The organism is Microbacterium sp. NPDC058345 (genome assembly GCF_042723855.1).
In the GTDB taxonomy this organism is placed as follows: domain Bacteria; phylum Actinomycetota; class Actinomycetes; order Actinomycetales; family Microbacteriaceae; genus Microbacterium.
The window spans coordinates 959,101-1,071,631 of record NZ_JBHXIG010000001.1 but is presented as its reverse complement, the minus strand read 5'-3'; the positions used below and the strand labels follow the sequence as shown (position 1 = coordinate 1,071,631).

Sequence of the window (112,531 nt, the reverse complement as noted above, 5' to 3'; positions counted from 1 at the left end):
GAGGTAGGGTCCGTATCGCTCGACGTCGTTCAGGGCGGCGCGGATGCGGTCGGGCGTCGGCGCCTCGATCAGATCGTGCTTGTCGTCGATGAACACGGCGACGACATACTCGTCGCACGCGGCGCGCAGCGCGTTCTTGTCGCCGAAGTGGTGCACGATCAGGGCGGCACTGACTCCCGCATCCTTCGCGATCGTGCGCATGCTGGTCGCGTCGAATCCGGCATTCGCGAAGGCGCGGATCGCGGCGTCGCGAATGCGGGCTCGGGCCGTGAGGTCATCGGAAGCTGAACGCATGTACAGCAGACTAAACGCGTGTTCAGTGTGCTGTCAAGACCGGCGCAGGAGCGCCCGGGTATCGTGAGCGGGTGGCCGATTTCGACTTCAGCCGGCTGCGGCGGTTTCCCGACGTCGAGGCGCCGAACCTGCAGGCCTGGGATGCCACCGACGAACTCCTCGTCGGGTACGCACTGGCCGCCGGCATCGCCGGCGACCGGATCGCGGTCATCGGCGACGAGTACGGCGCGCTCACGCTGGCGCTCGCGGACGCCGGCCTGCGCGGCATCCGCGTGCACCAGGACCTGGTGACCGGCCGGAGGGCGCTGGCGAACAACGCCGCCGCCCTCGACCTCGACGGGTTCACCTCGCACGAGCTCGAGCCCGACCTGCTCGACGGAGCGACGCTGGTGCTGCTGCAGCTGCCCAAGGCGCTCGCCGAACTCGAGGAGGTCGCCGACGCGGTGGCCCGCTGGGCGGCGCCCGATGTCGTGCTGGTCTGCGGCGGCCGCGTCAAGCACATGACCCTGGCCCAGAACGACGTGCTCGCCACGTGCTTCGGCGCCGTCCAGCCCCAGCGCGCCGAACGCAAGTCCCGCCTGGTGATCGCCTCGGCGCCACTGCCCGTCCCGCCCGAGCTGCCCTTCCCGGTCAGCATCCGCCACACGCTGCCCGGTGAGAAACCACATTTCGCATCGGAAACCACGGCAGAAGTGGTTTCCGGTGCCGAGAGTGGTTTCTCGGGGGCGGATGCCGCGGGGCTCACGCTGTGCGCGCACGGCGGCGCGTTCGCCGGGGCGCGCATCGACATCGGCACCCGCGTGCTGCTTGAGGCGATGGCGGAGCTCGACGCACCGCCGGAGCCCACCGTCGTCGACCTGGGATGCGGCACCGGCGCGCTCGCCGCGGCGTTCGCGCTCCGGCATCCGGATGCCGATGTGATCGCGACCGACCGCTCCGCTGCGGCGGTGCGCTCCGCCCTGGCCACGATGGCCGCGAACGGGCTCGGCGAGCGGGTGCGCGTGACCCTCGACGACGCCGGCTCGCAGCTTCCGGATGCGGGGGCGGATCTGGTCCTGCTCAACCCGCCGTTCCACCTCGGCGCGAGCGTGCACGAGGGAGCCGGCCGGCGCCTCATTCAGGCCGCGGCGCGACTGCTGCGCCCGGGCGGCGAGGTGTGGACGGTGTTCAACTCCCACCTCGACCACCGACGCGCTCTCACTCGCGACGTCGGCCCCACCGAGCAGGTGCATCGCACACCGAAATTCACCGTGACACGCAGCATCCGCCGCGAAACCGCCGTGTACAGAACACCAGGTGAGAGTACGATTCGATAACGAGGATTTGCCACCGGATCAGCCATTCGTTAGCGTGGCTAGGTGGCCGAGAGGCCTCAAGACCAGTCCGCGGCCGCGTCCTTCTTTCGACCCGAGCTGTACCCGAAGAGACGTGGACGTACGGTCGATGTTCTTTGCGGGGATCCGAAATCCCCGTCCGTGCCGTCAGTACAGCGTGTGTCGAAACGGCCTTGTGACCATCACCCGGGCGTAACCGAAGCAGGCCACCTGCCCGAGGTGAGCCGTCGGGGGAAACGTGTCCGAAATCGCTCTTGAAGCGCGCAATCTTTACAAGGTCTTCGGTCGAAATCCGCAGCAGGCGGTCAAGCGACTCAAGTCCGGCGAGACCCGGAACGAGGTGCTCGACGCCGGCACCGCCGCAGTGATCGACGCGAGCTTCACCGTGAACCGCGGTGAGATCTTCGTCATCATGGGACTGTCGGGATCCGGCAAGTCGACCATCATCCGCATGCTGAACGGTCTGCACGACGCGACCGACGGCAACATCACCATCGCCGGCGACCAGATCACCGGCATCCCGGCCGGCCGCCTGCGCGAACTGCGTCGCGACCGCGTGTCGATGGTCTTCCAGCACTTCGCGCTGCTGCCGCACCGCACGGTCGCCGCGAACGTCGCCTACCCGCTCGAGCTGAAGGGCATGGCCAAGACCGAGCGCCTGCAGAAGGCCGAAGAGATCCTCGCCCTGGTGGGTCTCGACGGCTGGGGCGACAAGCTGCCCAGCGAGCTCTCCGGCGGCATGCAGCAGCGTGTCGGCATCGCCCGCGCACTCGCGGCCGACACCGACATCCTGCTGATGGACGAGGCGTTCAGCGCCCTCGACCCGCTGATCCGTCGCGAGATGCAGGAGCAGCTCGTCGAGCTGCAGGCCAAGCTGCAGAAGACCATCGTCTTCATCACCCACGACCTCAACGAGGCCATGTTCCTCGGCGACCGCATCGCGGTGATGCGCGACGGCCGCATCGTGCAGATCGGCACGCCCGAGGACATCCTCACCGACCCGGCCAACGACTACGTCGAGCAGTTCGTGCAGGACGTCGACCGCGCCCGCGTGCTCACCGCCGCGAACGTCATGGAGCGTCCGCGCCCCGTCGTGGCCGACAACGCCGGCCCGCGCACGGCGCTGCGCCAGATGCGCGACTCCTACATGTCGGCGACCTACGTCGTCGGCCGCGACCGGCAGCTGGTCGGCATCGTCACCGACCGCGACGCCGTCAAGCTGGTGCGCAAGGGGGAGACGTCGCTGGCGTCGATTCTGAAGCCCGTGCCGCAGAGCGTGAACGAGGACGAGGTGCTGATGAACCTGTTCATCCCCTCGGTCGAGTCGCCGCTGCCGCTGGCCGTGACGGATGCCGAGGGTCGCCTGACGGGCGTCATCCCGCGCGTCACCCTGCTCGCGGCCCTGGGCCCCGGCCCCGGCGCCACCGGCGAGCTGACCATCCCCATGCAACCCATGCCCGCGACGATGATCGACGAGGTCCTCGCCGAGGCGCAGGACGCGGTGGATGCCGCCTCCGCCGGCGACTCCGCCGCATCCGCAACTGAGAACACCGAGGAGGTGCGTTGATGGAAGGTTTCCGTATTCCCATCGGTGAATGGGGCAAGTTCGTCGTCGACTGGATTCGCGACAACCTCGACTGGCTGACAGACGCGATCTCCGCCTTCGTCGGCTTCCTGGCCAACGGGCTCGCCGATCTGCTGGCCGCGCCGTCGGCGCCGGTGATGATCATCGTGTTCGCTCTGATCGCCTGGCTGGTGCGCTCCTGGCAGCTCGCCGTGGGAACCGTCGTGATGTTCACGATCATCCTCGGCGTCGACCAGTGGGACACGGCGATGCAGACGCTCGCTCTGGTGCTGATCGCCACGCTGGTCACTGTCGTCATCGCCGTGCCGCTGGGAATCTGGGCGGCGCGCAACAACACGGTCAGCACGGTGATCAAGCCGGTGCTCGATCTGATGCAGACGATGCCTTCGCTGGTGTACCTGATCCCGGTGATCATCTTCTTCAGCCTCGGTTTCGTGCCGGGAGTGATCGCGACGGTGATCTTCTCGCTGCCTCCTGGGGTGCGGCTCACCGAGCTCGGCATCCGCGGTGTTGACGCCGAGACGGTCGAGGCGGGGCACGCCTTCGGCGCGAAGCCGAGTCAGATCCTGCGCGGCATCCAGCTGCCCCTGGCCACGCCCACCATCATGGCCGGCGTCAACCAGGTGATCATGCTCGCCCTGTCCATGGCCGTCATCGCCGGCATGGCCGGTGCACCGGGCCTCGGCAAGGAGGTGGTCGCCGCGCTCGCGACCATCAACGTCGCGCAGGGCATCGAGGCGGGCCTCGGCGTGGTGTTCATCGCCGTGTTCCTCGACCGCGTCACCGCGGCTCTGGGCAACCCCGCGGGCTCCCCGTCGTCGTTGCTGGGCATCCTGCAGCGCCGACGCGACGACGCCCGTCGTGCGGCGGCCGCGGCATCCGCGAAGCCCTCCGATTCACTCGCCGACGCCGGTCAGCTCGTCGCAGCCGGCCCTCGCCAGACACCGGCGTGATCGGCGAACAGCACGACCTATCCATCACAGCACTGCATACGTAACGCGTGAGACATACGTGAAGAAAGAAGGAAGCATCATGAAGAAGAGGCACCTGACAAGCATCATCGCGCTCGGCGCGGCGGCATCCCTGGCTCTCACCGGGTGCGCGGGCGGCGACGCCGGTGCCGGCGGCAACGGCGGCGACGACAAGGGCACCATCACGATGGGCTTCCTGCCCGCGTGGACCGACGGACTCAGCACCGCCTACCTGCTCGCCGACCAGCTCGAGAAGCTCGGCTACACGGTCGAGATGGAAGAGGTCGTCGATGCAGGGCCGCTGTACACCGCCCTCGCGCAGGGCGACATCGACATGTACCCGTCCGCCTGGTCCGAGGTGACGCACGCCTCTTACATGGAGGAGTACGGCGACGACATCGAAGACCTGGGCACCTATTACGAGGGCGCTGTGCTCACCCTCGCCGTGCCGGAGTACCTCGACGAGATCAACTCGATCGATGACCTCAAGGGCAACGCCGACATGTTCGGCGGCAAGATCATCGGCATCGAGCCGGGCGCCGGGCTGACGAAGCAGACGCAGGAGACGGCCATGCCCGAGTACGGCCTGGACGACTACGAGCTGGTGACCTCGTCGACCGGCGGCATGCTCGCCGAGCTCGACACGGCCGTCGCCGCCGAAGAGCCGATCGTCGTGACGCTGTGGCGTCCGTTCTGGGCGAACGACGCCTGGCCGCTGAAGGACCTGGAAGACCCGAAGGGTGCCATGGGCGAGTCCGAGGCTCTGCACTTCCTGGGCAAGAGCGGCTTCGCGGAGGAGTTCCCCGAGGCGGCGGAGCTGATCGAGAAGATCACGCTGAACGATGAGCAGTACGGTGCCCTCGAGAGCCTCGTGACCTCTGACGAGTACGAGGACAAGTCGGCGGAGGCCGTCGACAAGTGGCTCGACGAGAACGCCGACCAGCTCGACTGGGTGGTCACCGAGTAAGACGCACCCACGCCCGCTTCGTCGGGCGGACGTCGCGCCGATGGGCGGAGCTTTCGCTGAGAAAGCTCCGCCCATCACTGCGTTCCCCGCCCATCGCCGTGGGTGGGGTCGCTGTCAGGTCTCGGCGGTGACCAGCGGATCCGGTGTACGGCGGGTGATCACGCCGTCGGCCTCGGTCGGGAAGCCGTTGCGCACCCAGTACTCGTAACCTCCGAGCAGCTCGCGCACGTCGAGACCCGCCGCCAGGAGCGTGCGCGCGGTGGCGGTGGCGCCGTTGCACCCCGGTCCCCACCCGTAGACGATGAGCGTGCGATCGCGCGGGAGCGCATCGAGCTGCGCTTCGATCGCCGTCTTCGGCAGGTGCAGCGCACCGGCGATGTGGCCGTGCTCCCACGACTCGAGCCGTCGCGTGTCGACGAGGATCGCGACATCCGATTCGACGGCCTGCGCGGCGGCGATCACGTCGATCTCGTAGGCGAGGCGAGCGTCGACGAACGCGAGCCTGGCGTCGAGGTCGCTCATGATCGGTCGCGGGAGCCGAGCAGCCCGGCCAGCAGCGGCAGCTGCTGCGGATCTTCGAGAGCGGAGCCGACGGCGACCACACGCGCGCCGGCGCTCAGGTACTCGCCGGCGTTCGCGGCACTCATGCCGCCGGTGGCCACGAAGCGGGCGTGCGGGAACGGCCCGCGCATGGCGGTGAGCCACGGCGTGCCCAGCACCGAGGCGGGGAAGGCCTTCAGCCAGGTGAGCCCCGCCTTCATGGCCAGCTGCACCTCGCTCGCCGTGCCCACGCCCGGGATGCTGAGCAGCCCCGCGTCGTGCGAGGCGCGCACCACGTCGAGGTCGAGCCCGGGGCTGACGGTGAAGGCGGCTCCGGCGGATGAGGCCCGCGCGACGTGCTCGGCGGACACCACGGTGCCGGCGCCGACGATCTTCCCTCGCTCCTTACCGGCGGCGGCGACCACCCGCAGCGCCTCGACGTCCTCGTCCGTCTGGATGGGCAGTTCGACGACGTCGATGCCGAGATCCCACGCCGTGGTCGACACCGCGAGGCTCCTTTCCGCACCCATCCCACGCAGGATGGCCATCAGCGGCGCACCGCCGAAAAGCTCCTCGAATCCGGAGTTGTCCATGAGACCTTCCTTCCCTGTCATCGCGCGGCATCCGTCGTGACGATGCCGACGACATCGTCGGTGGACTGCAGCACGAGATGCGCTCGTCCGTGACCGCTCTGCAGGCGCTCCTCGGCTGTCGCGCCGGACAGCTTCGCGGCGAGCCACCCGGCCGCGAAGGCATCTCCGGCGCCGACCGCCTCCACCACCTCGGTGGGGATCGCCGGCACGAAGACCGTGCCCTCCGCCGAGAACTCCGTCGCCCCGACGTCGCCGTCCTTCACGACCAGATGGGCGGGCGCCGGGATCAGTGCGCGCACCTCATCGGGGGTCTCGCACCCCCACAGCGTCTGCGCCTCGTCGAGACCGACGAAGACGATGTCCGACCGGTTCGCCAGCGCGAGCAGCACGGGTGCGGCGGCCGATGCGGCCCACAGCGCGGCGCGATGGTTGACGTCGAAGCTCAGCGCTCCGGTACCCGCCGACGTGACGCGGTCGATGACCGCATCGATCATGGCGGCGCAGTCGGCGGAGAGCGCCGGAGTGATCCCGGAGACGTGCACGATGGCCGCATCCTCGAGCGGCACGTGGGCGACGCTCTCCGCGGTCATCCGCGACGCCGCGGACCCTGCCCGGTAGTAGTGCACGCCGTGGCCGGGATCCTTGAAGTAGACGCCGGTGGGCGCGCTCGGGTCGAAGGCGACCCATCGGGTGTCGACGCCCAGATCCGACACCATGCGGTTCACCCGGCGCCCGAGCACGTCGTCGCCGAGAGCGCTGACCCAGGCCGTGCGGTGGCCGAGGGATGCCACGTGGGCGGCGACGTTCGATTCGGCGCCGCCGATGCTCAACCGCACATCGTCGGCGTCTGCGAGCCGCGTGGCATCGCGCGGGGTGATGAGCACCATCGTCTCGCCGAGCGCGATGAGTGCGGGGACTGCGTTCTGATCCATGGTGTTCATGATCGTGGGCTCGACCAGCTCCTCTGCCTCGAGGGCCTAGCGTCGGGCTCTCGCCTCCTCCAGGTAGCTGTACGCGGTCACTCGTGAGATGCCGAGCCGCTTCGCGATCGCCTCGACCGACTTGCGCATCTGCGTCGCGCCGCGCTGGTCGAGCCGCTCGAGGACCGTGATCTTGTCGTCTCGCGACATGTTCTCGACCGGGCGGCCGATCTCGTGAATGGCGTCGCTGATCATCGAGTCCATCACCGCGACGAGGTCGGTGCCGAAGTGCTCTCGGGGCGCGTTCGCCGCCGGTGCCGACGACGGCAGCAGCGCGGCGAGCACGTTGCGGGCCTGCTGCAGGGGACTGAGGTCGACGTTGATGCAGAACGACGCGATGATGTCGCCCTCGGAGTTGTGGAAGTACACCGACGAGCAGCGCAGCTCGCGTCCGTCGCTGGTGAAGCCGGTGTAGCCGAACGCGTCGTGGTCGCCGCGCCGATCCTTCAGCACGTCCAGCCCGAGTGATGTCGACGGCCCGCCGACCGCGCGTCCGGTGACATGGCCGTTCTCGATCGCCATGATCGTGTGACCGAGGTCGACATCCGCGCCGTCGAGGTTGTGCAGCACCACCTCGGTCGTGGGGCCCGCCGCGGTCGCGAGCGCCCGCATCACGGGGCGGTACAGCCGCAGCACCTCCTCGGCGTTCTCGTACGTCTGCCGTGCGGCCTCACCGGCGAGTGCCTCTGCGGCGTTCTCCACCGCGGTGCTGATCGTCATCGCTCACCCCTGAACAAAAAATCCGAGAGATAGACAGAATGTCTATTCGCCTGTTAGCTTAGCGTCACCCAGTCGAGACGTCGAGGCCGCGCAGTCCGCAAGGCCCGCATTTTCCCAGCAAGGAGGCTCGGATGACCACTGTGTCCGCATCGCGCGGTCTGTCCCCGAAACAGCGCAAGACGGTCGCTGGCGGGGCCATCGGCACGCTGATCGAGTACTACGACTACTACCTGTACGGTCTCGCCTCGGCGGCGGTGTTCCCCGCGGTGTTCTTCTCGTCGAACGACGCGGTGATCGCCCAGCTGTCCTCCTTCGCGACCTTCGCCGTGGGCTTCTTCCTGCGGCCCGTCGGCGGGATCGTCTGGGGCATGATCGGCGACCGCGTCGGCCGCAAGGTCGTGCTGATGAGCACGGTCGTCGGCATGGGGCTGGCCACCACCGGCATCGGCCTCATCCCCTCCGACCAGGCCATCGGCGTCGCAGCCCCGCTGCTGCTGCTCTTCTTCCGGCTCTGCCAGGGCTTCTTCGTCGGCGGCGAGATGGGCGGAGCGGCGACGATGGTCGTCGAGGCTGCTCCGATCGGCCGCAAGGGCATGTACGGCGCGTTCCTGATCAGCGGCGCCGGCGTCGCCAATGTCGTCTCGGGCGGTCTGATGGCCGGCCTCGGCCTGGTGCCCGGCTCGTGGTTCATCGAGTGGGGATGGCGCATCCCGTTCGTGTTCTCGATGGTGCTCGCGATCGCCGCGGTCATCCTGCGTCGCCACCTCGAGGAGTCGGAGGAGTTCACCGAGACGCAGACGCTGCTCATCTCCGCCACCGGAAAGAAGCACAACCCCCTCGTCGAGGCGTTCCGCCACCCGAAGAACACGATCCTCGGCATCCTTATCGGCCTTCCGCAGTCGATCGCCGGTTACGTGGTCCTCACCTACGGCCTCAGCTTCATGGTGTCGAACGAGAGCCTTCCCGCCTGGATGGGCTTCGCCGGCACGATGATCGTCGGTCTGCTGCAGATCGTCGTCGCGCCGCTGTGGGGTCACATCTCCGACAGGATCGGCCGTCGCACGGTCTACATCATCGGATGCCTCGGCTTCGCGGCCATGGTGTACCCGGCCTTCGCGCTGTTCACGACCGGCAACATGTGGCTGATCTGGCTCGGCCAGATCCTCGGCTTCGTCGTGTTCGGTGTCGCCATGCAGGCGACACTCGCGACGATGCTCGCCGAGATGTTCGACCCTGAGGCGCGCACGACCGGCGTCAACATCGGCTACCAGATCTCCAACACCCTCGGTGGCGGCCTCGCGCCGATCATCTGCGTGGCCCTGGTCGCTGCAGCCGGTGGGGCGTTCTGGCCCGTGGTGGTCTACGCGGCGGTGATCGCGATCGTCGGTGTGATCGCGACGATGCTGGCATCCATCCGGCCCGACGTCGAGGGCGCAGGTCGCCTGCACGAGCTGCGCGTGACGTCAACCGTCAAGACGACGGCCTGAGAGGGGACACCAGAATGGTCCACATGGACGACACACTCCTGACGGCGCGCGACAAGGGACTGCCGGCGCGCGCGGCCGGGATGACGGCGGCGGAGTTCCTCGCCACACGCCCGCGCCTGGACGAATTCTGGACTCCGCTCATCGCGCTCGACGATGCCGCCATGGACGCCAACGTCGCGACCATGGCGGCATGGTGCGCCGAGCGAGGCTTCGACATCATGCCGCACGGCAAGACGACCATGGCGCCCGCGCTGTGGAAGCGCCAGACCGACGCCGGCGCGACGGGCATCACTCTCGCGACGATGGGTCAGGTGCGCACGGGGCGGGACCTCGGTCTCGACTCGATCATGCTCGCCAACGCCGCCGTGGACCCGCGGTCGCTCGCCTGGCTCGCGGGCGAGCTGGCTGATCCCGGATTCCGGTTCGTCAGCTGGGCCGATTCGATCGCCACCGTCGAGGCGATGGAGCACGGTCTGCTCGCCGCGGGAACACCGCGCGCGGCCGACGTGTGCATCGAGCTCGGCGCCTCCGGCGGTCGCACGGGTGCCCGGTCGATCGCCGAGGCGGTGCGCATCGCGGAGCGCATCGCCGCTTCGCCCGTGCTGCGCCTGGCAGGCGTCTCGGGATACGAGGGCAGCCTCGCGCACGACCGCTCCACCACAGCCGTCGCCGCCGTCAGGTCGTACCTCGAGGCGCAGGTCGAGCTGCACACGGCCATCACTCCGCTCTACGACGACGGCGAGGTCTTCCTCACCGCCGGGGGCAGCGCCTATTTCGACGTCGTCGCCGACGTCTGGGCGGGCGCCGACCGCGACGGCCGGACGCGCTTCACGCTCCGCTCGGGTGCGTACATCGTGCATGACGACGGCTTCTACCGCGGCATCTCGCCGTTCGACGAGGGCGCCGCGCACATCTCCGATTCCTCCGGCGCCTCGCCGCGGTTCGTCAACGCCATGCACGGGCTCGCACGGGTGGTGTCGAGCCCCGAGCCCGGTCTGGCGCTGGTCGACGGCGGCAAGCGCGACTTTCCGTACGACGAGGGGATGCCGATACCCCGGGCGTGGCGGCCGGAGTCGTCCGAGCCGTGGCAGCCGCTGCAGGGCGAGGTGTCGGCGATGAACGATCAGCACTCCTATGTGCGCTCGGAGCAGCCCCTGCCGATCGGATCGGTCGTGCGGCTCGGGTTGTCGCACCCGTGCACAGCGTTCGACAAGTGGCGCATCCTGCCGGTGATCGAATCCGTCGAGTCCGAACGGGTCGTCGACCTGGTCCGCACCTGGTTCTGAGGAGAGCGATGACCACTCGCACCGTGCTGCACGGGGGATCCGTGATCTCCGCCGACGGTCCTGTGCGCGCCGACGTCGCGATCGAGGCGGGCGAAATGACCCGCATCGGGCGGATCGATGCCCGGCCGGACGACGCGGTGCTGGACGTGTCGGGTCGGTTCGTGCTCCCGGGCTTCATCGACGTGCACTCCCACGCCGATGGGCTGCTGCGCGACCCGGATGTCGCTCGGACGCTGCTGCGCCAGGGCGTCACGACGGTCATCGCCGGTCAGGACGGCGTCTCCTACGCCCCCGGTGACGGCGCGTACGCCTCGGAATACTTCGCCGCGATCAACGGTCCGCATCCGACGTACCGGGGTGGCGGAGTCGCCGACTATCTCGCCGCCGTCGATGGCACCTCGCCGCTCAACGCGGGCTATCTGATTCCGGCCGGCACCGTGCGTTTCGAAGTCTGCGGGCGGCAGGACCGGCCCGCGACCGAGGACGAACGCCGGCGCATGGCCGCGCTCGTGAAGCGGGGAATGGACGAGGGGGCGCTCGGCCTGTCGAGCGGACTCGATTACGTGCCCGGCATCTTCCAGGATGCGGCGGAGATCGCGGCGCTGTGTGCACCCGTCGCCCGGGCCGGCGGCGTGTACGTCACGCACATGCGCGGCGGGTACGAATCGAACACCGCGGCCGGCATCGCCGAGGTGGCCGAGATCTCACGCCACGCTGAATGCGAGACCGGATCCGCCCTGAGTGTGCACATCTCGCACTTCCATGCCGATGCCGACATCGTGCTGGCGCAGCTCGCCGCGCTCGACGAGGCCGGTGTGGACGCGACCTTCGACGCCTACCCGTACATCCGCGGCTGCACGCTGCTCGGCATGCCGCTGCTGCCCCCCGAGGTGTCGCTGCTGCCGCGCGACGAGGCCGTCGCCGTGATCGCGGATCCCGCGCGGCGGGCCGCACTGCGCGAAACGTGCGCGAGCAGGGCGACGCAGAGCGCCAGCCTCGGCCCGGACTGGCCCGACATGATCGCCCTTGCCCACATCGCCGCGCCCGAGCTGGCGTGGGCACACGGGCTCACTCTGCGCGTCGCCGCTGAGCGCGCGGGCACCTCGCCGATCGACTTCGCCCTCGACGCGCTCGCGGCATCCCGCCTGGAGTGCAGCGCCGTCATGGCCGTGCGCAGCCCTCGGCCCCGCACCGAGCTCGCGCGCATCTTCTCCCACCCGGCTCACACCGGCGGATCAGACGGCATCTTCATCGGGGCGCACCCGCACCCGCGGGCCGCCGGCAGCTTCGCCCGGTACCTGCGCGAGTACGTGCGGGAGCTCGGCACGTGGAGCTGGTCCGACGCCGTGCACCATCTGTCGGCTCTGCCGGCGCGCCGTTTCGGGCTGGGGCGCCGCGGCGCCGTCGAGGCAGGAGCCGTCGCCGACCTGATCGTCGTCGACCCGGCGACGGTCGCCGACACCGCCACGTACGAGAGCCCGCGCACAGCCGCCGTCGGCATCGACGACGTCTTCGTCGGCGGCATCCGCGTTCTCGCCGACGGTGAGTTGACGGGCGCCCTGCCGGGCCGTGGGCTGCGTCGAGCTGCGGACGGCCGCGTTGAAGAGGGCCGTGCCGAAGGCGGCCGCGCGTGAATCTTCCCCGTCCGGGGATCTGACCTGTTGTCAAGAGAAAGGAAAGCAACATGCCGAAGACCGGTTTCCACACGGAAGGCGTGCCCGCTCCCGCCGGCCCGTACAGCCACGGGGTCGTCGCGAACGGATTCCTGTACACGGCGGGCTTCGGCCCACAGGATGCGGCGAACGACAACGCCATCGCCGACAACGTCGGCGACCAGACCCGCCAGGTTCTGCGCAACATCCAGAAGGTGCTCGCCGAGCACGGCCTGACGATGGATGACGTCGTCAAGTCGACCGTGCATCTGCAGGATCTCAGCGACTTCGCCGAGTTCAACACGGCGTACGAGGAGTTCTTCACCGCGCCGTACCCCGTGCGCACCACGGTGGGCTCGCAGCTGGCGAACATCCTCGTCGAGATCGACGTGGTCGCCGCCCTTCCGCAGGGCTGACCCGCCCGCCGCAACCAGGGGGCCGACACGCCACTGGTCGGACGGAACACATCCTGTTGCGTCCGGCGTCCGGCGCGTCGGCCCCCGGTGTGTGCCGCCGCCGCGCGGCCGGCGGTGCCACGCGGCGGCATCCGGCTGTCAAGTCCCCCTGCGCCGCCCGAGGCCCCGACGTAACGTGTCGGCATGGACGGGTTCGCCGCAGTCGACTTCGGCTTCGCCCGCGAGGTCCTGCAGCGGGGCACCGCGGCGCTGTTCTTCGTCGCCTTCCTGTCGACGCTGAACCAGTTCCGTCCGCTGCTCGGTGAGCACGGGCTGCTTCCGGCACCCGACCTGCTCGCGTGGGTGTCGGCGTCGAAGAGCAGACGGCGGATGCTGCGTCCCACCGTTTTCACGCGCATCCGCTACACCGACCAGCGCCTGGTCTGGCTGTGCGGGGTCGGCATGGTCATCGCCGCCGCCCTGGTGGCCGGCGTCCCGCAGCTGGGGCCGCCCTGGGTTCCGATGATCTGCTTCCTGCTGCTGTGGGGCGGCTACATGTCGATCACGAGCGTCGGGCAGACCTTCTACGGTTTCGGGTGGGAGATGCTGCTGCTCGAGGCCGGGTTCCTCGCGGCGTTCCTCGGTTCAGCCGACCAGCCGCCGCCGACCGTCGTGATGGTGCTGTTCTGGTGGCTGCTCTTCCGGCTCGAGTTCGGTGCCGGAATGATCAAGATCCGCGGGGGACGTGAATGGCGCGACCTCACCGCCCTGACGTACCACCACGAGACGCAACCCATGCCCGGCCCGCTCAGCCGTCAGGCGCATCTGCTGCCGACGTGGTTCCACAAGGGAGAGGTGCTCGGCAACCATTTCGCGCAACTGATCGTGCCCTTCTTCCTCTTCGCGCCGATCCTGTCGCTGTGGGTTCCCGGCCCGATTCCCCAGATCATCGGCACCACCGCGGCGGCGATCGTGATCCTCACCCAGCTGTGGCTGGTGGTCACCGGCAACTTCGCCTGGCTCAACTGGGCGACGATCGTGATCGGCTTCTCGGCCGTCGGCGTACCGAGCGCCGATGCGATTGGCGACCAGGGCCCCGGCGTCCCGCTGTACTGGATCGTCATCACCGCCGCGGTCGGCATCCTGATCCTGGCACTGAGCTGGCCCGCGCTACAGAACCTCTTCGCGCGCCGGCAGCTGATGAACGCGAGCTTCAACCGCTGGCAGCTGGCGAACGCCTACGGGGCGTTCGGCACCGTGACGAAGCAGCGCATCGAGTTCGTCATCGAGGGGACCAGGGACGCCGATCCCGGCACGGCGGACTGGTCGGAGTACGAGTTCCGCGGCAAGCCGGGTGATGTGCGGCGCGTTCCCCGGCAGTTCGCGCCGTACCACCTGCGGCTGGACTGGCTGATGTGGTTCCTGCCACTGGGCCATTCGATCGACGACTGGTTCACCCTGTTCCTGGTGCGGCTGCTCGAGGCGGACGCCCCGACGCTGCGGATGCTGCGCCGCGATCCGTTCGCCGGCCACGCACCGCACTGGGTGCGGGTGATCTCGTACCGCTACCGGTTCACCACGCGCGCCGAGCACCGCGAGACCGGCGCCGTCTGGGTGCGCGACCGCCGGCGAGTGCTGGTGCGGCCGATCAGCCTGCGCGGCCGTTGACCGAGGCGCCGACTTTGAAGGACGTCTGCACTTCTAAAGGACGATCTCGGCCGGAGCGTCCTTCAGAATCGCATCCGTCCTGAATTCGAGATGCCGCCGGTCAGAGCAGCACGGGCCTGCCCGCGGCGAGCGACGCGTAGGCGGCGTCCACCAGCGCGACGGCGGCGACGCCGTCCTCCGGCGTCACCCGCGCCGCCCCGCCGGTGCGGACCGCATCAAGGAAGTCGGCCAGCTGACCCCGGTAGGGATCGGTCTCGGATGCCGGGGGCAGATACCCCTCGCGCACGACGCCCAGGTCGGCGGTGTCGAATCGCAGCGAGCCATTGGCGCCGGTCACCTCGGCGGTGGAGCGGAACGGGGTGCCGGGCTCGAACCAGTCGGCCCGCACGTGACTGATCGCCCCGTTCGCGTGCGTGAGAGTGACGTGTGCCGAGACGGGCGGCTCGACGGTGCCGCCGACGGCGGGCGGGTCCTGCGTGGCCGACACTTCGACGACAGGCCCAGCCAGCCAGAGCGCCTGGTCGAGATCGTGGATCATCAGGTCGCGGATGAGGCCGCCGCCGGCATCCTGTGCGTAGAACCAGGCCGAGGGCGGTGCCGCCACCGTCCGGCGGAAGGTGAGCTCGAGCAGCGTGCCGATCGAATCGCGTTGCTCATGGAGTCGCCGGTAGCCCTCGAAGTAGCGCACCACGTGCGCGGGGAACAGCCGGACCCCGGCATCCGCCGCCGCGTCGACCATGGCCCGTGCGTCGGACGCCGTGACCGCGAGCGGCTTCTCGCAGACGACATGCCGCCCGGCGACGAAGGCGCGTCGCGCGACGTCGAGGTGCGTCGTCGTGGGGCTGATGATGTCGACGACCTCGCATCCGTCGATGAGGGCGTCGAGGTCGTCGACCACGCGGATGTCGTAGCGCCCGGCGAGCTCCTCGGCGCCGGTGCGGCGCAGGATGCCGACGTCCGCACCGAGCGCCAGCCACCCGGCGATGTGAACCGGGGCGATGCCGCCCGCGCCGACGATGCCGACGCGTGCGGTGGCGGTGATCTCCATGGACCCGAGCCTACGTCCGCGGGCGGCCGGGCCGCGACGGTGGTGTCCACCGCCCGGGGCGTGCCAGCATCGCCCTATGGACGACGCGACGTTGCAGGTGGGCGCCGCCGTGCGCGCGGTCGACGTGCCGCCAGGCACGCGGATGTCCGGATACGCGGCGCGCACGTCGGGTTCCACCGGTGTGCACGATGCGATGACCGTGCGCGCGATCGTGCTCGAGCGGGTCGCGCTCGTGACGGTCGACTGCTGCGTTCTGCATGAGAGCACCTGCGCTGCCGTCCGTGCGGCAGTGATCGCGCAGGGCGCGGTCGATGACGCCGTGGTGCACGCCACGCACACGCACTCCGGGCCGTGCATCGGCGCTGGTCGCGCCGGCGTCGACGAGGCGCGCGTGCGAGCCGAGGTCGCGCGGGTGATTCCGGATGCCGTGGCAGCGGCCGTGTCGCGACAGCTGCCCTGCACAGCAGGCTTCGCCGAAGCGTTCGGCACCGGGGTTGCCAGGAACCGTCGGCACCCCGGTCGCGACATCGACCCGCCGGTGCAGGTGGTCGGTTTCGATCATCGCGGGCGCCGCGTCGCGACCCTCGTCTCCTACGCGTGCCATCCCGTGGTGCTGGATGCGGCGAACACACTCATCAGCGGCGACTTCACAGCTCCCCTGCGGGATCAGGTCGAGCAGGCTTTCCCCGGCAGCGTCTGCGTCTACGCCACAGGGCCGGCGGGCGACGTCAATCCCGGCGACTTCAGCCCGGAATCGTCCTTCGTCACGGCGGAGGGCCACACGCTCGCGGATGCCGCGCGCATCGGCGGCATCCTGGCCGGTGCGGCCGTCGCCGCACCGGTTCACCGCATCGACGCGTCGGATGCGGAGATCGCCGCCACCGGCGTAACGCTCGCGCTGGAAGCGGCGGGCGACATCGCCGGCGACGTGCGCGCCTGGAGGGAGGAACTGGCCGGGGGAACCGGCAGGGAGGCGCTGCTGAACGAGTGGCTGCGCTGGGCGCAGACGCGACCGCCGGCCGCGGACTGGACCGGACGCGTGTCGGTCATCGCGGCCGGTGACCTGCGGATCGTATGCCTGCCGAATGAGCCGTTCCTCGCCGCATCCGCTCTGCTCCGGCCGCATCACGACGGGCCCCTGCTGGTGCTCGGCTACTGCGACGGAGTCGCCGGGTACCTGCCCGATGCCGCCGAGTACGCACACGGCGGCTACGAGGTGGCAGACGCCCATCGCTACTACGGCATGCCCGCGCCGTTCGCCAGTGGTTCCCTGGAACGGGTCACGGATGCCGCCGCCGCCCTGCTGGTTCGGATGTCGCGTCGGTGACGGCTGCGGAACCCGCCCCGTTCTGACACGCTCGACGAATGAGCCCCAACGCTGATGATCCCCAGATCGGTCCCCTCGACGTCGACGCCGAAGCGCTCGAAGGATCTGGCGAAAGGCTCTCGGAGGTTCTCGATCGGCTCGGTGCGGAGCTCGAGGTCGGCATGGATTCCGACGCGCCCGCGGACGGCTGGAGGGTACTCCGTCAGGAGCGATCCGGGCTCGTGACGGTAGGCGCCCCCACGGACGCGTCAGCGAAGACATGGCGGATCGCGCAGGCCGAAGCTCACCGAGATGCGACGCATCGTCCGCGCGTGCGCGTGCATCCCGAGGTCATGCCCGTGCGGCCGAGCCGCGCTGAGCGTGCGAGAGGGTTGGTCCTCCGATGGGCGCCGCTCAGTGCGGATGAAGCAGAAGAGGGCGTCTTCGTGATCGACATCGTGAACACCGGCGACCGCAGATGGCGGCCGGATGGTGATCCTTTCCTCGTCACGGGCGTGATCGCGAGCGCGGGCGCCGATGGCGCAAGCGCCGTCTTCGGGTTCGCGGGAGGGCAGAACGCGGCTGTTCCCCTCGATCCTGGCGAGTACGCGCGCGTGCACGTCCGGATCAACGATGGGGAGTGGGAGCGTCTTGGCGCCGGAGGCTATGACCTGCACGCGATGCTTGCGACGTTGCCGGTCCGATCGGGGACGCCCCTGTCGTTCGAGCTGACTCAGGCGCAGATCGACAAGCACAGAGCGCAGCGGGAGTCCCGTTCCCGCACGCCGGCAGACATCGCGGAGTCCCAGGCCAAGCACGTCCGGCACCAGAAGGCGCTCATCGACGGCGCGGGCCGACTCGAGGACATCTCACGTCTCGTGACGGATGCCGACACCGATCATGAAGCCACGGCCGCAGTGGAGGCCCTCCTCCACATCGACGGCGACACCGCCAGGGCTGTCATCCACACGCCGCTTTCTCAGTTCACGAACAGTGCGGTCCAGCGCGCGCGGGCGAACGTCGTCCGGTTCGAGCAGGAGTCCACTCGGCCTGATGTCGAGTGAATCAGCGCCTGCGGGGTGCGACCCTGGCCAGGTGCTGACCGGGATGTCACGCGGAGACGATGGCGCTCAACTGGGCCGGTGACAGCCGCGACGCCATCAGCTGCAGCATCGTGGCCTCCGGAGTCTGCACCGGGTACCCGCTGCCGAACACCCAGCGTCGCGGTTCCGCCGCGAGGCGGTCCGCGACCCCTGTGGGTCCGTTCACATGCCACAGATCCAGGCGGACGGATGGCGGTACGTTGTCACCCAGATGTCGTGCCAGCTCCTGCCAATCGAGCCAGTTCAGCCCGCTCAGCACGAGGGGATGCTCCGGACGCGCGCGCACGAGATCGGCGAGGTGGTGCAGCTCGAGGTCGCGAGCTGAAGAGCGCGGATGCCGCACGCGCGCGTCGTCCATCCGCGCGATCAGCTGCACAGGCAGCATCCGCTCCGCGCACTCGTCGATGACGCCGGCGACCTCGACGACGGGGTAGCCGTGGAAGCCGGGGGCGACACGGATGCCGCCCGCGCCGGCATCCGCCGCCCAGGCCAGCTCCTCGCGCCAACCAGACTCGCTGGGATCGATGACAGCCATCACGCGGAACAAGGTGTCGTCTGCGCAGGCGGCGAGCGCCGCCTCGTTGCCCGTGCGTGTATCGAACCCGAACAGCGCGGCGAGGTGTGACACCCAGATGCGGTGCAAGCCGTGCCGCGCGGCGTAGCGCCGAAGGTCGTCCGCATCGGCGGCCGCCGTCAGCCGGTACGGCCAGTGGCCAAGGTGGCACGTGACATCCGTCGCGGCGAGTCCGGCGAAGCCGTCGAGCAGCGCTCGGGCACGGGCGGTCATGCCGCGACCTCTGCGAGCCACCGCGACATGGTGCCGCCGAAGACGCGATCCGAGACGGCCGCATCCAGCCCTGCGCCGAGCACCTTCCCCACGTTGGCGGCGAGGTCGACGTGATGCAGGTCGGAGCCGAACACCACACGGTCTGCGCCCAACCGATCCACGGCCAGGGCGACCTCACCGGTCCCGATGATCGTGCCCGACGTGTCCACGGCGACGTTCGGCACGTCGCACACCGTATTGATCGCCGATTCCGCCTGCCCGCCGAGATGGGCCATCACGAAGCGCGCCTCGGGGTGGCGTCGGGCTGCCGCGGCGATGTGCTCGGCCGTGGACTCGTAGGGGAACCGCCCCACCGTCTTACGCCAGGCATGAGCCAGCACGATGAGGCGCCGCTCGGCGGCGTATTCGAGGATCGGGTCGCACAACGGATCATCGGCCAGGGTAGCGATCCAGAGCTTGATGCCGACCATGCCCTCATCCTCGACATTGCGACGCAGGTCGTCGAGGCTGTCCCTGCCGTGGCGGGGATTGACGTAGCAGTAGCCGCGCAGACGCTCCGGGTGCCTTCGCAGCTCGGCGACCAGCGCTCGGTTCATGTCGCGCACCTCGTCGAGACCGGGGTGGGCGATGAACGCGCCGATGTTGCTGCACAGGAACAGTCCGATGCCCAGCTCGTCCCCCTGCCGGAAGACATCCGGATCGAAGCGGCCGGCATCGAGGTGAGTGTGCGCGTCGATGCCGGTCACGCCGCGACCTCCCGCAGCGCAGCGTGCACACGCTGCAACGTCTCGTCGATGTCGGCATCCGTGTGGGCGGCGTTGACGTACACCACTCGGTAGAACGACAGCCCGTGGCGGAACGATGCTCGCAGAAACGACGCCAGCAGCCGGTCGTCGCCGTTCACGAACTGCGGGCACGTCGGGTGCCCCTCGAGGCGGATGGTGGCGTCCGCCGCGGCGAACGCCGCATTCATCCCGTCCTGCAGACGGGTGCCCGCGGAGTGCAGGCGCTCGATGACGCCCTCGTCGCGCATCGCCGTCATGGTCGCGGTCGCCGCCGCCAGCGACAGCGTCTCACCCCCATAGGTCGACGAGACCACGACCTCGCCCCTGTCGAGCACGGAGAGCACCTCGCGCCGGCCGCAGTACACCGACAAGGGCATCCCGTTGGCGACGCCCTTGCCGAACACGGCGAGGTCGGGCAGCACGCCGGTGAACTCGGCCATGCCGCCCAGCGCCACGCGGAATCCGGTGACCATCTCGTCGTAGCCGAGCAGGGCACCGTGCTCATCGGCCATCGCGCGCAGGTGCCGGTAGAGGTCCGTGGCCCCCGGCAGGCGCGGATAGTCGGCCGCGACGAGGATGAGGGCGATCTCCGAGCCGTGCTCGGCGAAGACCGCCTCGAGCGCGTCGCGGTCGTCCCAATCGACGGCGTGATGCAGCGCGGCGAGGGCCGACGGCACCCCGGCGACTTTCGCCGACGTGGCGCCGGGCAGCACGCGTGCGCCGGCGGCCAGGGAGTTCAGCCAGCCGTTGTATCCGATCTGAACGATTCGGTCGCGGCCGGTGTGCGCCCTGGCGATGCGGATCAGCGCGGCGAGCGCCTCGCCCCCCGTCTTCAGGAAGCGCGCGGCCTCGACGCCCGGCACCAGCGAGCAGAACAATTCGGCCGTGGTCGTCTCCAGCGGATGCGGGTGCCCGAACAGGATGCCGTCATCGAGCTGCGCCCGGATGGCCGCGTCGACCCTGGGGTCCGCGTAGCCGAGCGTCACGGGGCCGAGCGCACAGCGGTAGTCGATGAACTCCCTGCCGCGGTCGTCCCACACGCGGCTCCCGCGTCCTCTGACGATCACCTCGGGCTCGTCAGGCAGCAGCACCGGAGCCTTGGAGTTCGTGCTCGAACCGACCGGCATCACCGCCAGCGCGCGGTCGCGCCATCCGGCATCCTGCAGCTGCACGTCGATACCTCCTCCTGCGCCGGGCGTCTCACGCCAGCGCGACCACCTCACCGCCGCGCGCGGCCGATGCCTGCGCGGCCTTGACGATCTCCACGGTCCTGATCCCGACGCCGGCGTCCGGCTGCGGCTGCCGCCCCGCACGCACGGCCTCGATGAACTCGTCGATCAGCAGTCCGTCGAGGTCGGCGCCCACCGGGTCCCATGTCTCGCCCGCGATGTCATGCCCGGCGATGCCCTTCGCGAAGGGGCTGACCGTCACGGTGCCGCGCTCGGCGGTGACCTGCAGGGTGAGCCCGCCCCAGGTCGCGGAGCTCATCGGCCAGCTCCACGAGCAGTCGATGGTCGCGATGACGCCGCTCGGGTACTGCAGCGTCACCAGGCCGCCGGTTTCGACGGCGAGCTCGCGGTCGGCGTGCAGGAACGCGTTCGAGACGGCACGGACGGATGCGGCGCGCTCGCCGAGCAGCTCATCGAGCAGGTCGGCGCAGTGCACCACATGATCGACGAGAGCTCCGCCACCTGCCAGCTCGGGATCGGTGAACCATGCGCGATCCTGCGGCAGCTTGCCGTTGTTGACGCCCGTGACGCCGAGGATGCTGCCGAGTCGGCCGCTGCGGAGTTCGGCGAACGCGTCCCTCACCGCTGGGGAGAACCGCACCGGGTACGCCACCATCAGGATGACGCCGGCACGGTCGCAGGCGTCGCGCATGGCGATCGCGTCCTCCACCGTGGTGGCCAGGGGCTTCTCGCACAGCACATGCGCTCCGACGGCCGCGGCGCTTTCGACGAGTTCGCGGTGGCGCGCGTTCTCCGCGGCGATCACCACGGCATCCGGATCCCAGGCCAAGGCCTCTGCGTACGTGTCGACGTAGGCGACGCCCAGCTCGGCGGCCAGCTCCGCCCCGCGGGGTGCGTCGTCGGGAGCGGATGCCCCGTCGGGGTCGGTGGCGATGAGCTCGATGCCCGGCATGGACTTCAGCGCGTGCACGTAGCTGAGAGCGTGGGTGTGCGCGAAGGAGAGCACGGCGACGCGCACGGAGGCGGGCGTGGTCATGCGGCGGCCTCCCCGGGCTCGAGTTCGAGGACGATCGGCGTTCCGGCGGCGATCGACGCGTACGCGGCCTCGGCGACGGCGACCGCGGTTATGCCGTCTTCGGGCGTGACGAGGGCGTCACCGCCGTCGCGGATGGCCCGCACGAAATCGGCGATCTCGGCGTAGTACGGGCTCTCCTGCGGCGACATCGGCGGCAGGTAGTCCTCAGCGGCCGGGTCGGCGACCGCATCCAGGCGCAGCGAGTGGTCCTCGGCGCTGTCGTAGCGCAGCCGGCCCGCGGTGCCGGCCACCTCGATGCTGGTGCGGAACGGCATGCCCTCGGCGGCCCACGTGCCGTGCACGTGACTGATCACGCCGTTCCGGTGCGTGAGCACGACGTGAGCGGTGACCGGCACCGGCACCCGATCGTCGACGGTCGGCGGGTTCTGCACGGCGTACACGGATGCGACGGGCCCGGCGAACCAGAGCGCCTGGTCGATGTCGTGGATCATCAGGTCGCGGATGAGGCCGCCGCCCGTGCTCTCGGTGAAGAACCAGGGGGACGCGGGCGCGGAGCCGGCACGGCTGAAACGCTGCACGGCGACCGTGCCGATCCGGCCGGCCTCGATACCCGCCTTGATCCGCTGGTACTCGCCCATGTAGCGGACCACGTGCGCGGGGAACAGCCGGACGCCCGCTTCCGCAGCCCCCGCGGCCACGCGTTCGGCGGCGGCCGCGGTGCTGGCCAGCGGCTTCTCACAGATCACGTCGCGGCCGCGCGCGATTGCCCGCAGTGCGAAGTCGGCGTGCGTGCTGCTGGGCGTGACGATGTCGACGACGTCCACGAGCTCGATGAGGGCATCGACGTCGCCGACCACCTCGAAGCCGTATTCCTTCGCGATCTCCTCGGCACCGGCCAGCGAGGTCACGAAGCCCGTGGCGCCGAGGGCACGCCACGCGTCGGCGTGCACCTGCGAGATCCCTCCCGCGCCGATGAGTCCGACCTTCAGAGCGCTCACGGATTCTCCTACCTGGATTCAGCGCCGACGACGACCTCGGCGGGCAACGGGGTGATGGGGGGCACGGGCATTCCGTCCAGGTTGTAGATGGCGGAGGCATGGCGCCGGAACGCGAACACGAGCGCGCCGTGCGAGGCCGCCTCCGCGCCGAGGCGCGCCTCGACCAGCGGCACCGAGAAGGGGAGGCCGATGTGTGCGGCGAGCGCAGCCCGCAGCGGGTCGAGGAACTGCTCGTGCGCGGCAGAGAGGCCGCCGCCGATGACGACCATCGCCGGGTCGACGGTGAGCACGAGGGTGGCGATGCCGCGCGCGAGCTGGTCGACGAAATCACCGAGTTCCGCGGACGCACTCGCATCACCCGCGCGGGCCAGGCCGAAGACCTCCTCGGCGGTCTGACCGCTGCGCCACGTGAGCTGTCCTGTCTGGGTCACGAGACCGGGGAAGGCGAGGCGACCGATGTCGCCGGCCGCGTTGTGGATGCCGCGGCGCGGCCGGCCGCCGATGATGAGTCCCATCGCGATGCGATTGCCGACCGAGAGGTAGAGGACGTCGTCGACGAGCTGCGCGACACCGAGGTGGTGCTCCGCCACGGCAGCGAGGCGCACGCCGTTGTCCACCGACACCGGGCAGCCGAACACGGCCTGCAGCTGCGCTCCGATGTCGATGCCCGACCACTCGGGAATGACGACCGACGTCACCACCCGTCCCGAGTCGTCGACGATGCCGGGGAGCGACACGCCGATGGCGCGGAGGCGCGAGGTGGGGATCATCGCGCCGGCGAGGACTTCGCGGATGTCGTCGACGACGGCCGTGAGCTTCGCGGCGCCATCGCGCGCACCGGCCACGCCGGCGAAGCTCTGCTGGACCACGACGTCCCCGCGGAGATCGGCGACGACGACCCGCACGGAGGCGATGCCGACATCGACCCCGATCACGTACGCCGATCCGCTCTCGAACGTGAACCGGCGGGCAGGGCGGCCCGCGCCGCGCCCGCCGGCGGACGGTGCGTCGACGACGAGTCCGAGTTCGGTGAGCGTGCCCACCGCGTTCTCCACCGATGTGCGCGACAGTTCGAGGTTTCTTGCGATCTCATTGACCGTCGCTGAACCGTGGTCGCGCACGTGGAGGGCGACCCGGACCGCGATGGTCAGATTGCTGCGATTCACGCGCGGACCTCCCTCGTCGTCGATGAATGTGCGACAAAATTAGCACACGGGCTTCGCGGAATCGCGATGTGCCGCGATCCGGTTCGCGCCGCACCTGTTGAAAAACGTGGTGGCGGAAAGAACGAATCTCGTGTTGACTAATTATCCAAACGTACTGTCATAATGGCACCACCCTGAGCAAAGGAGCATCATGCGTGTCAAGAGATTCACCGGCCTGATCGCCGGTCTCGCAGCGGTCGGCCTCGTGGCGGGCTGCTCCGCCGGTGGCGGCGCCGCCGGCGGTGACCAGACGGTCACGGTCTGGCTCTACCCCGTCATGGCCGACGAGGCGCAGCACAAGGCGTTCTGGGACGAGACGATCGCCGACTTCGAGAAGGCCAACGAGGGCATCACCGTCGAGTACGAGATCTTCCCGTGGGCCAACCGCGACGAGAGCCTGCAGACCGCGATCGCGGCGAACAAGGGGCCCGACCTCGTCTACCTCATCCCCGACCAGCTCGTCGCCTACGAGAAGTCGATCGAGCCGATGGACGACTACCTCAGTGACGAGCACAAGTCGCAGCTGCTCGAGAACGTCGCCTCCTCGGTCACGCTCGAGCCCGGCCTGATGGGCGCGCCGATGCTCACGAGCGCGCAGCCGTTGATCTGCAACGCCGCCGCCTTCGAGGCCGCCGGCGTCACCGAGTACCCCGAGACCTGGGACGACGTGCGGGAGATCGCGCCGAAGTTCGTCGACGCCGGCATGCAGCTGTTCAACTACACCGCATCCGCCGAGGCCACGCTCAACATGACCTTCTACCCGCTGCTGTGGCAGGCCGGCGGCGCCGTGTACGACGACAGCGGCGCCGTGGCCTTCAACAGCGACGAGGGCGTCGAGGCGCTGACGTTCCTCACCGAACTCGCCGAGGCCGGCGCACTCGACCCCGACACGCTCACCTCGCTGCCCCCGATCGAGCAGACCGGCATCGCTCAGGGCAAGACCGCGTGCACCTGGGTGAACGCCACGGCCGAGCTGACCGACATCTGGGGCGAGGAGAACGTCAAGGTCCTCCCGCCACTCACCGACGAGGAGACCGTCGCCTACGGCACCGTCGGCTCGCTGTCGATGCTCAAGGGCTCGAAGGTCAAGGATGCGGCGGGCAAGTTCGCCGAGTACGCCACCAGCGCCGAGGTCCTCGAGCCCTACCTCACCGAGGCCGGCTTCTTCTCGGCCCTCGACGTCGACCCGATCAACGCCCCCGATTCGCTGATGGGTCAGGTCGAGCAGTTCGTCCCGGTGACGACCGTGGGTGAGCTCGCCCCGAGCTCGCGCGCGCTGATGGGCGTGCTGTCGCCCGAGATCCAGGCTGCGCTGCTGGGTCAGAAGACGCCGGAGCAGGCGCTCGAAGACGCGGCGAAGGCCGCCGAGCCGCTCCTGAAGTAACCGGCAGGGGCGCGCGGATCGGTCCGCGCGCCCCTCACCCGATCCGAGGTGACGAGATGACGACAGCCCCACCGATGATGGCGCCTCCCGTGATGCCTGTTGAGCCAGAGAAGCCGCGCAGAAGCCTCTCCACCCGCGTGCTCGCCCGCCGCGAAGCGCGCGTCGCCCTGCTCTTCGTGCTTCCCGCGTTCCTGCTCTTCCTCGCCTTCCGGTTCGGCCCGACCATCGCCGGCGTGGCGCTGAGCTTCTTCGACTACGACATCTCGGGCGAGATCGGCTGGCGCGGACTCGACCACTTCCAGCGCCTCGTCGCCGATCCGCTGTTCTGGCGCGCCCTGAGCACCACCCTGCTCTACACCGTCTTCGCCGTGCCGATCTCGCTGGTGCTCTCGACCGTGATGGCGCTCGGTGTGCGCCGCGCCTTCCGCGGCTCGCGATTCTTCCGCTCGATCTTCTTCCTCCCGGTCATCACCTCCCTCGTGCTCGCCGGTGCGATCTTCGTCTGGATCTTCTCGAACTCCGGCCCGTGGGCTCAGCTCATGAGCCCTCTCGGCCTGGGCGGATCGTGGCTGGCGAGCACCGTGCTCGTGGTTCCCGCCATCATCATCGTCGGGGTCTGGTCGCGCTTCGGCTACGGGATGATGATCATGATCGCCGCCATGCAGGACATCCCTCGTGAACTCGAGGAGGCGGCGCTGATGGACGGCGCCAACGCGTGGCAGCGCTTCCGCTGGGTGATCCTGCCGCATCTGCGTCCGACCGTGTTCTTCCTCGCGGTCATCGAGACCACCGCCGCCTTCCAGGTGTTCGATGTCATCTACGTGATGACCCAGGGCGGGCCGGCGAACGCCAGCTATTCCCTCGTCTACCTCGTCTACGACCAGGGCTTCAAGTACTTCGAGTACGGCTATGCCGCAGCGGCCGGCGTGGCGCTGTTCATCATGACCCTCGTCGTCGCGCTCATCCAGCGCCTGGTGATCGGAAAGCAGAAATGACCGCGCTCGCCTCCACGACGCCCCGCGCGAAACACCGCTCCTTCAAGGCGCTCGAACCGACCAGAGGCGGCCTCGTGCTGCGCTGGCTCTGGCTGAGCGCCGCGGCGATCTTCAGCTTCTTCCCGTTCTACGCGATGGTCGTGCTGAGCCTGAAGCCGGGAGCGGCCGTCAACTTCCCGGCCTCGCTGCTGCCGTGGGGCGACATGTCGTTCAGCTCCTACGAGCAGGTGCTGAGCGGACAGAACATCCTGCTCTGGCTGTTCAACACCCTGGTGTACTCGCTCGTGTCGGTCGTCGCCGTGCTCTTCCTGTCGGCGATGGCCGGCTACGCCTTCGCCAAGAAGCGCTTCGCCGGCAAGGAGGTCATCTTCTGGTCTTTCCTGTCGATGGTCATGGTGCCGTTCCACGTCACTCTGATCCCCACGTTCCTGCTGATCGCCAACCTCGGCGGCGTCGACGAGTACTGGGGACTGATCCTGCCCACGCTCGCGAATGCCCAGGCGGTCTTCCTGATGCGCCAGTTCATCCAGGGACTGCCGGATGAGCTCTTCGAAGCGGCGCGCATCGACGGTGCCGGCGAGTTCCGCATCTTCCTGCGCATCGTGCTGCCACTGTGCAAGCCGGTGCTCGCGACCCTCGGCATCTTCGTGTTCCTCTGGCACTGGAACGACTTCCTCTGGCCGCTGATCATCGCGAAGTCGAACGACATGTTCACACTCACCGTCGGCATCTCGTCCCTGCAGCAGCAGGAGGTGCCGCTGAGCGTGATGCTCGCCGGCTCCGTCGTCGCCCTGCTCCCCATCTTCATGGCGTACCTGGTCGCGCAGCGCTACGTCCAGGAAGGCGTCACAGGCTCTGGAATCAAGGGCTGAAAGGAATATGTACACCGTGTCACCGCTGAGATTCACCTCGGAGGAGGAGCTCGAGAGAGCCCTCGCCACCCCCAGCGACGCCCTCGTCGCCGATGTAGCGAAGGGCGCCGGCGATCTCGTCATCCTGGGTGCCGGCGGCAAGATGGGACCGACCCTCGCGATGCTCGCGCGCGCGGCGATGGATGCCGCCGGGCGCAGCGCCGACACCGTGTACGCGGTCTCGCGCTTCGGCGACGCGGCGATCCGCGCGCGCCTCGAGACCGCCGGAGTCGAGGTGGTTCCGTTCGATCTGATCGAGAACGACGATTTCGCGGCGCTGCCGGATGCTCCGAACGTGGTGTTCATGGTGGGCGCGAAGTTCGGCGCCGCGACCAGCCCCTCATGGGCGTGGGAGGTCAACGCGGCACTGCCTGACCGTGTCGCGCGACGCTACCGCGACAGCGCGATCGCCGTGCTGTCGACCGGCAACGTCTACCCGTTCCTGCCCGCCTCCTCCGGCGGGGCCTCGGAAGACGTCACGCCCGCTCCGATCGGCGAGTACGCCCAGTCGTGTCTGGGCCGGGAGCGGGTGTTCGAGTTCGGCGCTCAGGAGCGCGGCACGAAGGTGTCGATCATCCGCCTGAACTACGCCGTGGATCTGCGCTACGGCGTTCTGGCCGACATCGGAAGCGCCGTGTTCGCGGGCGAGCCGGTGTCGCTCGCGACCGCCAACGTCAACGTCGTCTGGCAAGGATACGCCAACGAGGTGGTGCTGCGCAGCCTGACCCACGCCTCGCCTGACGTCTTCACCATCAACCTCACCGGTCCTGAGCTGCTCAGCGTCGAATCCATCGCGCGCCGCTTCGGCGCGCTGCTCGAGCGGGAGGTCAGCCTCGTCGACGAGCCGCAGCCGACCGCGCTGCTCAGCGACGCCCGCCGGTGCATGGCGCTGTTCGGCTACCCCTCCGTGCCCGCCGAGACGCTGATCGAATGGCAGGCGGGCTGGATGCAGGCCGGACTGCCGATGACGGCGAAGCCCACCAAGTGGGCCGTGCGCGACGGGAAGTTCTGATGTCCGCCGTTCCCGCTCTGCGCCCGGAGGCGGCGCAGACGCTCGCTCACGGTGCGGTGATTCCCGCGCATCCGCTGGCGCTCACGTCCGAGCGCACCCTCGACGAGCGTCGTCAGCGTGCGCTCACCCGCTACTACCTCGACGCCGGCGCCGGTGGTATCGCCGTCGGCGTGCACACCACGCAGTTCGAGATCCGCGACCCCGAGCACGCGCTGTTCGAGCCGGTGCTCGCGCTCGCCGCCGAGGAGATGAACCAGCGGGCCGGCGCCCACGTCGTGCGGATCGCGGGCGTGGCCGGCGGCACCGCGCAAGCGGTATCCGAAGCCGAGCTCGCCCGCGACCTCGGCTACGACGCCGTGCTCGTCAGCCCACGGGTCGCGGGCGCCGACGACCGGGCGCTGCTGGATCGGGCACGCGCGGTCGGCGAGGTGCTGCCGATCGTGGGGTTCTACCTGCAGACCGCGATCGGCGGTCCGGTGCTCGGCCGGGAGTTCTGGCGGGAGTTCGCCTCGATCCCCGCGGTGGTGGCCGTGAAGGCCGCGCCGTTCGACCGCTATCGCACACTCGAACTCGTGCGTGGGGTCGCCGCATCCGGTCGCGCCGACGAGATCGCCCTCTACACCGGCAACGACGACGCCATCGTCGCCGATCTGCTCGCGGAGTTCCACGTGGAATCGCCCGACGGGCCGCGCACCCTGCGGTTCGTCGGCGGCCTTCTCGGCCAGTGGGCTGTGGGCACGCGCGCCGCGGTCTCGCTGCTCGACGATGCGCATCGCGCCGCGGCGGGAGATCTGGAGGCGTACCGGCGGCTGGGACGACGGGCGTCCGACATGGTCGACGTCAACCAGGCGGTGTTCGACCCGGGCAACGACTTCCACGGTGTCATCGCCGGCGTGCACGAGATGCTGCGCCAGCAGGGTCTGCTGCAGGGCACCTGGTGCCTCGACCCGCGCGAGTCGCTCTCGCCGGGCCAGGCCGAGGAGATCGAGCGCGTGCGTCGGGCCTATCCCGAGCTGAATGACGACGCGTTCATCGCCGAGAACGTGGAGTCGTGGTTGCGATGAGCGCCCCGAGCATCGTCGCGGTCGTCTCGGAGGGGCTGTTCGACGAGTTCTTCTCTGCGGAGGACGCCGCTCGTCTGGCGAGCGCCGCGGCGGCGCTCGGCGGCGAATTCGTCCGCTGCGACCGGCTGGAGGATGTCGAGGACCTCGGCGAGGCTGTGATCCTCGTCACCAGCTGGGGCCTGGGTCCGCTCGACGCGCCGCGCCTCGACCGGATGCCGAGGCTGCGCCTGGTCGCGCACACCGGGGCGACGATCAAGCCCTTCGTCACGGATGAACTGTACGACCGCGGCATCCGCGTCACTCAGGCGGGCGCCGGCATGGCGCGTTCGGTGGCGGAGGTCTCGCTCACCTTCACCCTCGCCCTGCTGCACCGCGTGCCGACCATGCACCACCGTCTGCGTGCAGGCGGCTGGTACGACGCGCAGAGCGCCGGGGTGCAGCATGAGATCCTGTACGCCCCGATCGCCGTCATCGGCGCCTCCCGAACCGGCCGCGCCTACCTCGCCCTCATCCGCGCGCTCGGGGCGCAGCCGTTGCTGGTCGATCCCACGGTCGACGAGCAGACGGCCCACGAGCTCGGTGCCGAGCTGACGACGTTGGACGACGCTCTGAGCCGCGCCCTGATCGTCGCCGTGCACGCGCCCACGCTGCCCGAGACCCACCACATGATCGGCCGCCGCGAGCTGGCTCTCATGCCCGACGGTGCGGGCCTGGTCAACACGGCCCGGTCGTGGCTGGTCGATGAGACGGCACTGTTGGAGGAGGTCTCGACGGGCCGCATCTCCGCCGCGATCGACGTGTTCGACGAGGAGCCGCTGGCGGCGGACAGCCGCTTCCGCTCACTGCCCGACGTGCTGCTCACGCCGCACCGGGCGGCGGGAACCCGAGAAGGGCGGCTGAGTCTCGGCCGCATCGTGGCGGGCGAGATCGAGTCCTATCTCACCGACGGCACGCTGGAACACGCCATCTCGCGCGACCAGCTGTCCACGATGGCATGAGCATCCGTCCGGTACGTGTGGCGTTCGCGGGCCTCGCGCACTCGCACCCGTTCAGCGACGCCGGCGGCGTACAGGCGCTCGGCGGGCAGGTGGTCGCCGTCCACGACTCCGACGCCGACGCCGCCGCGGGCTTCGCCGAGCGGTTCGGCGGAGTCGTCGCCGCATCGCCGTCCGACCTGCTGACCGTCGGCGCGGAGGCGATCATCGCCACCCCCCGACCGCACGAGACCGGTGCCCTGCTGGACGCGATCGCTGCGGCGGATGCCGCCGTGCCGGTGTTCTTCAACAAGGTCGTGGCCGCAGGTGAAGCGCAGTTCGACGCGTGGGAAGCCGTGCTGGCGAAGACGCGCACACCGATCGGCACCGCGTCGGTGCTGCGCTTCGCACCCGCTCTCGCACGGTTCGGCGAGGAGCTCGCCGACGAGGAGGTGGTCGGCGTCCGGGTGCACGCGCAGCACGACAACGCCGGCTTCCAGCTGTCGGAGCGGGCGTGGCAGGACGACCCGGCCGCCGGCGGCGGAACACTGGTGACCGTCGGCGTACACGCCTGGGAGATGATCGACCGACTGCTGCCGGGGGCGGTGTTCCAGGCGCGATCGGGGTGGACACGCCGTCTCGACGGATCCACGACCCGCTCTGAGGACGCCGCAGGAGTCGAGGGCGTGCTGCAGCTGCCCGGCGGCGACCGCACGGTCGCCGCGCAGGTGCTCGTCACCGGGGTGCCGGGCCCGGACCGCTATGCGGTGGATGCCGTGACCGCGGGCGGCCTGCGCACGCTCGAGCTGGCCCTCGACGACCCGCTCGAGACCCTGGGATTCCGGGGGCTCATCCGCGCACTGCTCGCGGCGGCTCGGCACGGCGGGGTTCCGGCGCCGTGGGCTGAGGCCAGGATCGTCGTGCGCAACAGCATCCACGCGGCTGCCGCCGCCCGGTCGGGGACGGTGCGACCGTGAGCGCTGCCCGCCGAATCGAACGACGACGCCGTCACCCGACGGCCTCGGCGATCACGCCGGGCTGTCGTTCGGCTTGAGCCTGAGCGGCTGGGGCTGCGGTTGGGGTGCAGGTGTTCCGGTCGCGTCGGAGGCGGACGGTGTGTCGGATGCGGGCGTCTGAGGGGCCGCATCCGCGCCGGTCGTGAGCTCGCCCGCCACCTTCTTCTCGAGCACGTCGACCGCGTCGTCCGAGAGCACGATCAGCCCGTCGAGCTCGTCGCGCACCCGCTTGTAGGCGACCTGCCGTTCCGCCCGCGTGGCGGATTCATCGAGCGCGACCTTCAGCATGTGCTGTGCTCGGTCGAGTCGCTTGCGCTCGTCCTCGCTGAAGTTCGAGTCGCGCAGGCGCCGGGCGTCGCGCTCGGCGACCTCGAAGGCGACCGCGTAGTTGCCGACGGCATCCAGGTACTCGGTGATCTGCTGCTCGCTGACCTTCGCATCGGCCGACGAGGGGCGAAGCGCGTCGGCGGTCTTCTTGGCACGCAGGAACGCCGCGGTGAGCGGCTGGCGCCCGTCGCTCATGGCGGGAAACGCGATCAGCTTCGCCACATCCAGCTCGTAGTCGAGCCAGCGGGCGGTGACCTCGTCGTGCTCGGCCATCAGGCGCCCGAGCAGCTCGTTCGACGGGACGGATGCCGTCGAGTCGATCACCTGCGGCGCTCCCGGCTTGCGTCTTCTGCCGCCGTTGAGTGCTCTCGCCTCGATCTCGGCCGTCTTCAGCTCGGCCTTCAAACGCAGGGTCTCCAGCCGTCGCTCATGCCGGCGCTTCGACGCGCGCTCCCAGGACTTGGCGATGCCGCCGCCGACGCCCATGAGCGGGAACACCAGCCACCAGTATTGGCCAGCGAAGGCCCAGAAGCCCTGGAGGAACTCTTCCATGATGTGATCAGCCTAATGAGTGCACGGTGATTCGTCGCGGGGTCCTGCCTCCGGCCGAAAGAGCGGCGCCGGCTCAGACCGCGACCGCGATGCGCTGGGTCAGATCGTCGATCACCCGCGACGGTGCCGACGTGAGCCCGAGGGCGCCAGCAAGCTCGAGCGCCAGCACCGCATGGCCCGCCTCATTGGGATGGAACGGATCGTTCAGCAGGCCCCAGGCGATGCCCCCAGGGTGCCCGGCGCCCAGCTCGGCGAAGCGCGCGAACGGGTCGACGAGGATGGTCTGCTGCTCGGCGGCGACGTCGCGCACGGCCTGCGCGAAGTCGGCGATCCGCGCGCGCTCTGGCGCGTTGGCGACGTCGATCGCGGGCTGGGTCATCAACACCGGGATCGCGCCCTGCGCGCGGACCCGGCTGACCAGCTCGGTGACGGATGCCGCGAACTCGGCCGCCTCGATCACCGGGAACACCCCGGCTTCAGAGCAGTCGTTGGTGCCGATCATCAGGGTGACCACATGCGGCCGCCAGGCGGTGACCCGGCGATCGAAGTCCTCGAGGAGCAGCGCGGCACGCCATCCGCTGATCGCCGTGTTGATCACGATGTCCTGCACGCGGCCGAGGTCCCCACGGATCAGCTCGTGCAGGTGCTCGACGTAGCTGCGCCCGCCCTGCGTGTGCACCAGGCCGTGCGTGATGGAGTCGCCGGTGAACACCCAGTTGAGCGGGGTGCCACTGTCGAGCAGGGCACGCAGGCGCGGCAGGTCGGTGGTCATCGGGCTCCTGTCGGCAGGCTGGCGAGGGAGCGCGCCGCGACCTCCTCGGGGCGGTCATCCGCATCGATCACGGCGCCCGCTTCATCCTGGCCGAGCGGCTCGAGCGCGTCCAGCTGGGACTGCAGCAGGGCGGGTGGCATGAAGTGCCCGTCGCGTTCGCTCGCCCGCTCGATCAGCTCCGCGGCGTCCACATGCAGGTGCACGAAGAACACCTCCGGCGCGTGCCGCCGCAGTACGTCACGGTAGACGCGCTTGAGGGCGGAGCATGCCACGACCGTGCCGGGCTCGAGTGCGGCGCCGACGCGATCCAGCCACGGCCAGCGGTCGGCATCCTCGAGGGGGACGCCTGCGGTCATCTTGGCGACGTTCGCCTCACCGTGCAGGTCGTCGGCGTCGACGAACCGCCCGTGGGTGAGTCGCGCGAGCGCGATGCCGATCGTCGTCTTGCCCACGGCGGATACTCCCATCACGACGATGGGGCGCAGGCGATCGGTCATACGTCCATCCTGCCCGGATGCGGTCGCCGTCGTCAGCGGTGTCCGTGTCACCAGTCGTGAACGGTGCCGTCAAGCAGGCGGTTGTACGGCAGGTAGGCCTGCTCGTACGGGTACTTCCCCGCCTCATCGACGTCGAGTTCCACGCCGAGGCCGGGATTGTCGCCGGGGTGCAGATATCCGTCGGTCCAGGTGAACGACTGCTGGAACACCTGATCAGTGCGTTGGCCGTGCTGCATGTACTCCTGGATGCCGAAGTTGTGGATCGCCAGCCCCAGGTGCATCGCCGCGGCCATGCCCACCGGCGAGATGTCGGTCGGGCCGTGCATGCCCGACTTGATCTGGTACATCGCCGCGTAGTCGAGGGTCTTCTTCAGTGGGCTGAGGCCGCCCATGTGGGTCACGGCGCCGCGCACGTAGTCGATCAGCTGGTCGCGGATGATGTCCTTGAAGTCCCAGACGGTGTTGAAGATCTCACCGATCGCGAGCGGCGTGGTGGTGTGCTGGCGAACCAGGCGGAGTGCCTCCTGGTTCTCGGCCGGGGTGCAGTCCTCGAGCCAGAACAGGTCGTACGGTTCGAGGTCCTTGCCCAGGCGTGCGGCCTGGATCGGCGTCATGCGGTGGTGCCCGTCGTGCAGCAGGGGGATGTCGGGGCCGAACTCGTTGCGCACCGCCTCGAACACGCCCGGCAGGTGGTTCAGGTAGGCACGGGTGTCCCAGTCCTCTTCCACCGGCTTCGCCCCGCGCCGCGCCGGCTCGTGGTCGTATCGCACGGTGGCATCGCCGACGTCGGCGCCCTGTGCCGCGATGCCGTAGATCGCCTTCAAAGTCGGCACACCGGTCTGCACCCGGATCGCCTTGTAGCCCTGCTCCTGATGCGCCCGGATGGAGTCGAACAGCTCGGGCAGCTCCTTGCCGGAGGCGTGACCGTAGGCCATCAGCCCGTTGCGGGATGCGCCGCCGAGCAGCTGGTACACCGGCATTCCCGCGGCCTTGCCCTTGATGTCCCACAGGGCCATGTCGACGGCAGCGATCGTGGCCATGGTGACCGGCCCGCGACGCCAGTACGCGCCGCGGTAGAGGAACTGCCAGGTGTCCTCGATGCGCGCGGCGTCCGCGCCGATGAGCAGCGGCACGACGTGCTCGGAGAGGTAGGTGACGACAGCGAGCTCCCGCCCGTTCAGCGTGGCGTCGCCGAGGCCGGTGTGCCCCTCATCGGTGGTCAGCTTCAGCGTCACGAAGTTGCGGTCGGGGCTCGTGACGATGACTTCGGCCTTGTCGATGATCATGGGGCCTCCTGAGTTCGCGAAGGCGAGCGTTGCCCGCGGGACGGCGCACTTCATGGAAACACTGCCATACCAGTTTCGTCAAGCTATCGTGACGCTATGCCCGCATCCGAGCCCATTGCGCGGCCGTCCGCGCGTCAGCTCGCCTACGCCCGCATCCGCGATGACATCATCGGCGGACGGTTCGCGCCGGGTGCGCTGCTCTCCGAGAACGAGCTGGCCGCGGCGCTCGAGATCAGCCGGCAGCCCGTGCGTGAGGCCCTGCTGCTGATCGCCCAGGAGGGACTCGTCGAGGTGCGTCCGCAGAGCGGCACCTACGTCACTCGCATCGACCCCGACCGTGTGCGCGAGGCGCAGTTCATCCGGGAGGCGATCGAACTGGCATCGCTGGCCGCGTGCGAACCTCCGGCGCCGGAGGGGGAGCGGATGCTTCGCGCGATCATCCGGCGGCAGCGGGGAGCCGCCGACCGCGACGCCTTCTACCCGCTCGACGAGGAGTTCCACCGTGCGCTGCTCGGCCTGGCCGGTCACGCGAACGCGTGGTCCGCCGTGAGCGCCGCGAAGGGGCACCTCGATCGCGCGCGGTACGTCGGGATGAGTGCGACGCGCAGCGTGCAGGACTACGTCGACGACCATGAGCGCGTCGTCGATGCGCTTGCGGCCGGCGACAGGGATGCCGCGCTCTCGGCGCTGCGAGAGCACCTGCGCTTCGTCTTCGCCGATCTCGACGCCGTGCGGGCGCAGCATCCGGAACTGTTCGACGGGGCCGTGCCGACGAGGACCGGGCGGACCTCACGGCGGTGACGCGCCGGCCCCGCGCACCCGCCGCGTCACTCGCTGTGATCGCCCGCCATCCGCGCCAGCGCTTCCCCGACGACGGCCTCCTGGCCGCCGCGGGCAGCCGCGCGCCGCTGCAGGTCGGCGCCGGTGCCGCGGGTGAGCATCGCATCGAGCCAGGCGCGCACCGTACGCGCCTCGTCGTCCGAGGCGAACGCCTTCCGTACGTGCGCGAACAGCGCAGTCACCGCCGCGCGTGCGGGGACGAGCCGCTCGGTGACGGGGTCGACCAGCTGGCCGCCGAGTGCCCATCGACTGGCGCGCCATGACGCCAGCCGCAGCATCGCGGTGGATGTGCCGGCCGGCTCCACGCCACGCCGCCAGGCGTCGGCGGCGGTCTCCACGAGGGCCCGGGCCAGCACGGCGAGGCACGCGGAATCTCGCGGATCGAGGCAGACGTCGCTGATGCGGATCTCCACGGTCGGCGCGTGCGTCGAGAGGCGAGCGTCGAAGTAGATCATCCCGTGGTCGAGCGGAACGCCGCTGGCCAGGGCGTCCGCGACGGCAGCGGCGTAACCCTGCGCGTTGCCGAAAGGGTCGTACGCGCCCGCGCAGGGCCACCGGCTCCACGCCTGGTACCGGTAGCTCGCGAATCGGGAGTCCACGCCGTGCCAGAACGGCGAGTTCGCGCTGAGGGCGAGCAGCACCGGCAACCAGGGACGGATGCGGTCGAGCACGGCCACGCCCTCCTCGGCCGAGGCGATGGTCACGTGGACGTGCAGCCCGCAGGTCAGCTGCTCATCCATCGTGAGCCCGAAGCGGTTCCGCATCCGTTCGTATCGCGGCACCCGCATGAGGTGCGGCTCGCAGCCGACGTGCGGGGTGGCGAGCGCCACGGCCCGCGCGCCCACCCGCTGGGCGAGGGCGTCGGCCGATCGCCGGCCCTCCACCACGGCGCCGAGCACCTCGGCGAAGGTGGTCACCGGCGCGCTGACGATCTCGATCTGCTCGCGCTTCACCTCGGGCTCGAGGCGCGATCCGCAGGGGAGCACCAGCGCACCCGACCGCAGGATGCTGCCGGCCACCGGCCGTGGCAGGAAGGTCTCGGCGTCGACGAGCAGCAGTTCCTCCTCGACGCCGATCTGCCGGATTCCGGCGCGCGGATCGGTCGCTCCGCGTGCGGCGCGGGCGGGCTCCGCATCCAGCCCGATGGTCATGATCCACCTGCCGGGAGCGTTCCGATCTCGTCCCACAGGTGGGCGATCGACGCCGCGCCGTTCTTCAGCATCCGCAGGTCGACGCTCTCGTCGTCGGCGTGCCAGCTGTCCTCGGGCAGGCCCGTGCCGATGAACAGCACCGGCGCCTCGAACCGCTCCGACAGCAGCACGGCCGGCCCACCGCCCGCGTTGCCCATGCGACCGCGCACCGGCGTGCCATGGCCGAGCGCCAGCGCGCGTTCGAGGGCGTTGAGCAGCGGCCCTTCGGGTGTCGCCGCCGGTTCCTGGCCCTCAGGTACCTGCACGTCGAGCGTGTACTCCGCCTCGGCGGGCATCTCCGCTGCCACGAACGCCTGCAGGTGCTCGGCGACGGCGGACAGTCGCTGGCCGGGGGCCATGCGGATGCTCAGGGTCGCGCTCGCCTCGGACGGGATGACCGACCGCGCAATGCCCGTCGGATCGCCGGCGAGCAGCGAGACGATCTCGATCGCGGGCCGCGCCCAGAGGCGCTCCATGACGGTGAACCCCTCTTCACCGACGATGACCCGTGTGCGGCTGCGCGCGAGCCAGTCGGCATCGTCATAGGGCAGCGCGTCGAATTCGCGGCGGCGCTGCTCGGTGAGCGGGGCCACGTCGTCGTAGAAACCCGGGATGCGCAGGCGGCCGGAGGAGTCGTAGAGCCGCCCGAGAACCTGCGACAGTGCCAGCGCGGGGTTCAGGGTGGCGCCCGAGGCGAGCCCGCTGTGCACGTCCTGCTCCGGGCCGGTCACGGTGAGGGAGGCGTTGACGATGCCCCGCATCGTCGTCACCGGGGCCGGAGCATCCACCCGCCACTGGAGGGTGTCGGAGAAGACGATCGCGTCGCACGCCAGGTCGGCGGCATGCTCGTCGAGCAGCGCCGCGAGGTTCGGCGACGCGGTCTCCTCCTCGCCCTCGACGAGGAACTTGAGGGTGACCGCCGGACGGTCGGCGCCGGTCGCCGCCAGATGTGCCCGGATGCCCCACAGGTGAGCCATCGCCTGCCCCTTGGCATCGGAGGCGCCGCGGCCGTAGAGCCGGCCGCCGCGCAGGACGGGCGTGAACGGGTCGGTCTGCTGCCATTGCTCGGGCTTCGCGTGGCGTACGTCATGGTGGCTGTAGACGAGCACGGTCGGGGCGTCGGGGTCGGCCGCGCGCAGCTCGCCGAGCACGGCCGCCGTGTCGCCGGTCTTCACGACGGATGCCGTGATGCCGATCTCGCGCATCTCCGCCGCCAGCCAGTGGGCCGAACGGGTGACGTCCACCAGCCGTTCCGGATCGGCGGCGACCGACGGGATGCGGACCCATTCGCTCAGCCGCTCGACGATCTGCGGCTCGTGCTCATCGAGAAAGCGAGCGATCGCGTCGTCGTCGCGACCGAGGTCGCCGGTGCCCCCGAGTGTCATGCCCTGAGCATGACGGCGCGCGAAGACCGGTACACGGGGATTGACGGCGGATGCGCGCGACGGTATGCCACCGGTGAGCGAGTCGCGACCCGCCGCGCCCCGCGGTCGAATGCCGTATAGCCGGTAGCCCGCGGTGCGCCCTGAGGTCAGCGACCGAGTCGCTCGGCGCAGGCGACGCAGTGGGTGGCGAAGGGGCGCACCTCGAGCCGGGCGTCGGGGATCCGGTTGCCGCAGCTCGCGCAGATGCCGTAGGTGCCGGCATCCCATCGGGCGAGAGCGTCGTCGAACCGGCGCACCTCGTCGACGGCGGCATCCGACAGTGCCGAGAGACGCGACCACTCCGACGACAGGGTGACGCCCTCGGGGTCGTGCTCGTCGTCGTCGTTGCTGCCGCGACGATCGTGCACGAGCTCGGCCAGGGCGGATGCCGCCGCGTCGGCACGCTGCACGGCATCCGCGCGCAGCCGTTCCAGCCCGCGGCGCCCCGAGTTCTCGTCCATCGACTCACCATAGGACGCGGAGCGGACATCGGCGGTCGGCACCACCCCCTTGTCCCCGCCGCATCGGTACGTGACGATGGGGGCGACACGTACCGACGCGAGGAGAGATGCGATGCAACTGGCCATGATCGGACTCGGACGGATGGGCGCGAACATCGTGCGCCGGCTGATGCGCGACGGACACGAATGCGTCGTCTACGACGTGAACCCGGATGCGGTGAGCGCGCTCGCCGCGGAGGGCGCGGTCGCCGCCGAGAGCATGGCCGACCTGGCCGCGAAGCTGCAGACGCCGCGCGTGGTGTGGATGATGGTGCCCGCGTCGCTCACCGGCGCGATCGCCCAGGAGGTCGCGGCCGAACTGGAGCCCGGCGACATCCTCATCGACGGCGGCAACTCGAACTATCGCGACGATGTGCGCCGCGCGGCGGCGATGCGCGAGAAGGGCATCGAGTACGTCGACATCGGCACGAGCGGCGGGGTGTTCGGGCTCGAGCGCGGCTACTGCCTCATGGTGGGCGGGTCGGATGCCGCCGTGCAGCACATCGAGCCCGTGCTGCGCACGGTCGCACCGGGCGTCGGCGAGATCGAGCGCACCCCCGGCCGGTCGGGCGAGCTCACCCCGGAGGAGCAGGGCTACCTGCACTGCGGTCGGTCCGGAGCGGGGCACTTCGTGAAGATGGTGCACAACGGCATCGAGTACGGCATCATGGCCGCGCTCGCCGAGGGGCTGAACCTGCTCGAGAACGCGGATGCCGGATTGCGCGAAGCCGAGCACTCCGCCGAGGTCGCTCCGCTCGAGGAGCCGCAGTTCTACCAGTTCGACATCGACACCGCGGCGGTCTCGGAGCTGTGGCGGCGGGGATCGGTGATCTCGTCGTGGCTGCTCGATCTGACCGCCGCCGCGCTGCACGAGAACGCGACGCTCGAGGGCCTCGCGGGGCGGGTGTCGGACTCGGGTGAGGGCCGCTGGACGGTCAAGGCCGCTGTCGACGTGGGAGTGCCGGTGCCGGTGCTGGCCGCCTCGCTCTTCGAGCGCTTCGCCTCGCGCGATGAGGATCAGTTCGCCAACCAGGTGCTCTCGGCGATGCGGCTGCAGTTCGGCGGGCACAAGGAGCTGCCGGCCGGCGACATGCTCGAGGCGGGCAACCGCAAGTCCGACGCGCGGTGAGCCGCGGCATCCCTCGCCGGATGAGCCGCGGCGGCGCGGCGGCGCGCCTGGCAGACTGGCCGACGTGACTGACCTGCTCCCACTTCTTCTCGGTGTATCCGCGATCGGCGCGGCCGTCGCCGGTGGTGTCTTCTTCGCGTTCTCCGGCTTCGTGATGCAGGGGCTCGACCGGCTGTCCGCGTCGGAGGCGGCGAGAGCCATGCGGGCGATCAACGTCACCGCCGAGCGCCCTCCGCTGATGATCGAACTGTTCGGCACCGCGCTGGTCAGTGTGGTCGTCGCCGTGATGGCTCTCGTGCGGGGTTCGGATGCGGCGTGGTGGACGTGCGCGGCGGCAGCCGTCTACCTCGTCGCCGTGATCGGCGTCACCGCGACGGCCAACGTTCCGCGCAACAACGCTCTCGCCGCTGCGGCGGAGCATCCTGACGCCCTGGCGAGCGCGTGGAACGCGTACCATCCGGGGTGGACGAGGTGGAACCACGTGCGCGCGGTAGGCGGGATCGTCGCGGCGGCGCTCTTCCTCGTCGCCCTCGCTATCGCCGTGTGACCGCCTTCTGCCGTTCGAGGCGACGGTTGTCAGGGCGATAGCGTGTGAGGGTGATCCCTCTCGCCGTCGTGCTCTTCCTCAATGCCTTGTTCAACGCCGTGGTGTGGCCGACGTTCTTCCGCCGGGTCACCGCCGACCCGCGGGCGAAGGATGCGAACGGCAAGGCCACGCGGTTCCTCAAGGTGCACGCCGTCATCTTCGCGATCGCGCTCGTGCTGGCCCTCGTCTCGCTGCTGCTCGGCATCATCGCGCTCACCGGGATGCTGTAGGCCGCCGACCCGGCGCTCACACGAGCACGTGTCACGCGCGCCGCGGGAAGTGTCGCACCGCTACTCGAGCCACTCCGTGACGAACCGATCGTTCGCGTGCACGTGCGTCGCCTCGTACGTACCGCCGTCGAGCACCTCGAAGCGGTGCGCGGCGAGCGCGGGCACGACGAGGATCTGACCGCCCGCGCCGATGACCTGCTCGTCCTCGACGGTGAACAGGGCGCGGCCGCGATGGATGATGAACGTCTCGACGTACGGATGCCGGTGCAGGCGCGGGCCTGTGCCCGGGGTCGAGTTGTATTCGCGGATGACGCTGACGGGCGAGCCGATCAGGTATCCCTCGATGGTCGCGTCGAGGGCGACGTCGACGGGCTGGATGGTCATGGTGCCTCCGTTCCCGCCCGAGGGTACGCCCCGCAGCTCAGCCGCGGTACCACTCCTCGTCGATCGAGGCGAGACGGGACGGCATGACCTCACCGCCGCGGCCGAAGAAGCGCTGGAAGCTGAGCAGCAGCGGCTGCCAGCGTTCGGGGTCGATGCGGTTGGGATATCCAGGCATGCGCAGCGAATCGCGCACATGCACCCGGGTGATCGCGATCTCGGCGGCGATCACGCGCGCGTCGGCGGGGTCGGGGATGCCGTCGAGCGGATGCAGCGCGCGCACCGTTCCTTCGAGGTGCACCGGCAGCTCGGCGATCCGTGGCGGCGCGACGGTCTCGGCGGCCATCGGTGAGACCCGTGCGTGCGCGAACTTGTCGCGGACGGATCGGTAGCCGGCGGCGTGCTTGCGGGCCGAGACCTCCGGGCGGCCGGTGGTCAGGGCGAGCCGATCGACGATGTCGACCTCGTTCTGCGAGGGCAGGTTGATCACCACCTCGCCGGTGGCGAGCAGGTTCCGACCCGTCTGGCTGCTCGCCGAGACGCCGACGAGCGCGGTCTGCCCCAGCCACCAGACCGAGGAGTTCGGCGCGATGTTCGCGTCCCCGGTGCCATCGACCGTGCTGAGCAGCGCGACCGGCGTGCCGAAATACAGGATGGCGGGTGAGATCGCCGTGTGCGGGTCGATCGGGGTGACGTTGCCCATGGGGTTCCTCCGTTCGGGAATCCCAGTCTTCGCCTGCCCACCCCCGGGCGCTGGCGGAAATCGGACGTCGCGTTCCTGCCCGGCGGCCGCCTTCCCGCCTAGCTGCTTTCGGCGTCCTCGTCGTCGTCCTGCTCGACGTCGTCGACCTGCGCCGGCGGCTGGTTCATCAGGTACGCCCGGTCGTCGCCCGGGTCGCCGGTGCCCTTGTCCATCCCGTTGTCGGTCGGGTCATTGCCCTGTGTGGCGTCGCTCACATCAACCTCCGTGCACTCGATGATTCGTGTGCGGTCAGCATCCCCCGGCGATCGGCCCGGTCGGCAGAGGGTTGACAGCGACGCCCGGCGGCGGCGAGAGCATCTTCGTCCCTGTCGTTACCTTTCTGCGTGACGAGTCGTCATCACTGTGACGAAGGGGGACGACGAAACGTCACAGCCTCTGCGAACGGCTGTCACAGAACGGTCCCGCCATTCGTCATCCCTCTGCAGGGAGTCGACGGATGAGGAGAAACTCGTGCGCAGTTTCGTGACTGGTGCCCGGCATGCCGAGTAAGACCGGAGCGCGCGTCTCGCTGACCGAGCGGGCGGCCCGCCATCTCGAGGATGCCACCGTCTTCGGGTGGCGCATCGGTGACGTCGCGGCACGCCTGCGGCGGCACGTCGTGCCGACGCACTGGACGAGCCTCTTCGGGGTCGTGACTCTCGCGTGTCTCGTGGTCGTCGCCGTGAGCGGCCTGTGGCTGATGTTCTTCTACACGCCGTCCAGTGACGCGACGACCTACACCGGCGGCCACGCGCCGCTGCACGGCACCGACGTGTCGAAGGCGTTCGCGTCGACCATGCGGATCACCTTCGACGTTCCCGGGGGTCTGCTCATCCGGCAAGCGCACCACTGGTCGGCGCTGCTGCTTCCGGGTGCGATCATCATGCAGATCCTGACGACGTACTTCACCGGCGCCTTCCGCCGCCCGCGACGCGGGATGTGGCTGCTGCTCCTTCTGATCTTCATCGTGAGCCTCGCCGGCGGCTGGAGCGGATACGCCCTCCCCGATGACCTGCTCTCGGGCACAGGGCTGCGGATCGTGGAGGGCATCGCACTCGGCATCCCGTTCGTGGGCACCCCGTTGACCTTCCTGCTGTTCGGCGGGGAGTTCCCCGGACGCATCATCGAGCATCTGTACCCGCTGCACGTCGCCATCGTGCCTGCCGCCCTCATCGTTCTCGTCGCGGCGCGCGCATTCGCCGCGTGGCGGCACCGGCCTCCGCAGTTCCCGGGCATCGGTCGCACAGAGCAGAACGTCGTCGGTGTGCCGCTCCAGGTCGCCGCCGGCAGAGCGATGGGCCTGTTCGCCCTCACGAGCGGGCTCGTCGTGCTCATCGCGGCCACGGTGACGGTGAACCCGGTCTGGCTCTACGGCCCGAGCTCACCCGGTGACGCGTCGGCGGGAAGTCAGCCGGACTGGTACACCGGCTTCCTCGACGGAGCGCTGCGTCTGGTGCCACCCGGCTGGGAGTTCGTCTGGCTGGACCGCACGTGGACGCTCGCCGTCATCGCGCCCCTGCTCGTGGTCGCCGCCTACTTCCTCGCCGTCGCGGCGTACCCCTTCGTCGAGGAGTGGATCACCGGCGATCGACGAGACCACCACCTGCTCGACCGGCCGCGGAACGCGCCGACCCGGACGGCGATCGGCGTGGCGGGGATCGTCTTCTACGGAGTGCTGTGGCTCGCAGCCAGCGCGGACGTCCTCGCCACACATCTCCATGTGAGCTTCGAGCAGGTGATCATCACGCTGCAGGTGACTCTCCTCGCAGGACCGCCGCTCGCCTTCTTCATCGCACACCGTTTCTGCCTCGCGCTGCAGCGCAAGGACCGCGACATCCTGCGGCACGGCTACGAGACCGGGCGAGTCCTCCGGCTTCCCGGTGGCGAGTATGTGGAGGAGCATCTCCCGGTGAGCGACGCCGAGCGCATGCGTCTCGCACCGGCTCGACCTCTGCGGCCCCTCCAGCTGCACCCGGACGATCGGGGAAGGCTGCGTCTTTCACAGCGCCTGCGCGCCCGGTTGTCGCGGTTCTTCTCCGAGGACCGGATCGAGTTCGACGCCACGGCGCCGGATCCCGAACTCGCCGCGTCCGCTTCAGCACCGCTCCTCGTGCACCGGTCTCCCGCGGGCACGACGGATGCAGCGCCCGAGTGACAGCGGCGCAGGCACCGCCGGCGTCAGCCGAACAGCAGTGTGAGCAGGGTGGCGCCGCCGCCGCCCACGATGAGGGCGATGATCGTCACCCAGGCGACCATGCGGATGCGGCGACTGCGGCGTTCGCCGAGATCGCCGTAATCCTCGTCGGGGTGGCTCACGGCGTTCAGGCCGAGGCCGGCTCGGTGACGGTCGGTCCGAACACCGCCGGCAGCGTCGCCCGCGAGGTCTCGCGCAGCTCGTCGGCCGAGACCGTGAACATGTCCTGCACCTCGAGTGCGGGCTCGGTGTCGGTGACGCCGATGCGCAGCACGGGGTAGCCGCGCCCCTCGCACAGGCCGCGGAACTTCACGTCGTCCTCGCGGGGCACGGTCGCGATGACGCGGCCGGTGGACTCCGAGAACAGGGCGGACGCGGCATCCACCCCGTCACGCTCCATGAGCTCGGTGAGCCACACGCGGGCGCCGACACCGAACCGCATCACGCCCTCCGCCAGAGCCTGGCCGAGGCCGCCCTCGGAGACGTCGTGCGCCGAGGAGATCAGCCACTCCTCGCGTGCGGCGCCGAGCAGGCCGGCGAGGCGCTTCTCGGCGTCGAGGTCGACCTTCGGCGGCAGCCCGCCGAGGTGGTCGTGGATGACGTCGGCCCAGGCCGAGCCGCTCAGCTCGGTGGAGGTCACGCCGAGCAGGTAGATGTTCTCACCGGCATCCTGCCAGCCCGAGGGGATGCGGCGGGCGACGTCGTCGATGATGCCGAGCACGCCGACCAGCGGGGTCGGGTGGATCGGGGTGTCGCCGGTCTGGTTGTAGAACGACACGTTGCCGCCGGTGACCGGGGTGCCGAGGGCGAAGCATCCGTCGGCGAGACCGTCGACGGTCTGCCCGAACTGCCACATCACCTCGGGGTTCTCGGGCGAGCCGAAGTTGAGGCAGTCGGTGATCGCGGTGGGGGTGGCGCCGGTGACGGCCACGTTGCGGTACGCCTCGGCGAGGGCCAGCTGCGCCCCGGCGTACGGGTCGAGCTGGCAGTAGCGGCCGTTCGCGTCGGTGGAGATCGAGAAGCCGAGCCCCGACTCCTCGTCGACGCGGATCATGCCGGCGTCGTCGGGGAAGGCGAGGGCGGTGTTGCCGAGCACGTAGTAGTCGTACTGGTTGGTGATCCAGCTGGTGTCGGCGAGGTTCGGGCTCGCGACGAGCGTGAGGAACTGCTCGCGCAGCGTCTCGGGGTCGTCGGTGCGGGGAAGGTCTTCCGCCGCATCCGCCTGCAGCGCGTCGATCCACGTCGGGTAGGCGACCGGGCGGTCGTAGACCGGGCCGTCGACGGCGACGGTCGACGGGTCGACGTCGACGATGCGCTCGCCCTGCCAGTCGATGACGAGGCGGCCGTCTCCGGTGACCTCTCCGAGCACGCTGGTCTCGACCTCCCATTTGTTCACGACGGCCATGAAGGCGTCGAGCTTCTCGGGGGCGACGATCGCCATCATCCGCTCCTGGCTCTCGCTCATCAGGATCTCTTCGGCGGTGAGCGACGGGTCGCGCAGCAGCACGTTGTCGAGCGACACGTGCATGCCGCTGTTGCCGTTGGCGGCGAGCTCGCTGGTGGCGCACGAGATGCCGGCGGCGCCGAGGTCCTGGATGGCCTCGACCAGTTCTTCGCGGTACAGCTCGAGGCAGCACTCGATGAGCACCTTCTCGGCGAAGGGGTCGCCGACCTGCACCGCGGGGCGCTTGGTGGGGCCGGTCGAGTCGAACGAGTCGGAGGCGAGGATGGATGCGCCGCCGATGCCGTCGCCGCCGGTGCGGGCGCCGAACAGCACGACCTTGTTGCCGACGCCGGTGGCGTTGGCGAGCTTGAGGTCCTCGTGGCGGAGCACGCCGACCGCGAGGGCGTTCACGAGCGGGTTGGCCTGGTAGACGGCGTCGAAGACGGTCTCGCCGCCGATGTTCGGCAGGCCGAGGCAGTTGCCGTAGAAGCTGATGCCGGCGGTGACGCCGTGCACGACGCGCGGGGTGTCGGGGTGATCGATGGCGCCGAAGCGGAGGGCGTCCATGACCGCCACGGGGCGCGCGCCCATGGAGATGATGTCCCGCACGATGCCGCCGACGCCGGTCGCGGCGCCCTGGAACGGCTCGATGAAGCTGGGGTGGTTGTGCGACTCTGCCTTGAAGGTGACGGCCCAGCCCTCGCCCACGTCGACGACGCCGGCGTTCTGGCCCATGCCCACCATGAGACGCTCGCGCATCTCGTCGGAGACCTTCTGGCCGAAGCGGCGCAGGTAGTTCTTCGACGACTTGTACGAGCAGTGCTCAGACCACATCACCGAGTACATCGCCAGCTCGCCCGAGGTGGGGCGACGGCCGAGGATCTCCTTGATGCGCGCGTACTCGTCGTCCTTGAGGCCGAGCGCGCCGTACGGCTGCTCCTTCTCGGGGGTCGCGATCGCGTTCTCGACAGAGTCGGGGACGTGGGTGGTGGGGGTGTTCGGGGTGGTCACGCGCACTCCAGGGGAAGGGGCCGGCGGGCGCTTCCAGTTTAGTCCGCAGAATTTTCGACCGGATGCCGACCCTGACCGCCCTGCCGACGGCGGGCACACCCGCTCTCAACGGGTTCCGGCCGCCTCAGTGTGCGGCACCATCGCGCGGCTCGCTTCGGAGAGACGGCCGGCGAGCGCTGTCGCGGCTTCGAAGAGCGCGGGCGGTCCGATGATTCGGAACGGCGCGTCGAACCGGGCGACCGAGGCGAGCACGCCGGTCCACGACCAGGAGCCGATCGTGACCGCGCAGGAGCCGTCGTCGAGGGCGCGCAGCTCGCCGTCGCCGATCCAGGGCGCGACGGCCGAGGGCGGCAGTTCGAGCACCACCTCGCCGACGCACGGCCAGCGATCCTCGGTCTCCGATCCCTTCGCTCGCGCGGCGAGATACGTCGTCGCGTCGGGCGCGGGCAGCGTCCGCGGAGCGAAGCCGGGGCCCGCGGGCGTGCGCGGGTCGATGCGGTCGAGGCGGAAACTCCGCCAGTCCTCACGGTCGAGGTCCCATGCGAGCAGATACCAGCGGCCATGCCGGGCGACGACGGCGTGGGGCTCGGTGCGCCGCGGCGCGGCATCCGTGTCGCCGTATCCGAACCGCAGCACCTGTCGATCCCGTACCGCCGCGCCCACCGTCTCGAAGGTGCCGCGATCGACGGTGACCGGATTGTCGGTGGTCGAGAAGCGGATGCCGTCGACGCGGTGCCGCAGCGCCGAGGGCATCACCTGGCGCACGGTCGCCAGCGCGCGTGCGGCGCCCTCCGCGACACCGATTCCGCTGGACGCGACGCTGCGCAGCGCCACGGCGATCGCCACCGCCTGCTCATCGTCGAACAGCAGCGGGGGCAGTTCTTCACCGGCCGAGAGGCGATAGCCGCCGTAGGGACCCTTGACGGCGCTGATCCGGTAGCCGAGTTCGCGCAGCCGGTCGACGTCGCGGCGCACGGTGCGGGGGCTCACGCCGAGCCGATCGGACAGCTCACGTCCGGGCCAGTCCCTCGGTGTCTGCAGCAGCGACAGCAGGGTGAGCATCCGCGCCGGGCTTGTGGTCATGCGTCCATCCTGCATCGTATGGCGGACCGAATCTGACCTCTACTGCGCGCAGGATCGAGCTCGACCGAGTCCGGTCGCAGACACAGAGAAGGACATTCACATGAGCATCAGCACCACGACGCACCTGAACTTCCGCGGCACCGCCCGGCAGGCGCTCGAGTTCTATCAGACCGTGTTCGGCGGCGAGATCTCCCTCGCGACGTACGGCGATTTCGGGATGCCGGCCGAGGCGCCGGGGGCCGACAGGATCGTGTTCGGTCAGATCGAGTCCGCCGACGGCTTCCGGGTCATGGCCTATGACATCCCTGGACAGCTCGACCGGGCGGCCGCCGCCGGGTCCACGCGGCGTGAGAACGGCATGACCGTCACAGATCAGCCGTTCTTCCAGTCGCTGCGCGCCGATTCACTCGACGAGCTCAACGGCTACTGGGCGGCTCTCGCCGAGGGCGCGTCGGTCATCGAGCCGCTCGCCGCATCGGCGTGGTCGCCCGGCTTCGGGATGCTCACCGACCGCTTCGGCGTGACCTGGGTGCTCGACGTGCGCGCCGCGAACGCGGGCTGAGGGAAGGGGAGGGGCGCACGGCGGCCCTCCCCTCGCTTCCCGTCCGCGTCGGGGTCAGAGGTCGACGGTGCCGCTGTCGCCGCGCAGCGGCTCGCCGGTGATCTTCGACTTCACGAAACTGAAGGCCGTCGCGATCTTCCCGCCGGGGCTGTCCCAGTACTCCGCGGATTCGGCGGTGAACTTCAGCACGCCGACCGTCGGGTCGTCGGGGCCTTCCGGGAACCACGCCTCGACGACCGGGTTCCAGAGCTCTTCGATCTTGCTGCGGTCCTCGACGAGTCGGGCGGTGCCCGAGAGGGAGACCCACGCGTCGTTCGAGCTCAGTGAGACGTTCGCCTGCGGGTCTGTGGCCAGTTCGGTCGCCGGCGCCGCGGTCTTCGAGACGAGAAACCACAGGTCGCCGTCGAACTCCGCCTCCTGCACGGTGAGCGGCCGGGCGACGAGCTTGCCGTCGGGGTGGCGGGTGGTGACCATCGCGAACCTGAAGTCCTTGATCAGGTCGGCGACCTTCGCGCGCTCGCTGTGGGTGTCGGTCATGTGTCGCACCTTTCTGTCGCGGTCTCCGCCGCGCGTTCTCGGAACGGATGCGGCGGGTTCGTTACGGCACGATGCCAAGACCTCGCCGGATGCGGCAGGGGGTTGTGAAGGCGCCAGGGGCGCGTTACGGCGCGACCATGAGGCACACACCCGCCGCGCCAGCGCCCCTCCGGGCCTGCGCGGGAATCGTGTGGCACCGTGTGCCCATGATCGACTCTTCCTCCGGGCCCGCCACCACGCGTCGCCTCCTGTCCTTCGCGATCGGAGCCGGTGGCGGCATCCTCGGCCTCCTGCCCTGGGTGGTGGGCGGTGCGCGACTGCCGCTGCAGAACCTCTGGGTCGCGACGACCATGCCGGAGGACATGCCGTTGGCCGTGCTCCCACTCAGCCAGTACCACGCCACCACGCTGTTCTCCCTCGTGCTGCTCGGCGGCGCCTTCGCGGGCCTCGCCGTGCGGTTCGCGCGGCGAGGACGCGCGCTCTCCGCCTGGCCCGCGGGAATGGGTGTCGCGGTCGTGCACATCGTCGCGGCGATTCAAAGCTTCAGCGTTCTCGCCGACGGTCTCGGGCTCGGCGGCGGGGCAGATGATCGCGCGCAGCTCTACGTCGTCGGGATGCTCGGCGGCACACTTGCCGCGATGCTGCTGGCCCAGCTGGCTTTGTGGATGACCTCGCGCCCCACGGTCGACGTCGCGTCGCTCGGTGTCGCGCTCGCGGCGGTTCCCTTCGCCAGCTGGTTCTCGCGCTGGGTCGTCGCGTTCACGGGTGAGGTCATGCCTCCGGCATTCCTCCCCTTCGCGGCGCACTGGCTGCCCTCGGTGGTCGTCGGTGCCGCGCTCGTCTGGTGCGGCGTGCGACCTACGGGGCGACTCGTCGTGTGGGCGGTTTCGCTGCTGGCGCTGTGGATCGTGCCGGCGCTGTTCACCGCGATCCAGTACGGGCTCGGGATGCGAGTGCTGCAGGGCGACGTCGCCGAGATGGCCGCCGCCGCTGCGGATGTGTTCCCGCTGGCTCTTCGCGAGATCTGGATGCCACCTGTCGTCGCGCTCGTGATCGCCGTCGCCGGCACCGTCGTGCGAGTGGTCGTCGAGCGAGGAGAGGAGAAGCCGGAGGAGGTGCGGGTCGAGGCGACGTCAGCGGGCGCCTGACGCCTTCGAGTGGCGGCTCGTGGCCTCACCGAGCGGCGGTCTCGCTCAGCGCGCTCCCGGCGCGCGTGCGCCCGTCGGCGAACCGATCCCGCGCACGGTCGTGACGGCGGCCGACCTCGACGGCTCGGGTCGCCTTCGGCAGGCCCATCGGCCGGGTCGAGACGTACACGCTCTCCGCGCGGTCCACGAGGAAGGTCTCGTGCCAGATGCCGACGGCTCCCGGTGCTTTGCGCGCCATCTGGTTGAACCGCGTCCACGCCGGTCGGTGCTCCTGTGCGGGGGCGGCGGCGTAGGCGTAGAGCTTGTCGATCGACGACCAGTACTGCACTACGTACGGGCCGCCTCGGCCGAGCAGCAGTTCGTAGCCGAGGAAGCCGGAGTCGGCGTCGCGGGAGAGCTCGCGCAGCATCCGTGGCATGGCGGTGAAGACCGGCAGCCACAGGTCGGGCCGCCACCAGCGGTTGATCTGCATGCCGATGTGGAACACGACCAGTTCGCCGTCGTGACGATGGGTGATGCGCCCGGGGATGATCTTCGACATCGCGTCCTCCTGTTGGATAGTGTCGCTATCTATATTGGATAGCGCTACTATCGATGTCAAGAGGTGGCGATGAGGATTTCCGAACTGTCGGCCCGAACGGGTGTGACCGTGCCGACGATCAAGTACTACTTGCGCGAGGGGCTGCTTCCCGAGGGGGAGCGCAGCGCGCCGACGCAGGCGGCGTACGGTGAGCGGCATGTGGAGCGGCTTCGCGTCATCCGCGCGCTGCTGGATGCGGGGGTGAGCATCGCCGAGACGCGTCGGGTGCTGGAGGCGCTCGACGCGCCGTCTTCGCGCCCGCATGATCTGCTGGGAACCGCTCACGCCGCCGTGACGCCTCCGGTGGACGAGCATCTGGATCTCACCGATGCCGAGCGTCTGGTGTCGGGCTTGGGATGGCGGCCGGGCGCGTGCGATCCCGCGGTGCTGGGCGATGTCGCGCGGGCGCTCGCCGGCTTGGAGCGCGCCGGATTCACGGTTCCCGAGGATGTGATGCCCGTCTATCTCGCGAGTGCTCGGGCGATCGCGGATGCGGAGATCACCGGTGTTCCCACGGATTCTGCCGAGGCGGCGGTGCGGTACGTCGTGCTGGGGTCGGTGCTGGTCGAGCCGCTGCTGCTGGCGCTGCGGCGCGTGGCGGAGCAGGTGGCGTCCTTTGAACGGTTCGGCGGCGCGGAACACTAGTGCCCGGCGTCGGACGATCGTGTGGCGCGATCTCGGTCGACATCTCGAAATCGTGCGTGCCATCTGACCGTCGACGCCGAGATCGCCTCTGCCGACATCTCATTTCGCTCGTACGGACATCTCGCCTTACTTGCCGAGACTTCGGTTCACCCGTCTCGCACAACGGCCCCGCCTCGCCTCACCTGCCGACGCCACGCCTGGCCTGCCGACGCCGCGCCTGATCCGCCGACGCTTCGCCTCACCGGCCGACGCTTCGCCTCACCGGCCGACGCTTCGCCTCACCGGCCTGACGCCTCGCCTGACCTGCCGGCGCCGCGCCGCACCCGCCGATGCCTCACCGACCCACGCGTCGCGTCACCCGCCGACGCCTCGCCCGAACAACGCGCCGCTCAACCCGTCGGCTGAAATCTTCGGCGCGGGTCGATCCCCGACCAGGCGTATCTGAGCGGGATGCGCGATCTCATCGGGATCGGCGGAGAACTTTGCGCGCCTCCGGGCGGATGCAGCACGAAGTCGTCCTTGCCGCTCCGCGTGATGCGCCAGCCGTGGTGATGGAGGTTCATATGGTGGAAGCGGCAGAGCAGGACGCCGCGGTCGATGTCGGTGCGACCCTGTTTCGCCCATGGATCGATGTGGTGGGCCTCGCAGTAGGAGGCGGGCCGGTCGCAGCTCGGCCACATGCAGCCGCCGTCGCGGATCGCGAGGGCGACGCGCTGCCGGGGCGTGAACAGGCGGTGCTCGCGCCCGACGTCGAGGGGATTGCCGCATCCGTCGACCGTCACGGGTAGGAATCCGCTGTCGCAGATGTGCTGATCGGCCACCGCGGACGGCAGGCTCGCGAGGCCGTCTTCGGAGTGGGCGATCGGCGCGGAAGCGCCGGTGTCGTCGACGACCTGCACGAGCCGCACGCCGGCCTGCCGCGTGCCGAACACCGTCTCGGCGTCGGCCAGGGCGCCCGCCCGCAGCACGTCGAGGAACAGGTCGTACGCGAGCTGGTCGTTCGTGCGCTCATCGGCGGTCAGGTCGGCCGCGCGCTCGCGTTCGGCCGAATCCACGAACCTCGGGCCACCGCGACGCGGACGCAGGGCACTGTCGAGCACGGTCGCCGCGAGCATCCCGCCTTCGTCGTCGAAGAGGAACGATCCGCGTCGGTTGCCGTCGGCATCGGTCCAGAGCCGGAAACTGCGGCGCTCGAAGCGCTCCAGGAATCGGCGGTGGGCGCCGTCGGGGTCGAGACGGTCGCGAATCGCCCGCGCCGAGTTCCGCAGCTCTTCCAGCGATACGGTCGCCGCGTCGGCGATCAGCTGCTCCGCCGCGAGCGACCAGGCGTCGCGCGCCTCAGCCGCGTGGTCGGCATCCGCCCCCTCCGCCACGGGCGGCTCCCCCAGCGCCTGCCGGATGGCGTCGTGCTGCGCGGCCGTGATCGCCTGCGCGAGCAGCGCGGCGCTCAGCGGAGCATCCCACCGGGGCACCGCGTCGACGACCGTGAGTTCGTCGCTCGCAACGGCATCCTCCGGCGCCTCTCGTGCGACCAGCGACTCGCCCACCCGAACTTTGCGGGCGGCATCCGCCTTCCCCGAGCCCGTGAGCTCCTGCATCAGCGACACCGCCGTGCGATGCCCCCGCGACTGCGCGAGGCCCGATTGGCCGGCATCCCGTGCCGAGCGCGTCGCGATCACGCCCGCGGCGGCGACCTGCGCGAGCTCGGCGCAGCGCATGAGCGCAGCCGATGCTTCGGCGACCGAGATCGCCTCGGCATCCGTCAACTGCGACACCCTCGCGGCGAGTTCCCGCGGCTCGACATCCGCGCCGAGCAGGGCGGCCACGGCGGCCGCCCGGTCGGTGATCTCGGATGCGAAGGTCATGCTTCAAGTATCGCGGGGGCCTCCGACATTCGAACGAAAGCTCGAAGACCTCCGCAGCGACAGAACATCACGAAGGGGTACGGAACGCAGTGACGTCCCGGTCGTTAGAGTGCATGCATGTCGGGCTCCTCCGCGGTGCAGCTGCTTCTCGTTCCGTACGACTCCGGGCGCTTCGATGAGCGCATGGGTGCGGGGCCGCGAGCGCTCATGGCGGCCGGCGCGGCGCGGACCCTTCGCGAGCGCGGCCACACCGTCACTGAGAAGGAACTCGAGCCGGAATCCGACTGGCGATCCGAGCTGCGCACCGCGTTCGAGCTGCACCGCATCCTCTCCCGTGAGACCAGCGACGCCCGTCGCAGCGGGGTCCTGCCCGTGGTGCTGGCCGGCAACTGCAACGCGTCGGTGGGGGTGCTCGCGGGCCTGACAGGCAGCGGCCGGCGCGTGGGCCTGGTGTGGATGGACGCTCACGGCGATTTCAACACCCCGGATCAGGACGGCGCGGGGTTTCTCGACGGTCAGGGCCTCGCCATGGCCGTCGGGCGCTGCTGGCAGGCTGCGACGTCGCGCATACCCGGCTTCCGACCGCTCGCCGAGCAGGATGTGCTTCTGATCGGCGCGCGAGACCTGACGGATGATCAGCGCACCGAGCTGATCGACTCGGAGCTGACGCTGTGCGGACGAGATGCCGTCGCTGTGGAAGACGCGCTGCGCTCCCTCGCCGGCCGGGCGGATGTCGTGCACCTGCACATCGACCTCGACGTGTACGACCCGTCGGTCGGGCGGGCCAATGAGTATGCCGCCCCCGGCGGACTCCTCGCCGACGAGGTGCTCGACATCGTGACGCTGGCGACCGGCATCCTGCCGATCGGATCGGCCACCATCGCCTCCTACGACCCCTCCTTCGACCCCGACGGGGCCATCAGCAGCGCCGCCGTGCAGCTTCTCGGGGTGATCGCCGACGGCGCGCAGTCCGGGTGACGCATCTCCCGAGCTCGCCGCCCTCACGCCCGCCGAGCCAGCCGTCAAGGGCCTTAACCGCTCGCTTTCCCTCGCGTAGAAAGAATCGCGAGAGAGAGGGTGACGGCCATGGCTGCAGGCGACATCGAGACGTTCCAGCGGAACGGGATCTGGTTCAACCGCATCGAGGGAGAGGCGCACACCCTGGGCAGCAGCTTCAACACCCGAGAGGAAGCGGCTCGGGTCGGGCGCGGCGCCGCCGTCGCGCGGCAGGTCGAGCACTCGGTGCGCACCGAGGAGGGGCCGTCCGCGGACGACGTCAACGAGCGCCACCCCCGGGACATCATCGGGTGACGGATGCCGGCGTCCACGAGCGTCGCGCCGTGAGGCGTGCGGCGTTGCTGCAGGTGTGCGTGAACGGCGCGAGGGATGTGGCGCAGCATCCGTCGCTGAGTGCTGACGCGACCGTCGTCGCCGACTCCGCGGCGCGCGCCGTCGCGGCGGGCGCGCAGGAGATCCACGTGCACCCGAAGGATGCGGCGGGGCGCGACAGTCTCGTCGCCGATGACGTCGTTCGATGGGTGCGCGCGGTCCGGGCGGCCTGCCCGGGTGTGCCGGTCGGGGTGACGACGGGCGCGTGGGCGGAGCCCGTCGTCGAGCGTCGCCTCGCGGCGATGACCGAATGGACGGAGCTCCCCGACTTCGCGTCGGTCAACTGGCACGAGGCCGGGGCGGATGAGGTGGCCGCACTGCTGTTGAGCCGCGGTGTCGGCGTCGAGGCGGGCATCTGGGACGATGCCGGGCTGAAGGCGTGGCGCCGCTCACCGGTGCGGGCGCAGTGCCTGCGCCTGCTGATCGAGCTGCCCGATGAGCCCGCCGAGGTCGTGCACAGTCACGCCGAGGGGATGCTCGCGCACGTCCATCGCGCCGAGCCGGACATGCCGATTCTGTTGCACGGAGAGGAGCGCTCGACGTGGGCGGCCATCGACCTGGCCATCGAGCGCGGCCTGCACACGCGCATCGGCCTGGAGGACTGCCTCACCCTCCCCGACGGCACCGTCGCGCCCGACAACGCTGCGCTGGTGCGGGCGGCGAGGGAACGGATGCTGCTGTGCCGAGCACTCGGTTCACTTGCGCCGGGGCGAGGCTCGCCTTCAGCCTGACGAAACGGCGCCATGGCGAGCCAGAGGGTCGGAGTGCTTTGATGCGCCGCCACAGGCTGGGGCGTCGCCGTCTCGGGGCGTCAGCTGCTGGTCGCCGCAACCAAGCATCGGATGTCAGGCGCCAGGGCGATGAAGCGATCGTTCGCCTCGGGCTCCGCGATCGTCACCCGCAGGCCCTCGCCGGCGAACGGGCGCACGAGCAGACCGTTGCGCTCGAGCAGGTCGGCAGACGCGAGCGTGCTGTCGCCGAGGGCGAGCCACACAAAGTTCCCACGGCTCTCGGACACGGCGACACCCGCGGCCGTCAGCCCGTCGACCACGCGGCGACGCTCGGCGATGAGCTCGGCGACCCTGGCGCTTAGCTCATCCTCGGCGGCGAGCGAGGCCACGGCGGCGGTTTGGGCGAGGTCGGTCACGCCGAAGGGAATCGCGACTTTGCGCAGAGCGATGCCCAGCGCCTCCGGGGCGATCGCATATCCGACGCGCATACCGGCTAGCCCGTAGGCCTTCGAGAAGGTGTGCGCCACCGCGACGTTGGGGTATCGCCGGAAGAAGTCGATGCCGACGGCTGAGTCCTCGCGATCGTTGAACTGCACGTACGCCTCGTCGATTACGACGACGATGTGCGGGGGAACCCTGCGCAGGAACTCGTCGAGCTCGGAATGCCCCACGGTCGTGCCCGTCGGGTTGTTCGGATTGCACACGAGGATGAGGCGGGTGCGGTCGGTGACAGCGTCGAGCATCGCGTCGAGGTCGTGGCGATGTTCCGCGGTCAGGGGCACCATCACCGGCACGGCGCCTGCGGCACGGGTGAGCATCGGATACGCCTCGAACGAACGCCAGGCGAAGAGTACCTCGTCTCCTTCGCCGGCGGTGGCCCGGATGAGTTGAGAGACGATCTCCACCGAGCCGCTGCCGAGCACGACGTTGACCGGCTGCACGGCGAAGCGCTCGCACAGAGCGGCCGTAAGCGCGGTTGCGGCGGTTTCGGGGTACCGGTTCATCTGCGACAGCCGATCTGCGACGGCGGTGACGACAGAAGGGAGCGGGGGATACGGGTTCTCATTGGAGGAGACCTTGAAGACGGGCTCGGTGGTGTCGCCTCGAGAGGCTGCTTTGCCCGGTTGATACCCGGGAATCGCCTTCAAGTTTTCCCGCAGTCTCAAATCCGACATCCGATCCGCCCTCCTTGTCGATGGCCCGTTTGACAGCGTCGGGCCGGATCCATACTATCTCAATTGAATATATCGAATGTTGCTAATTAGCGTCCATCGGGAACCGGTTCGGATGGAAGGAACGGAGCGGCGGTGCCCCAGCCTGTGACAGCAACCCAGGACGAGCGCCTCACGCTCCGCGTTCGAGCGATGCGGCGCGAGGCGCAGGACGTGCTCTCGCTGGAGCTCGAGGACCCCACCGGAGAGCCACTCCCGGAGTGGCAGCCTGGCGCACACATCGACCTGCGCTTCATCAACGGCGTCGAACGTCAATACTCGCTATGCTCGGATCCCTCCGACCGCTCGGGGTGGCGGATCGCCGTGCTCGCCGAGAGCCCGAGCCGGGGCGGTTCACGCTACGTGCACCAGAGCTTGCGCGTCGGAGACCTCGTCACTGCGTCCGCGCCGATCAACCACTTCGCCCTCGTCCCTGCCGACGAGTACGTCTTCGTGGCCGGAGGCATCGGCATCACTCCGATCCTCCCCATGATCGCCGCGGCAGAGCGGCGCGGCATCCGCTGGCGACTCGCCTACCTGGGCTCTGTCGCCGAACGCATGGCGTTCCTCGATTCCCCGCACATCGCCGGCGGTGATGTGGTGGTCGTGCGAGGAGACGTCGACGGGCGGCTCGATCTCGGTGCGTGGATTGGAGTGCCGTCCGAGGCGACGCCGGTGTACGCGTGTGGTCCGGAACGGATGCTCGACGCCCTCGAAGCACTCAGCGTGGACTGGCCTCGCGGTGCGCTGCATCTGGAGCGCTTCCAGCCCAAGGCTTTCGGCGAGTCACAGGGAGCCGAGTCCTTCGAGGTGGTGGCGAGCCGCTCTGATCTCGTGGTCACGGTCGATCGCGGCTGCAGCATCCTCGAGATGCTCGAGGGCGCCGGCATCGGTGTTCCGAGCTCGTGCCTCGAAGGCGTTTGCGGTACGTGCGAGACCGCCGTGATCGAAGGCGCCCCCGAGCACCGGGACTCAATCCTCACTCCGGACGAGCGCGAGAGCAACGAGACCATGATGATCTGCGTCTCTCGTTCGCTCGGCGACCGGCTCGTCCTCGACATCTGACCAGGTAGGAACGGAGCGAACATGGATACCGGAACCGCATACGGCCTTCGTCTCGGGCAGCCGCTCAACGAGCTCGCCCAGGTGGGCCCAGGCACGCCATACGGCGAGGTGCTGCGGCGCTACTGGCACCCCGTCGCCAAGGTCGAGGACGCGACGACGCGGCCCATCTCGCTGCGCGTGCTCGGCGAGGATCTCGTGTTGTTCCGCACCCGCAAGGGCAAGGCCGGACTGCTGCACCCGAGGTGCATCCATCGCGGGGCCTCGCTGTTCTACGGCGGCGTCGAGGATGACGGCATCCGCTGCTGCTACCACGGCTGGGTGTTCGACACCGAGGGGCACTGCCTCGAGCAGCCATGCGAACCGGAGCTCGGGCTGCACAGAGACCGTGTGCGCCAGCCGTGGTACCCGGTGCAGGAGCAGTACGGGCTGATCTGGACATACATGGGGCCGCCCGAGAAGAAGCCCGTCCTTCCCCAGTACGACACGTTCGAGCAGCTGTCCGACGATGAGCAGCTCATCGTCAACGACGCGGGAGTCGGTGGCGGCGGGCCCGAGGTGCTCGATTTCAACTGGCTGCAGCACTGGGAGAACGTGATGGACCCGTTCCACGTGCCGATCCTGCACGCCCGCTTCAGTGGCAACCAGTTCACTCCCGAGATGGCCCTCATCCCCGAGGTGAGCTACGAGTACACGCCGCTGGGTGTTCGCAGCATCCAGATGCGCGACCTGGGCGACGGGCGTCAGCTGCGACGGGTCACTGAGGTCATCTTCCCCAATGTGCGTGTGGTGGCCAGCCCCAAGCTCGCCTCGGGCCAGACGAACATGATCGGCTGGGTCGTGCCGATGGACGACACGAGCTTCCGCATCTTCACGGTCGCGCGCGACGCCGACCCTGACTTCCTCTCGAAGTTGCGCTCGACGCACGAGGGCAAGCCGTGGAAGGAGCTCACGGACCTCGAGCACCAGCGGCTTCCCGGGGACTACGAGGCGCAGAAGTCTCAAGGCCCCATCTCGCTGCACTCCGAGGACCACCTCACGACCACGGATCAGGGCATCGCCATGATCCGCCGAATGATGGCCAAGCAGCACCGAGCCGTGGCGGCCGGCGGCGACCCGGTCGGCGTGATCTTCGACGACGCCGATCGCCTGGTGCGCATCGAGGGTGGCAACTACTTCCAGGGCGCGGCGGATGCTCCGCTGCTCGCCGATGCGGTGGACGACTGACATGACCAAGTACACGGCTCGTCCGCCGCGCGGGGATCGGCCGCTGCTCGTGCTCGGCGTCAGCGACGTGATCGTCATCGAGGGCGAGCCGGCCGTGCCCGTCACCGTGCACCGCCTCTCCGCATGGGGGCGCTGGGTGCGCGACGTGGCGATACCGGACGCGGCGGCGCGCAAGCTGCACGAATTGGCCGAGGACTTCGAGATCGTGTGGGCGTCGGAGTGGGGCCACAACGCACACACCGCTTTTCGTGAGCCGCTCGGTCTCCCGGAGGAGGTCTGGCCGTTCCTCCCCGTGCAGTTCGACAAGCTCGCCCACATCCGTCGTTACGCCGCAGGGCTACCCTGGGTCTGGGTTGACAGTCCGCTCGCCGACCTCAACGCTCCGCCGCCGGAGTGCGACGACGGTATCGTCGTGCGGGTCGATCCCGCCGTCGGCATCCTCGGCCTCGACATCGACGACTTGCGTCGGAGGGTCCATGAACTCACGGCGGCGCACACGAAGGAGGGCGACGAATGACCGATCTGGTTGCGATCGTGGGAGGACGAGTCGTCACCGGCACAGGTCTGCAGATCGAGTGCGGCACGGTCCTCGTCTCGCGTGGACGTATCGAGGCCGTCGGGTCGGAGCTGGACGTGCCACACGAGGCGCGTGTGATCAACGCCTCCGGATGCTGGGTGCTGCCGGGGCTGATCGATCCACACAGTCATATCGGCGCACACGAGGAGGCCAATGGACCGGCTGGGTTCGACGGCAGCGAGGTGTCGAATCCGGTCACCGCCGGAGTGCGCGCGATCGACGCCGTCAACATCGAGGACATCGCCTTCCAGGACGCGCTCGCCGGAGGGATCACGACCGTCGTGGTCAAGCCGGGGTCGGGCAACCCCATCGGCGGGCAGAGCGTGGCGATGAAGACCGCAGGCGGACGCTCGATCGACGAGCAGGTCGTGCGCGCGGAACTCGGATTGAAGTCGGCACTCGGGGAGAACCCGAAGCAGGCCTACGGCGAGCGCAAGCAGATGCCGTCGACCAGGCTCGGCATCGCGCTGGTTATCCGTCAAGCGCTGCTCGATGCGCAAGACTACGTCGAGCGCCGGCGGCGCGCCGAGGCTGACGGTGCGCCCTTCGCGAGGGATCTCGGCAAGGAGGCGCTTGCCGCGGCACTTGACGGCACTCTCACCTGGGAGCAGCACGCTCACCGGCACGACGATATCGCCACGGCGTTGCGCATCGCGGACGAGTTCGGTCTGCGGCTCGTGATCAACCACGGCACCGAGGCTCACAAGCTGGCCAATGTGCTCGCCGAGCGCGACGTACCCGTGATCTTCGGCCCGATCCTCTCCAGCCGCTCGAAGGTCGAGGTGCGGGAATCCGATCCCGCGAACCTCGCTGCGCTTGCGGCTGCGGGGGTGCGTGTGGCGCTCACCACCGACCACCCCGTGGTGCCGATCGGGCACCTCGCACTCCAGGCCGCCGTCGCCGTGCGCGCCGGACTGCCCCGCGACGTCGCCATCGCGGCGATGACGTCGTCGGCCGCCGAGATCGCGGGTATCGCCGACCGTGTCGGCGCAATCGAGCCGGGGCGCGACGGCGATGTGGTTCTGTGGACGGGAGACCCCCTCGACGTCGCGTCGATTGTGCGCGAAGTGCTGATCGAGGGCAGGACCGTGTACACCGCCGAGAGGATGACGGAATGACGCTGCGTGACGACGCCGCGCAGCTGCTTCCCGAGCTGATCGCACTGCGACGCCGACTGCATCGCATGCCGGAGGCGGGTTTCCATCTGCCGCAGACGCAGGATGCCGTGCGGGAAGCGCTGGCCGGACTCGACCTCGAGATCACGACAGGTGAAGATCTCAGCTCTGTCACGGCCGTGCTGCGCGGTCCGGCTGACGGACCCGCCGTGCTGCTACGCGGCGACATGGATGCACTGGAGATCGAGGAGCAGACCGGGCTGGAGTATGCCTCGACGAACGGCGCCATGCACGCCTGCGGTCACGATCTGCACGTCGCGGGGCTTGTCGGCGCCGCGCGGTTGCTCGCCGCGCGGCGTCACAGCATCGCGGGATCGGTCGTCTTCATGTTTCAGCCCGGCGAGGAGGCGGGAGGCGGGGCACCGCTGATGATCCGCGACGGGGTGCTCGACGCCGCGGGCAGTCGGGTCGAGGCCGCGTACGGCATCCACGTGGGGCCTGGTGAGCGTGGCATGTTCCAGCTCAAGCCCGGGACGATCATGGCGGGGGCGAACGTGCTGCGCGTGACGGTGCACGGTAGGGGCGGGCACGGGTCGCGCCCGCATCAAGCTGTCGACCCGGTGCCCGTTGTCGCGGAGCTCGTACTCGCCCTGCAGAGCTGGGTCACGCGACGCGTGAGCGTGTTCGACCCCGTCGTTCTCTCGGTGACGAAGCTGCACGCGGGAGAGATCGTGAACGTTATCCCGGAGGACGCCGGGTTCGCGGCGACGCTGCGCAACCTGTCGGAGGTGTCACTGATGCAGATCCAGGCCGAGCTGCCGCCGCTTATCGAGCGTATCGCGGCGGCGCATGGCTGCCGAGCCGACGTGGAGCTGACCGTCGGATATCCGGTCACGGTCAACAGTGTTCCAGAGACCGAGGCAGCCACGTCGGTGCTACGCGACCTGTTCGGCGAAAAGCGGGTCGAGACGATCGCCGCTCCGTGGATGGCCTCGGAGGACTTCTCGTTCGTGCTGCGTGAAGTGCCGGGTGCGTTCCTCTTCCTGTGTGCGACGCCGCCGGAGCTTGCAGGCGGCGAGATCCCGATGAACCACTCCCCGCGAGCCGTCTTCGACGACGCCGTGCTCGGGGATCAGGCCGCGGCCCTGGCGGCCCTTGCGCTGAGGCACGTGGGAACCGATCGAGCGGAGGGCTAGCCGGCGGGCGAAGCGCCGAATCTCGGGGCCCGGGCGATGTCCGGGCCGTTGGGCGAACCGTGGTGCGTGGCGAGGATCCGGGGCGCGCGGATCGTGCGATGCGGTCCGGGGTCAGAGCAGGTCCATGCCCTGGTTCAGGGCCAGGTGCAGCGTCACGACGAGAGGAGTGCCGAGCTCAGCGGCCCAGGGTGCGGTGATCGAGCACAGCCTTGCGACCCTGTTGGACGTCGCCCGAGCGAATGGCCTCGACGAGCGCCTCGTGGATGCGCAGCCGTTCGTCTGTGTCCTGCCGGAAGCCGGGCACGGCCAGGGCGTCCTCGCTCGACGGGCCCGCGGTCTCCCCCTCGATGTAGTCGACGAGATTCAGGTAGAAGGTCCGCAGAACGGCGTTCGGCGAGATCTCGGCGATGCGGCGATGCAGGCGCCAGTTCCCGTGCAGCCCCTCGATCGGATCGTGCCAGTGCTCGGTCAGCTCCGCCATCACCGCATCGAGCTCTGCGACGTCCGCGTCCGTGCGGTTGAGCACCGCATCGTGCATGACGGCCTCATCGAGGGCATCGAGCACCTTGATCACATCATTCACCGGCGCCCCCGTCTGCCGCAGCCGGAGCACGCTGTGCGCCAGCCGGATCAGGGGGGATTGGTCCGCGACGAAGATCCCGCCTCCCGGCCCCGGCCGCAGGTCCACCGACCCTCTGGCGCGCAGCACGCGCAGCGCTTCGCCGAGCGTCGCGGGAGCGACGCCGAACTGCTCGCACAGCTCCTGCCGTGTGCCGATCCGGTGCCCCGGCACCAGCGCCTCGTTCTTGATCATCGCCTCGACCTCGGTCACCACGCGGTCGGCGACCGACTGCGAGGGCGCGACGCGCTGGAAGGTGCGGGCTTCTTCCTGAGAGCTGACCACGATTGTCCTTCGGTCGAGACGGCGGATTGCTCACATCCTAGGGACCACAACGCGCCACAAGGGCCCGGCACACGCACGATCTCCCCATTTGCAGTAATTGAATGTATCTAATACAGTCATTCTGGCAACGTTGCTTATGAGAGGAAACAGATGACCGACCCGACCGGTGGCGATCTGCTCGCGGACTCCCTCCTGAACCAGGGAGTGTCCCGGATCTTCGGCATCCCGGGCGTCCAGCTTGATGCCGCTGCAGACGCCCTGTACTCCCGCGCCGACAAGGTTGACTTCATCTGCGCGCGCAACGAGCAGGCGACCACTTACATGGCCGACGGCTACGCGCGGAGTACTGGCCGGGTCGGCGTCGCCATGGTGGTGCCGGGGCCGGGCGTGCTCAACGCCCTCTCGGGGATGGCGACCGGGTATTCCGCCAACTCGCCGATGCTCCTCATTGCCGGCCAGATCGACTCGCATGCCATCGGCCGGGGGCTTGGTGCCTTGCACGAGATCCCGGATCAGACTGGCATCCTGCAGCGTCTCACAAAGTGGACGGGCAGCGCCCGCAACGCAGACGAGATCCCCGGCCTGGTGCGCGAGGCGTTCGTGCAGCTGCGCAGCGGACGCCCGCGTCCCGTCGCTCTCGAGGTGCCGCCCGACGTCCTCGCCGCCACGTCGCGAGCCGCGGCGGCCGAGGCCGTCGCCGCGTCACCCCTCGTGCCGGACGAGAGCCAGATCCGCGCTGCTGCCGCCCGGCTCGTGGCGGCAGAGCGCCCGATGATCGTCGTCGGGGGAGGAGTGCTCGCCGCGGACGCGTCGGTGGCCCTGCAGGCGCTCGCCGAAGCGCTCGAAGCTCCGGTACTCATGACTGAGAACGGCCGGGGCGCGCTCGACGCGCGCCACCGTCTCGCTTTCGACTCCCTCGCGCTGCGCGCCTTCCGCGCGGATGCCGACCTCGTGCTCGCCGTCGGCACTCGCTTCGTCTCGACATTCGGCACGCGGGTGGACACCAACGGAGCACCCGTCATCCTCGTGAACGCCGAGCACGCGGATCTCGGTACGCCTCGCGAGGCCGTGCAGGCTGTGCACGCCGACGCTCGTCTCGCCCTCTCCGCGCTCGCGGCCGAGGTCGGCTCCCCGCGCCGGGAATCGCGCGAGTCGGAGTTCGCCCGCGTTCGTGCCTGGCTCACCGAGCAGTTCGAAGACATCGCCCCTCAGCGCGAGTACCTCTCAGCGATTCGAGGCGCGCTGCCAGACGACGGAGTCTTCGTGAGCGAGTTCACCCAGGTGGGGTATGCCGCGAGCGCCTGCTATCCCGCCTATCAGCCCCGCACCTACATCGGCCCCGGATACCAGGGCACCCTCGGCTACGGATTTGCAACCGCGCTCGGTGTGAAGGCGGCCGACCCCGGGAGGGCGGTCGTGTCGGTGAACGGCGACGGCGGCTTCTCGTGGACGCTGCAGGAGCTGTCAACGGCAAAGCGGTACGGGCTCGGGCTCGTGACGATCGTCTTTCACGACGGGTTCTACGGCAACGTGCGGCGCATCCAGAAGAACCGCTACGGGGGGCGCTACTTCTCGAGCGATCTCACCAACCCGGACTACGGCAAACTCGCCGACGCCTACGGCATCCGCTCGGCCCAGGCGTACACACCGGCCGAGCTCGCGGGTGTACTCGCCGACGCAGTGCCGGCGAACGAGCCGGTCCTGATTGAGGTCCCGGTGGGCGAATTTCCCTCTCCATGGCATCTCATCCACGAGGGCGTCCCGCGACCGGCACCGCTCGCCCCCGACGCGCACCTCGCACAGCGAGCAGGAGTCTGACATGGCCATCGGACACGACATCGCCGGCATCCAAGAGGATGCCGATGGCCGCGACACGATCGATGTTGTGAACCCGGCTGACGGCACCGTCATCGGCGCCGTCGTCGCAGGTGGTCCCGCCGACGTCGATCGGGCGGTGGCTGCGGCCGCGGACGCGTTCCACATGTGGTCCACGACGCCGATGTCGCAGCGGATCTCGCACGTGCAGGCGCTCGCCGAGGGGCTAGCGCGCCACCGGGAACACCTCGCCGCGACGTTGAGCTCCGAGATGGGCTCGCCGATCGCGTTCGCGCGCTCCGCGCAGGTCGGGGTCGCCATCGCCGACCTGGAGCGACTAGTCGACGCTGCGCGCGCGCATGTCGAGAGGGAGTCCGTATCGAACTCCCTCGTCGTCTCGGAGCCGGTCGGCGTGGTCGCCGCCATCACGCCGTGGAATTTCCCGCTGCACCAGATCATGCTCAAGGTCGGTGCGGCCGTCCTCGCCGGTTGCACGGTCGTGCTGAAGCCCAGCGAGGTGGCGCCGCTCAACGCCGCGTTCGTCGGAGACATCCTCCGCGAGATCGGTCTGCCCGCCGGTGTGGTCAACATCGTCCACGGCGACGGTATCGGTGTCGGCGCTCCGCTGGCGGAGCATCCGCTGGTCGACATGGTGACCTTCACCGGATCGCGTCAAGTGGGGGAGCAGGTGGCCAGAGCGGCTGCCGGCACGATCAAGAGGGTGGCGCTCGAACTCGGCGGCAAGTCGGCCGCAATCGTGCTCGACGACGCACCGTTGAAGGACTCGGTGCGTGGAGTACTGGCCTCGTGCTTCGCGAACGCCGGCCAGACCTGCGCCGCACAGACGAGAGTGCTGGTTCCCGAGCGGATGCTCGAGGATTGGCAGCGGGCCGCCGTCGAGCAGGCCGTCGCCTGGGCGCCCGGTGACCCGAAGGACGAGAGCACGGCCACCGGCCCGTTGGCCTCTGCTCTGCAGCGCGACAGGGTGCGTGCCCACATCGCCACCGCGATCGAGGAGGGTGCACGCGCTCTCACCGGCGGGCTTGAGGTCGGCGAGCCGACCCCTGGTGGCGCATACGTCCAGCCCACCATCTTCACCGAAGTGACCCCGGGTATGCGGATCTTCCACGAGGAGGTCTTCGGTCCTGTGCTCACGATCACCCCTTACGCTACGGTCGACGAGGCTGTCGACCTGGCGAACGACAGTGTGTACGGCCTGTCGGGCGGCGTGTGGTCGAGCGACCCTCGACGCGCCCTCGATGTGGCACTGCGCATGCGCACGGGCACCGTCGGCATCAACGGTGCCGGCCTCGACGTCGGTGCCCCCTTCGGGGGGTACAAGCAGTCGGGCGTCGGCCGGGAATGCGGTGTGCGCGGGTTCGAGGAGTTCCTCGAACTCAAGTCGGTGATGGGCGCTGCTGCCCTTCACGACGACGGATCGTGATCGGGAAACATACCCGAAACACCCTCGACGCGATCGCATAAAAAGCAATTCATAACATTCAATTAGGTGGAACCCAGCGACGCGGTTCCCTTCAGAGGAGGACACCCATGAGACGCAGCATCGTAGCCGCGGTCGTCGGCGTGACGGCACTCGCCCTGTCCGGTTGCGCCGGCGGAGGGGGAGAAGGTGAGGGCACGCTGGAGAGCGCGAAGATCGCCCTCGCAGCCGACCCCGGTTCGCTCAACCCGATCACGAACGCCACCCAAGCCGGCCAGGAGATCTCCGCCTATCTCTACGAGACCCTGATGTCGTTCGCGCACGGCAAGGAACCCGAGGGTCTGCTCGCCGAGAGCTGGACCGAGTCGACCACAGAGGTGTCGTTCGTGCTGAAAGAGGGCATCCTGTGCTCCGACGGCTCCGAGCTCACGGCTACCGACGTCAAGGCATCCTTCGACTACGCGGCGGACCCCGAGACGGCGTCGCCCTACTCCGGCGTGTACTTCCCGGCCGCCGGGCTCACCGTGACAGCGGACGACGCCTCGAGCACCGTGACCTTCACGAGCGAAGAGCCGCAGAGCTTCCTGCTCAGCAACATCGGCCAGATGCCGGTCGTCTGCGCAGCGGGTGTCGCCGACCCCGCAGGACTCGATGAGACCCCGGTCGGCACCGGTCTCTATACACTCGAGGACTCCTCGCCGGGTCAGTCGTACACGCTCGCCGTGCGCGAGGACTACGCCTGGGGCCCAGACGGGGTGACCGCCAAGACGGAAGGCCTGCCGAAGACGGTCGAGCTCGAGGTCGTCGACACCGAGCCGACGAGGGCCAACATGCTCCTGTCGAATGAGATTCATATCGCCGAGGTCGGCGGCACCGACCGTGACCGCCTGGAAAGCGGCGACCTGTTCACCATCGACGTGCCGGCACGGCCGGGGCTGATGTTCTTCAACCAGGCAGAGGGACGTCCCACGCACGACCTGCTCGTGCGACAGGGCATCGCCTCCGGCGTCGACCGCGACGAGGTGGCGTCGGTCTCGACCGGCGGACGCGGCGAGCTGATGACGGCCCTTGTCTCCTCCTTCACAGCGGTGTGCGTGGGCGCAGACGCCACGACGCCGCTGGTCGGCTTCGACGCCGAGGCAGCGGCCGCGTACCTCGACGAGGCGGGCTGGACGCTCGGGTCCGATGGAATCCGTGAGAAGGACGGCGCGAAACTGTCGCTGACCTTCGTCTACCCCGCCACCGAGGCGCAGTCGGTCGTCGCCGGCATCGAGCTCATCCAGCAGCAGCTGGCCGAGATCGGCGTCGAGGTCACCCCGAGCCCCTCGTCGTCGTACACCGACGTGATCTTCCAGGGCGGTGACTGGGACCTCATCTGGGCTCCGATCTCGACGACGCTGCCGTCCACGTGGGCCGGCATCCTCGCTGGTGAGTTCCCTCCGAACGGCGGCAACTGGACCTATAACACCAACCAGGAGTTCTTCGCCCTCACGGCCGAAGCCCAGCAGCTCGCCGGCGAGGAGAGCTGCGATGCCTGGACCGCGGCGCAGGCATCGGCGATCGGTAACCTCGAGGTGATGCCGTTCGCGGAGTCCACCAGCACCATGTACGGCGCCGGCGTGGAGTTCGAGGTCACGACCAACGGACTGCTGATCCCCACGAGCCTGCGAGGCTAGGAGCTGCATGCTGGACCACGCGTCCGCCAGGACGGATACCGTGGCGGTCTTCCTCCGGAAGCGCCGCCGCGGTAACCCCTGGCTGAGATTCCTCCTCCGCCGCACGACGCGGATGCTGGTGGCGATGTTCGTGATCATCGCGGTGGCGTTCTTCGTGCTCCGGCTCTCCGGCGGCGATCCGGTGCGCGCGGCACTCGGAGCCACGGCGGACGAGGCCGTCGTTCAGGCCAGACGGGCGCAGCTCGGCCTCGACGATCCGCTGCTCGTCCAGTTCTGGAACTACCTCGTCGGCATTTTCCGCGGCGACCTGGGAGCGTCGCTGATCACAGGACGCTCGGTGTCGGATCTCGTGCAGAACAGGCTGCCGGCCACCCTCGAGCTCGCCGGGATCTCGTTCGTCATCGTTCTGCTGGTCGCGGTGCCCCTGGGGCTGGGCATCGCGATCCTTACCCAGGGGAACCGTCGACGGGGCGTCGAGGTCTCATTCACCGGGATCACTGGATTGATTGCCGCGATCCCGGAGTACCTTCTCGGCGTCGCCCTGGTCGTGATCTTCGCGGTGACCCTGCACTGGTTCCCCGTGGCCGGCCGCTCCGGGCCAGCGTCGTACGTGCTCCCCGTGCTCGCAATGACCGTGGCGTCCTGGGCCTCGCTGTCGCGCATCGCTCGCGTCGAGGCGCTCAACACGCTGTCCGACGATTACGTGCGCACCGCACGATCCAAGCGGATACCCGCGGTGTGGGTGTACTTCCGTCACACCCTGCCCAACATGCTGACGGCGACGCTCACCATCGGTGGCACGCTGCTGTCGACCATGGTGGCGTCGAGCGTGCTCGTGGAGAAGGTGTTCAACTGGCCGGGTCTCGGGTCGGCGTTCGTCGACGCCATCGCGACCAAGGACTACGGCATTGTGCAGGGGCTCGCTGTCGTCTACGCCGCCATCATCCTCGTTATCACGCTGGCGGTCGACATCGTGCTGTCGGTCCTCGATCGGCGCACCACCCTCCTGGAGACGACCTGATGCGTTCGTTCCTCGCCTTTCTGCGCAACCCCCTCGCCGCCACCGCCGCGCTGATGGTCGCTGTTCTGGTGTTCCTCGCCTTGTTCGCGCCCGAGATCTGGGGTGCCCAGGCGGCGCAGACCGATACTTCTGCTCTCCTTCAGGGGCCAAGCGAACCGCATCCCCTCGGCACCGACGGTCTCGGGCGCGACATGCTGTTGCGTACCCTGGTCGCGACCCGTCTCTCGCTCGGCATGGCGTTGATCGCGACGGTCATCGGACTCGTGTTCGGTCTGCTCCTCGGAGCGCTGCCCTCGGTGCTCGGCCCGCGGGTGCAGCGTCTGTTCAGCTCGATCATCAGCACGTGGCTCGCCTTCCCGGTGCTGCTCGTAGCGATGCTCACCGTCATCCTGCTCGGACCGAGCTCTGGCTCGGCCGTCATCGCGCTGGGACTCACGATGGTGCCCTCGTTCGCTCGCCTCGCCCAGACCCTGTCGTCCCGTGTCGGCGGGTCTGAGTACCTCGCTGCCGCGCGAATGATGGGCGTCTCCCGCGCGCGACAGTTCACGCGCTACGTGCTGCCCAACATCGCCGAGCCCATCATCGTCAACGTCACGCTGTCGATCGGTGGCGGTCTCCTCGCCCTGTCGAGCCTGAGCTTCCTCGGCGTCGGTGTTCAGCCGCCGGACTTCGACTGGGGCCGGATGCTCAGTGAAGCGTTCGACCAGGTTTACACCAACCCGGCCGCCGTCGTCGGCCCCGGCGTCGCCGTCGTGTTCGCCGGCGTGGCCTTCGGCACCCTCGGCGAGTCCCTCGCCGCGCACCTGCGCAGCCACGGGCGCGGGTCAGTGCTCTCGCGGCGCCGCCTCGGACCACCGCCGCGTGTGGCCGATCGCGAACAGATCGGCGACGACCGTGCTCTGCTGAGGGTCGAGGGACTCTCGGTCGCGTTCCCTTCGGCAACCGGCTGGGTCCGCCCGGTGCAGGACGTCAGCTTCTCGGTCGCACCGGGCGAGATTGTCGGCGTGGTCGGAGAATCCGGCAGCGGCAAGTCAGTCGCGCTCATGGCGGTCGCGCAGCTCTCTGCCGCGGGTGCCGCGGTGACAGCCCGGACGCTGCGCTTCGACGGCGATGACCTGCTCGACCTCCCGCGCGCCGACGTGAAGAAGCGCCTCGGTACGAAGATGGGCATCGTCTTTCAGGACTCCCTCACCGCTCTCAATCCCGCGTTGCGAGTGGGGACGCAGCTCGGCGAGATCCCTCACTTCCACGGGAGAGACACCCGGGCGGACGCGCATCGGAAGGCGGTCGATGCCCTGAGGGACGTTGCAATCGACGAGCCGGAGCGGCGCTCCCGGCAGTTTCCGCACGAATTCTCCGGAGGCATGCGTCAGCGCGCACTCATCGCGATGTCGCAGATCGGCAAGCCGCGGCTCATCATCGCCGACGAGCCGACGACCGCCCTCGACGTCACGGTACAGCAGCGCGTCCTCGCGCTGCTGCGTCGAGAGTGCGAGCGGACGGGAGCGGCCGCCATCGTCGTTTCGCACGACATCGCCGTGCTCGCCGAGCTGTGCCAGCGCATCCTCGTCATGTACGCGGGCCGGATCGTCGAGGACGTCGACGTGCGCCTGCTCGCGACGCCAGAGAAACTCGCGCACCCGTACACCAGAGCGCTCACCGAGTCACTGCCCGACGTCGACACCGACCGCACGCAGCCCCTTGCGACGATCCCCGGTGAGCCACCCGACCTCTCGCTGCCGATGGTGGGCTGCGGCTTCGCCGCGCGCTGCCCCTTCGCGACCGAGCGTTGCATGACAGAGGCGCCCCTGATGAGTGATCACATCCACGGGGGACGCGTGGCGTGCTGGCACCCGCAGGACGGCGTGCCGATCGACGGCATCCTCGGCGATCCGCTCGTGCTCAACACCGGCTCGAACGCCCAGGAGGTGCGCTGATGGCCGAACTCGTCGTCGAGGACCTCGTCGTGACGTTCGGGCACGGTAACTCGTCGTTCAATGCCGTCGACGGTGTGTCGCTGACCGTACCTCACGGCAGTATCGTCGGGCTCGTCGGCGAGTCCGGCTCAGGCAAGTCGACCATCGCGCGCGTCATCGCGGGGCTCCAGCCGGCGACGGCGGGACGGGTGCTGCTCGACGGTGCCGACCTGCGGCCCGCCGCCGGGCGCCGGCGGCTCACCCGCGCCCGCGACGTGCAGATGATCTTCCAGGATCCGTATTCGTCGTTGAATCCGCGCATGACCATCGGCGCCACACTCGACGAGGCTCTGGCGTTGCACGGGTCGGGCGGCGCCCGTAAGCGCGCCGAGGGCGTGCGCGAGCTGCTGCGTCTGGTGCGGCTCAAGCCGGGCGCGATCGATCTGTACCCGTCACAGCTTTCCGGCGGTATGCGGCAGCGCGTGGCCATCGCCCGGTGTCTCGCGGTGAAGCCTCGGCTCATCATCGCCGACGAGATCACGTCGGCGCTCGACGCGTCAGTGCAGGGCGCGGTTCTCAATCTGGTGCGCGACCTGCAGCGTGAGCTGGAGCTGTCCGTGCTGTTCATCACCCACAACCTCGCAGCCGTGCGTTACATCGCCGACACGACGGCTGTGATGCGCAAGGGACGCATCGTCGAGCACGGCGATGCCGATGCGATCGTCTCGAATCCGCAACATTCGTACACGCAGTCCCTGGTCGGTGCCATTCCGCGCATCCGGAACGCGGGGACCGATCACCTCCTGCGCGCGATCGGGGCCTGATAGATGCCGTTGCTCGACGACGCCCGCACCCTGCTGCCCGAGCTCGTGGAGCTGCGCCGCAGCATCCACGCCGATCCCGAGCTCGGCCTCGACTTGCCGCGCACGCAGCAGCGCGTGCTCGACGCCCTCGCGCCCCTGGACCTAGAAACCACTTTGGGAGCGACGCTGAGCTCGGTCGTCGCCGTCGTGCGGGGAGCGCATCCCGGGCCGACGGTGCTGCTGCGCGCCGACATGGACGCGTTGCCGCTCGCGGAGGCCACAGGACTTGACTACGCCGCGACAGGCGAGCGCATGCACGCCTGCGGACATGACATGCACGTGGCCGGCCTCGTCGGCGCCGCCCATCTGCTGGCAGCTCGTCGCGAGGAGCTGCACGGGGACGTGCTGCTGATGTTTCAGCCCGGTGAAGAGGTCGGCGACGGAGCCAAGAGGATGCTCGACGAAGGGCTGCTCGACGTCACCGGATCGCGACCGGTCGCCGGGTACGGAATCCACGTGGTGCCCGGCGACTACGGTGTGTTCTCCACCAGACCTGGACCCCTCATGGCTGGGGCGATCGAGGTCGAGATTACGATCACCGGATCCGGCGGGCATGCGTCGGCGCCGCACCTGACTCGGGATCCCGTGCCGGCGGCGGCCGAGCTGGTCACCGCTCTTCAGACGTTCGTGACGAGGCGCTTCGACGTTCTCGATCCCGTCGTGCTCAGCGTCACCCAGCTGCACGCGGGCGGTGCGGCCCGCAACATCATCTCTGACACCGCCGCCCTGGTCGCGTCGGTCCGTGTGCTCTCGCACGAGTCCAGCGCGCGGGTGCGCCAAGAACTGCCCGCCCTCGCCGCCGCGATCGCCGCCGCGCACGGTTGCACCGCCGAGACGCTGGTGACGGTGCTGTGCGCGCCGACTGTGAATGATGCGAGCGCCGTCGAGCACGCGCGCACCACGCTGCGCGAGTTGTTCGGCGAGGAGCGGGTGTGGGAGACGGTGAATCCGGTCATGGGGTCGGAGGACTTCTCGTTCGTGCTCGAGCAGGTGCCGGGGGCGTTCCTGTTCCTGAGGGCCACGCCGGCCGATGTCGATCTCGACACCGCTGCTCCCAATCACTCCCCTTACGTCCTGTTCGACGACGCGGTGCTCGCCGACCAGGCGGCGGCCCTCGCGTCCCTGGCGCTGGATCGGCTCACAGGCTGAGGCGCTCGTCGGCGAGAAGGGGCGACGATCTGCCGGCGCTCGGCCGGGGCCACGGTCGTCATCGTGTGAGGAAGATGCGAAGGTCGGCGTTGAGTCGCGCCGACACCTCGGCGTCGCTGTACATCATGTGCCCCGCTCGGTACCAATGCGATGTGGCGCGCTCGCGGGGGATGTCCCAGTGGCGGAGCAGGTGATCCGCGCTGCCGACAGTGGTCAAGGCGTCGTAGATTCCCGTGCCGATGAACACGCGACCGCGCGTGTTCTGCTTCATCCATCTCGACAGCCGCGCCGGATAAGGGTAGGTGTGGAAGGGAGAGGGCCGGCCGTAGGTGGGGAAGAGGTCTCCTCCGCGCTCGTTCCACTGCCATTCGCGCCCGGCGTGGGGGTCGACGGCCCGGTACGGCCGTTCCGACACGGTGTCGAAGAGCCGGCGCATCAGCTGCTGCAACCCAATCGCGTAGCGCGGGGAGAGGGCGATGTCGGCGGCGTCCATGTCCAGCTCGCCCGCCGCGCGATCGGCCGACCGCGCCCAGTACCGGCCGTCGGTCACGCCGAGAGTGCGACCAGGCAGCAGCCGTGAGCGGAACTCCTGCTTGCTGATCCAGAGCCGGGAGGCGATGAGCTCGGATGCCGGAATGCCGATCATCGCCGAAAGACGTTCGGCGAGCTCCGCCAGCTGAGTCAACGGCAGTCCGTCGCCCTGAAGCATGGCGAGGGCGAGGTCACTGCGCGCGAACTCGAGCGCAGCGGCGACGGCTTCTTCCGCCGACGGGTGCTCTCTTGAGCCGCGCCCGTGGTACCAGGCCGTCGCGGCCTTGTACGGCAGGTTCGCCAGCGCGCCGATGATGCTGCCCGGCCGGTCGAAGGTCTCCTGGATGTTCACAGCCTGTCCGAGCAGCACTAGTCCGTTCAGGGGAGCGGCGGTGCCATGATCCGAGGTCGCCAGGAACACCGCGCGCTGTGTGCCGTAGCTTTCTCCGAGAAAGAACTTCGGCGCGTCCCACCGGTCGTGCGTGTTCACCCACTGCGAGATAGCGACGGCGATCGCGTCGGCATCGGCCTCGACCGAACGGAACTTCGAGGCGTCCGCCCCCTCGTCGTACGCGCCGAACCCGGTGCCCGGCGCATCGAGGAAGACCAGGTCGACGGCGTCGAGGATGGTCGACGGGCTCTCCTCGATCCCGTAGGGTCCGAGACCGTCGTCCGCGAGGTCCACGGGGATGCGTGCACGGAAGGGCCCGATGCCGCTGAGATGCAGATATACCGATGAGACTCCGGGGCCGCCGTTGGTGAGGAAGAGCACAGGTCGGGTGCGGTCGCCGTCGACGACGTAGCTGAAGGCCGACATCGTGCCGGCGGCGGGGCCGTCCGGGAGGCGCAGCGGCAGCTGCTCGAGGCGCGCGACGACGTCGAGCTCGCCGATGCGGAGAGTTGCCTCTCGCTCGATCATGATTGTGAGGTCGCGTCCCGGTAGAAGTCGTCGAGGTCGCGTTTCATCCTCTCGACGACGTGCTCGTCGACGAAGGTCATGTGCCCGGACTCGTAGAACTCGTACCGGATGTTCTCGCGCAACGACGGGGCGAGGTAAAGCTGTGCGACGTCGAGCTCGGGGCCGAAGAACGGGGTGGCGAGGTCGTAGTAGCCGCCCATGACGAAGACCTGGAGGTTTGGGTTGCGACGCACAGCGGCCGACAGGTCGAGTGAGACGTCGGGGACGAGTTGCGGGGCGTCGATGCCCGGCGCCTTGTGCGTCCAGTCCCATGCCCGCGAGATGGGCATGTTGTGCAGGTGGCGGTAGTGCAGTTCGCTCACGTACCCGATGTCGTCCACGAGGTGAGATCGGAAGGTCGACAGGTGCGCACTGTTCACCCCGGCTGTTGCGGCGTCGTCGGTGGCAGGGTCGTGCGAACCGTTCCCGACGACGTACTGGTGCTCAGCGGTGAAGCGCGTGTCGAAGCGGCCGATCACGCGGCCCTCGTCGGCGAGCAGTGCGTATCGGTACTGCTCCATGCCGATGCGGAAGTGGTGCTTCTTCAGGTATCCGGGGTCGAGCCCGATGAGAGCACCCATGCGCTCAGCGACGGTGTCCTCGACGTCCGGCGGGATGCGGTCGCCGCGCAGCAGCGCCTCGGCGAAGGGACCCAGAGCGAACTCTCTCGCCTCATCGAGCAGCGGGGCGAGCGCGGTGTGCGACGTGCGCGCCCTGCCGTGGTACCACGCCGCCGCCGCGTACGAGGGCAGGAGATTGATGTACTGCCGCGGGCCCCCGAGATGGCTCTCTCCCCAGTTGAGCATGGTCGACAGCAGCACCACGCCGTTGAAGTCGAGCCCCTGATTCTGCAGGCGGTGTACGAGCGAGGCGGCGCGGGTGGTGCCGTAGGACTCGCCGAAGAGGAACCGCGGCGCGTTCCAGGAGTTGGTGATGGTGAGCCAGCGAGTGATGGCCTTCGCGAACGCATCGACGTCCTGGTCGACACCCCAGAGCTGGTCGGGGGTCGCGTCGCCGAGCAGCCGCGAATATCCGGTGCCCGGAGCGTCGATGAAGACGAGATCGGAGACGGCGAGCAGCGTGTGCGGGTTGTCGCCGGTGACGTAAGGGGCAGGCGGCGTCGCCAAAGGGGTGTTGGTGGGCGTGCGCTTGGGACCGAATCCGCCGATGTTGAGCCAGAGGCTTGCCGAGCCGGGACCGCCGTTGAACAGGAACGTCACCGGGCGCGGCGAAGCCTGCTCATCACGCGGGGCGACGTAGGAGGTGTAGAAGACGCTGGCCAGGGGGCGGTGGTCGTCGTCCCTCACGATCACCGTTCCGGCGCCCGCCTCGTATTCGAGCGCATGGTCCTTGGTGGAGAGTTTGTGACGTCGAGCGGTGAATGTCTCGACGTGCGACGAGTCTTGCGGCTCCGGTTCGTTCAAAGCACTTCCTCACCAATAAAGCAATTGAATACAGCTATTTCTATTTCTATCAGTGATCCTCCCGCAACGACAACCAAGCGAAAAGGAATGCGGTATCAGATCCTGATTCAGGCTCGGCGGGGTCAACGCGGCCGGCCCACGCGGCCGCGTGCGTGCCATTGCGATGGGGACTGCCCTCTTCGCGCCGCGCGTCCGGCGAGCGCAATAGTCACGATGTCCAGCGCCAGCGACACACTCAACAGCGGCAGGATACCCGGCGGGGTGACGCTCGCGGCTGCCTGACACTACCCTGAATCCCATCCGCTGACAGGCACCCCGCATCGAAGGAGATCGGCGATGAGACCACTGCGCTACGCGATCAACGTCACGCTCGACGGCTGCGTCCATCACGAGGCGGGCGTCGCTCCGGACGAGGAGCTGATGCGCTTCTGGACGGCCGACATCGAGCGAGCTGACGCGCTGCTGTACGGCAGGGTGACGTACCAGATGATGGAATCGGCGTGGCGGCGTCCCGTTTCGGGACCGTGGCCCGACTGGATGCAGGAGTGGGAGGTCCCGTTCGCCGAGGCGATCGACAGGGCGCCGAAGCACATCGTCTCGAGCACGCTGACCGCGGTCGACTGGAACGCCGAGCTGGTGCACGGCGACCTGGGCGACGCCGTTCGGCGCCTCAAAGAGCAGCCGGGCGAGGGCCTGTCGGTCGGCGGCGTGACACTTCCGCTGGCGTTGGCCGACCTGGGGCTGATCGACGAGTACATCTTCGTCGTGCATCCGGTTCTCGCCGGCCACGGTCCGCGACTGCTCGACGGCCTGCGCGGACGCACCCGGCTGGAAGCCGTCGATCGGCGGGAGTTCCGCTCGGGCGCGGTCGCGAACACGTATCGTCCCGTCGAATGACCTAGCGAGGCGAGGACGCGGCCCCATCGTCGACCGCGTCAGGTGGCCAGCGCGGATGCCGCGCCACCGCCACCCGCGCCCGAAGCGTCGTCAACACTCGCGATTCATCCGCATCCAGCCCCAGCGCCCGCGCCAGCTCGAGCGCGAGCATCGCGTGCCCGTCTGCGTTCGGATGGAACGCGTCGTCGAGCAGCCCCCACGGATGCCCCTCGTTGCCTGGTCCGGTGCCCTCGGCGAACGCCGAGAACGCCGCGTGCTGATCGACCAGCAGCGCACCTTCCGCCGCCGCCACGTCGCGGGCCGCCTGGGCGAACTCGCCGATCCGCTCCCGGTCGGGCGCGCGCAGCAGGTCGACGGTCGGCGGCGTCTGCAGCACGGGTATCGCGCCGAGCGCCCGTACCCGAGACACGAACTCCACCAGAGACCGGGAGAACTCGGCCGCCTTCACGATCGGATCCAGCCACACGGTGGTGCAGTCGTTCGTGCCGATCATGAGGGTCACGACGTCGGGCCGCCACGCGGCGACCCGACGGTCGAAGTCGTCCAGAATCAGCTGCGCCCGCCACCCGGTGATCGCGGTGTTGATCACGATGTCCTGCACGCGGCCCAGGTCGCCGCGGATCAGCTCGTGCAGGTGCTCGACGTAGCTCCGCGCACCGCGGGTGTGGATCAGCCCATGGGTGATCGAGTCGCCCGTCATCACCCACGTCACCGGCGCACCCGAAGCCAGCAGCGACGCCAGACGGGTCCGATCGTCGACCAGAGCCACCTCGCTCAACGAACCGTCAGCTCGACGTCGATGAATCGCGGGCGGTAGATCGTCGCGTCGTCGTACACGTCGCCGACGTTGTCGAAGGTGTTCACGTTGTAGGTCACCAGCAGGCGGTTGCCCTGCCGCATCTCGGGATGCTCGTGTGCGTTGTACGTGAACACGTCGGCGTCGCCGTAGCTGCCGAACAGCCCGGTCTCCGGTGTGCGGTACAGCTCGACGCCCTCGGTGAACGGACCCATCGGCGAGCACGAGGTGCGCGCCACGATGCGGGTGCTGAACAGCTCGGACGTGTCCTGCGTGACCATCAGATACCCGTCGCGGAAGCGCGAGACGCTGAACTCGTTGGCCACGTAGGGCGCCACCGGCACGGCATCCGCCTCATCGGCCGACCAGCCCGCACCGTCCCAGAAGGTCCATTCGCCCGCCAGCCCCGACCCGTCGACCGTGCGTGCGACGTGCGCCGAGCGCACGCCGTCATAGTCGGCGATGCCGTAGATGTAGGTGGTGCGCCCCTCCTGCAGGGTCCACGAGCCCCAGTTGATGCCGGTGGCCGAGGGCAGGTTGGCGATCGACTCGAGCTGCAGCGTGTCGCCGTCGAGGGTCGCGAGCCGGTTCGCGCTCCAGCCCCAGTCCCACTGCCCCGGACCGAAGCGCGTGAACTGCAGCAGCGGCACCTGCACGCTGCCGTGCTTTCCCGAGGCCGGATCACCGATCCAGTACCAGCGTCCGTCGTCCTCGGGCGGCACGATCGATTCGGGAGCATCCGCCGTGCCGCCGGTGACCGTGTCGAACCCCTTCGCGCTCTGCACGACGATCGACTGGTTCACGAACGCCGAGTCGGTGGGCCGCGAGCCGTCGGGGTTCACGGTGCCGAGGAACGTGTCGCTGAAGAACCAGCCGGTGCGACCGCCGCCGAGCGGCAGCGAGTAGGTGCTGTCGGCACCCGTCCACTCACCGCCCGTTTCCGCGTAGGTGCGGAAGTCGTCGGTGAGGCCCTGGTTCACGGATGCCGTCGCGGTCAGCGTCCGGTCGACCAGCGAGCACTGCCCATCGGTGCGCGACGCGGGCACGGTCGCGCTCGCCGGCGCGGCGAGCAGCACGCCCGCACACACGGATGCCGCGGCAAGGCCGACGGCGGCAAGAATTCTTCTGTTCATCTCGATCACTCCTTCGTGTTGAGAACTGCGTCGTGTGGAGAACCGCCTGCTTCGCGAGAAACCACATTCCGCACGAGACACCCGCTCAGACGTGGTTTGCCATGCCAGAAGTGGTTTCTCGCCAAGGGGGCGCGGGGGTGCGAGGTCGGGGCGCGAGGCGGCGCGGGGGTCGGGGCGCGAGGGGCCGGCGGGCGCGGGGGCGAGGCGCGAGGGGCCGGCGACGCCCGGATGCCGTCACACCTCGATCACCCGGCCGGAGGCGTCGATGTCGTAGGTGTGCGCGCCGACGGAGAGGCCGCGCAGCGCGGCATCCGGGTCGAGGGCGGCGACGCATCCGGATGCCGTGACCGTGCCGTCGGCATCCACCGACACCCCGAACAGCCCCTCGATCACGAGCTCGATCCACGCGCCCGACGACGAGCATGCCCAGTCGATGATGTACGGCAGCTGCGGGGGCGCCTTGCGGGCGCCGCCGTTGATGCTCGGCACCGCCTCGTCGACGAAGTGCGCCTGACCCATCGGACCCTGATTCGCCGTGCGGGCCAGTCCTTCGATCCACGCCGTGAGCACCTCGGGCGCGCCCAGGGCGGCCAGCGCGCGCCCGGCATCGGCGGGCCAGGCCGGGTAGGCGCCGTTCCACTGGTGGTCGGGGCGCACGCTGTAGCTCGCATCGGCATCCCAGGGCGAGAGCGCGCGCATCCAGTTCTCGGTCTGCAGCTCGCGCACGAAGAAGTCCACCATCTCGGCGCGCACCGTAGGTTCCAGGTCATCGGCGATCGTCGTGCCGACCACGCTGAAGTCGTAGCAGTGCCGCACGGGCAGTCGGCTGCCGTCGGGCTGCCCCGTCGCGAACACGCCCGTGCCAGGCAGGTAGCGGTCGATCACCGCGGGCAGCAGCGCGTCGGCGTCGCCCCGCAGCGACGATGCCGCCCCGTCGTCGCCCTGCAGCGCGGCGAGGCGGGCAGCCGTGCGCATGCTCCACACGTTCGCGGCGTTGAGGCCGGCGACCTCGTGCGTGTACGAGCTGACGCACTCCAGCAGGTTGTCGATCTCGCCGTAGTCGGCGAGCGGGCTGTCGCGCTGCAGCTCCTTCCAGGCGGTGGCCCACTGCCGCACCGACTCCGCCACCGAGACGTCCCCGACGATCTCGTCGAGGAAGCCGACGTCTCCGGTGAAGCGCACGTAGTCGTGCACCAGCCGGGTCATGGCGTAGTCGTTCACCGAGTACCAGCGTCCGACCGGCCCGCCGGTGAGCGACGAGGTGCCGAAGTGCGAGTGGATGTCGAGCGAGATCCAGTGCTTCAGCTGGCGGCGCATCTCGGCGGGGTCGAGCAGCGCGTGGCTGACTGAGCTCAGGCTGTAGTCCCAGATGAACGTCGTCGTGCCCCAGTAGTTGGGCATGAGGGTGTCGTACGAGCGGCCCAGCACGTTGCCGGCGAAATCGCGGCGGAACCAGATCAGCCCGAGCGCCGCCCACCAGTACAGCCGGCGCAGGGGCTCTGAGTTCGTCTGCAGCACCGGCAGCGCACCCGAGAACTCGGCGTCGTCGGGGTCGAAGGCCGCGCGCAACTGGCGGTTCCAGAACTCCTCGGATGCCGCGATCGCCCCGGGCACATCGGCGGCCACCGCGTCGTAGGCGTTGCGAGCATCCGCCTCCGAGGCGCCGACCGCCTGCACGTAGTGCGCGCTCGCCGCGCCTCCGGCCGGCACGGTCAGGGCGATGCGCAGCTCGCCGCCGCGCCCGTTGCCGCCGATGCCGGTGTCGAAGGCGTCGGGCAGCTCGGCGACGCCGCTCAGCGCCGCCTCTCCGCCGCGGATGCCCTGGATGCTCCACGCGGCGGCATCCGTCGACGAGAACACCAGTGTCTCGTCGTGAACGGTCGCGTTGTTCCGTGATGACGGCGACTCGGCATCCAGCCACGCCGCCGCCGATCGCGTCACGCGGGCGGTCGCCGACAGCGAGAGCCGCACCTCGCGCTCGGCATCCGACCGCACCTCGATGTCGATCGCCACCGCCGTGCGCCCCGGTACGCACACGGTCGTGGTGCAGATCTGCAGCCCGTCGACCGTGGCGCTGCGCACCACCCGATCCGGCCGCCACTCGTGCGTCACCGGCACGCCGTGCGAGGCGAAGAGCCGCCCGTCGACGAACAGCACCGCGGTCTGGGTGAGTCCCTGCGACACGGGCGGGAACTGCACGGCCGACAGGGCGGTGAGGTCGTGATCGACGCGCACCGTGCCGAGCATGTTGGTCAGGCCCGCGGGCGCGATCATGTCGTCGAAGTGGTGCGTGACCGGGTCGGCGGCGAGGTCGTCGACCGTGGGGATGGTGGGGAGCATCATGCCTTTCGAGTGGACTTTTCGGAGACGGGGGTGTCAGTACTGGCCGAGCGCCAGTCCCTTGGCGAAGAACCTCTGGGTGCACAGGAACAGCACCACGGTGGGCAGCGACACCAGGATCGCCGCGGCGAGCACGGTCGACATCTGCGCTCCGCCGTAGGTGCTCTGCATGCCCGAGAGAGTGGTGACGATCGGCCGGATGTCGTCGCTCTGGGTGAGCGTGAGCCCGAGCAGCAGGTCGTTCCACACGAACGTGGCCTGAAGGATGAAGATCGCGACCAGCGCGCTCGACGCCATCGGCAGGTACATGCGGGTGAAGATGCGCCAGGTGGTGGCGCCGTCGAGCACGGCCGCCTCGAAGGTGGAGTGCGCGACGCCGGTGAAGAAGTTGCGCATCACGAACGCCGAGAACGGGATCGAGATGGCGGTGTAGATGATCACCATGCCGACCCGGGTGTCGAACACCCCCGCCCGCGAATAGGCGTCGAACAGCGGCAGCAGGATCATCTGCAGCGGGAACACGGTGCCGCCGAAGATGAGCACGAACCACGCGAAGCCCCGCTTGAGTCGCAGGGCGACGATCGCGAACCCGGCTGCGGCGCCGACGAGCACGGCGATGAGCGGGGAGAGCACGGCGTACAGCAGGGTGCTCAGCACGCTGCTGCCGAGCCCGGAGAGGTTGACGGCCTCGGCGAAGTTCTCGAACAGGTGGAAGTCGGTCGGCACCCACGACAGCTTCGAGGTGAAGGTGGTGGGGTCCTTCATCGCGTTGACGACGAGCAGATAGGCGGGAAGCAGCCAGAGGATGCCGAGGATGACGAGCACGACCGTGCGGATGATCTTTCCCATGGTCACACCTCGTTCTTCGGCGACAGCTGCTGGCGCAGGTAGAGCACGGATGCCACGAGCGTGACGACCGAGAGGAACACGGCGATCGCCGAGCCGAGGCCGTAGTCGCTGTTGACGAAGGTCTCTTTGTACATGGTCAGTGCGAGGGTCTCGGAGACGGTGCCCGGACCGCCCTTGGTCATGCCCCAGACGATGTCGAAGGTCTTCAGGCTGGCGACGATCGAGAGGCCGACGACGACCGCGGTGAGCGGCCGCAGCATGGGCCACAGGATGCTGCCGAAGAGGCGGATGCCGCCGGCGCCGTCGATCCGCGCCGCCTCGAGCGGCTCCTTGGGGATCGCCTGCAGGCCGATCGTGAACAGCAGCGCATTCACGCCGACGCCCTGCCAGGACGAGGCGATGATCATGACGACCGTGTTGAGCGGAGCATCCAGCAGCCAGCGCGGCGGATCGGCGATGCCGAACACCGCGAGGGCCTGGTCGAGCGCGCCGCCGGAGGAGAGGATGAACGACCAGACCACGCCGACGCCGATGCCGGAGAGGGCGTAGGGGATGAGGAAAGGAAGGCGCAGCCAGATTCCGCCGCCGAGGTTCCAGGTGAGCAGGGCGACGCCGAGGCCGATGCCGACCGGGATGATGAGCGTGCCGATCACCCACAGCAGCGTGTTCAGCACGGAGCCGGTGAAGTCGCCGTCGGTGAACATCTCGACGTAGTTGTCGAACCCGATCCAGTCGGGGTCGCCCAGGCCGTTGTACCGCGTGAAGCTGAGGAACACCGTCCACAGCAGCGGCAGGTACAGCAGCACGGCGACGAGGATCACGCCCGGGGCGATGAAGCCCCGGGCGGACCACTGGTACGGCGTCTTGGAATGCGCCATCCGGTGCTTACTCCTGCTCAGCCCAGTACTCGTCGGCCACGGCCTGGATCTTCTCGAGGTACGGCATCGGGTCACCCGGGTTGGCGTTGAACGCACCGAACTGCTCGATGGCCACGGTCACGATCTCGGTGGGCATCGCCTCGAAGAAGCGGTCGTACAGCTGGTAGTCGTCGCCGGCGATCTCGGTGCCGAGCTCGGCCAGCGCGGGGTCGGAGACCGTGGCCTTGGGGTTGAAGGCCACGTCGCCGTGCGCCTTGTTCCACGCGGTCTGCGCGTCGGCCGACATCCACCATTCCGAGTAGGCCAGGCCCAGATCGCGCTGCGACGAGCTCTCGGCCACGCAGATGGGGCCCGACTCGACGGCGACCGGGGTCTTGTCGAGGTCAGGGTTGACCGCCGGGATGGCGAACATGCCGTAGTCGTCGGCGCTCATGCCGGCGCCGGCGAGGTTGCCGGCGTAGAAGGTGCCGAAGTTGATCATGGCGAAGTCGCCCTGCTTCAGGCCGACGGCGGGGTCGGTCGAGCTGCCCGCGTCGCTGAACCAGCCCTTCTCGTGCTCGTCGAGCCAGATGTTCATCACGTCGACGATCTCGGGGTCGGTGTACTTCACGTCACCCGTGGTGAGGCCTTCGTACAGCTCGGGGTCGGTCGAGGCGACCAGGTGCTGGAACCACTGGAACGTGAACAAGATGCTGGTCTGGTAGTACGGCGTGACGCCGGCGTCCTTCAGAGTGGCGGCGACGTCGTTCAGCTCGTCCCACGTGGTGGGCACCTCGACGCCGTTCTCGTCGAAGATCGGCTTGTTGTAGAACATGATCCAGTAGGCGATGTTCATCGGCACGCAGTACTGCTTGCCGTCGAAGGTGTAGCCCTTGGCGAGGTCTGCGCTCACCCAGCCCTCGTCGATCGCCTTCTGCCAGATGTCGCTCGTCTCGGCGACCAGGCCCTCGTCGACGAGCTGCTTGAGCGAGTCGCCGGTGTGCCAGGTGAACAGGCCCGGCGACTTGTTCGTGCGGAACGACTGCTTGATGAACGCGTCGTACTGGTTGGCGTCGGAGTAGCCGGTGGTCTTCAGGGTGATGTCGACGTCGCCGCCGCTCGTGTCGTTGAGCGATTCGAAGTCGGGCTTCCAGGCGGCCTTGTCGGTGTAGAAGTTGAGCGTGCCGGTGGTCTCGCCGCCGTCTGCGCCGCCGCCATTGCCGCCCCCTCCGGAGCAGCCGGTGAGGGCGACTGCAGCGAGGACGAGTCCGGCCGCAGCGGCGGCGATGGTGCGTCGCGCGATCATGTCAGAACTCCCTTGTTCGTTGTTCATTCGTTGGTATCGTTACCAAAAATCTGGGTTCACGCTACCAAGGTGATGGATGCGGTGCAAGAGTCTCGTCGTCTTCGAGGCGAGACCGTGATGCGGTGTTCAGTTGTCGGCTTACTCGTCGCCGGTGCGCGAGCCGCGCACGTAGGCCTTGACGGTGGCGAGGCGCTCGCTGCGGGTGTGCTCGGTGCGTTCGATGCGATACCGGCCCACGGATGCCGGCACGATGAACGTCTCGGCGTAGTGCACGACGAACGGCTCGAAAGCATCCGTCGGGCTGACAACGCGCGCCTCGTCACCCTCCACGAGGTTGAGCACGTTGACGGTGCCGTCGGTGTCGTGGTCGGCCGCCTCGGTGAACCAGTGCCGGCGGGTCTCGATGAACTCGAGCGCGTGAAGGCCGGTGCGCTCCTCGACGACGTCGCCGTCGTCGCGGATGGTCTCGACCTGGTCGAGCAGGTTCTCGTGCACCCAGTCGGTGTCGCGCTCCCATTGGATGTTGCGGGCGCCGTGATCGAGGTGCACGGGGCGGGGGATGCCGTCGAGCCCGACGCGGCCCCAGTCCCACAGCTTGAAGGTGAAGATGAACGGTGTGGCCGAGATCTCGAGCACCATCGAGTTCGCACCGGAGCAGTGCACGGTGCCGGCGGGGATCGCGAAGTGGTCGTGCTTGCGGGCGGGGAAGGCGTTCACGTACTCGTCGGCGGGGAACGGATGCTCGCCGTCCTGCGCGCGGGCGAGGTCGCGCAGCATCCGGTCGCGGTCGATGCCGGTCTTCGTGCCGAGGTACACCACGGCGTCGTCGCCGGCGTCGAGCATGTAGTAGCTCTCGTCTTGCGTGTAGTGCATGCCGAAGGTGTTCTGGATGTAGTCGGTGAGCGGGTGCACCTGCAGGCTGAGGTTGCCGCCGTCCATCGTGTCGAGAAAGTCGAAGCGGATGGGGAACTCGGCGCCGAAGCGCGAGAACGTCTTGGCGCCGAGCAGCTCGACGGGCTGCGAGAAGACGAGGTCGAGAGAGGGGATCTCGATCACGCCGCCGTCGCCCTCGAGCAGCAGTGAGTTCTCTTCTGGTACGCAGTCGAAGCACCAGGCGTAGTTGTCTTTCGAGGGATCGAGCCCGATGAGGTTCTTCATCCACTGCCCGCCCCAGACACCGGGGTCGAAGAACGGCACCACGCGGAACGGGCGGGATGCGGCGTTCGCGAGGGCGGCGCGGAAGGCGTCGCCGGTGATCATGCCGGCCTCGTGCTCGTGCTTCTCGGCCGGGGCGATCGCGTTGCCGTCGACCACGAAGTCGACCGTGTCGAACAGCGTGCGCTTGTGCCGGTCGGCGACCCGCCACTCGACGAAGAAGCCGCGCTTGTACTTGCGCAGGTTGTCTTCGTTCGCGTTGTCGGCGCGCCAGTTGGGGGCGCCGGCGCGCTGGCGCAGCTGGATCTCCCACCGGGCCATGTCGACGAGCACCGTGACGGGGTTGCTCTTGAGTCGGTCGCGCAGGAGAGCGGCGCCCCAGCCGATCACGATGGTGTTGGTGGAGACGCTCGCGGCGAGGGCGTCGAGCTTGTCGGCGTCGTAGAAGTCAGGAAGGGTGTAGTGGCTCATCACGCCGAAGACGCGGTCGTCGGTGAGGTTCTGCGCGATGAGCTCTTCGATCTCGGCGACCGGGCGGGCTGCCTGCTCGACGTCGAGGATCTGCCAGTCGGGCAGGACGCTCTTGATCTCGGTCGTGAGCGCGGGCTCGTCGGTGCCGGGGTAGGTGTCGACGAGGATGACGGATGCTCGCCGCTGCGCGGCATCCGCGACCGCCTTCCACGCTTCCGCTCCGCGGAGGATGCGCTCGCCGGTGGGCAGCGGCACGGTGGGCTGGGTGTCGTAGCGACCCCGCAGGGTGTGGCCTTCGTGCATGTCGCTGATCGGGGTGGTCACTGGTCCTCCTGGTCTTCGGGGGAGCGTGTCGCGCGGGGGGCGAGCACGCTGAGGCCGCGGGCGACGGACAGCTCGGGCTCGGGTGGCACGACGAAGCGCGGTGGTGTGATCGACGGCCACACGTGTGCGCGCACGTAGGTCTCGATGGGTTCGCGCACCGCGTCGCCGGCGCGCAGGATGCCGCCCGAGAGGATCACGACCGACGGGTCGTACATGTGGACCAGCGTGACGACGGTCGCGCCCCACACGTGCAGGAAGCTGTCGCGGACGCCGGCGTGAACGTCGCCGACGAAGAGGTCGCGGATGGCGAGGTCGCGATGGGTCTGCGCGAGCGCCCAGGTGCTCGCGAGTGCTTCGCCGCAGCCGATGTTGCCGCAGGGGCAGGTCGGTCCATTGATGTCCGTGGTGACGTGCCCGCCCAAGATGCCGGCGTGCCCGGAATGCCCGCGCAGCGGAAAGCCATCGATCATCGCCGCCGTGCCGATGCCGGTGCCGAGGGTGACGAGCACCGCGTCTCGAGTGCCCGCGGCGCTGCCGGTGGTGGTCTCGCCAACGAGGGCCGCGCGGGCGTCGTTCTCGACGATCGCGGGCAGGTTCAGCTCGGCGGCGGCCCAGGCAGTGAGGTCGAAGTCGTTGAGGAAGTCGTACTTGGCGTTGGCGTGCAGCATCCGCCCGGTGGCCGGGTCGACCACGCCGGGCACCGCGATGCCGAGAGATGTCGGGGCGCCGGCGCTGCCGAGCGCGCGGGCGGCGTCGGCGGCCGCGGCTAGGTCGCTCGCGTCGCCGCGGACGGGGATGCTGTCGGAGGCGATGACGCGCGCACGGTCGATCAGAGCGAGCTTGATCTCGGTCCCACCGAAATCGATGCAGAGCTCCATCGCGTCCTCCCGTCGTTGGTTGGTAACGTTATCAATCTCCGTTCGGGGATGTCAACCGTGACGGATGGCGGTCGAAGTCGGTCAGCGCAGACCGACGCGCAGCGAGACAGGCAGCTCGATCTCGCGCGGCGCGGCGTCTCGTTCGGGAGCATCCAGCCGGTCGAGGAGCAGCCGTGCCGCTGTGCGGCCGAGTTCGCGCGGGTCGTGGTCGATCACGCTGATCGGCACCGGAGAGAGTTCGGCGAGCTCGAAGTCGTCGAAGCTCATGATCTCGGGGAACTCGGAGGCCTGTCGCAGGCCGGTGTGCAGCTGCTGGTTGATCTCCTTGAGCGCGCCGATGGCGTTGCGATTGTTGGCGCAGAAGATCGCGGTGGGCGGGTTCTTGCTGCGCAGCAGTGCGCGGGTGGCTTCGCGGGCCTGTTCGACGGTCTGGGGCCCGGCGGCGATGAGCGTCGGATCGATGCGGATGCCGCGCTCTTCGAGGGCGCGCACGAAGCCGGCGTGCCGGCGCTCGCCGGTGAAGATCGAGAGGGTGTTGCCCAGGTAGCCGATGCGCGTGTGCCCGCGGTCGATGAGAGCGATCGCACCGCGGTAGGCGCCGTCGTCGTCGGCGAGCACGACGCTGTCGGCCGCGAGTCCGTCGACGCGGCGCGAGGCGAGCACGACCGGCACCCCTTGGTTCTGTGAGTGCGCGAGGTGAGAAGAGGTGGCACTCGCCGGCACGACGATCAGCCCGTCGACCCGGCGCCCGAGGAAGTCTCCGACCAGCTCTGCTTCGCGGGCCGTGTCCTCCCCGGTGTTGCCGAGCAGGATGCGCCGCCCCGTGAGCGCGGCCTCCTCTTCGACGCCGAGCGCGAAGGTGCTGTAGTACGGGTTGGCGATGTTCGTGATGGCGACGCCGATGAGTCCGCTGCTGTGACCGGGACGGATGCTGCGCGCGTTCTCGTTGCGGTGATACCCGAGCTCCGCGACGGCCTCGAGCACCCGCTGCTGCACGTCGGGCTTGACGTTGACCCCGCCCGAGAGCGTGCGCGACACCGTCATCGGGCTCACGCCCGCACGCTGCGCGACCTCTTTGATGGTCGGGCGGTGGGTGCGAATGGTCATCCCCGGCCTCCGGCTCTCCCGATCTAGGGAACGTTACCAGGAACCCCGCAACGACCCCCGTGACGCGTTCGCGTCTCCGTTCACTCCTTACAGACTCCGCGCTGGCGCGCTCCGCTTAACAGCCGTTCGACGACGAGTACTCCGTCGCGCCCGATCGCTGGGTGGCTCGATGTCGGAAAGACGGCGACGACTGAGGTCGGCACCAGATGCGGTCAGGTCCTAGAGTGAAATGTGTTGTCTCAGAGCCATGCGGGGGACCTTTGCTCAATCACGCCACGTTCATCTGGACCGCCGCCGACATCCTGCGGGGCACGTACAAGCAGCACCAATACGGCGATGTGATCCTGCCGTTCACCGTGCTCGCGCGGTTGGACGCGGTGCTCGCGCCCACCAAGCGGAGCGTGCTCGCCGCGAGCGAAAGCTTCGGTCCGGACGTCGAGCCGCCGCAGGCGATGCTGCGCGCGAAGGCGGGGCACCGCTACTCGTTCTGGAACCGCTCACGACATGACCTGAAGTCGCTGCAGGGCGATCCCGACAACCTCGAGAAGAACCTGCTCGACTACGTGCAAGCGTTCTCGCCGAACGTGCGCGACATCTTCGAGAAGTACAGGGTCGAGGACACCATCCTCGACCTCGCCGCCCACGACCTGCTGCTGCAAGTGCTACAGCACTTCGCCAAGGTGAATCTGCACCCCGACGTGGTGAGTAACGAGCAGATGGGTCACATCTTCGAGGAGCTCATCCGCAAGTTCGCCGAGGCGTCGAACGAGACCGCCGGTGAACACTTCACGCCGCGTGAGGTGATCGAGCTGATGGTGTCGCTCCTCGTCGACGGGGACGAGAGCCTCGCGACGCCGGGCATCGTCCGCGAGGTGTACGATCCGACGGCAGGGACTGGCGGGATGCTGTCGGTCGCCGCTGACCGCATCCACGCGTTCAACCCCTCGGCACAGGTGAACCTGCTCGGGCAGGAGATCAACCCGGCCTCGTACGCGATCTGCAAGGCCGACATGGTCGTCAAGGGCCAGCCGATCGACAACATCAAGCTCGGCAACACCCTCACCGATCCGGCCTTTGACGACCGCACCTTCCACTACGGGCTGTCGAATCCGCCGTTCGGGGTCGACTGGAAGCAGTACCGCAAGCAGGTGGAGACGGAGCACGGTGTCGCGGGCTTCGCCGGACGCTTCGGGCCGGGGCTGCCGCGTGTCTCGGACGGGTCGCTGCTGTTCCTGATGCACATGATTTCGAAGCTTCGCGAGCCGAGGCCGGGCGACCCGAACGCTGTCGCCGGGCGTGGCGCGATCGTGCTGAACGGCTCGCCGCTGTTCACCGGTGGAGCCGGATCGGGCGAGTCGAATATCCGCAAGTGGATCCTCGAGAGCGACTACCTCGAGGCCATCGTGGGCCTGCCGATCGACATGTTCTACAACACCGGCATCGCGACCTATGTGTGGGTGCTGAACAAGGACAAGCCGGCGCACCGCCGCGGCCTCGTGCAGTTGATCGACGCGACCGGCATGTTCGAGAAGATGCGCAAGTCGATCGGATCGAAGCGCCGCAAGCTCTCGGACGACCACATAACCGAGATCACGAAGCTGTTTACTGCGTTCGCCGAAACAAAGCACTCCAAGATTTTCCGCACGACAGACTTCTTCTATCGCACGATCACCGTCGAGCGCCCGCTGCGGCTCAACTACGCCGTCACAACAACACGGGTCGAGAAGGCGCTCGCGTCACGTGCGCTTTCGAAGCTGGATGCCGCGCAGCTGGACGCCCTGCGCGAAGCCATTACCGAGCCGGTCGTTGAGCGAGCGGATCGAGGCGAAACGTTCACGAACCGCGCTGCTTTCACGGGCATGCTCACAGACCTGCTGACGGATGCTGCGATCACGCTGTCTCCTGTTCAGCTCAAGGCACTCGTGACCGGACTGGGCGAGCCCGATGAAGAGGGCGAACTAGTCACCGCGGCAGGCAAGCCCGTCGCCGACGCGTCGCGCCGCGACACCGAGAACGCCCCCTGGGACGAGGACATTCACGCATACGTCGAGCGCGAGGTGAAGCCCTTCGTGCCCGACGCCTGGATCGACGAGTCCAAGACAAAGGAGGGCGCCGAGATCCCCTTCACGCGCCACTTCTACGAATACGTGCCGCCACGGCCGCTCGAGGAGATCGACCGCGATCTCGACGAGGTGCTCGGGCGGATCCGGGCCCAGCTGGAAGCGGTGAAGGCGTGAGCTTCCCGACGGTGCCGCTGAAGTCGGTTGCTCTCGTTAACCCAGAAACTCTCGGCGAGGACACTAGTCCATCCCGAACGTACTCCTACGCCGAAATCTCCGACGTGACTTTAGGAGAGTCGATACGTTGGCAGGAGCCGACGGCCTTCGCGTCGCTTCCCAGCCGTGCGCGACGTGTCGTTCGCGACGACGACGTGGTGGTGTCCACGGTGCGGACATACCTCCGCGCGGTCGCTCGCGTTGTTCGAGCACCGAAGCCGGCGCTCGTCTCCACGGGGTTCGCCGTATTCAGGCCCATCCGCGTGGAGCCGAGGTTTCTCGGTTACTCGCTCCAAGCGACCCACTTCGTCGATGCTGTTGTGGCCGACTCCGTGGGAGTTAGCTACCCTGCCGTGAATGCCAGTGACGTGGCACGGCTCCATGTCTCGGCGCCGCCGTTGGAAACCCAGCGGCAGATCGCGGACTATCTCGACCATGAAACTGCCGAGATCGACGCCTTCGTTTCTGATCAGAAGCGTCTGGCGGTGCTTGTCGACGAGAGGCTCGCGGCGCGAAACGAGTCGGTGTTCGAGAGCGCGACATCATCGACACCTCTGAGGCGACTCATCGGCAACATGGTGGCAGGAACCAGCGTAAATGCTACAGACACCATTCGAACCGGCTCCGAGCCCGCTGTCCTGAAGACGAGTGCCGTATACGGCGGCATTTTCGACCCACACGCACTCAAGGTGGTGTGGGAGGAGGAGATTGCCCGCCTGACGACACTGGCTCGACCAGGGCACCTGGTTGTTAGCCGCATGAACACAGCACAGCTCGTTGGGGACGCGGCGATCGTCCCCTCAGGCCTTAGCAACGTGTATCTGCCGGATCGTCTGTGGCAGGTTGAGCCACGAGTGGACGCCCGGTTCTTGTACGCCTGGACTCGGACTCGCCGTTACCGAGAGCAGGTCGCTGCTCTGGCGGTTGGCGCGAGTCCTTCGATGAAGACCCTCGCTCGCGAGGACTTCCTGTCACTTCGGGTCCCTACGCTGCCTGCCGAGCAGCAGGTCTCAGCAGGTGTTGCCTACGTGAAGGACCTGGCCAAGCGTCGCGCGATTGCCACCGACATCGAGACGGCCCTTACCCTCGCGAAGGAGCGCCGGGCCGCCCTGATCACCGCTGCCGTCATCGGCCAGATCGACGTCCGAGCCCGGCGGCAGCCGGTGATCGACAGCATTCAACGGTCCCTTGTGGAGGCCCGATGAGTACGCAGTATGCGGAAGCGGAGTTCCAGAGGGATATTGTTCAGCACCTTGCCGCGAACGGGTGGGAGGTCGGAACCAGTGAGAAGTATGACCGCGAGCGAGCGCTGTATCCCGACGATGTGATCGACTGGCTCGCGCTCGACGACGAACGGAACCTCCGAAAGATCATGGCCAGCGGCGAGGATGCGAAGGGCCGCGCCCGAATCCTTGACCGGCTCGCAGCATCCCTCGCCGCCGACGAGAAAAACCAGAACGGCGGCACTCTCAACGTGATCCGCAAGGGCTTCGATGTGGTCGGGGCGCGGCGGTTCCGCATGCTGCAGCATCCACCCGCCGACGATCGAAACCCTGCGATGACCGAGCGGTACGGGCAGAACATCTTGCGTGTTGTGCCTGAGCTGCGGTACTCGACGAAGAAGGACGACCGCATCGACCTGGCGTTCTTCGTCAACGGCATTCCCGTCGCGACTGTCGAGATCAAGACGAACTTCGCGCAGAGCCTGAGCGCGGCGATCATGCAGTACAAGCACGACCGTCACCCGCAGGGTGAGCCGCTGCTCACCGTCGGGCGGGGTGCGCTGGTGCACTTCGCGCTGACGCAGGACGACATCGCGATGACCACGCGGCTCGCCGGCGAGTCGACGTTCTTCCTGCCGTTCAACCGCGGGCACAATGGTGGGGCGGGCAACTCGCCCAACGCCGACAAGCCGCGCACGGCGTACTTCTGGGAAGACGTGCTCGCCCGCGACGCGTGGCTGACGATCCTCACGAAGTTTGTTTACACCAATCATGAAAAGCAGACCGACCCGCTCACCGGCAAGGAGACCTTCCAGTCGCAGATCCGCTTCCCTCGCTTCCATCAGTGGCGCGCCGTGACCGGGCTGACGGCCGCCGCTCGCACCGACGGACCCGGCCACCGGTACCTCGTGCAGCACTCCGCGGGCTCGGGCAAGACCGACTCGATCGCCTGGACCGCGCACCGCCTCGCCTCGCTGCACACTTCCGCGGGCGACAAGGTCTTCGACTCCGTCATCGTCATTGCCGACCGGCAGGTGCTCGACCGGCAGCTGCAGGATGCCGTCGACCAGCTCGTCACCGCGACCGGCACCTTCCAGGCGATCACGCGCGGCTCCGAAGGCTCCAAGACCGCGCAGCTGACGGAGGCGCTGACGAGCGGCGTCCCGATCATCGGCGTCACCCTGCAGACGTTCCCGCACGCGCTAAAGCACATTCGCGACACCGGCGGGGCGCTCGCGGGCAAGCGGTTCGCCGTCGTCGCCGACGAGGCTCACTCGTCGCAGTCGGGCGATGCTGCGAACAAGCTCAAGGAACTCCTCTACCTAGGTGAAGCCGTTGAGATCGACGACGACGAGCCCGGCGCCGACCAGGACGCCCTCATCGCCATGGCTGCGCACGCCGACACCGCCCAGCGCCTGAGCTTCTTTGCCTTCACGGCGACGCCGAAGGCGAAGACGCTCGATCTGTTCGGCACGCCCGGGCCAGACGGCAAGCCCCGCCCGTTCGACGTCTACTCGATGAAGCAGGCGATCGAGGAGGGCTTCATCCTCGACGTGCTCAAGAACTACACCACCTTTGACATGGCGGCGCGCATCGCGAAGCGCGCGGGGGACGCCGCGCCCGACTCATCGGATGCTGTCGGCGACGAGATTGACGTGCGCAAGGGCACTCGTGCGCTCATCGGGCTCGTGGAGCTGCATCCGACGAACATCGCGTCGAAGGTGTCCGAGATCATCACGCACTTCCGCAACGTCGTGCAGCCGCAGCTCGGTGGTCGCGGGAAGGCGATGATCGTCACCTCGTCGCGAGCCGCAGCCGTGCGCTATGCGCGCGCGTTCGAGAAGCTCGCCGCCGAGCGAGGGCTGCCTTTGCAGGCGCTCGTCGCGTTCTCGGGCGAGGTGCCCGACCCCGATGTAGCCGGGCTGCCAGGGGTGGGGCAGCCGACAGTCACCGAAGCATCCATCAATCCGACGGTGAAGGGGCGCGATCTCGCTGACGTGTTCGCGCAGCCTGATCACCACGTGCTGATCGTTGCGAACAAGTACCAGACCGGGTTCGACCAGCCGCTGCTGGTCGCAATGTACGTCGACAAGCAACTTTCGGGAATCGCCGCCGTACAGACGTTGTCGCGCCTGAATCGTACGATGCCGGGCAAGACCGAGACGTATGTGCTTGACTTCGTCAACGAACCTGAAGTGATCCAGGCGGCGTTCCAGGAGTACTACGAGGACGCCCGGATCGAGACGTCGTCAGACCCCGATCTCGTGGCGAATCTGATCAATAAACTGGACGCCGCCAATCTCTTCACGTGGGCTGAGGTCGACCAAGTGTGGGCGGACTGGACTGACGTGTCGGGCGGCGCCGGCGCGGCCCACAACGCGCTCTCGGCCCATCTCGACCCCGCGGTCGACCGCTTTCGTACGCGATGGCTCGCGTCGGTCGAGGACCCCGACGAGCGAGAGCCGCTCGTGGACTTCCGCGCGACGCTCGCGCAGTATGCAACGCTGTATGCGTTCTTCTCGCAGATTCTCCACTTCGGCGATCCGCGGTACGAGAAGTTCTCAGTCTTCGCCGACCTGCTTGCGCGCCGGTTGCGCGCCGTCGTCGATGCCGGCGGCGCGGGTGAGGTGGTCGACGTCTCGGACGTCGTGCTGACGCACTACAAGCTCGAGAAGCTCAAGCAGGAGGACATAGCGCTGGCTCCCGACTCGGCCTTGGGCCTGCGAGGAGTGACCGAGGCCGGGATGGCCGCACTGCGCGAGAAGGAACGGGCGTCAACCACTGAGCTGATCGAGAAGGTCAACAAGTACCTGGGCGACCTCGCCGCGAAGGACGAGCACAAGGTGGGCGCCATCGAGGGCGTACTAGCCGAGGCGATCGAAGACGCCGGGCTCGCTGAGCAGGCGCGCAACAACACCAAGGTCGACTTCTCAAACTCACCGGCACTACAGGTGGTACTGGAAGACGCGATATGGACGCACGAGGCTGCGAGCGCCGAGGTGCTGACTGCCATCCGCAAGCTCGAGCCTCGCCACCTTGTGCAGCTCGCGCTCGACTTCGGACTGTATGAGCGCCTGCGCGACCGGTCGACCGGCTAGTGCTCTCTAGCCAAGTGATGTTTCGGCCTACATTCGTATTCGCGAGACGCTCGCGGAGGTTCTGGTCCGATTCTGTTCGGCAAAGCGTGGCGGCTACGCTTGACCGCGCATCGTTACGGACTCGTCGGGCCATGGGAGAGGAGTCAAGTCAATGATCCCCTCGCGGATCCACCCCAACAGACGCTCGCGGAATGCTGACTCGATCGTGAGATAAGCGAGCACTGGTCCGGTGGACGGCCCGCCCGCCCGCTTTGCTACCTCGGCGTTGTGGTATGCGGCGCGCTGCGCCTGCGAGCTCTGCACCACCCAGAGGACGAGCTCATCGAGGGGCAGCCGTGAAGCAGCGACTGCCTGCATCATCGCTCGGTAGGCGGGCCGGTCGTTCTCCGCCGTCATAGATGTTGACGCATAGTCCAGCATCGCTTGGCCGATCGTTGAGCGCTGCTCGTCGAGTCGGCGAGCGGCCTCAATGGCGCGATCACTCATTCGCGTGCGTTCGTTCCGATCGTGCTCACTTCGCCGTTCGACGTGCTCTCGGATTCCGAGGGCGATTGTGACGCCGATCGCGGCCAGTCCAACGAACACGGACGACGCCGCACTCGCGAGAGGCACCACGACGTCGACGAGCACATCCCAAGAAGTCAATGCTCCCTCAGACGCTGAGAAGATCATCACCATGCCAGCCTGCCCCCGCCCGATAGCAGCTGGCGCAACGGCGCGCCAGAGACTTCGCTCCTTCCCGTGGAGATAACGCCGCTTTGTCAGTTGCGGAGCCCTACGCCGAGCGAAGTACCACTGGTTGGATCGCAGCAGCCGTGACGTGCACCCTCACCCTGTGCTGACCGTATGGCCGCCTACTGAACGATCAACCGATTCAACGATTCGACGATACACGCAGGCGCGCGGGGTGGGCGAAGCCCGATAGACGCATCTAGCCACAGTTGCCCGAGTGGCGGAAGAATGCCTGACGACGTGGATCTCGTCGCATCGTAGCGGAGTGTCAGTGTGCCTCGTTACTGTTGCGGTAAGGGAGCGGAACTCCGTCGCCCGCACAGCAAGAGGCGATAGGAGCCCGACGATGAGCTACCGGAACAAGACGTATGTTGCGTTCGCGAGCGAGGACATTCACTATTACCGGCTGATGACCGCGTGGCAAGCGAATGAGAACATCGACTTCGACTTCATCAACGCGCACGACATCTACGAGGCGCAGGACACCAGCACCCCGGAGACGATCAAGCGACGCCTGCGAGAGCGGTTGAACAACACCAAGCAGGTCGTGGTGCTGGGCAGCGCGGACGCCCGCCGCAAAGGTGGCGACGGCTCCTCGTTCCTGGCCTATGAGGTCGGCGCAATCATCTCGCTAGGCGTTCCCGTCGTAGTGGCGAACCTGGACGGGTCGCGGCGGGTCGTGAGCGGTAACATCCCAGCACCGTTCGCCGAGAAAGACTACTTCACCATGTCCGTCTCGTTCGGCCCGACGATCATCAAGTACGCGCTGGACGATTACGTTCCGGACTTCGCTAGCTCGGACAAGACCGGCTCGTACTACTACAAAGAGTCTGTGTACGAGAGCTTGGGCCTGAACAAGTAATGCAGCACAAACGTTCACTACGCCGGTACGCGGCAGGATTTCTTCGTCGTTTTCTGGAAGCACTTGGCGTGCTGGCCGTGGTCGGTGGCGCGCTTGCGTTGTTTGCGCCCGACCTACTGAAAGACCAGTGGTGGCTGTTGGGGCTTGCCGGGCTGCTTGGCGTGGGATGGGCTGTGTTCTCGTTGCGGCAGAAGGAGCCGCAGCAGTCGTTCCCGTCGGAGAACGTCACGATTCGCCTGGTCGCCGGCGATGTATTCGCCCAGAACGCGTCGGTGGTGATCGGGATGACAACCACCTTCGACACGGAACCGGGCATCATCGAGAACACCAGCGTCCAAGGAAGCCTCCTCCGTACGATCTACGGCGAATCGCAGTCACGACTCGATGCCGCACTCGAAGCCGCGCTGGTCGGGGCTGCGAAGGTAGGTCGCATCGCCAAGCCCGGCAAAACGGATGTTTATCCGCTGGGGACGGTCGCCGTTCTTCCTGGGCTTGGCAACACGCAGTACTACTGCGTCGCGTACACCACCATGGATGAACACAACAGGGCGCAGGGCACCATCCGCGGCATCCTGTATAGCCTCGACAGCGTTTGGGACGCCGCCGACCGCCACATCAATGGTGAGCAGATTTGCGTCCCGCTGATCGGGCAAGGCCAGTCGCGCATCCCTGAGCTCACCGCTGAAGTTGCGGTGAGGTTAATAGCGTTCTCCTTCCTGCTGCGCTCACGACGTGGCAGATTCTCCAAGGAACTGCGTATCGTCATCCACCCGAACGAGATCGGCAAGATCGACCAGGCCGAGTTCCAGGCGTTCCTTCGTTCCCTGGTCGCCGGATGAACGACGCTGACAGCAGCCTCGACATCCCCCAGCAGGAGCCGTGCGCGTTCTGCGACTACCTCTCAGGCGTACGCCCATTCACCATCCTGTGCCGCAACGATTTGGTTGCCGTACTCGTGACACGAGAGCAGCGTGGGATCGGGCACCTCCTCGTCCTCCCGGTCCGGCACTACCCCACCCTGCTGGAATCCGAATCTGAGGAACGCCACCGGATCATCGACACATTGGCGTGGGCGGCGGCGATGATCGACGCCGCTTTCGAACGCCCCGGAATCGCCGTGTGGCAGAACAACGGAACTGCAGCACACCAAGCCATCCCCCATCTGCACTTCCACATCGCCGGCACCCTTCCCGGAGGAGGCACCAACTTAGAGGACGTCCCCGAACTTACCGTCGAACAAACTGACCGCATCGCCAAGAAAATCCTCACTGCGGCTCTGAACGAAAATCCGTGCGACCCGCTGAAACAAGGCGGTCACTGAGTGCGCAGACAATATCGACGCACAGACGGCCGCACGTGGCGGATTCAGCCGTCGCTAGCCGCCTCACAAGGTAAAGAGACGGGGTGTCGTTTGGGACGAATGCCGGGCGCGCGCATTGTTGGGTCGACGGATCGCCGTGCGTCGTCGCCAAGCAAGATGCTGCTGGATGCCGGTTCATCTCCGCCCTCGTCTAGCCAACGCTGCGACATTTCCTCCGCCATGATGTGCCTGGCCAGCAATCGTGTGGGTCCATCCCTCTCTCGGTTGGAGGTCAGCAGGTGCGCGCGCCGAGCACCCGCTTGAAATACAAGTGAAAATTATGCGAAGAACGGCGGGCCGGCGGTATAGTCAAAGCGATGCAGACTCCGTAGAGTTACGTGTCGTAGTTCCTCAATTTGCCGATTGCTAGACCGAGGAGTCTCGCTTGACAACCCATTCAGAAATGAGTGAGCCCTACGACTGGGATCTATTCATCTCGTATGCGAGCGAGGACCGCGATTCGGTGGTAAGGCCCCTGGTGGACGCCCTGAGACAATTCGGGCTAAATCCGTGGTGGGATGAATTTGAATTAAAGGTAGGCGACAGTCTTTCGCGAAGTATCGATAAGGGTTTGGCTCGCTCACAGTTCGGTGTCGTCGTGATATCTCATGCTTTTCTCGAGAAACGCTGGGCCGAATATGAACTTAGGGGCCTAACCGCCAGGGAATTTAATGGGTCCAAGGTGGTGCTACCAGCTTGGTACGGTATTCGAGTTGAGGATGTGCTGCGGTATAGCCCTCCGCTCGCCGACAAGAAGGCTGTGATCATTGGTTTTCCGCCAGACAGCGATAGTCTTATCGACACAGCAATGAGCATCCTCGAGGTGGTCAACCCGGACCTCCTCACCAAGCTCACTCGTCGAGTAGCTTGGGAGGCTCGGCGGAAGAACGCTATTCAGGTCAGCGTCCCGCTTTCGCAGGTGAAAGCGGGCGGGAAACGTCACGCCGAGTTGCCGGACCACCTCATCAGTCGGATTCGGCTGATTCGTGCAGCTCTCCTCAGCGTCTACCCGCAGAATATGGAGTTCTGGTTAGATGGCTTCTCTGGGGACGCTCATCCGAGTAGGGAGATTGCAGTGTGGGAGCGCATCGCTTCCGCTTACCTCGAGGTTCTCCAGTTTGGGCTAATCGCAGGCGAGGACCAGCAGCAGGAGGTGTTCAACTTCTTCCTGAGCATGTCGATGAGCTCCGACGAGCCCTTCGAACTAGCTCCTGAGCTGGATGAGCATAGGGACCTATTCGTCGCCACTTTCAGTCAATCAAGACCCGTCATTGAAGTTGAGGATTCTGAGCCGTTCCCCTTCGGAGAGGAGCAAGACGTGGGCGGGATCGATATCGAGGACTTCGCGGACCGGCTAAGTCCAGAACTGGCTGAGCGCCTCATCGAGCGCGCCGCGGGGAGCGCGCAGGGTGAGTGAAACCACCAAATTTGCAACACGTTCTTGCGTACCGAGGGCGCCAGGCTCGATCGGGCGCTAATGCCGAAGACGCAAAGTAGCGGAGCACGAGAGATAATCCGACGCGGTCTGCCTTCCCGTGAGCCAGCGGTGTCATTCTCCCCGCCTCGCGAAGTACCACACCCGTGAGCCAAGATCGACAGTCTTCTTCGCGAATCTTCGATGAGCTGGGATGGCGGTCGTCATGGCAGAGGTCGACGGGTATGACTTCAGCGAGGAACGCATTAGTCCCGGCAGTGGGATGACGCTTCCGAAGTCCCGGCGCGCGCGTGAGTCGGGGCTGGTGATGTCGCCCATGGCATCCAAAATCCGCGTGATTCCGCAGTCTTTCCAGTGGGGTGGGATTGAGTATTACGCTCAGTCGTGTTAGCCCCTCTGGGGAAGGCGTCAAGGACGGAGGTATCCGGTGCAATCGGATTCACGCGGCCACTGTGCTCGACCCTCGACCCGAGCTATCCGGGAATTCGTGGGAAGTCCTTGTTCCTACCCTGCTCCTCCTCGGCCACGCGCTCCTTGTCCTGCTCGTCCATGGTCAGCGCCCGGTCGTCCGGGCGTCGTTCATCCGCTCCCGGGGCTGCTGACGAGAGTCGTCTTGCTCAGGTTGGGGGCGGCGCCCTCGGGCTCGAGCGGGTCGGTGGGTAACGGTGTGGGGTCGGTCGTGGCAGCCTCCGGATCGTGTGGTGATGGAGCGTCAGCGTCGCATCCCGATCGGGGCTGGGCAGCAGGGTTGACAACCGAGGAGCAACGTCATGCCTGTCGGGCGCGCGTGGCACCGGGCCGGCGCTCGGCGATCGTCCACGCCTCAGCGGACGGATCGTGCTCGTCGACCTCGGGTTGAGGCTGGGCTCGGCGGACGCCGTCGGCGAAACGGCCGTCAGCGAGCTGCGGGGGGCTGAACAAGCGCCGCACCGGACGCACAAGAACGCGGGGGCGCTCGGCCGGGCGGTCTGCGCACCCGGCCGAGGCCCCCATGCTTCACACCCGGGTCATCGTCGACGGATACCCCCCGCCACCGGGTACACGCACTCGCCGACCGTCTCGCGGTCGTCGTCGCTGAAGGCGCCGCGGAGTAAGCGGGGCTTCCCTTCGCGCCGGCCCAATGGTCAGGGTGTCGCCCTCGAGCGCGTATACGTAGTCGGAGGTGTCGCCCTGCGAGTTGTACGTCGAGCAAGATGAATTCGGCACCCTGGCGATCGCCACGCGCTGGTGCTGTCCGCCTGGCAGCTCGTCGGGGTAGCGGTCGAGCATGTCGTCGGGCAGCGCCACCTGCTCTGAGAGGTCGGCGGTCACGGCTCGAGAGCCAGCCGCCGATCCTCTACCACTAAGCCGCCGCGCTAGATTATGGGTCTAGGGCAGATCAAACTCGTGTGGGATAGCGCTGATTCGATCTTTGGTCCGTCTGAGGAGGCTGGTGTGGCCAGCGGTCCGCTATGGTCTGAGTCAGGCTCTCGAGGGGAGAGCCGCAACGCTCAGTCAACGGAGAGGGAGCGACGAGTGGAATTTTCAGAGCGCCTTGAATCACTCGCTGTGAAGGTGCGAAACCAGGCCACCGCGATCGGGACGGAAGAGGCTACGAAGAACGCGTTCGTCATGCCGTTCATCTCGACGATCCTGGGGTACGACGTCTTCGATCCGCTCGAGGTGGTGCCCGAGTTCACTGCTGACGTCGGCACGAAGAAGGGCGAAAAGATCGACTACGCCATCATGCGTGATGGCGAAGTCCAGATCCTCATCGAATGCAAGCCGTCGATGGGCTCACTCAAGATTGAGCACGCTTCGCAGCTGTTCCGGTACTTCGCGGTGACGAACGCCCGTATCGCCGTGCTCACGAACGGTGTCGTTTGGCACTTCTATACCGACCTCGATGCGCCCAACCGGATGGACGCAAAACCCTTCCTTATCCTCGACCTACTCGACATCGACGAGACACTCATCGCAGAGATCCAGAAACTGAGCAAGGACAGCTTCGATCTAGACTCCATCATCAGCGCGGCCGAGGAACTCAAGTACATCGGTGCACTGAAGCGGGAGATTGCAGGGCAGTTCCGAGAACCCACGGACGAGTGGATCAAGTTCTTCACCTCCCGCGTTTATGACGGCGCCTTCACGCAGCGGGTGCGACAGCAATTCACCGGACTCGTCGGAAAGGCTGCGCACCAGTTCCTCAACGAGCGCGTCAACGACCGGCTCAAGGCCGCGCTTGGCGTAAGCGGAGCTAGCCAGATCGCTGAGGTGCCGCCTACGACGAGTTCCGAAGTTGCTGAAGCCGATCTGGACCGCGACACCGAGATCGAGACCACGCTAGAGGAACTCGAGGGCTACCAGATCGTGAAAGCTATCGCTTGCGGAGAGGTCAAGCCCCAGCGCGTCACTCAGCGGGACGCCAAGAGCTACTTCGCCGTCCTCCTTGACGACAACAACAGAAAGCCGATTGCCCGCCTGCACTTCAACGGTAAGCAGAAGTACCTGGGCCTGCTCGATGAGGAGAAGAGCGAAACACGCCACACGATTGGGGATCTCGACGAGATCTATGTCCATGCGGAGGCGATTCGCGACGCGGTACGGCGTTACGCATAGGCCATCAGCCGACTCGTCCGGATGTCGCCTTCAGGTGACCCGAGTGGTGCTGTGAGCGGTCTAACCGGTCACGGGATCCGCGGAAAGTCCTCGCCCCTGCCCTGCTCCTCGGCCGCCAGGCGATCCTCCTGCTGCTCGTCCATGGTCGGCGCCCGGTCGTCCGGACGCTCTTCATCCGCTCCCGAAGACTGCTGGCGGGAGTCGTCGTCCTTGCTCAGGTCAGGATCGGTACCCTCCGGATCGAGCGGATCGGTGGGGAACGGGGTGGGGTCAGACATGGCAGCCTCCGAGTCGTCGATGGAGGGCCAGCGTCTCATTCCGCAGAGCGTGAAGGGGTGAGGGTTGACAACTGTGCACACGAGCCCAGGTCAACGGACGAGCGTTTCGCGGAGACGTCGTACGGTGATCGCATGACCGCAATCGTTCCGACGTACACTGCCGCCCAGGTGCGCGCCGCGGAAGCGCCGTTGCTCGCCGCCGGCATCCCGCTCATGCGCCGGGCCGCGGCCGCGCTCGCGGAAGTGATCGCCGAGCACGAGCCGAAGCGGATGCTGGTTCTCGCCGGAGCCGGCGACAACGGCGGCGACGCGCTGTTCGCCGCCGCCGCCATCGCGGCTCGCGGCGTGCGCGTCGATGTCCTGCGCACGTCGGAGCGTGTGCATGAGCAGGCGTTCGCAGCGGCGACAGAGGCGGGCGCAATCACGGTCGGTCTCAAAGGACTCGAAACGGCGACGTACGACCTCGTCATCGACGGGATTCTCGGCATCGGCGCTCGCGGCGGGCTGCGCGGCGCGGCCCGAGCCGCCGTCCGCGCGCTGCTTCGAGCATCCCCCCGCGTGGTTGCCGTCGACCTGCCGAGTGGACTCGACCCCGACACCGGTAAGGCCGACGGTTTCGTGCTCCCCGCCCGCACGACGGTCACCTTCGGCGCGGTCAAAGCCGGGCTGGCTCTCGGCGATGGTCCACGCCTCAGCGGACGGATCGTGCTCGTCGATCTGGGGTTGAGGCTGGGCTCGGCGAACGCGGTGGGCGAGGCGGCCGTCAGCGAGGTGCGGCGGGGCTGAACAACCGCCTCACCGGCCGCGCAAGAACGCGCGGGCGCTCGGCCGGGCGGTCCGCCCGCCCGGCCGAGGGCCCGGTTCACACCCGAGTCATCGTCGACGGGTACCCGCCGCCCCCCGGGTACACCCACTCGCCGACCATCTCGCGGTCGTCGTCGCTGAAGATGCCGCGGAAGTACGCCGGGCTGCCCTTGGCGCCTGCCCAAATTGTCAGGGTGTCGCCCTCGAGCTCGTAGACGTAGTCGAAGGTGTTGCCCTGCGAGTCGTAGAAGCGCGAGGCGAGGTCTTCGCCGACCGGCTCACCGAACGGACGCAGGTTGCCGATCACCTCGAAACCCTCGACCTTCTCGCCGAACTGCTCGAGGTCGACCTTCTGAAGGAGGAAGAACCCGCCCAGGGCCCACTCGTAGGTCACGGTTCCCGGGGCGCCACCGGTGACGGTCCACGTCCCCACCAGGCGGTGAAGGGCCTTCAGCTGCTCGCTCGGCACCGGCTGTTCGCCCATGCCGTAGTCGTCGATGGTCTGTGCGCTTGTCTCGTTCATGATCATTCCTTCTGTCTCAGGCGGCCGGATGCCGCGTTCAACAGAGACGACGGAGCCCGTGCGGCGTTCTCGACATCAGTACCGAGAAAGATCCAGATGTTTCCATGTCAAGGCGTCGATTTCGGCTCCGTGGTGTCCATGAGACCCCCCGGGGCAGGAAACGGAGACCACATCATGACCACTCGCACCACCACCGGAAACGCCGCTCCGACGGGCACCACGCATCGGCCCAACACGGCGCGACTGCTTCTCCTCGCAGCACTCGCCGGACCGGCCTTCTACCTCTCATCACTGCTGCAGGCGCTGACTCGCCCCGGCTTCGACATCCGCATCCATCCGCTCAGTCAGCTCGCCAGCGGTGAGCTCGGCTGGATCCAGGTGCTCTCGTTCGTGATCGCCGGGCTCGGGGGTCTCGCCCTGTCGGCCGGGTACCGTCGCATCCGCCCCGACGGCTTCGGTCGGCGCTGGGCGCCGCTGCTCATCGCCGGCTTCGGGCTCGGCTTCATCCTCGCCGGGCTGTTCCCCATGGATCGTCAGAACGGGTTCCCGGTCGGCGCGCCGGAAGGCACCGTCCCGCTGTCCTGGCACGCGATCGTGCATGTGTCGGCGGCGGCCGTGTCGTTCCTCAGCCTCGCCGTGGCGTGCATCCTGCTCGTGGTGCGGTCGGTACGCCAGCGTCACGCGGCGGCATCCATCGGTCACGGCGTCGTCGCGCTCGTGCTGCTGCTGCCCACCTCGCCCACCGAATCGAGCATCCAGATCGCGCTCACCGGTCTGGTCGCGTTCACCTGGGTCACCGTCGTGGCGATCCGCCTGCGGGCCTGCGCGTGAGCGACCCGACACTCGATACCCTTCCCCTGCACGCTCACTTCGAAGAGGAGAACCGTGAAGTTCCTGCTGCTCAGCTACACCCCCACCGATTCGTGGGATGCCGCGACCGCCGATGCCCCGACCCAGGAGGCGCTCGACGCCTTCGCCGCCTACCAGCAGTTCGAGCTCCGGTTGCGCGAAACCGGCGAATTCGTGCTCAGCGAGGGCCTCGGCCACCCCGCCGTCACGACAACCGTCCGCAAGGGCCCCGACGGCGTCGTCGCCACCGACGGCCCCTTCGCCGAGCTCAAGGAGGTGCTCGCCAGCTTCGCCATCATCGAGTGCAGCGGCATCGAACGCGCGCGTGAGATCGTCGCCGAGATGGTGTCGGTGCTCGGCGAGCCCATGGAGATCCGCCCGATCATGGGAGACGACTTCGCGTGACGGCATCCGTCGACCAGCGCATCGAGCGCATTCTGCGAGAAGAGGCCCCGCAGGTGCTCGGTGCGCTGGTACGGCGGTTCGGGCGGTTCGACGCGGCCGAGGATGCCACTCAGGAGGCGCTCCTCTCCGCGCACACCACCTGGCGTAACGAAGGCATTCCGGTCGAGCCGCGCAGCTGGCTGATCCGCGTCGGATATCGGAAGCTCATCGACCTGCTGCGTTCCGAGGATGCCGACCGCCGGCGTGAGCAGGAGTGGGTCGACAGCCCTGAGAAGCGCGCCGCGCCGCTCACCCCTGGACCCGCCGTGGTTGGTCACGACGACAGCCTCGAGCTGCTCGTGCTCTGCTGCCACCCCGCGCTCAGCGACGCGTCCCGCATCGCGCTCACCCTGCGCGCGGTCGGCGGACTTACCACCGCCGAGATCGCACGCGCCTACGGCGTCAGCGAGGCGACGATGGCGACCCGCATCAGCCGCGCCAAGCAGACGCTCCGCAACGCGGGTGCGCGATTCGAGCTGACCGTCGCCGACGACCTGCGTACCCGCCTCGCCGCCGTGTCCCGCGTGCTTTACCTGATCTTCAACGAGGGATACACCGCAACCGCGGGCGAGGCACTGAGCCGCGTCGACCTCACGCAGGAGGCGATCCGGCTGACGCGGATGCTCGCGGGGGTTGCTGCCGACGACGCCGAGGTGCAGGGGCTGCTGGCGCTCATGCTTCTCACCGAGGCCCGCCGCGACGCGCGCCAGGAGGACGACCGCCTCGTGCTCATGCGGCACCAGGACCGCTCCCGATGGGATGCCGCACTCCTCGACGAGGGGCGACGGCGCATCGAAGCCGCCTGGAAGCGCGGCGAGCTCGGCCCGTACCAGATCCAAGCGGCTATCGCCGCCGTGCATGCGGAGGCCGCGACCGAGGCCGATACCGACTGGACGCAGATCGCCGCCCTTTACCTGTGGCTGGAGCGGTTGGAGCCGACCGCTCCCGTCCGTCTCAGCCGTGTCGTGGCGGTCGCCCGCGCCTTTGGCGCCCCACGCGGGCTCGCACTCCTCGACGACCTCGACCGCAAGCACGGCATCATGGCCGACCCGCTCGTCGCGGCGAGAGCGCATAGCGTGCGGGCGCACCTGCTCGACGACCTCGGCCGGCACGCCGAGTCGCGCGCCGAGTTCCGCGCCGCCGCTGAACTCGCTGTGAACGAGGTGGAGAAGCGGTATCTCCGTGAGCGCGGCGGCGCGTAGGGCCGAGGCAGCGACGAAGTAGCGGGTCGGATGCTCCGCCCACAGCCGCGACCGATCAGCCGCCGCGGAGCACTCGCATGCTCTGCGCGAATCTGCCGCGCCAGGTCGTCGGCTGTGCGTTCTCGCGCGCGGCCAGCTCGGCGCTGGCCTTCTCATACGACTCCCGCAGGCGGTGGTACGCCCTGCCGCGCCGCTGAACCGCGTACCCGAAGGCGACTGCCAGGAGCGAGACCGCGACCCATACCCACGGCGCCGGCTCGGATGTCTCGAAGAACCGGGAGACAGCAGCGCCGAGAAGTGCGGTCGCGAGCACCATGACGCCGCCGCCGAGCCAGTCGTGAACCCGAGCGGTGTCTGCGGCGCGATGCGCGTAGCGATCGGCATCCTCTGCTGATTCCAGGCGATCCACGTCGAGGTAGCCCGGTGTCGCGAGCGACGGCCACGGATTGTCGGCGACCTGCTTCTCGCTTTCGGTCATCCCCTCGAAGTACGCCTGCTGTCGGTCGGCGCGGGCGATCATCCTCAGGCCCCGCAGGACGGTGATCCATACGGCGATCCATGCGACCAGCAAGCCGATCATCACGAGGGGCTGCGCGTCGCTCGCGGGCCACGAGAGCGCGATGCGGAGTGAGCCGAGCAGCGCCGCACTGCTCAGGAACCACCACCCTGTGCGTGATCGGAGTCCGGCGGCGACGAGATCGCGGATCCGGCTCTTGGGGCCGACGAAGACAGGAAGTGTCCAGCCGACTGCCACGAGGTGTAAGGCCAGTGCCAAGGTGACCAAGGAGGTGGCCGTCTCCATTGCCAGAGGGAAGTAGTCTCCATCGGCGAGTGACTCGCCCGCGGCCCAATCGCTCCAGGCACCTGCCCCGACCGCCAGCGCGGCCAGAACGATCTCAGCGAGTACGACCCACCAGAGAGCCATCCCCACGATCATCGCGCCGCGACCGACGGCCGCCGTTCTTCCGCTGCGGGTCTTAAATGCCATATCGCGCAAGATACTTGGTCACGGCGACATCCCGGTGCAGGGCGGTCTCCGTCGTGGTGTCCGCTGAAGAACCACCGTCAACGGTCAGGCCTCAGTCGGCCCCGCGCCATCCGATTCCCGCGCCGGCGATCCGCCGCTGCGCTTCATCCGCCGCCACCGGCTCACCGACGTCGGTCCCGCGCTCGAGCCCGACGACGGAGTGCACGATCGTGTCCTCATACACATGCACGAGGTTGTAGCCCTGCGTGGCATCCTGCCCGCGCGTCGCCCCCACCGGCTGCGCGAGGTCCTGCCCGTACGCGCTCGACGACGCCACCGCGACGGGGATGCCGGCGAACGTGCCGAACGACGGATGGTGCACGTGACCCGAGAGAATCCCACGCACGTCGCTTCCCCGAAGAACAGAAGCCAGGCGCCCCTGATCACGCAGCTCGACCGTCACCGCCAGATCGAGCACGGTCGGCAACGGCGGGTGGTGGATCAGCAGCAGCGTGCCCGCGGGAGCGGGCGTCGCCAACTCATCGCGCAGCCAACCGAGCTGCGCCTCGTCGATCTCACCCCAGTGCTCGCCGGGTACGGTCGAGTCGAGCACGATCACCCGCATCCCGCCGAACCAGCGAACCTCGGTGACCGGCTCGTCCGCGGCACCACCCAGCCCGAGTTCGGCACGCATCACCCCGCGCGCGTCGTGGTTCCCCGCCGCCCACACCACCTCGCACCCGAGCGCAGCCGCGGCCGGCTCGACGAGCGCCCGCAGCCGCCGGTAGGCGGTGGCGTCGCCGCGGTCGACCAGATCGCCGGTCAGCAGCAGAGCATCCGGCCGCAGTCCAGACAACACCAGCCGCGACAGCGCCAGCTCCAGATTCGCGTCGGCATCCGTCCCGCTGCCGTACAGCGGCGACCGCTCGGCCGGCAGATGCGTGTCTGAGATGTGCACGAAGGTGTGCGACGGGCGGGGGTGTTCGGTGAGGATCATGTCTCTTCCAGGTCAGCGAACGAACGGCGTACAGGTTCAGCGGGCGGCGGCGGTCGTGCCGGCGACGAGCGAGCCCGTGAAGCCGCGCCGCACCGTGTCGACGGCGGCATCCGCGGTCAGCAGGGTCTGCATCGTCTCGACGGCGGCGGCGGCGACGTCTTCCACGGGAATGCGCACGGTCGTCAGCCCGAGCAGATCCGCTCCGGGAAGGATGCCGTCGCATCCGGTCACGCTCAGATCATCAGGCACCGAAAGGCCGACCGTGCGTGCCGCGCGCATCACAGCGAGCTGCCGGTAGTCCGAGGCGCACATCACGGCGGTAGCGCCATCACGCACGGCGTCGAGCGCCTCGTCGACCCGATCCGAAGGCGCGGCGCCGGCCGACAGCAGGGTCACGGTCGCCCCGGCATCCTCGAGCGCCTCCCGCATGGCGGTCGCACGCAGGTGCTCGGGGTACGACGCCTCGGGGCTTCCCGCCAGCACCACCACGCGGCGGTGCCCCAGAGAGGCGACATGCGACGCGAGCAGACGCCCGTGTGCGGGGTCGTCGTAGTGCACGGTGTGGATGCGGTCGGATGACTCGACTCGCCCTGCGCGCAGGATCGGCACCTGGTCGGCGAACGGCTCGAGCTGCTCGGTGCTCACGCCTCCGGTCGCGACGATCAGCCCCGCCACCCGCATGCCGAGCAGCCGGTGCAGCGCGTTCACCTGCGCGGCCCCGCGCTCGTCGGCGCCGATCGTCACCGTGACGAGATCGAGGCCCCGCCGGTGCGATTCGTCCTGCAGGCGCGAGAACAGCAGACCATACGCGGGGTTGCTCGCGTCACGCAGCATCAGCCCGACGGTGCCGGTGCGCCCGGCCGCGAGCTCGGCCGCGGCGGTGTTGCGCACGTAGCCGAGCCGCTCGGCGATCTCGAGGATGCGCTCCCGCGTCTCCTCGGCGAATCGCCCCTCGCCCTTCAGCGCGCGCGTGGCCGTCGCCCGTGACACCCCTGCCGCGGCGGCGACGTCGCTGATCGTCACCCGCAGGGCCGGCGTGGCAGCATCCTTCCCGCTCACCCTCGCCGCATCCGAACCGCTCACGCGCGCGACCTCCGCCGGCGCGGCGTCTTCGACGACCCGGCACGTGATCCCCGTCCATACACGAGATACATGGTGACACCCATGACGATCATGAGCAGCACCGTGTATACGAACGTGATCGGCATCGCGTCGAGGTTGTTCTCGCCGCGCGTGCTCTCCTGAATGGCCACACCCAGCGGCTGGTAGAGCGGGTGGTACAGGAAGATCGCCGCGTCGTAGTCGTCGAGCAGGCTGTTGAAGTTCAGCGCGGTGATCGCCGCCGCGGTGGGCAGCACGAGAGGGATGAGCACGCGGCGGAAGGTCGTCAGCGACCGGGCACCCAGGATGCGGGCGGCATCCTCGAGCGAGTCAGGCACCGACGCGAAACCCGCCTTCAGCAGCCGCAGCGTGAACGGGATCTTCACGATGATGTACGCGATCAGCAGCAGCACCGGCGTGCCCGTCAGCACGATGTTCGCCACCACGGCCTGCGGGCGGTCGAACGCCATCACCAGGCCGAGGGCGATCAGCACGATCGGCAGGATCCACGGAATGTGCAGCACGTACTCGATCGCCGTCGTGATCACGTTGCGGTGCTTCTGCAGCACCCGGGCGACGAACAGCAGTCCGCCCACGACGATCACCGAGGCCAGCGCGCTGTAGACCACGCTGACGATGAACGGTCGCAGCGCGCTGGCGCTGGAGAACACGGCGATGTAGTTGTCGAGCGTGAAGCTGTCGAGCGTGATCGACCCGGCCAGGATGCTGCGCGCGTCGACGAACGAGAAGATGATGATCAGCACCACGGGGATCAGGTAGATGATCCACAGCGCGTACGCCACCACGTGCACGACGACGTTCGCGAACGGGTTGCGGATCGGCTGCTTCTGAATCGGGGTCGCCACCTTCGCCACCGAGAAGTACACGCCCGACTTCTCGGCCCGGTTCATGATCGCCAGCAGGATGATCGTCGCCACACCCAGCACGATCGCCAGCAGCGCGGCGATGTCGCGGGTGACGGGACTGCGCGACAGGTCGATGATCAGCGGCGCGACGGTCTGGAAGTCGGGCCCGCCCAGCACGAGCGGCGCGGTGAGGGCGCCGAGGCCGATGAGGAAGGTCAGCACGGTGACGGCGAACAGCATCGGCTTCATCACCGGCAGCACGATGCGGCGCAGGATCGTCCAGCTCGATGCGCCCATCAGCTTCGCCGCCTCGATCGACGCGTAGTCGACCTTCGCCAGCGACGACGACAGGAACAGCATGTGGTTGGTCGTCGTCGCGAACGTCATCACGAACACGACGGCGAAGTATCCCGAGAACCAGTCGCGGTCGAGCTCGGGATTGACGTTCGCCATGAGGTTGGTGACGAACCCGAACCGCCCGTAGATGAAGTTGTACCCGGCGGCGAGCACGATGCCGCCGTAGATCAGGGTGGTCGCGTACCCGAGCCACAGCAGCCTGGCGCCGCGGATCTTGAAGTACTGCGTCACCAGCACGATGAACACGCCCACCACGTTGACCGTGATCGACAGCGTGATCGCGAGCAGGAAGCTGTTGCCGAGCGTCTTCATCGCACGCTCGCTGCCGAGCAGCTTCTCGATGGCCCGCACGCTGAACTGCCCGTCGGGGAAGAAGGTCGTCGCGAGCAGCGCCGTGTTCGGTAGCACGAGGAAGGTCGCGGCGAACCAGATCACCACGATGCCGGTGACCCACGCGAGCGGCGAGCGGAGCATGGCGCGGATGCTGCCGGGGCGGCCGCGCCGGCGGCGCGGGCCGCGCCGTGTGTCGGATGCCGCGGTCGCGGTCAGCACTCCGGCTTCGCCGGGCAGCGCCGCCTCGGGCGGCGGGGTGGGGTTGGTCGGGGTCGTCATGTCAGGTCGCCGGGTACTGCAGGACCCAGGCCGGGTCGACGCCGATCTGCACCGCGTCTCCGGCGTCCCACCGTCGTGCGCTCGCGCTCGCCGGAACGCTCACGCGCAGCGTCGCGTCGCCTACGGCGATCTCGTAGACGCTGTGGCTGCCGTGGTACGTGCGCGCCACGACGGCGCCGGTGAGGGTGGCGGATGCCGGGCACGGGTCGCCGGCGCCGGCCAGCTGCAGCTTCTCGGGCCGGATGTAGCTCTCGGCGTTCGCGTCGAGGTCCGACTCGGCCAGACGGGAGAGGATGCCGGGGGTGAGGCGGTTGCTCTCGCCGATGAACCGGCAGACGAACGCGGTCGCGCTGCGGTCGTAGATCTCCTCGGGGGTGCCGACCTGCTGCAGGCGACCCGCGTCGAGTACGGCGATGCGGTCGCTGAGGGTCAGCGCCTCCTCCTGATCGTGGGTGACGTAGACCGTGGTCACCCCGACGTCGTGCTGCAGCTGCTTGAGCTGCTCGCGCAGCTGTACGCGCAGCTTCGCGTCGAGGTTCGACAGCGGCTCGTCGAGCAGCAGGATGCGCGGGGTGAGCACGAGCGCGCGGGCGATCGCGACGCGCTGCTGCTGACCGCCCGAGAGCTCAGACACGTTCTTGTCGAGCTGCGATGCGGCGAGCCCGGTGCGCTCGGCGATCTCGTCGACCCGTCGGCGCTGCTCGGCCTTCGAGATCTTCTTGACCGATAGGCCGAACGCGATGTTGTCGCGCACGTTCATGCTCGGGAAGAGCGCGTAGTTCTGGAACACCATGCCCACGTCGCGCTTCTCGCTGGGCACGCGCGTGACGTCGCGCCCGCCGATGTGGATGCGGCCCCCGGTGGGCTCGATGAACCCGGCCAGCGAGCGCAGGGCGGTCGTCTTCCCGCATCCGGAGGGACCCAGGAGGGTGAAGAACTCACCCTCCTGGATCTCCAGATTCAGGTTCGAGACCGCCTTGTGGTCGCCGAACGCGACCTCGACGTCTTCGAAGCGAATCATGTGCGGTGTCAGCCGATGTACTCGAGGGTGACCTTCTCGACCCAGGCGCCGAGGTTCTCGCTGACGAAGCCGAAGTCGATGTCCTGACGCGGCATCGACTCCATCAGCTCGACCACCGCGGGGTTCGCCTGCTCGATCGCACCCTCGTTCACCGGCATGGCGTTGAACTCGGCGGCGAACTCGCCCTGCACCTCGGCGCTGCCGAACCAGTCGATGAACTCCTGTGCCTGCTCGTCGTTGCCCGAGCCGGCGATCTGCGCGATCTGCTCGGTCACGTACGGCACGCCGTACTCGGGAACGATCGTGCCGGTCGAGGTGCTGTACTCGGCGTCACGAGCCTCGATGCCGCTCGACGGCAGCACGCCGTAGTCGACCTCGTCGCGGGTGATGCGGGCGTAGAGGTCGGTGCCCTCGACCGCGGGGGAGCCGTTGGCGTAGTACGACTCGACGAGGCTCCAGCCCTCGTCGCTGACGCCGAGGTCGCCCGACTCGTCGAGGTTCTCGGTGAGGATGCTGGCGAGCACGAGCTGCGGGGTCGCCTGGCCGAGCGCGGGGTTGACCTCGTAGCGGCCCTGGAAGGCGTCGTCGGTGTAGAGCTCTTCGAGGGTGGCCGGCGGGCTGTCGACGCGGTTCTCGTCGTAGACGGTGACGATCGCCTGCTCGACGAGCGGCCAGTAAGCGCCGTCGGTCGGGTCGCCGGCGTCGGCGGGAACCTCGCCGCTCCACGCGGGCTCGTAGGCCGTGATGGCCTCTTCGGCTTTGAGCTGCTCGAAGAACATGTTGTTCAGGCCGAAGACGACGTCTCCGACGGGGTTGTTCTTCTCGGCGATGATGCGGTTGGTCAGGTCGGCGCCGCCGAGGCCCACGATCTCGATCTCGATGCCGGCGTCAGCCGCCTTCTCGGTGATCCACTCGCCACGGCCGTCGCTGTTGGAATTGGTGTAGACGATGAGCGTGCCGGCGTCGCCGCCGTCGCCCCCGCCGTCGCCGGCCGGCTGGTCGCCGCCGGCGCAGCCCGTCAGGGCCACTGCTGCCACCGCGGTGATCCCGATGAGGGGCCAGCGCTTCTTTCGGATGTCGACCATGGTCGTCCCTTCTCGTCGTCGAGTGATGCCGCTTCGACATTACCCGAGCGTTGTGAGATAAACACAAAAATGTTGCGGAGTTGTGGCCGCGGTCACGCGACCGCACTCAACATAGGTGGCCGCCGTGAACGTGGGGAGACGGTGGGGTGAACGACCGGCGGTTTGACGGCGTCAAGCCCTTTTGCCCGGCATCCGGCACGTTCTACGGTCGTTCCTACGATCCCGATCGGAGGTGACCGGTGGCACCCGCACACGTGCACGGTCTTTCGGCAGGTGCCGGATCCATCCAGTGGGTGTTCGCGCTCCCCTACCTCCTCGCCGTCGGGGGCTATCTCGCCGCGATGTCGATCGATCGCCGCCGCGGGCGCCGCTGGCCGCCCGCACGCTGCGTCAATTGGGTGGCCGGGTGCACCGCCGCCTTGGTCGGCGTGATGGCACCGCTCGTCGTTCCCGGTGCATCCCTGTTCGTCGGGCACATGGCCGCGCACCTTCTGGTGGGAATGCTCGCGCCCCTTCTCCTGGTGCTCGGGGCCCCGATCTCGCTCGCGCTGCGCACACTCGACGTCGTACCTGCTCGCCGACTGAGCCGCATCCTGCGGAGCGCTCCGGTGCGGTTGCTGACCATTCCTGCCGTCGCCGCCGCGCTGAACGTCGGCAGCCTGGCGGCGCTGTACCTGACCCCGCTGCACAGCCTGGCGCAGGTGCCGTTAT

At 68.5% G+C, this 112,531-nt stretch carries 106 protein-coding genes (2 of these 106 running past the window's edge); 55 read left to right on the top strand and 51 right to left on the bottom strand.

Going from position 1 to position 112,531, the window contains the following annotated elements; all coding sequences use genetic code 11:
- Positions 1-294: the 5' portion of a TetR/AcrR family transcriptional regulator gene (locus tag ACFWH5_RS05030; protein ID WP_378832456.1), read on the bottom strand. Its footprint begins 366 nt before the window's first position; only the first 294 of its 660 coding nucleotides appear in the window; its start codon is at positions 292-294; its stop codon lies beyond the left edge, outside the window.
- A 71-nt stretch (positions 295-365) separates the two neighbouring features.
- On the opposite strand from ACFWH5_RS05030, the gene ACFWH5_RS05025 reads away from it, so the two are divergent.
- The 4 genes from ACFWH5_RS05025 (at position 366) to ACFWH5_RS05010 (ending at position 5,151) form a co-directional block, all read left to right on the top strand.
- Positions 366-1,610 (top strand): class I SAM-dependent methyltransferase, encoded by a 1,245-nt coding sequence (locus tag ACFWH5_RS05025; RefSeq protein WP_378832454.1) that lies wholly within the window; start codon positions 366-368, stop codon positions 1,608-1,610.
- Positions 1,611-1,866: 256 nt separating this feature from the next.
- A complete protein-coding gene (locus ACFWH5_RS05020; protein ID WP_378832452.1) occupies positions 1,867-3,195 on the top strand; it encodes a glycine betaine/L-proline ABC transporter ATP-binding protein in 1,329 nt (442 codons plus the stop codon).
- Positions 3,195-4,166 carry an ABC transporter permease gene (locus ACFWH5_RS05015; protein ID WP_378832449.1) on the top strand — a complete coding sequence of 324 codons (972 nt, stop codon included), beginning with the start codon at positions 3,195-3,197 and terminating at the stop codon, positions 4,164-4,166. The genes ACFWH5_RS05020 and ACFWH5_RS05015 overlap by 1 nt, the downstream gene beginning before the upstream one ends.
- A gap of 79 nt (positions 4,167-4,245) precedes the next feature.
- A complete protein-coding gene (locus tag ACFWH5_RS05010; RefSeq protein WP_378832448.1) occupies positions 4,246-5,151 on the top strand; it encodes a glycine betaine ABC transporter substrate-binding protein in 906 nt (301 codons plus the stop codon).
- Between the two features lie 114 nt (positions 5,152-5,265).
- Here ACFWH5_RS05010 and ACFWH5_RS05005 read toward each other — a convergent pair whose 3' ends face one another.
- The 4 genes from ACFWH5_RS05005 to ACFWH5_RS04990 are packed head-to-tail and all read right to left on the bottom strand — an operon-like array spanning position 5,266 to position 7,984.
- The gene (locus ACFWH5_RS05005) at positions 5,266-5,673 is read right to left on the bottom strand and encodes a rhodanese-like domain-containing protein (RefSeq protein WP_378832446.1); all 408 of its coding nucleotides are present in this window, start codon (positions 5,671-5,673) and stop codon (positions 5,266-5,268) included.
- A complete protein-coding gene (locus ACFWH5_RS05000; protein ID WP_378832444.1) occupies positions 5,670-6,284 on the bottom strand; it encodes a bifunctional 4-hydroxy-2-oxoglutarate aldolase/2-dehydro-3-deoxy-phosphogluconate aldolase in 615 nt (204 codons plus the stop codon). Before ACFWH5_RS05000 ends, ACFWH5_RS05005 begins: the two co-directional genes overlap by 4 nt.
- A gap of 17 nt (positions 6,285-6,301) precedes the next feature.
- Positions 6,302-7,216 (bottom strand): sugar kinase, encoded by a 915-nt coding sequence (locus tag ACFWH5_RS04995; RefSeq protein ID WP_378832441.1) that lies wholly within the window; start codon positions 7,214-7,216, stop codon positions 6,302-6,304.
- Positions 7,217-7,261: 45 nt separating this feature from the next.
- Positions 7,262-7,984, bottom strand: a complete 723-nt coding sequence (locus tag ACFWH5_RS04990; protein WP_378832439.1) for a transcriptional regulator — start codon at positions 7,982-7,984, stop codon at positions 7,262-7,264.
- Between the two features lie 131 nt (positions 7,985-8,115).
- Between ACFWH5_RS04990 and ACFWH5_RS04985 the strand changes: the two genes are divergently transcribed.
- The 5 genes from ACFWH5_RS04985 (at position 8,116) to ACFWH5_RS04965 (ending at position 14,472) form a co-directional block, all read left to right on the top strand.
- Positions 8,116-9,471 carry an MFS transporter gene (locus ACFWH5_RS04985; protein ID WP_378832437.1) on the top strand — a complete coding sequence of 452 codons (1,356 nt, stop codon included), beginning with the start codon at positions 8,116-8,118 and terminating at the stop codon, positions 9,469-9,471.
- A gap of 23 nt (positions 9,472-9,494) precedes the next feature.
- Positions 9,495-10,757 (top strand): alanine racemase, encoded by a 1,263-nt coding sequence (locus tag ACFWH5_RS04980; protein ID WP_378832435.1) that lies wholly within the window; start codon positions 9,495-9,497, stop codon positions 10,755-10,757.
- An 8-nt stretch (positions 10,758-10,765) separates the two neighbouring features.
- Positions 10,766-12,391 carry an amidohydrolase family protein gene (locus ACFWH5_RS04975; protein ID WP_378832433.1) on the top strand — a complete coding sequence of 542 codons (1,626 nt, stop codon included), beginning with the start codon at positions 10,766-10,768 and terminating at the stop codon, positions 12,389-12,391.
- 50 nt (positions 12,392-12,441) lie between these two features.
- A complete protein-coding gene (locus ACFWH5_RS04970; RefSeq protein WP_378832431.1) occupies positions 12,442-12,825 on the top strand; it encodes a RidA family protein in 384 nt (127 codons plus the stop codon).
- Between the two features lie 183 nt (positions 12,826-13,008).
- Positions 13,009-14,472: a lipase maturation factor family protein gene (locus ACFWH5_RS04965; protein WP_378832428.1), complete on the top strand. Its 1,464-nt coding sequence runs from the start codon at positions 13,009-13,011 to the stop codon at positions 14,470-14,472.
- 100 nt (positions 14,473-14,572) lie between these two features.
- Here ACFWH5_RS04965 and ACFWH5_RS04960 read toward each other — a convergent pair whose 3' ends face one another.
- Positions 14,573-15,520, bottom strand: coding sequence for a Gfo/Idh/MocA family protein (locus ACFWH5_RS04960; RefSeq protein ID WP_378832426.1), 948 nt, complete (start codon positions 15,518-15,520; stop codon positions 14,573-14,575).
- Between the two features lie 76 nt (positions 15,521-15,596).
- On the opposite strand from ACFWH5_RS04960, the gene ACFWH5_RS04955 reads away from it, so the two are divergent.
- Complete coding sequence (locus ACFWH5_RS04955; RefSeq protein WP_378832424.1) at positions 15,597-16,847, top strand: hypothetical protein; 1,251 nt, start codon at positions 15,597-15,599, stop codon at positions 16,845-16,847.
- A gap of 425 nt (positions 16,848-17,272) precedes the next feature.
- Entirely contained in the window at positions 17,273-17,890 is a 618-nt protein-coding gene (locus ACFWH5_RS04950) for a hypothetical protein (protein ID WP_378832423.1), read from the top strand.
- Between the two features lie 46 nt (positions 17,891-17,936).
- Here ACFWH5_RS04950 and ACFWH5_RS04945 read toward each other — a convergent pair whose 3' ends face one another.
- From ACFWH5_RS04945 to ACFWH5_RS04920, 6 genes are read right to left on the bottom strand one after another with little or no spacing between them, the layout of a single operon-like run.
- On the bottom strand, positions 17,937-18,716 hold the full coding sequence (locus tag ACFWH5_RS04945) for a hypothetical protein (protein WP_378832421.1): 780 nt from the start codon (positions 18,714-18,716) through the stop codon (positions 17,937-17,939).
- Positions 18,713-19,462, bottom strand: a complete 750-nt coding sequence (locus ACFWH5_RS04940) for an amidohydrolase family protein (protein WP_378832420.1) — start codon at positions 19,460-19,462, stop codon at positions 18,713-18,715. Before ACFWH5_RS04940 ends, ACFWH5_RS04945 begins: the two co-directional genes overlap by 4 nt.
- Entirely contained in the window at positions 19,459-20,673 is a 1,215-nt protein-coding gene (locus tag ACFWH5_RS04935; RefSeq protein ID WP_378832419.1) for an aminotransferase class III-fold pyridoxal phosphate-dependent enzyme, read from the bottom strand. Before ACFWH5_RS04935 ends, ACFWH5_RS04940 begins: the two co-directional genes overlap by 4 nt.
- A gap of 28 nt (positions 20,674-20,701) precedes the next feature.
- A complete protein-coding gene (locus ACFWH5_RS04930) occupies positions 20,702-21,727 on the bottom strand; it encodes a Gfo/Idh/MocA family protein (protein WP_378832417.1) in 1,026 nt (341 codons plus the stop codon).
- The gene (locus tag ACFWH5_RS04925; RefSeq protein ID WP_378832415.1) at positions 21,724-22,725 is read right to left on the bottom strand and encodes a Gfo/Idh/MocA family protein; all 1,002 of its coding nucleotides are present in this window, start codon (positions 22,723-22,725) and stop codon (positions 21,724-21,726) included. The genes ACFWH5_RS04930 and ACFWH5_RS04925 overlap by 4 nt, the downstream gene beginning before the upstream one ends.
- An 8-nt stretch (positions 22,726-22,733) precedes the next feature.
- Complete coding sequence (locus tag ACFWH5_RS04920; protein WP_378832413.1) at positions 22,734-23,891, bottom strand: ROK family transcriptional regulator; 1,158 nt, start codon at positions 23,889-23,891, stop codon at positions 22,734-22,736.
- 190 nt (positions 23,892-24,081) lie between these two features.
- Here ACFWH5_RS04920 and ACFWH5_RS04915 point away from each other — a divergent pair, with 190 nt between their 5' ends.
- The 7 genes from ACFWH5_RS04915 to ACFWH5_RS04885 all read left to right on the top strand — a co-directional run bounded on the left by ACFWH5_RS04915 (position 24,082) and on the right by ACFWH5_RS04885 (position 31,247).
- Positions 24,082-25,314: an ABC transporter substrate-binding protein gene (locus ACFWH5_RS04915; RefSeq protein ID WP_378832411.1), complete on the top strand. Its 1,233-nt coding sequence runs from the start codon at positions 24,082-24,084 to the stop codon at positions 25,312-25,314.
- Between the two features lie 92 nt (positions 25,315-25,406).
- A complete protein-coding gene (locus ACFWH5_RS04910; protein ID WP_378832409.1) occupies positions 25,407-26,309 on the top strand; it encodes a carbohydrate ABC transporter permease in 903 nt (300 codons plus the stop codon).
- Positions 26,306-27,181: a carbohydrate ABC transporter permease gene (locus ACFWH5_RS04905; protein ID WP_378832406.1), complete on the top strand. Its 876-nt coding sequence runs from the start codon at positions 26,306-26,308 to the stop codon at positions 27,179-27,181. Before ACFWH5_RS04910 ends, ACFWH5_RS04905 begins: the two co-directional genes overlap by 4 nt.
- Positions 27,182-27,197: 16 nt before the next feature.
- Positions 27,198-28,232: an NAD-dependent epimerase/dehydratase family protein gene (locus ACFWH5_RS04900; protein WP_378832404.1), complete on the top strand. Its 1,035-nt coding sequence runs from the start codon at positions 27,198-27,200 to the stop codon at positions 28,230-28,232.
- Positions 28,232-29,296, top strand: a complete 1,065-nt coding sequence (locus tag ACFWH5_RS04895; protein WP_378832402.1) for a dihydrodipicolinate synthase family protein — start codon at positions 28,232-28,234, stop codon at positions 29,294-29,296. The genes ACFWH5_RS04900 and ACFWH5_RS04895 overlap by 1 nt, the downstream gene beginning before the upstream one ends.
- Entirely contained in the window at positions 29,293-30,294 is a 1,002-nt protein-coding gene (locus ACFWH5_RS04890; protein WP_378832401.1) for a hydroxyacid dehydrogenase, read from the top strand. Before ACFWH5_RS04895 ends, ACFWH5_RS04890 begins: the two co-directional genes overlap by 4 nt.
- Complete coding sequence (locus tag ACFWH5_RS04885; protein ID WP_378832399.1) at positions 30,291-31,247, top strand: hypothetical protein; 957 nt, start codon at positions 30,291-30,293, stop codon at positions 31,245-31,247. Before ACFWH5_RS04890 ends, ACFWH5_RS04885 begins: the two co-directional genes overlap by 4 nt.
- A 51-nt stretch (positions 31,248-31,298) precedes the next feature.
- On the opposite strand, the gene ACFWH5_RS04880 is transcribed toward ACFWH5_RS04885, so the two are convergent.
- The 4 genes from ACFWH5_RS04880 to manD all read right to left on the bottom strand — a co-directional run bounded on the left by ACFWH5_RS04880 (position 31,299) and on the right by manD (position 34,720).
- Positions 31,299-32,165 (bottom strand): hypothetical protein, encoded by an 867-nt coding sequence (locus tag ACFWH5_RS04880; protein ID WP_378832397.1) that lies wholly within the window; start codon positions 32,163-32,165, stop codon positions 31,299-31,301.
- A 73-nt stretch (positions 32,166-32,238) separates the two neighbouring features.
- Positions 32,239-32,937: an SGNH/GDSL hydrolase family protein gene (locus tag ACFWH5_RS04875; protein ID WP_378832394.1), complete on the bottom strand. Its 699-nt coding sequence runs from the start codon at positions 32,935-32,937 to the stop codon at positions 32,239-32,241.
- The gene (locus ACFWH5_RS04870; RefSeq protein WP_378832393.1) at positions 32,934-33,434 is read right to left on the bottom strand and encodes a gluconokinase; all 501 of its coding nucleotides are present in this window, start codon (positions 33,432-33,434) and stop codon (positions 32,934-32,936) included. The genes ACFWH5_RS04875 and ACFWH5_RS04870 overlap by 4 nt, the downstream gene beginning before the upstream one ends.
- A gap of 47 nt (positions 33,435-33,481) precedes the next feature.
- Complete coding sequence (manD, locus tag ACFWH5_RS04865; RefSeq protein WP_378832390.1) at positions 33,482-34,720, bottom strand: D-mannonate dehydratase ManD; 1,239 nt, start codon at positions 34,718-34,720, stop codon at positions 33,482-33,484.
- A 96-nt stretch (positions 34,721-34,816) separates the two neighbouring features.
- Here manD and ACFWH5_RS04860 point away from each other — a divergent pair, with 96 nt between their 5' ends.
- Entirely contained in the window at positions 34,817-35,521 is a 705-nt protein-coding gene (locus ACFWH5_RS04860) for a GntR family transcriptional regulator (RefSeq protein WP_378832388.1), read from the top strand.
- A gap of 26 nt (positions 35,522-35,547) precedes the next feature.
- On the opposite strand, the gene ACFWH5_RS04855 is transcribed toward ACFWH5_RS04860, so the two are convergent.
- The 3 genes from ACFWH5_RS04855 to ACFWH5_RS04845 form a co-directional block, all read right to left on the bottom strand.
- A complete protein-coding gene (locus ACFWH5_RS04855; protein ID WP_378832385.1) occupies positions 35,548-36,711 on the bottom strand; it encodes a glutamate--cysteine ligase in 1,164 nt (387 codons plus the stop codon).
- Positions 36,708-38,135, bottom strand: coding sequence for a M20/M25/M40 family metallo-hydrolase (locus ACFWH5_RS04850; protein WP_378832382.1), 1,428 nt, complete (start codon positions 38,133-38,135; stop codon positions 36,708-36,710). Before ACFWH5_RS04850 ends, ACFWH5_RS04855 begins: the two co-directional genes overlap by 4 nt.
- A 146-nt stretch (positions 38,136-38,281) precedes the next feature.
- Positions 38,282-38,635, bottom strand: coding sequence for a TraR/DksA family transcriptional regulator (locus tag ACFWH5_RS04845; RefSeq protein WP_378832380.1), 354 nt, complete (start codon positions 38,633-38,635; stop codon positions 38,282-38,284).
- Between the two features lie 112 nt (positions 38,636-38,747).
- On the opposite strand from ACFWH5_RS04845, the gene gnd reads away from it, so the two are divergent.
- From gnd to ACFWH5_RS04830, 3 genes are all read left to right on the top strand, one after another.
- Positions 38,748-39,803: a phosphogluconate dehydrogenase (NAD(+)-dependent, decarboxylating) gene (gene gnd / locus ACFWH5_RS04840; RefSeq protein ID WP_378832377.1), complete on the top strand. Its 1,056-nt coding sequence runs from the start codon at positions 38,748-38,750 to the stop codon at positions 39,801-39,803.
- 64 nt (positions 39,804-39,867) lie between these two features.
- Positions 39,868-40,350, top strand: coding sequence for a DUF1772 domain-containing protein (locus tag ACFWH5_RS04835; RefSeq protein WP_378832375.1), 483 nt, complete (start codon positions 39,868-39,870; stop codon positions 40,348-40,350).
- 50 nt (positions 40,351-40,400) lie between these two features.
- Entirely contained in the window at positions 40,401-40,619 is a 219-nt protein-coding gene (locus tag ACFWH5_RS04830; protein WP_378832374.1) for an SCO4848 family membrane protein, read from the top strand.
- A 60-nt stretch (positions 40,620-40,679) separates the two neighbouring features.
- On the opposite strand, the gene ACFWH5_RS04825 is transcribed toward ACFWH5_RS04830, so the two are convergent.
- From ACFWH5_RS04825 to ACFWH5_RS04815, 3 genes are all read right to left on the bottom strand, one after another.
- On the bottom strand, positions 40,680-41,003 hold the full coding sequence (locus ACFWH5_RS04825) for a cupin domain-containing protein (protein WP_378832371.1): 324 nt from the start codon (positions 41,001-41,003) through the stop codon (positions 40,680-40,682).
- A gap of 37 nt (positions 41,004-41,040) precedes the next feature.
- Positions 41,041-41,703, bottom strand: coding sequence for a flavin reductase family protein (locus ACFWH5_RS04820; protein ID WP_378832369.1), 663 nt, complete (start codon positions 41,701-41,703; stop codon positions 41,041-41,043).
- A 98-nt stretch (positions 41,704-41,801) separates the two neighbouring features.
- On the bottom strand, positions 41,802-41,957 hold the full coding sequence (locus tag ACFWH5_RS04815) for a hypothetical protein (protein WP_378832367.1): 156 nt from the start codon (positions 41,955-41,957) through the stop codon (positions 41,802-41,804).
- A gap of 284 nt (positions 41,958-42,241) precedes the next feature.
- On the opposite strand from ACFWH5_RS04815, the gene ACFWH5_RS04810 reads away from it, so the two are divergent.
- Positions 42,242-43,897 (top strand): cytochrome bc complex cytochrome b subunit, encoded by a 1,656-nt coding sequence (locus ACFWH5_RS04810; RefSeq protein WP_378832365.1) that lies wholly within the window; start codon positions 42,242-42,244, stop codon positions 43,895-43,897.
- 23 nt (positions 43,898-43,920) lie between these two features.
- Here ACFWH5_RS04810 and ACFWH5_RS04805 read toward each other — a convergent pair whose 3' ends face one another.
- From ACFWH5_RS04805 to ACFWH5_RS04795, 3 genes are all read right to left on the bottom strand, one after another.
- On the bottom strand, positions 43,921-44,058 hold the full coding sequence (locus ACFWH5_RS04805; protein WP_378832362.1) for a hypothetical protein: 138 nt from the start codon (positions 44,056-44,058) through the stop codon (positions 43,921-43,923).
- Positions 44,059-44,063: 5 nt separating this feature from the next.
- Positions 44,064-46,391, bottom strand: a complete 2,328-nt coding sequence (gene purL, locus ACFWH5_RS04800) for a phosphoribosylformylglycinamidine synthase subunit PurL (RefSeq protein WP_378832360.1) — start codon at positions 46,389-46,391, stop codon at positions 44,064-44,066.
- Between the two features lie 105 nt (positions 46,392-46,496).
- Entirely contained in the window at positions 46,497-47,474 is a 978-nt protein-coding gene (locus tag ACFWH5_RS04795; protein ID WP_378832358.1) for a helix-turn-helix transcriptional regulator, read from the bottom strand.
- 100 nt (positions 47,475-47,574) lie between these two features.
- Between ACFWH5_RS04795 and ACFWH5_RS04790 the strand changes: the two genes are divergently transcribed.
- Positions 47,575-48,036 (top strand): VOC family protein, encoded by a 462-nt coding sequence (locus ACFWH5_RS04790; RefSeq protein ID WP_378832356.1) that lies wholly within the window; start codon positions 47,575-47,577, stop codon positions 48,034-48,036.
- Between the two features lie 54 nt (positions 48,037-48,090).
- Here ACFWH5_RS04790 and ACFWH5_RS04785 read toward each other — a convergent pair whose 3' ends face one another.
- The gene (locus ACFWH5_RS04785) at positions 48,091-48,573 is read right to left on the bottom strand and encodes a pyridoxamine 5'-phosphate oxidase family protein (protein ID WP_378832353.1); all 483 of its coding nucleotides are present in this window, start codon (positions 48,571-48,573) and stop codon (positions 48,091-48,093) included.
- A 206-nt stretch (positions 48,574-48,779) separates the two neighbouring features.
- Here ACFWH5_RS04785 and ACFWH5_RS04780 point away from each other — a divergent pair, with 206 nt between their 5' ends.
- Positions 48,780-49,721, top strand: coding sequence for a hypothetical protein (locus tag ACFWH5_RS04780; RefSeq protein WP_378832351.1), 942 nt, complete (start codon positions 48,780-48,782; stop codon positions 49,719-49,721).
- 25 nt (positions 49,722-49,746) lie between these two features.
- Here the strand turns inward: ACFWH5_RS04780 and ACFWH5_RS04775 are convergent, their stop codons facing one another.
- Positions 49,747-50,262 (bottom strand): DUF4188 domain-containing protein, encoded by a 516-nt coding sequence (locus tag ACFWH5_RS04775; protein ID WP_378832348.1) that lies wholly within the window; start codon positions 50,260-50,262, stop codon positions 49,747-49,749.
- A 69-nt stretch (positions 50,263-50,331) separates the two neighbouring features.
- Here ACFWH5_RS04775 and ACFWH5_RS04770 point away from each other — a divergent pair, with 69 nt between their 5' ends.
- On the top strand, positions 50,332-50,946 hold the full coding sequence (locus ACFWH5_RS04770) for a MerR family transcriptional regulator (protein WP_378832346.1): 615 nt from the start codon (positions 50,332-50,334) through the stop codon (positions 50,944-50,946).
- Between the two features lie 389 nt (positions 50,947-51,335).
- On the opposite strand, the gene ACFWH5_RS04765 is transcribed toward ACFWH5_RS04770, so the two are convergent.
- Positions 51,336-52,811, bottom strand: a complete 1,476-nt coding sequence (locus ACFWH5_RS04765) for an HNH endonuclease (RefSeq protein ID WP_378832343.1) — start codon at positions 52,809-52,811, stop codon at positions 51,336-51,338.
- Positions 52,812-52,928: 117 nt separating this feature from the next.
- Here ACFWH5_RS04765 and ACFWH5_RS04760 point away from each other — a divergent pair, with 117 nt between their 5' ends.
- The 3 genes from ACFWH5_RS04760 (at position 52,929) to ACFWH5_RS04750 (ending at position 54,931) form a co-directional block, all read left to right on the top strand.
- Entirely contained in the window at positions 52,929-53,789 is an 861-nt protein-coding gene (locus tag ACFWH5_RS04760; RefSeq protein WP_378832341.1) for an arginase family protein, read from the top strand.
- 108 nt (positions 53,790-53,897) lie between these two features.
- Positions 53,898-54,122 (top strand): hypothetical protein, encoded by a 225-nt coding sequence (locus ACFWH5_RS04755; RefSeq protein ID WP_378832338.1) that lies wholly within the window; start codon positions 53,898-53,900, stop codon positions 54,120-54,122.
- A gap of 29 nt (positions 54,123-54,151) precedes the next feature.
- Positions 54,152-54,931: a 3-keto-5-aminohexanoate cleavage protein gene (locus tag ACFWH5_RS04750; RefSeq protein WP_378832335.1), complete on the top strand. Its 780-nt coding sequence runs from the start codon at positions 54,152-54,154 to the stop codon at positions 54,929-54,931.
- A gap of 80 nt (positions 54,932-55,011) precedes the next feature.
- On the opposite strand, the gene hisC is transcribed toward ACFWH5_RS04750, so the two are convergent.
- On the bottom strand, positions 55,012-56,106 hold the full coding sequence (gene hisC / locus ACFWH5_RS04745) for a histidinol-phosphate transaminase (protein WP_378832333.1): 1,095 nt from the start codon (positions 56,104-56,106) through the stop codon (positions 55,012-55,014).
- Positions 56,107-56,238: 132 nt separating this feature from the next.
- Here hisC and ACFWH5_RS04740 point away from each other — a divergent pair, with 132 nt between their 5' ends.
- The 5 genes from ACFWH5_RS04740 to ACFWH5_RS04720 are packed head-to-tail and all read left to right on the top strand — an operon-like array spanning position 56,239 to position 61,319.
- A complete protein-coding gene (locus ACFWH5_RS04740) occupies positions 56,239-57,207 on the top strand; it encodes a PDR/VanB family oxidoreductase (RefSeq protein ID WP_378832331.1) in 969 nt (322 codons plus the stop codon).
- Between the two features lie 21 nt (positions 57,208-57,228).
- Positions 57,229-58,431, top strand: coding sequence for a Rieske 2Fe-2S domain-containing protein (locus tag ACFWH5_RS04735; RefSeq protein WP_378832330.1), 1,203 nt, complete (start codon positions 57,229-57,231; stop codon positions 58,429-58,431).
- Position 58,432: 1 nt separating this feature from the next.
- Positions 58,433-58,948, top strand: a complete 516-nt coding sequence (locus ACFWH5_RS04730; RefSeq protein WP_378832327.1) for a hypothetical protein — start codon at positions 58,433-58,435, stop codon at positions 58,946-58,948.
- Positions 58,945-60,126 carry an amidohydrolase gene (locus ACFWH5_RS04725; RefSeq protein ID WP_378832324.1) on the top strand — a complete coding sequence of 394 codons (1,182 nt, stop codon included), beginning with the start codon at positions 58,945-58,947 and terminating at the stop codon, positions 60,124-60,126. Before ACFWH5_RS04730 ends, ACFWH5_RS04725 begins: the two co-directional genes overlap by 4 nt.
- Positions 60,123-61,319, top strand: a complete 1,197-nt coding sequence (locus ACFWH5_RS04720; protein ID WP_378832322.1) for a M20 family metallopeptidase — start codon at positions 60,123-60,125, stop codon at positions 61,317-61,319. Before ACFWH5_RS04725 ends, ACFWH5_RS04720 begins: the two co-directional genes overlap by 4 nt.
- 175 nt (positions 61,320-61,494) lie before the next feature.
- On the opposite strand, the gene ACFWH5_RS04715 is transcribed toward ACFWH5_RS04720, so the two are convergent.
- Entirely contained in the window at positions 61,495-62,223 is a 729-nt protein-coding gene (locus tag ACFWH5_RS04715; RefSeq protein ID WP_378832319.1) for a FadR/GntR family transcriptional regulator, read from the bottom strand.
- 150 nt (positions 62,224-62,373) lie between these two features.
- Here ACFWH5_RS04715 and ACFWH5_RS04710 point away from each other — a divergent pair, with 150 nt between their 5' ends.
- From ACFWH5_RS04710 to ACFWH5_RS04680, 7 genes are all read left to right on the top strand, one after another.
- Entirely contained in the window at positions 62,374-64,041 is a 1,668-nt protein-coding gene (locus tag ACFWH5_RS04710) for a thiamine pyrophosphate-dependent enzyme (RefSeq protein ID WP_378832317.1), read from the top strand.
- A 1-nt stretch (position 64,042) separates the two neighbouring features.
- Entirely contained in the window at positions 64,043-65,482 is a 1,440-nt protein-coding gene (locus ACFWH5_RS04705; protein ID WP_378832315.1) for an aldehyde dehydrogenase family protein, read from the top strand.
- Positions 65,483-65,589: 107 nt separating this feature from the next.
- Positions 65,590-67,155: an ABC transporter substrate-binding protein gene (locus tag ACFWH5_RS04700; RefSeq protein WP_378832313.1), complete on the top strand. Its 1,566-nt coding sequence runs from the start codon at positions 65,590-65,592 to the stop codon at positions 67,153-67,155.
- Positions 67,156-67,162: 7 nt separating this feature from the next.
- Positions 67,163-68,176, top strand: coding sequence for an ABC transporter permease (locus ACFWH5_RS04695; protein ID WP_378832311.1), 1,014 nt, complete (start codon positions 67,163-67,165; stop codon positions 68,174-68,176).
- On the top strand, positions 68,176-70,113 hold the full coding sequence (locus ACFWH5_RS04690; protein ID WP_378832309.1) for a dipeptide/oligopeptide/nickel ABC transporter permease/ATP-binding protein: 1,938 nt from the start codon (positions 68,176-68,178) through the stop codon (positions 70,111-70,113). The genes ACFWH5_RS04695 and ACFWH5_RS04690 overlap by 1 nt, the downstream gene beginning before the upstream one ends.
- Positions 70,113-70,916 carry an ABC transporter ATP-binding protein gene (locus ACFWH5_RS04685; RefSeq protein ID WP_378832307.1) on the top strand — a complete coding sequence of 268 codons (804 nt, stop codon included), beginning with the start codon at positions 70,113-70,115 and terminating at the stop codon, positions 70,914-70,916. Before ACFWH5_RS04690 ends, ACFWH5_RS04685 begins: the two co-directional genes overlap by 1 nt.
- A 3-nt stretch (positions 70,917-70,919) precedes the next feature.
- A complete protein-coding gene (locus ACFWH5_RS04680) occupies positions 70,920-72,104 on the top strand; it encodes a M20 family metallopeptidase (RefSeq protein ID WP_378832305.1) in 1,185 nt (394 codons plus the stop codon).
- 58 nt (positions 72,105-72,162) lie between these two features.
- On the opposite strand, the gene ACFWH5_RS04675 is transcribed toward ACFWH5_RS04680, so the two are convergent.
- Entirely contained in the window at positions 72,163-73,554 is a 1,392-nt protein-coding gene (locus ACFWH5_RS04675) for a hypothetical protein (RefSeq protein ID WP_378832303.1), read from the bottom strand.
- Positions 73,551-75,017 (bottom strand): S10 family peptidase, encoded by a 1,467-nt coding sequence (locus tag ACFWH5_RS04670; RefSeq protein ID WP_378832300.1) that lies wholly within the window; start codon positions 75,015-75,017, stop codon positions 73,551-73,553. The genes ACFWH5_RS04675 and ACFWH5_RS04670 overlap by 4 nt, the downstream gene beginning before the upstream one ends.
- A gap of 336 nt (positions 75,018-75,353) precedes the next feature.
- Here ACFWH5_RS04670 and ACFWH5_RS04665 point away from each other — a divergent pair, with 336 nt between their 5' ends.
- Positions 75,354-75,914: a dihydrofolate reductase family protein gene (locus ACFWH5_RS04665; RefSeq protein WP_378832298.1), complete on the top strand. Its 561-nt coding sequence runs from the start codon at positions 75,354-75,356 to the stop codon at positions 75,912-75,914.
- A gap of 1 nt (position 75,915) precedes the next feature.
- Here ACFWH5_RS04665 and ACFWH5_RS04660 read toward each other — a convergent pair whose 3' ends face one another.
- The 9 genes from ACFWH5_RS04660 to ACFWH5_RS04620 form a co-directional block, all read right to left on the bottom strand.
- A complete protein-coding gene (locus ACFWH5_RS04660) occupies positions 75,916-76,683 on the bottom strand; it encodes an SGNH/GDSL hydrolase family protein (protein WP_378833542.1) in 768 nt (255 codons plus the stop codon).
- A 5-nt stretch (positions 76,684-76,688) separates the two neighbouring features.
- A complete protein-coding gene (locus ACFWH5_RS04655; RefSeq protein WP_378832296.1) occupies positions 76,689-77,843 on the bottom strand; it encodes a DUF4185 domain-containing protein in 1,155 nt (384 codons plus the stop codon).
- A gap of 234 nt (positions 77,844-78,077) precedes the next feature.
- Positions 78,078-80,186 (bottom strand): hypothetical protein, encoded by a 2,109-nt coding sequence (locus tag ACFWH5_RS04650; RefSeq protein ID WP_378832294.1) that lies wholly within the window; start codon positions 80,184-80,186, stop codon positions 78,078-78,080.
- Between the two features lie 33 nt (positions 80,187-80,219).
- The gene (locus ACFWH5_RS04645) at positions 80,220-81,032 is read right to left on the bottom strand and encodes a carbohydrate ABC transporter permease (protein ID WP_378832292.1); all 813 of its coding nucleotides are present in this window, start codon (positions 81,030-81,032) and stop codon (positions 80,220-80,222) included.
- A gap of 2 nt (positions 81,033-81,034) precedes the next feature.
- Positions 81,035-81,910, bottom strand: coding sequence for a carbohydrate ABC transporter permease (locus ACFWH5_RS04640; protein WP_378832290.1), 876 nt, complete (start codon positions 81,908-81,910; stop codon positions 81,035-81,037).
- Between the two features lie 7 nt (positions 81,911-81,917).
- Positions 81,918-83,195 carry an ABC transporter substrate-binding protein gene (locus tag ACFWH5_RS04635; RefSeq protein ID WP_378832287.1) on the bottom strand — a complete coding sequence of 426 codons (1,278 nt, stop codon included), beginning with the start codon at positions 83,193-83,195 and terminating at the stop codon, positions 81,918-81,920.
- Between the two features lie 138 nt (positions 83,196-83,333).
- A complete protein-coding gene (locus ACFWH5_RS04630; RefSeq protein ID WP_378832285.1) occupies positions 83,334-85,145 on the bottom strand; it encodes a class I mannose-6-phosphate isomerase in 1,812 nt (603 codons plus the stop codon).
- Positions 85,142-86,023 carry an ROK family protein gene (locus ACFWH5_RS04625; protein WP_378832282.1) on the bottom strand — a complete coding sequence of 294 codons (882 nt, stop codon included), beginning with the start codon at positions 86,021-86,023 and terminating at the stop codon, positions 85,142-85,144. The genes ACFWH5_RS04630 and ACFWH5_RS04625 overlap by 4 nt, the downstream gene beginning before the upstream one ends.
- A gap of 81 nt (positions 86,024-86,104) precedes the next feature.
- A complete protein-coding gene (locus tag ACFWH5_RS04620; RefSeq protein WP_378832281.1) occupies positions 86,105-87,130 on the bottom strand; it encodes a LacI family DNA-binding transcriptional regulator in 1,026 nt (341 codons plus the stop codon).
- A gap of 260 nt (positions 87,131-87,390) precedes the next feature.
- Here ACFWH5_RS04620 and ACFWH5_RS04615 point away from each other — a divergent pair, with 260 nt between their 5' ends.
- Genes ACFWH5_RS04615 through ACFWH5_RS04605 form a run of 3 tightly spaced genes read left to right on the top strand, consistent with a single transcriptional unit; the run spans position 87,391 to position 93,727 of the window.
- The gene (locus tag ACFWH5_RS04615) at positions 87,391-89,367 is read left to right on the top strand and encodes an N-6 DNA methylase (RefSeq protein WP_378832279.1); all 1,977 of its coding nucleotides are present in this window, start codon (positions 87,391-87,393) and stop codon (positions 89,365-89,367) included.
- Complete coding sequence (locus tag ACFWH5_RS04610; protein WP_378832277.1) at positions 89,364-90,611, top strand: restriction endonuclease subunit S; 1,248 nt, start codon at positions 89,364-89,366, stop codon at positions 90,609-90,611. Before ACFWH5_RS04615 ends, ACFWH5_RS04610 begins: the two co-directional genes overlap by 4 nt.
- Positions 90,608-93,727, top strand: a complete 3,120-nt coding sequence (locus ACFWH5_RS04605; RefSeq protein ID WP_378832275.1) for a type I restriction endonuclease subunit R — start codon at positions 90,608-90,610, stop codon at positions 93,725-93,727. The genes ACFWH5_RS04610 and ACFWH5_RS04605 overlap by 4 nt, the downstream gene beginning before the upstream one ends.
- Before the next feature lie 93 nt (positions 93,728-93,820).
- Here ACFWH5_RS04605 and ACFWH5_RS04600 read toward each other — a convergent pair whose 3' ends face one another.
- Entirely contained in the window at positions 93,821-94,405 is a 585-nt protein-coding gene (locus ACFWH5_RS04600) for a hypothetical protein (protein WP_378832274.1), read from the bottom strand.
- Positions 94,406-94,805: 400 nt separating this feature from the next.
- Here ACFWH5_RS04600 and ACFWH5_RS04595 point away from each other — a divergent pair, with 400 nt between their 5' ends.
- The 4 genes from ACFWH5_RS04595 (at position 94,806) to ACFWH5_RS04580 (ending at position 98,098) form a co-directional block, all read left to right on the top strand.
- Positions 94,806-95,321 carry a TIR domain-containing protein gene (locus ACFWH5_RS04595; RefSeq protein ID WP_378832271.1) on the top strand — a complete coding sequence of 172 codons (516 nt, stop codon included), beginning with the start codon at positions 94,806-94,808 and terminating at the stop codon, positions 95,319-95,321.
- A complete protein-coding gene (locus ACFWH5_RS04590; protein ID WP_378832268.1) occupies positions 95,321-96,160 on the top strand; it encodes a macro domain-containing protein in 840 nt (279 codons plus the stop codon). Before ACFWH5_RS04595 ends, ACFWH5_RS04590 begins: the two co-directional genes overlap by 1 nt.
- Positions 96,157-96,642, top strand: a complete 486-nt coding sequence (locus ACFWH5_RS04585; protein ID WP_378832266.1) for an HIT family protein — start codon at positions 96,157-96,159, stop codon at positions 96,640-96,642. The genes ACFWH5_RS04590 and ACFWH5_RS04585 overlap by 4 nt, the downstream gene beginning before the upstream one ends.
- A gap of 442 nt (positions 96,643-97,084) precedes the next feature.
- Positions 97,085-98,098 carry a toll/interleukin-1 receptor domain-containing protein gene (locus ACFWH5_RS04580; protein ID WP_378832263.1) on the top strand — a complete coding sequence of 338 codons (1,014 nt, stop codon included), beginning with the start codon at positions 97,085-97,087 and terminating at the stop codon, positions 98,096-98,098.
- Between the two features lie 1,014 nt (positions 98,099-99,112).
- Here the strand turns inward: ACFWH5_RS04580 and ACFWH5_RS04575 are convergent.
- Positions 99,113-99,427, bottom strand: a complete 315-nt coding sequence (locus ACFWH5_RS04575; protein ID WP_378832261.1) for a hypothetical protein — start codon at positions 99,425-99,427, stop codon at positions 99,113-99,115.
- Between the two features lie 204 nt (positions 99,428-99,631).
- Between ACFWH5_RS04575 and ACFWH5_RS04570 the strand changes: the two genes are divergently transcribed.
- Complete coding sequence (locus ACFWH5_RS04570) at positions 99,632-100,714, top strand: type I restriction endonuclease (RefSeq protein ID WP_378832259.1); 1,083 nt, start codon at positions 99,632-99,634, stop codon at positions 100,712-100,714.
- Between the two features lie 68 nt (positions 100,715-100,782).
- Here the strand turns inward: ACFWH5_RS04570 and ACFWH5_RS04565 are convergent, their stop codons facing one another.
- A complete protein-coding gene (locus ACFWH5_RS04565; RefSeq protein WP_378832256.1) occupies positions 100,783-100,992 on the bottom strand; it encodes a hypothetical protein in 210 nt (69 codons plus the stop codon).
- 132 nt (positions 100,993-101,124) lie between these two features.
- On the opposite strand from ACFWH5_RS04565, the gene ACFWH5_RS04560 reads away from it, so the two are divergent.
- On the top strand, positions 101,125-101,778 hold the full coding sequence (locus ACFWH5_RS04560; RefSeq protein WP_378832253.1) for an NAD(P)H-hydrate epimerase: 654 nt from the start codon (positions 101,125-101,127) through the stop codon (positions 101,776-101,778).
- A 76-nt stretch (positions 101,779-101,854) separates the two neighbouring features.
- Here ACFWH5_RS04560 and ACFWH5_RS04555 read toward each other — a convergent pair whose 3' ends face one another.
- Complete coding sequence (locus ACFWH5_RS04555; RefSeq protein WP_378832251.1) at positions 101,855-102,319, bottom strand: hypothetical protein; 465 nt, start codon at positions 102,317-102,319, stop codon at positions 101,855-101,857.
- Positions 102,320-102,493: 174 nt separating this feature from the next.
- On the opposite strand from ACFWH5_RS04555, the gene ACFWH5_RS04550 reads away from it, so the two are divergent.
- Genes ACFWH5_RS04550 through ACFWH5_RS04540 form a run of 3 tightly spaced genes read left to right on the top strand, consistent with a single transcriptional unit; the run spans position 102,494 to position 104,814 of the window.
- Positions 102,494-103,150, top strand: a complete 657-nt coding sequence (locus tag ACFWH5_RS04550) for a DUF998 domain-containing protein (RefSeq protein WP_378832249.1) — start codon at positions 102,494-102,496, stop codon at positions 103,148-103,150.
- A gap of 54 nt (positions 103,151-103,204) precedes the next feature.
- A complete protein-coding gene (locus ACFWH5_RS04545) occupies positions 103,205-103,573 on the top strand; it encodes a YciI family protein (RefSeq protein ID WP_378832247.1) in 369 nt (122 codons plus the stop codon).
- Positions 103,570-104,814, top strand: a complete 1,245-nt coding sequence (locus ACFWH5_RS04540) for an RNA polymerase sigma factor (RefSeq protein WP_378832244.1) — start codon at positions 103,570-103,572, stop codon at positions 104,812-104,814. The genes ACFWH5_RS04545 and ACFWH5_RS04540 overlap by 4 nt, the downstream gene beginning before the upstream one ends.
- A gap of 55 nt (positions 104,815-104,869) precedes the next feature.
- On the opposite strand, the gene ACFWH5_RS04535 is transcribed toward ACFWH5_RS04540, so the two are convergent.
- From ACFWH5_RS04535 to ACFWH5_RS04510, 6 genes are all read right to left on the bottom strand, one after another.
- Positions 104,870-105,802 carry a hypothetical protein gene (locus ACFWH5_RS04535; protein WP_378832242.1) on the bottom strand — a complete coding sequence of 311 codons (933 nt, stop codon included), beginning with the start codon at positions 105,800-105,802 and terminating at the stop codon, positions 104,870-104,872.
- Between the two features lie 91 nt (positions 105,803-105,893).
- Positions 105,894-106,778 carry a metallophosphoesterase gene (locus tag ACFWH5_RS04530; RefSeq protein WP_378832241.1) on the bottom strand — a complete coding sequence of 295 codons (885 nt, stop codon included), beginning with the start codon at positions 106,776-106,778 and terminating at the stop codon, positions 105,894-105,896.
- Between the two features lie 36 nt (positions 106,779-106,814).
- Positions 106,815-107,861 (bottom strand): LacI family DNA-binding transcriptional regulator, encoded by a 1,047-nt coding sequence (locus tag ACFWH5_RS04525; RefSeq protein ID WP_378832238.1) that lies wholly within the window; start codon positions 107,859-107,861, stop codon positions 106,815-106,817.
- Positions 107,858-109,714 (bottom strand): ABC transporter permease, encoded by a 1,857-nt coding sequence (locus tag ACFWH5_RS04520; RefSeq protein ID WP_378832236.1) that lies wholly within the window; start codon positions 109,712-109,714, stop codon positions 107,858-107,860. Before ACFWH5_RS04520 ends, ACFWH5_RS04525 begins: the two co-directional genes overlap by 4 nt.
- Before the next feature lies 1 nt (position 109,715).
- Positions 109,716-110,735 (bottom strand): ABC transporter ATP-binding protein, encoded by a 1,020-nt coding sequence (locus tag ACFWH5_RS04515; protein WP_378832233.1) that lies wholly within the window; start codon positions 110,733-110,735, stop codon positions 109,716-109,718.
- Positions 110,736-110,743: 8 nt separating this feature from the next.
- Positions 110,744-111,820: an extracellular solute-binding protein gene (locus ACFWH5_RS04510; protein ID WP_378832231.1), complete on the bottom strand. Its 1,077-nt coding sequence runs from the start codon at positions 111,818-111,820 to the stop codon at positions 110,744-110,746.
- A gap of 239 nt (positions 111,821-112,059) precedes the next feature.
- Here ACFWH5_RS04510 and ACFWH5_RS04505 point away from each other — a divergent pair, with 239 nt between their 5' ends.
- Positions 112,060-112,531 carry the 5' portion of a cytochrome c oxidase assembly protein gene (locus ACFWH5_RS04505; protein WP_378832229.1) on the top strand. It continues 338 nt past the right edge of the window, so 472 of the gene's 810 nt are visible here — the first part of the coding sequence; it begins with the start codon at positions 112,060-112,062; its stop codon lies off the right edge, out of view.

What these genes read in the sequence shown, in the direction of transcription:
- ACFWH5_RS05015 (WP_378832449.1), top strand. Translation starts at nt 3,195, where the DNA reads ATGGAAGGTTTCCGTATTCCCATCGGTGAATGGGGCAAGTTCGTCGTC.
- ACFWH5_RS05010 (WP_378832448.1), top strand. Translation starts at nt 4,246, where the DNA reads ATGAAGAAGAGGCACCTGACAAGCATCATCGCGCTCGGCGCGGCGGCA.
- ACFWH5_RS05005 (WP_378832446.1), bottom strand. Translation starts at nt 5,673, where the DNA reads ATGAGCGACCTCGACGCCAGGCTCGCGTTCGTCGACGCTCGCCTCGCC.
- ACFWH5_RS05000 (WP_378832444.1), bottom strand. Translation starts at nt 6,284, where the DNA reads ATGGACAACTCCGGATTCGAGGAGCTTTTCGGCGGTGCGCCGCTGATG.
- ACFWH5_RS04995 (WP_378832441.1), bottom strand. Translation starts at nt 7,216, where the DNA reads ATGGATCAGAACGCAGTCCCCGCACTCATCGCGCTCGGCGAGACGATG.
- ACFWH5_RS04990 (WP_378832439.1), bottom strand. Translation starts at nt 7,984, where the DNA reads ATGACGATCAGCACCGCGGTGGAGAACGCCGCAGAGGCACTCGCCGGT.
- ACFWH5_RS04985 (WP_378832437.1), top strand. Translation starts at nt 8,116, where the DNA reads ATGACCACTGTGTCCGCATCGCGCGGTCTGTCCCCGAAACAGCGCAAG.
- ACFWH5_RS04980 (WP_378832435.1), top strand. Translation starts at nt 9,495, where the DNA reads ATGGACGACACACTCCTGACGGCGCGCGACAAGGGACTGCCGGCGCGC.
- ACFWH5_RS04975 (WP_378832433.1), top strand. Translation starts at nt 10,766, where the DNA reads ATGACCACTCGCACCGTGCTGCACGGGGGATCCGTGATCTCCGCCGAC.
- ACFWH5_RS04970 (WP_378832431.1), top strand. Translation starts at nt 12,442, where the DNA reads ATGCCGAAGACCGGTTTCCACACGGAAGGCGTGCCCGCTCCCGCCGGC.
- ACFWH5_RS04965 (WP_378832428.1), top strand. Translation starts at nt 13,009, where the DNA reads ATGGACGGGTTCGCCGCAGTCGACTTCGGCTTCGCCCGCGAGGTCCTG.
- ACFWH5_RS04960 (WP_378832426.1), bottom strand. Translation starts at nt 15,520, where the DNA reads ATGGAGATCACCGCCACCGCACGCGTCGGCATCGTCGGCGCGGGCGGC.
- ACFWH5_RS04955 (WP_378832424.1), top strand. Translation starts at nt 15,597, where the DNA reads ATGGACGACGCGACGTTGCAGGTGGGCGCCGCCGTGCGCGCGGTCGAC.
- ACFWH5_RS04945 (WP_378832421.1), bottom strand. Translation starts at nt 18,716, where the DNA reads ATGACCGCCCGTGCCCGAGCGCTGCTCGACGGCTTCGCCGGACTCGCC.
- ACFWH5_RS04930 (WP_378832417.1), bottom strand. Translation starts at nt 21,727, where the DNA reads ATGACCACGCCCGCCTCCGTGCGCGTCGCCGTGCTCTCCTTCGCGCAC.
- ACFWH5_RS04915 (WP_378832411.1), top strand. Translation starts at nt 24,082, where the DNA reads ATGCGTGTCAAGAGATTCACCGGCCTGATCGCCGGTCTCGCAGCGGTC.
- ACFWH5_RS04910 (WP_378832409.1), top strand. Translation starts at nt 25,407, where the DNA reads ATGCCTGTTGAGCCAGAGAAGCCGCGCAGAAGCCTCTCCACCCGCGTG.
- ACFWH5_RS04905 (WP_378832406.1), top strand. Translation starts at nt 26,306, where the DNA reads ATGACCGCGCTCGCCTCCACGACGCCCCGCGCGAAACACCGCTCCTTC.
- ACFWH5_RS04895 (WP_378832402.1), top strand. Translation starts at nt 28,232, where the DNA reads ATGTCCGCCGTTCCCGCTCTGCGCCCGGAGGCGGCGCAGACGCTCGCT.
- ACFWH5_RS04890 (WP_378832401.1), top strand. Translation starts at nt 29,293, where the DNA reads ATGAGCGCCCCGAGCATCGTCGCGGTCGTCTCGGAGGGGCTGTTCGAC.
- ACFWH5_RS04885 (WP_378832399.1), top strand. Translation starts at nt 30,291, where the DNA reads ATGAGCATCCGTCCGGTACGTGTGGCGTTCGCGGGCCTCGCGCACTCG.
- ACFWH5_RS04880 (WP_378832397.1), bottom strand. Translation starts at nt 32,165, where the DNA reads ATGGAAGAGTTCCTCCAGGGCTTCTGGGCCTTCGCTGGCCAATACTGG.
- ACFWH5_RS04875 (WP_378832394.1), bottom strand. Translation starts at nt 32,937, where the DNA reads ATGACCACCGACCTGCCGCGCCTGCGTGCCCTGCTCGACAGTGGCACC.
- ACFWH5_RS04870 (WP_378832393.1), bottom strand. Translation starts at nt 33,434, where the DNA reads ATGACCGATCGCCTGCGCCCCATCGTCGTGATGGGAGTATCCGCCGTG.
- manD (WP_378832390.1), bottom strand. Translation starts at nt 34,720, where the DNA reads ATGATCATCGACAAGGCCGAAGTCATCGTCACGAGCCCCGACCGCAAC.
- ACFWH5_RS04860 (WP_378832388.1), top strand. Translation starts at nt 34,817, where the DNA reads ATGCCCGCATCCGAGCCCATTGCGCGGCCGTCCGCGCGTCAGCTCGCC.
- ACFWH5_RS04855 (WP_378832385.1), bottom strand. Translation starts at nt 36,711, where the DNA reads ATGACCATCGGGCTGGATGCGGAGCCCGCCCGCGCCGCACGCGGAGCG.
- ACFWH5_RS04850 (WP_378832382.1), bottom strand. Translation starts at nt 38,135, where the DNA reads ATGACACTCGGGGGCACCGGCGACCTCGGTCGCGACGACGACGCGATC.
- ACFWH5_RS04845 (WP_378832380.1), bottom strand. Translation starts at nt 38,635, where the DNA reads ATGGACGAGAACTCGGGGCGCCGCGGGCTGGAACGGCTGCGCGCGGAT.
- gnd (WP_378832377.1), top strand. Translation starts at nt 38,748, where the DNA reads ATGCAACTGGCCATGATCGGACTCGGACGGATGGGCGCGAACATCGTG.
- ACFWH5_RS04825 (WP_378832371.1), bottom strand. Translation starts at nt 41,003, where the DNA reads ATGACCATCCAGCCCGTCGACGTCGCCCTCGACGCGACCATCGAGGGA.
- ACFWH5_RS04820 (WP_378832369.1), bottom strand. Translation starts at nt 41,703, where the DNA reads ATGGGCAACGTCACCCCGATCGACCCGCACACGGCGATCTCACCCGCC.
- ACFWH5_RS04810 (WP_378832365.1), top strand. Translation starts at nt 42,242, where the DNA reads ATGCCGAGTAAGACCGGAGCGCGCGTCTCGCTGACCGAGCGGGCGGCC.
- ACFWH5_RS04795 (WP_378832358.1), bottom strand. Translation starts at nt 47,474, where the DNA reads ATGACCACAAGCCCGGCGCGGATGCTCACCCTGCTGTCGCTGCTGCAG.
- ACFWH5_RS04790 (WP_378832356.1), top strand. Translation starts at nt 47,575, where the DNA reads ATGAGCATCAGCACCACGACGCACCTGAACTTCCGCGGCACCGCCCGG.
- ACFWH5_RS04785 (WP_378832353.1), bottom strand. Translation starts at nt 48,573, where the DNA reads ATGACCGACACCCACAGCGAGCGCGCGAAGGTCGCCGACCTGATCAAG.
- ACFWH5_RS04780 (WP_378832351.1), top strand. Translation starts at nt 48,780, where the DNA reads ATGATCGACTCTTCCTCCGGGCCCGCCACCACGCGTCGCCTCCTGTCC.
- ACFWH5_RS04775 (WP_378832348.1), bottom strand. Translation starts at nt 50,262, where the DNA reads ATGTCGAAGATCATCCCCGGGCGCATCACCCATCGTCACGACGGCGAA.
- ACFWH5_RS04770 (WP_378832346.1), top strand. Translation starts at nt 50,332, where the DNA reads ATGAGGATTTCCGAACTGTCGGCCCGAACGGGTGTGACCGTGCCGACG.
- ACFWH5_RS04765 (WP_378832343.1), bottom strand. Translation starts at nt 52,811, where the DNA reads ATGACCTTCGCATCCGAGATCACCGACCGGGCGGCCGCCGTGGCCGCC.
- ACFWH5_RS04760 (WP_378832341.1), top strand. Translation starts at nt 52,929, where the DNA reads ATGTCGGGCTCCTCCGCGGTGCAGCTGCTTCTCGTTCCGTACGACTCC.
- ACFWH5_RS04755 (WP_378832338.1), top strand. Translation starts at nt 53,898, where the DNA reads ATGGCTGCAGGCGACATCGAGACGTTCCAGCGGAACGGGATCTGGTTC.
- hisC (WP_378832333.1), bottom strand. Translation starts at nt 56,106, where the DNA reads ATGTCGGATTTGAGACTGCGGGAAAACTTGAAGGCGATTCCCGGGTAT.
- ACFWH5_RS04735 (WP_378832330.1), top strand. Translation starts at nt 57,229, where the DNA reads ATGGATACCGGAACCGCATACGGCCTTCGTCTCGGGCAGCCGCTCAAC.
- ACFWH5_RS04730 (WP_378832327.1), top strand. Translation starts at nt 58,433, where the DNA reads ATGACCAAGTACACGGCTCGTCCGCCGCGCGGGGATCGGCCGCTGCTC.
- ACFWH5_RS04725 (WP_378832324.1), top strand. Translation starts at nt 58,945, where the DNA reads ATGACCGATCTGGTTGCGATCGTGGGAGGACGAGTCGTCACCGGCACA.
- ACFWH5_RS04720 (WP_378832322.1), top strand. Translation starts at nt 60,123, where the DNA reads ATGACGCTGCGTGACGACGCCGCGCAGCTGCTTCCCGAGCTGATCGCA.
- ACFWH5_RS04710 (WP_378832317.1), top strand. Translation starts at nt 62,374, where the DNA reads ATGACCGACCCGACCGGTGGCGATCTGCTCGCGGACTCCCTCCTGAAC.
- ACFWH5_RS04705 (WP_378832315.1), top strand. Translation starts at nt 64,043, where the DNA reads ATGGCCATCGGACACGACATCGCCGGCATCCAAGAGGATGCCGATGGC.
- ACFWH5_RS04700 (WP_378832313.1), top strand. Translation starts at nt 65,590, where the DNA reads ATGAGACGCAGCATCGTAGCCGCGGTCGTCGGCGTGACGGCACTCGCC.
- ACFWH5_RS04695 (WP_378832311.1), top strand. Translation starts at nt 67,163, where the DNA reads ATGCTGGACCACGCGTCCGCCAGGACGGATACCGTGGCGGTCTTCCTC.
- ACFWH5_RS04690 (WP_378832309.1), top strand. Translation starts at nt 68,176, where the DNA reads ATGCGTTCGTTCCTCGCCTTTCTGCGCAACCCCCTCGCCGCCACCGCC.
- ACFWH5_RS04685 (WP_378832307.1), top strand. Translation starts at nt 70,113, where the DNA reads ATGGCCGAACTCGTCGTCGAGGACCTCGTCGTGACGTTCGGGCACGGT.
- ACFWH5_RS04680 (WP_378832305.1), top strand. Translation starts at nt 70,920, where the DNA reads ATGCCGTTGCTCGACGACGCCCGCACCCTGCTGCCCGAGCTCGTGGAG.
- ACFWH5_RS04675 (WP_378832303.1), bottom strand. Translation starts at nt 73,554, where the DNA reads ATGATCGAGCGAGAGGCAACTCTCCGCATCGGCGAGCTCGACGTCGTC.
- ACFWH5_RS04665 (WP_378832298.1), top strand. Translation starts at nt 75,354, where the DNA reads ATGAGACCACTGCGCTACGCGATCAACGTCACGCTCGACGGCTGCGTC.
- ACFWH5_RS04655 (WP_378832296.1), bottom strand. Translation starts at nt 77,843, where the DNA reads ATGAACAGAAGAATTCTTGCCGCCGTCGGCCTTGCCGCGGCATCCGTG.
- ACFWH5_RS04650 (WP_378832294.1), bottom strand. Translation starts at nt 80,186, where the DNA reads ATGATGCTCCCCACCATCCCCACGGTCGACGACCTCGCCGCCGACCCG.
- ACFWH5_RS04645 (WP_378832292.1), bottom strand. Translation starts at nt 81,032, where the DNA reads ATGGGAAAGATCATCCGCACGGTCGTGCTCGTCATCCTCGGCATCCTC.
- ACFWH5_RS04640 (WP_378832290.1), bottom strand. Translation starts at nt 81,910, where the DNA reads ATGGCGCATTCCAAGACGCCGTACCAGTGGTCCGCCCGGGGCTTCATC.
- ACFWH5_RS04635 (WP_378832287.1), bottom strand. Translation starts at nt 83,195, where the DNA reads ATGATCGCGCGACGCACCATCGCCGCCGCTGCGGCCGGACTCGTCCTC.
- ACFWH5_RS04625 (WP_378832282.1), bottom strand. Translation starts at nt 86,023, where the DNA reads ATGGAGCTCTGCATCGATTTCGGTGGGACCGAGATCAAGCTCGCTCTG.
- ACFWH5_RS04620 (WP_378832281.1), bottom strand. Translation starts at nt 87,130, where the DNA reads ATGACCATTCGCACCCACCGCCCGACCATCAAAGAGGTCGCGCAGCGT.
- ACFWH5_RS04605 (WP_378832275.1), top strand. Translation starts at nt 90,608, where the DNA reads ATGAGTACGCAGTATGCGGAAGCGGAGTTCCAGAGGGATATTGTTCAG.
- ACFWH5_RS04600 (WP_378832274.1), bottom strand. Translation starts at nt 94,405, where the DNA reads ATGGTGATGATCTTCTCAGCGTCTGAGGGAGCATTGACTTCTTGGGAT.
- ACFWH5_RS04595 (WP_378832271.1), top strand. Translation starts at nt 94,806, where the DNA reads ATGAGCTACCGGAACAAGACGTATGTTGCGTTCGCGAGCGAGGACATT.
- ACFWH5_RS04590 (WP_378832268.1), top strand. Translation starts at nt 95,321, where the DNA reads ATGCAGCACAAACGTTCACTACGCCGGTACGCGGCAGGATTTCTTCGT.
- ACFWH5_RS04585 (WP_378832266.1), top strand. Translation starts at nt 96,157, where the DNA reads ATGAACGACGCTGACAGCAGCCTCGACATCCCCCAGCAGGAGCCGTGC.
- ACFWH5_RS04580 (WP_378832263.1), top strand. Translation starts at nt 97,085, where the DNA reads ATGAGTGAGCCCTACGACTGGGATCTATTCATCTCGTATGCGAGCGAG.
- ACFWH5_RS04565 (WP_378832256.1), bottom strand. Translation starts at nt 100,992, where the DNA reads ATGTCTGACCCCACCCCGTTCCCCACCGATCCGCTCGATCCGGAGGGT.
- ACFWH5_RS04560 (WP_378832253.1), top strand. Translation starts at nt 101,125, where the DNA reads ATGACCGCAATCGTTCCGACGTACACTGCCGCCCAGGTGCGCGCCGCG.
- ACFWH5_RS04555 (WP_378832251.1), bottom strand. Translation starts at nt 102,319, where the DNA reads ATGAACGAGACAAGCGCACAGACCATCGACGACTACGGCATGGGCGAA.
- ACFWH5_RS04550 (WP_378832249.1), top strand. Translation starts at nt 102,494, where the DNA reads ATGACCACTCGCACCACCACCGGAAACGCCGCTCCGACGGGCACCACG.
- ACFWH5_RS04535 (WP_378832242.1), bottom strand. Translation starts at nt 105,802, where the DNA reads ATGGCATTTAAGACCCGCAGCGGAAGAACGGCGGCCGTCGGTCGCGGC.
- ACFWH5_RS04530 (WP_378832241.1), bottom strand. Translation starts at nt 106,778, where the DNA reads ATGATCCTCACCGAACACCCCCGCCCGTCGCACACCTTCGTGCACATC.
- ACFWH5_RS04520 (WP_378832236.1), bottom strand. Translation starts at nt 109,714, where the DNA reads ATGACGACCCCGACCAACCCCACCCCGCCGCCCGAGGCGGCGCTGCCC.
- ACFWH5_RS04515 (WP_378832233.1), bottom strand. Translation starts at nt 110,735, where the DNA reads ATGATTCGCTTCGAAGACGTCGAGGTCGCGTTCGGCGACCACAAGGCG.
- ACFWH5_RS04510 (WP_378832231.1), bottom strand. Translation starts at nt 111,820, where the DNA reads ATGGTCGACATCCGAAAGAAGCGCTGGCCCCTCATCGGGATCACCGCG.